General features: G+C 53.2%; 78 protein-coding genes. 53 read left to right on the plus strand and 25 right to left on the minus strand.

Features of this window, described 5'->3' with window-relative positions; translation table 11 throughout:
- Positions 1–156: 156 nt before the first annotated feature.
- The 4 genes from AC16KF_RS11665 to AC16KF_RS11680 are packed head-to-tail and all read left to right on the plus strand — an operon-like array spanning position 157 to position 2949.
- Positions 157–1578: an RtcB family protein gene (locus tag AC16KF_RS11665; protein ID WP_484037493.1), complete on the plus strand. Its 1422-nt coding sequence runs from the start codon at positions 157–159 to the stop codon at positions 1576–1578.
- A 54-nt stretch (positions 1579–1632) separates the two neighbouring features.
- Positions 1633–2262, plus strand: coding sequence for an adenylate/guanylate cyclase domain-containing protein (locus AC16KF_RS11670; RefSeq protein ID WP_484037494.1), 630 nt, complete (start codon positions 1633–1635; stop codon positions 2260–2262).
- A 46-nt stretch (positions 2263–2308) separates the two neighbouring features.
- Positions 2309–2539, plus strand: coding sequence for a hypothetical protein (locus AC16KF_RS11675; protein ID WP_484037495.1), 231 nt, complete (start codon positions 2309–2311; stop codon positions 2537–2539).
- Complete coding sequence (locus AC16KF_RS11680; protein ID WP_484037496.1) at positions 2539–2949, plus strand: putative toxin-antitoxin system toxin component, PIN family; 411 nt, start codon at positions 2539–2541, stop codon at positions 2947–2949. The genes AC16KF_RS11675 and AC16KF_RS11680 overlap by 1 nt, the downstream gene beginning before the upstream one ends.
- A 71-nt stretch (positions 2950–3020) precedes the next feature.
- Here the strand turns inward: AC16KF_RS11680 and lysX (AC16KF_RS11685) are convergent, their stop codons facing one another.
- The 6 genes from lysX (AC16KF_RS11685) to AC16KF_RS11710 all read right to left on the minus strand — a co-directional run bounded on the left by lysX (AC16KF_RS11685) (position 3021) and on the right by AC16KF_RS11710 (position 8570).
- Positions 3021–3908 carry a lysine biosynthesis protein LysX gene (gene lysX / locus AC16KF_RS11685; RefSeq protein ID WP_484037497.1) on the minus strand — a complete coding sequence of 296 codons (888 nt, stop codon included), beginning with the start codon at positions 3906–3908 and terminating at the stop codon, positions 3021–3023.
- A 138-nt stretch (positions 3909–4046) separates the two neighbouring features.
- On the minus strand, positions 4047–5060 hold the full coding sequence (locus tag AC16KF_RS11690) for an isocitrate/isopropylmalate dehydrogenase family protein (protein WP_484037498.1): 1014 nt from the start codon (positions 5058–5060) through the stop codon (positions 4047–4049).
- A 3-nt stretch (positions 5061–5063) separates the two neighbouring features.
- Positions 5064–5573 carry a 3-isopropylmalate dehydratase small subunit gene (locus AC16KF_RS11695; RefSeq protein WP_484037499.1) on the minus strand — a complete coding sequence of 170 codons (510 nt, stop codon included), beginning with the start codon at positions 5571–5573 and terminating at the stop codon, positions 5064–5066.
- Between the two features lie 89 nt (positions 5574–5662).
- On the minus strand, positions 5663–6925 hold the full coding sequence (locus tag AC16KF_RS11700) for a 3-isopropylmalate dehydratase large subunit (protein ID WP_484037500.1): 1263 nt from the start codon (positions 6923–6925) through the stop codon (positions 5663–5665).
- A 55-nt stretch (positions 6926–6980) separates the two neighbouring features.
- Positions 6981–8363, minus strand: coding sequence for a LeuA family protein (locus AC16KF_RS11705; protein WP_484037501.1), 1383 nt, complete (start codon positions 8361–8363; stop codon positions 6981–6983).
- An 81-nt stretch (positions 8364–8444) separates the two neighbouring features.
- The gene (locus AC16KF_RS11710; RefSeq protein WP_484037502.1) at positions 8445–8570 is read right to left on the minus strand and encodes a hypothetical protein; all 126 of its coding nucleotides are present in this window, start codon (positions 8568–8570) and stop codon (positions 8445–8447) included.
- A gap of 359 nt (positions 8571–8929) precedes the next feature.
- Here AC16KF_RS11710 and carA point away from each other — a divergent pair, with 359 nt between their 5' ends.
- From carA to AC16KF_RS11765, 11 genes are all read left to right on the plus strand, one after another.
- Positions 8930–10084, plus strand: coding sequence for a glutamine-hydrolyzing carbamoyl-phosphate synthase small subunit (gene carA / locus AC16KF_RS11715; protein WP_484037503.1), 1155 nt, complete (start codon positions 8930–8932; stop codon positions 10082–10084).
- Positions 10085–10236: 152 nt separating this feature from the next.
- Entirely contained in the window at positions 10237–13494 is a 3258-nt protein-coding gene (carB, locus tag AC16KF_RS11720; protein ID WP_484037504.1) for a carbamoyl-phosphate synthase large subunit, read from the plus strand.
- Between the two features lie 314 nt (positions 13495–13808).
- Complete coding sequence (locus AC16KF_RS11725; RefSeq protein WP_484037505.1) at positions 13809–15080, plus strand: argininosuccinate synthase; 1272 nt, start codon at positions 13809–13811, stop codon at positions 15078–15080.
- Positions 15081–15197: 117 nt separating this feature from the next.
- Positions 15198–16646: an argininosuccinate lyase gene (gene argH, locus AC16KF_RS11730; RefSeq protein WP_484037506.1), complete on the plus strand. Its 1449-nt coding sequence runs from the start codon at positions 15198–15200 to the stop codon at positions 16644–16646.
- Positions 16647–16714: 68 nt separating this feature from the next.
- Positions 16715–16885 carry a lysine biosynthesis protein LysW gene (gene lysW, locus AC16KF_RS11735; RefSeq protein ID WP_484037507.1) on the plus strand — a complete coding sequence of 57 codons (171 nt, stop codon included), beginning with the start codon at positions 16715–16717 and terminating at the stop codon, positions 16883–16885.
- Positions 16886–16961: 76 nt separating this feature from the next.
- On the plus strand, positions 16962–17840 hold the full coding sequence (lysX, locus tag AC16KF_RS11740; protein WP_484037508.1) for a lysine biosynthesis protein LysX: 879 nt from the start codon (positions 16962–16964) through the stop codon (positions 17838–17840).
- A gap of 231 nt (positions 17841–18071) precedes the next feature.
- Positions 18072–19022, plus strand: a complete 951-nt coding sequence (gene argF / locus AC16KF_RS11745; RefSeq protein WP_484037569.1) for an ornithine carbamoyltransferase — start codon at positions 18072–18074, stop codon at positions 19020–19022.
- 64 nt (positions 19023–19086) lie between these two features.
- On the plus strand, positions 19087–20124 hold the full coding sequence (gene argC / locus AC16KF_RS11750; protein ID WP_484037509.1) for an N-acetyl-gamma-glutamyl-phosphate reductase: 1038 nt from the start codon (positions 19087–19089) through the stop codon (positions 20122–20124).
- Positions 20125–20283: 159 nt separating this feature from the next.
- On the plus strand, positions 20284–21087 hold the full coding sequence (locus AC16KF_RS11755; protein WP_484037570.1) for a [LysW]-aminoadipate kinase: 804 nt from the start codon (positions 20284–20286) through the stop codon (positions 21085–21087).
- A complete protein-coding gene (locus tag AC16KF_RS11760; protein WP_484037510.1) occupies positions 21084–22265 on the plus strand; it encodes an aspartate aminotransferase family protein in 1182 nt (393 codons plus the stop codon). Before AC16KF_RS11755 ends, AC16KF_RS11760 begins: the two co-directional genes overlap by 4 nt.
- A 184-nt stretch (positions 22266–22449) precedes the next feature.
- On the plus strand, positions 22450–23526 hold the full coding sequence (locus tag AC16KF_RS11765; RefSeq protein ID WP_484037511.1) for a [LysW]-lysine hydrolase: 1077 nt from the start codon (positions 22450–22452) through the stop codon (positions 23524–23526).
- Between the two features lie 188 nt (positions 23527–23714).
- Here the strand turns inward: AC16KF_RS11765 and AC16KF_RS11770 are convergent, their stop codons facing one another.
- The 10 genes from AC16KF_RS11770 to mreB form a co-directional block, all read right to left on the minus strand.
- On the minus strand, positions 23715–24413 hold the full coding sequence (locus tag AC16KF_RS11770; protein ID WP_484037512.1) for a hypothetical protein: 699 nt from the start codon (positions 24411–24413) through the stop codon (positions 23715–23717).
- A 55-nt stretch (positions 24414–24468) separates the two neighbouring features.
- Positions 24469–25947, minus strand: coding sequence for a glutamate--tRNA ligase (gene gltX / locus AC16KF_RS11775; protein WP_484037513.1), 1479 nt, complete (start codon positions 25945–25947; stop codon positions 24469–24471).
- A gap of 99 nt (positions 25948–26046) precedes the next feature.
- On the minus strand, positions 26047–27174 hold the full coding sequence (locus AC16KF_RS11780) for an FtsW/RodA/SpoVE family cell cycle protein (RefSeq protein WP_484037514.1): 1128 nt from the start codon (positions 27172–27174) through the stop codon (positions 26047–26049).
- Between the two features lie 125 nt (positions 27175–27299).
- Positions 27300–27569, minus strand: a complete 270-nt coding sequence (gene minE, locus AC16KF_RS11785; RefSeq protein WP_484037515.1) for a cell division topological specificity factor MinE — start codon at positions 27567–27569, stop codon at positions 27300–27302.
- Position 27570: 1 nt separating this feature from the next.
- A complete protein-coding gene (gene minD / locus AC16KF_RS11790) occupies positions 27571–28368 on the minus strand; it encodes a septum site-determining protein MinD (protein ID WP_484037516.1) in 798 nt (265 codons plus the stop codon).
- A 16-nt stretch (positions 28369–28384) separates the two neighbouring features.
- Complete coding sequence (gene minC, locus AC16KF_RS11795) at positions 28385–29068, minus strand: septum site-determining protein MinC (protein ID WP_484037517.1); 684 nt, start codon at positions 29066–29068, stop codon at positions 28385–28387.
- A gap of 47 nt (positions 29069–29115) precedes the next feature.
- Entirely contained in the window at positions 29116–31392 is a 2277-nt protein-coding gene (locus AC16KF_RS11800; protein ID WP_484037518.1) for a penicillin-binding transpeptidase domain-containing protein, read from the minus strand.
- Positions 31389–31889: a rod shape-determining protein MreD gene (locus tag AC16KF_RS11805; protein ID WP_484037519.1), complete on the minus strand. Its 501-nt coding sequence runs from the start codon at positions 31887–31889 to the stop codon at positions 31389–31391. The genes AC16KF_RS11800 and AC16KF_RS11805 overlap by 4 nt, the downstream gene beginning before the upstream one ends.
- A 2-nt stretch (positions 31890–31891) precedes the next feature.
- Complete coding sequence (gene mreC / locus AC16KF_RS11810; protein ID WP_484037520.1) at positions 31892–32731, minus strand: rod shape-determining protein MreC; 840 nt, start codon at positions 32729–32731, stop codon at positions 31892–31894.
- Between the two features lie 93 nt (positions 32732–32824).
- Positions 32825–33895: a rod shape-determining protein MreB gene (gene mreB / locus AC16KF_RS11815; RefSeq protein ID WP_484037521.1), complete on the minus strand. Its 1071-nt coding sequence runs from the start codon at positions 33893–33895 to the stop codon at positions 32825–32827.
- A gap of 90 nt (positions 33896–33985) precedes the next feature.
- On the opposite strand from mreB, the gene udk reads away from it, so the two are divergent.
- From udk to AC16KF_RS11830, 3 genes are read left to right on the plus strand one after another with little or no spacing between them, the layout of a single operon-like run.
- Complete coding sequence (udk, locus tag AC16KF_RS11820) at positions 33986–34609, plus strand: uridine kinase (RefSeq protein ID WP_484037522.1); 624 nt, start codon at positions 33986–33988, stop codon at positions 34607–34609.
- Between the two features lie 58 nt (positions 34610–34667).
- Positions 34668–35180, plus strand: a complete 513-nt coding sequence (locus AC16KF_RS11825) for a peptidylprolyl isomerase (protein ID WP_484037523.1) — start codon at positions 34668–34670, stop codon at positions 35178–35180.
- Positions 35155–35763, plus strand: coding sequence for a VTT domain-containing protein (locus tag AC16KF_RS11830; protein ID WP_484037524.1), 609 nt, complete (start codon positions 35155–35157; stop codon positions 35761–35763). The genes AC16KF_RS11825 and AC16KF_RS11830 overlap by 26 nt, the downstream gene beginning before the upstream one ends.
- Positions 35764–35936: 173 nt before the next feature.
- Here AC16KF_RS11830 and AC16KF_RS11835 read toward each other — a convergent pair whose 3' ends face one another.
- Together AC16KF_RS11835 and AC16KF_RS11840 are read right to left on the minus strand one after the other, a co-directional pair.
- On the minus strand, positions 35937–37070 hold the full coding sequence (locus AC16KF_RS11835; protein ID WP_484037525.1) for a hypothetical protein: 1134 nt from the start codon (positions 37068–37070) through the stop codon (positions 35937–35939).
- 9 nt (positions 37071–37079) lie between these two features.
- Positions 37080–37847: a mechanosensitive ion channel family protein gene (locus AC16KF_RS11840; RefSeq protein WP_484037526.1), complete on the minus strand. Its 768-nt coding sequence runs from the start codon at positions 37845–37847 to the stop codon at positions 37080–37082.
- A gap of 148 nt (positions 37848–37995) precedes the next feature.
- On the opposite strand from AC16KF_RS11840, the gene AC16KF_RS11845 reads away from it, so the two are divergent.
- A complete protein-coding gene (locus AC16KF_RS11845) occupies positions 37996–39162 on the plus strand; it encodes a cystathionine gamma-synthase (protein WP_484037527.1) in 1167 nt (388 codons plus the stop codon).
- Between the two features lie 179 nt (positions 39163–39341).
- Here AC16KF_RS11845 and AC16KF_RS11850 read toward each other — a convergent pair whose 3' ends face one another.
- Together AC16KF_RS11850 and AC16KF_RS11855 are read right to left on the minus strand one after the other, a co-directional pair.
- Positions 39342–40604, minus strand: a complete 1263-nt coding sequence (locus tag AC16KF_RS11850; RefSeq protein WP_484037528.1) for a PP2C family protein-serine/threonine phosphatase — start codon at positions 40602–40604, stop codon at positions 39342–39344.
- A gap of 60 nt (positions 40605–40664) precedes the next feature.
- Positions 40665–41300 carry a deoxynucleoside kinase gene (locus tag AC16KF_RS11855; RefSeq protein ID WP_484037529.1) on the minus strand — a complete coding sequence of 212 codons (636 nt, stop codon included), beginning with the start codon at positions 41298–41300 and terminating at the stop codon, positions 40665–40667.
- Between the two features lie 98 nt (positions 41301–41398).
- On the opposite strand from AC16KF_RS11855, the gene AC16KF_RS11860 reads away from it, so the two are divergent.
- The 4 genes from AC16KF_RS11860 to AC16KF_RS11875 all read left to right on the plus strand — a co-directional run bounded on the left by AC16KF_RS11860 (position 41399) and on the right by AC16KF_RS11875 (position 44844).
- Positions 41399–41884 (plus strand): hypothetical protein, encoded by a 486-nt coding sequence (locus AC16KF_RS11860; protein WP_484037530.1) that lies wholly within the window; start codon positions 41399–41401, stop codon positions 41882–41884.
- Position 41885: 1 nt separating this feature from the next.
- On the plus strand, positions 41886–42248 hold the full coding sequence (locus AC16KF_RS11865) for a hypothetical protein (RefSeq protein ID WP_484037531.1): 363 nt from the start codon (positions 41886–41888) through the stop codon (positions 42246–42248).
- 140 nt (positions 42249–42388) lie between these two features.
- The gene (locus AC16KF_RS11870) at positions 42389–43384 is read left to right on the plus strand and encodes a helix-hairpin-helix domain-containing protein (RefSeq protein WP_484037532.1); all 996 of its coding nucleotides are present in this window, start codon (positions 42389–42391) and stop codon (positions 43382–43384) included.
- Positions 43385–43422: 38 nt separating this feature from the next.
- Positions 43423–44844: a phosphoglucomutase/phosphomannomutase family protein gene (locus AC16KF_RS11875; protein WP_484037533.1), complete on the plus strand. Its 1422-nt coding sequence runs from the start codon at positions 43423–43425 to the stop codon at positions 44842–44844.
- A 94-nt stretch (positions 44845–44938) separates the two neighbouring features.
- On the opposite strand, the gene AC16KF_RS11880 is transcribed toward AC16KF_RS11875, so the two are convergent.
- Complete coding sequence (locus AC16KF_RS11880) at positions 44939–46351, minus strand: tetratricopeptide repeat protein (RefSeq protein ID WP_484037534.1); 1413 nt, start codon at positions 46349–46351, stop codon at positions 44939–44941.
- Positions 46352–46596: 245 nt separating this feature from the next.
- Between AC16KF_RS11880 and AC16KF_RS11885 the strand changes: the two genes are divergently transcribed.
- The 6 genes from AC16KF_RS11885 to AC16KF_RS11910 all read left to right on the plus strand — a co-directional run bounded on the left by AC16KF_RS11885 (position 46597) and on the right by AC16KF_RS11910 (position 56041).
- Entirely contained in the window at positions 46597–47418 is an 822-nt protein-coding gene (locus AC16KF_RS11885) for a TatD family hydrolase (protein WP_484037535.1), read from the plus strand.
- A complete protein-coding gene (locus tag AC16KF_RS11890; RefSeq protein ID WP_484037536.1) occupies positions 47415–48383 on the plus strand; it encodes a polyprenyl synthetase family protein in 969 nt (322 codons plus the stop codon). The genes AC16KF_RS11885 and AC16KF_RS11890 overlap by 4 nt, the downstream gene beginning before the upstream one ends.
- 49 nt (positions 48384–48432) lie before the next feature.
- Positions 48433–48936, plus strand: a complete 504-nt coding sequence (locus tag AC16KF_RS11895; protein WP_484037537.1) for a YceD family protein — start codon at positions 48433–48435, stop codon at positions 48934–48936.
- A 248-nt stretch (positions 48937–49184) separates the two neighbouring features.
- Entirely contained in the window at positions 49185–50990 is a 1806-nt protein-coding gene (metG, locus tag AC16KF_RS11900; protein WP_484037538.1) for a methionine--tRNA ligase, read from the plus strand.
- 171 nt (positions 50991–51161) lie between these two features.
- Positions 51162–55493: an HYR domain-containing protein gene (locus AC16KF_RS11905; RefSeq protein WP_484037539.1), complete on the plus strand. Its 4332-nt coding sequence runs from the start codon at positions 51162–51164 to the stop codon at positions 55491–55493.
- Positions 55494–55567: 74 nt separating this feature from the next.
- Positions 55568–56041 (plus strand): hypothetical protein, encoded by a 474-nt coding sequence (locus tag AC16KF_RS11910; protein ID WP_484037540.1) that lies wholly within the window; start codon positions 55568–55570, stop codon positions 56039–56041.
- Between the two features lie 6 nt (positions 56042–56047).
- Here the strand turns inward: AC16KF_RS11910 and AC16KF_RS11915 are convergent, their stop codons facing one another.
- Positions 56048–57274 carry an MFS transporter gene (locus AC16KF_RS11915; protein ID WP_484037541.1) on the minus strand — a complete coding sequence of 409 codons (1227 nt, stop codon included), beginning with the start codon at positions 57272–57274 and terminating at the stop codon, positions 56048–56050.
- A 38-nt stretch (positions 57275–57312) separates the two neighbouring features.
- Here AC16KF_RS11915 and AC16KF_RS11920 point away from each other — a divergent pair, with 38 nt between their 5' ends.
- Positions 57313–57804 (plus strand): GNAT family N-acetyltransferase, encoded by a 492-nt coding sequence (locus AC16KF_RS11920; RefSeq protein ID WP_484037542.1) that lies wholly within the window; start codon positions 57313–57315, stop codon positions 57802–57804.
- Here the strand turns inward: AC16KF_RS11920 and AC16KF_RS11925 are convergent.
- Together AC16KF_RS11925 and AC16KF_RS11930 are read right to left on the minus strand one after the other, a co-directional pair.
- A complete protein-coding gene (locus tag AC16KF_RS11925; RefSeq protein WP_484037543.1) occupies positions 57799–58473 on the minus strand; it encodes a 5'-methylthioadenosine/S-adenosylhomocysteine nucleosidase family protein in 675 nt (224 codons plus the stop codon). The two genes, AC16KF_RS11920 and AC16KF_RS11925, sit on opposite strands and share 6 nt — an antisense overlap.
- Before the next feature lie 17 nt (positions 58474–58490).
- Positions 58491–59381 carry a hypothetical protein gene (locus tag AC16KF_RS11930; RefSeq protein WP_484037544.1) on the minus strand — a complete coding sequence of 297 codons (891 nt, stop codon included), beginning with the start codon at positions 59379–59381 and terminating at the stop codon, positions 58491–58493.
- A 191-nt stretch (positions 59382–59572) separates the two neighbouring features.
- On the opposite strand from AC16KF_RS11930, the gene AC16KF_RS11935 reads away from it, so the two are divergent.
- From AC16KF_RS11935 to AC16KF_RS12020, 18 genes are all read left to right on the plus strand, one after another.
- Positions 59573–60049: a PaaI family thioesterase gene (locus tag AC16KF_RS11935; RefSeq protein WP_484037545.1), complete on the plus strand. Its 477-nt coding sequence runs from the start codon at positions 59573–59575 to the stop codon at positions 60047–60049.
- Between the two features lie 247 nt (positions 60050–60296).
- Positions 60297–60875 (plus strand): RNA polymerase sigma factor, encoded by a 579-nt coding sequence (locus tag AC16KF_RS11940; protein WP_484037546.1) that lies wholly within the window; start codon positions 60297–60299, stop codon positions 60873–60875.
- Positions 60872–63385, plus strand: a complete 2514-nt coding sequence (locus AC16KF_RS11945) for a LysM peptidoglycan-binding domain-containing protein (protein WP_484037547.1) — start codon at positions 60872–60874, stop codon at positions 63383–63385. The genes AC16KF_RS11940 and AC16KF_RS11945 overlap by 4 nt, the downstream gene beginning before the upstream one ends.
- 86 nt (positions 63386–63471) lie before the next feature.
- On the plus strand, positions 63472–64245 hold the full coding sequence (locus AC16KF_RS11950) for an FAD binding domain-containing protein (protein ID WP_484037548.1): 774 nt from the start codon (positions 63472–63474) through the stop codon (positions 64243–64245).
- A gap of 6 nt (positions 64246–64251) precedes the next feature.
- Positions 64252–64767: a hypothetical protein gene (locus AC16KF_RS11955; protein ID WP_484037549.1), complete on the plus strand. Its 516-nt coding sequence runs from the start codon at positions 64252–64254 to the stop codon at positions 64765–64767.
- Positions 64764–65285, plus strand: a complete 522-nt coding sequence (locus AC16KF_RS11960) for a DUF6036 family nucleotidyltransferase (RefSeq protein ID WP_484037550.1) — start codon at positions 64764–64766, stop codon at positions 65283–65285. Before AC16KF_RS11955 ends, AC16KF_RS11960 begins: the two co-directional genes overlap by 4 nt.
- A gap of 219 nt (positions 65286–65504) precedes the next feature.
- The gene (locus AC16KF_RS11965; protein ID WP_484037551.1) at positions 65505–65753 is read left to right on the plus strand and encodes a DUF6922 domain-containing protein; all 249 of its coding nucleotides are present in this window, start codon (positions 65505–65507) and stop codon (positions 65751–65753) included.
- A complete protein-coding gene (locus tag AC16KF_RS11970) occupies positions 65750–66394 on the plus strand; it encodes a nucleotidyl transferase AbiEii/AbiGii toxin family protein (RefSeq protein WP_484037552.1) in 645 nt (214 codons plus the stop codon). Before AC16KF_RS11965 ends, AC16KF_RS11970 begins: the two co-directional genes overlap by 4 nt.
- A 217-nt stretch (positions 66395–66611) precedes the next feature.
- Complete coding sequence (locus AC16KF_RS11975; protein ID WP_484037553.1) at positions 66612–67652, plus strand: SH3 domain-containing protein; 1041 nt, start codon at positions 66612–66614, stop codon at positions 67650–67652.
- A gap of 67 nt (positions 67653–67719) precedes the next feature.
- Positions 67720–68802 (plus strand): DNA methyltransferase, encoded by a 1083-nt coding sequence (locus tag AC16KF_RS11980; RefSeq protein ID WP_484037554.1) that lies wholly within the window; start codon positions 67720–67722, stop codon positions 68800–68802.
- Positions 68803–68858: 56 nt separating this feature from the next.
- Positions 68859–70244 carry a KAP family P-loop NTPase fold protein gene (locus AC16KF_RS11985; RefSeq protein ID WP_484037555.1) on the plus strand — a complete coding sequence of 462 codons (1386 nt, stop codon included), beginning with the start codon at positions 68859–68861 and terminating at the stop codon, positions 70242–70244.
- 87 nt (positions 70245–70331) lie between these two features.
- Positions 70332–73319: a molybdopterin-dependent oxidoreductase gene (locus tag AC16KF_RS11990; RefSeq protein ID WP_484037556.1), complete on the plus strand. Its 2988-nt coding sequence runs from the start codon at positions 70332–70334 to the stop codon at positions 73317–73319.
- Positions 73319–73648 (plus strand): MazG nucleotide pyrophosphohydrolase domain-containing protein, encoded by a 330-nt coding sequence (locus AC16KF_RS11995; protein WP_484037557.1) that lies wholly within the window; start codon positions 73319–73321, stop codon positions 73646–73648. The genes AC16KF_RS11990 and AC16KF_RS11995 overlap by 1 nt, the downstream gene beginning before the upstream one ends.
- Positions 73649–73694: 46 nt before the next feature.
- Entirely contained in the window at positions 73695–73916 is a 222-nt protein-coding gene (locus AC16KF_RS12000) for a DUF433 domain-containing protein (protein WP_484037558.1), read from the plus strand.
- Complete coding sequence (locus AC16KF_RS12005; protein ID WP_484037559.1) at positions 73916–74287, plus strand: DUF5615 family PIN-like protein; 372 nt, start codon at positions 73916–73918, stop codon at positions 74285–74287. Before AC16KF_RS12000 ends, AC16KF_RS12005 begins: the two co-directional genes overlap by 1 nt.
- Positions 74284–75621, plus strand: coding sequence for a DHHA2 domain-containing protein (locus tag AC16KF_RS12010; RefSeq protein WP_484037560.1), 1338 nt, complete (start codon positions 74284–74286; stop codon positions 75619–75621). The genes AC16KF_RS12005 and AC16KF_RS12010 overlap by 4 nt, the downstream gene beginning before the upstream one ends.
- Positions 75622–75661: 40 nt before the next feature.
- Entirely contained in the window at positions 75662–76453 is a 792-nt protein-coding gene (locus tag AC16KF_RS12015; RefSeq protein WP_484037561.1) for an XdhC family protein, read from the plus strand.
- 114 nt (positions 76454–76567) lie between these two features.
- Positions 76568–77608 carry an SPFH domain-containing protein gene (locus AC16KF_RS12020; protein ID WP_484037562.1) on the plus strand — a complete coding sequence of 347 codons (1041 nt, stop codon included), beginning with the start codon at positions 76568–76570 and terminating at the stop codon, positions 77606–77608.
- A 287-nt stretch (positions 77609–77895) separates the two neighbouring features.
- On the opposite strand, the gene AC16KF_RS12025 is transcribed toward AC16KF_RS12020, so the two are convergent.
- Positions 77896–79506, minus strand: a complete 1611-nt coding sequence (locus AC16KF_RS12025) for an NAD(P)H-hydrate dehydratase (RefSeq protein ID WP_484037563.1) — start codon at positions 79504–79506, stop codon at positions 77896–77898.
- A gap of 152 nt (positions 79507–79658) precedes the next feature.
- On the opposite strand from AC16KF_RS12025, the gene AC16KF_RS12030 reads away from it, so the two are divergent.
- The 5 genes from AC16KF_RS12030 (at position 79659) to AC16KF_RS12050 (ending at position 86309) form a co-directional block, all read left to right on the plus strand.
- Positions 79659–80852 carry an acyltransferase family protein gene (locus AC16KF_RS12030; protein ID WP_484037564.1) on the plus strand — a complete coding sequence of 398 codons (1194 nt, stop codon included), beginning with the start codon at positions 79659–79661 and terminating at the stop codon, positions 80850–80852.
- A gap of 150 nt (positions 80853–81002) precedes the next feature.
- On the plus strand, positions 81003–81908 hold the full coding sequence (locus AC16KF_RS12035; protein ID WP_484037565.1) for a transporter substrate-binding domain-containing protein: 906 nt from the start codon (positions 81003–81005) through the stop codon (positions 81906–81908).
- Between the two features lie 199 nt (positions 81909–82107).
- A complete protein-coding gene (locus tag AC16KF_RS12040; protein ID WP_484037566.1) occupies positions 82108–82953 on the plus strand; it encodes an amino acid ABC transporter permease in 846 nt (281 codons plus the stop codon).
- On the plus strand, positions 82954–83715 hold the full coding sequence (locus AC16KF_RS12045) for an amino acid ABC transporter ATP-binding protein (RefSeq protein WP_484037567.1): 762 nt from the start codon (positions 82954–82956) through the stop codon (positions 83713–83715).
- Positions 83716–83861: 146 nt separating this feature from the next.
- Positions 83862–86309 (plus strand): PAS domain-containing sensor histidine kinase, encoded by a 2448-nt coding sequence (locus tag AC16KF_RS12050; RefSeq protein ID WP_484037568.1) that lies wholly within the window; start codon positions 83862–83864, stop codon positions 86307–86309.
- Positions 86310–86316: the final 7 nt, after the last annotated feature.

The following is an 86316-nucleotide window of genomic DNA, read 5'->3' on the forward strand; positions in this document are numbered from 1 at the left end:
TCGCTGGGCAGACCAAGTGAACCAATTGCGATTTCAGGTCCTTGCTTTTCTCGACCGTTTCTCTCACGGTTCTGAACCGCTCTTACGCTATACCGGCCTTATGTCAGAGTAATTTGTTAATGTTCAACATGTCGCGCCACGTGAAAGAGAACAACTATGGACATCATCACAGGAAAAACCCTGAAATATCACAACTGGCAGGATGGAAAAGTTATCGGGCTGGCAAAGGATGCTGGCAACAAACTCATCGAGCAGGGCATGGATCGCGACGCGGCGCTCGCGCAGTTAGATGCGGTGCGGAATAACCCAGGCGAATTCTTAGCCAATGCAACCTTTGCCGATCTCGCGCGCGAGTGCATCCGCCTGAATCAAAAGGACGAGCCGCAACCGAGCGATTTACGCGAATCGCCGCTCCCCTTCCCTATTTGGGGACGCGACCAGATCGACGCCGAAGCCATCAAGCAGATGGAGAATTCGATGCGCCTGCCTGTCGCTGTCACTGGCGCGTTGATGCCCGACGCGCACGTCGGCTATGGGCTTCCCATTGGCGGCGTACTCGCCACAGACAACGTTGTCATCCCGTACGCGGTCGGCGTAGACATCGCCTGCCGAATGAGACTTTCGATCTACGAAGTCTCGCCGATTCTCATCGGACAGAAGAAGGGATTGTTCGAAGAATCATTGATGAATGAAACCGCCTTCGGCATGGGCGCAAAATGGACAGGCGCAAAACGCGCGCAACACGCCGTGCTGGATGATGAGGCCTGGTACGCCACCGCGCAACTCAGAAAATTGAAAGACACCGCCATGAATCAACTCGGCACAAGCGGGACGGGGAATCATTTCGTCGAGTGGGGATCGTTTCGCTTGGATGAGGAAATGTTCGGGTTGAAACCAGGCGAATATCTGGCGTTGCTTTCACACAGCGGGTCAAGAGGGGTCGGCGCGCGAATCGCTGACAGGTTCAGCAAACTCGCCATGGAGAAACAGCCTGACCTTGATAAGAGCGTCCGTCATCTCGCGTGGTTGAATTTGGATTCAGAAGATGGTCAAGAATATTGGCTTTCGATGGAATTGGCTGGCAGGTTTGCATCGGCGAATCATTACATCATCCATAAACGAGTCGCGGCTTCGGTTGGATTGAAAGAAGTCGCGGTTGTAGAGAATCATCACAACTTTGCGTGGAGAGAAAAACTCGCGGATGGTCGTGAAGTGATCGTCCATCGCAAAGGCGCGACTCCCGCAGGCGAAGGAGTCTTGGGCGTGATCCCAGGCTCAATGGGCGACGCAGGCTTCGTTGTCCGAGGGAGAGGCGTGAGCGCATCGCTTGAATCCGCTTCCCACGGCGCGGGCAGGTTGATGAGTCGCAGAGCCGCGCTCAATTCCATCAGCAAACGCGAACGGGACGACTATCTCAAAGAGCGAGGCGTCACACTGCTCGGCGGCGGACTCGATGAGTCGCCGCAGGCATACAAGCCCGTGGACAAAGTGCTCGCCGCGCAAAGCGATCTGGTTGATGTGGTCGGAAAATTTTCGCCGAGAGTTGTAAGGATGGCGGACGAGGCGGGTGATATATAATACAGAGACCTCACAGGTTTATAAAACCTGTGAGGTCTACGACGAGAGGTAATCATGCCAACCAAACGCGCAAGCCCTGCAAAAAAATTTCAAGACCTGCTTCTCAAATATTCGCAAGCCGATGAATTCAAACTCCGCAAAACGCTGGAGCAAAAATTGTGGGACGGCTACGGCGAGGAGTTCGCGGTGTTCGTGCTGGACATGTCGGGCTTCTCACTGCTCACGCGCAAATACGGAATCGTGCATTACCTCTCGATGGTGCGGCGGATGCAGTTGACCACGCGCCCCATCGTCGAGTCGTTCGGCGGGACGATGATCAAATACGAAGCGGATAACTGCTTCGCGGTCTTTCCCGACCCGCTTTCGGCGGTGAACGCGGCGGTGGCGATGCAACACGCGTTCACCGCGTCGAACCTGCTCACCTCGGAAGATCTCGACATCCACATCGCTTGCGGCATTGACTATGGGCGCATCCTCGTCGTCGGACATAAAGACTGCTTCGGCGACCCCGTCAACCGCGCCTCCAAAATGGGAGAAGACGTCGCCGCCTCAGGCGAAGTGTTGATCACCAAAGATGCGATGGACATGATCCCCGCCGAAGCCAACATCAAAGCACGCGAGTTGAAGATTTCGATCTCGGGAATCGAAATCCCTGCGTTTGCGGTGGAGTATCGGAAAGAATAGAAGTGAACGGTTTAGAAACACTGTATAATCCAAATCGAGGTGAGCCATGACTACATTTGAACAAACACTTCTCCGCGAAGTTTCCACACTGCCTGAATCTCGTCAGGCGGATGTGCTGGCATTTGTCCGTTTTTTGAAGATCAGTCTGCCTGACAAAGAAAAAATCAGGTCTGAATTCAAAGACGCGCTGAAGGAAGCGCGGGAAACGGCTAAAAGACTCAACATCACGGAAGCGGATATTGAAGCCGAAATCCGCGCGGTGCGAGAGGGAAGGTAATGAAACGGGTTGTCCTCGACACGAACATACTTGTATCCAGCGCGTTGGGCGGCGCGCTGGTTTCAATTTTGGAGAAGTGGGACACAGGAGTGTTCACCGTTATTGTCACAACAAACATCGTAGATGAATACTTTGAGGTTTTGAATCGCCCAAAGTTTGAATTGAAACAGGAAGCCATAGACAAGATCGCTCGTTATATTTATCAATTTTCGGAGTTTGTCGCTCCAGAAGAGAAATTCCAGTCTGTTCAACCCGACCCAAAAGACGACAGATTCCTTGAAGCGGCTGTCGCGGGAAACGCCGATCTCATCGTCAGCGGAGACAAGCACCTTCTCGACCTAAAGAAATTTCGTTCCATTCAGATCATCACAGGGCGCGAGTTTTTGGATATGCTCGCAGAAAACGATTAACCACGAAACAAATTACGAAAATCAAAAACTCCGCGCCGATTTCATCAGCGCGGAGTTTCACTTTCCACTTTCTACTTACAACCTATCTCCCCTATTTCTTCGCCAAAGCAGAGATTACCTGCAAGAGCGCGTTCCAAAACATACTCGATCATCTTCTGTGGAATATTTACGCCCGTGGTGGAGATGCTGTTGCGAAATTCCATCGTGTGATTGACTTCGTTGATGGTGTATCCATTTTCGGTTTCAAACAGATCGAGCGCGAGCAAACCGCCGCCGATGGCTTGCGCGGCGCGTTTGCATAACTCCGCGATCTCATCGGTGACGGGGCAGTTGGTGGCGATGCCGCCGCGCGCGGTGTTAGTGATCCAATTTTCGGAGGAGCGATAGATGGCACAGATACATTCATCGCCGACGACGAATGCGCGAATGTCTCGCCCAGGTTTGTTGATGTATTCCTGAATATAAAAAACTTGATGATTGACTCCGAGCGAAGATTTGTGTTCGATCAGGGATTCGGCTTGCGATCTGTTTTCGACTTTGGCGAGCAATCTGCCCCATGACCCGACGACGGGTTTCAGCACGCAGGGATAACCCAACGCATCAATCGCCCGTAGAGCGGATTCTTCGTCGAAAGCCATCAGCACTCTGGGAGTTGGGATGCCGTTCTTGGCGAGCAGTTGACTCGTCACATATTTATCGCCGCAAATTTCGGCGACCGCCGATGAATTGACGACGGGGACACCATGCGCTTCAAAGATGCGCGAGATGTACAGTCCGCGCGAATAAGAGATGGAGCGCTCGAACAGCACGTCAATCTCTGCGGGCGGTTGGTGGATGTCGAAGAATTGATCGCCGTCGTTGATGCGAACGACTTCAAGGTCGTCGCGTTTTTCCAATTCTTCCAATAGATATTTTTCTTCGGCGCGTAAACGGGTGTATAAAAATCCGATGCGGGTCATTTTGTCTCCTTTTATTCAACTCGGTGGTTGAGTAGTCGCGCTCTTGCTCTATGCGACGTATCGAAACCACAGTTTATAAATAATTTTCTGTTTGCATGTAACTTGTGGTCTCGATACGACACTCGCTACCGCTCGTGTCTACTCGACCACCGAGTACAAACGGCTTGTGACTTTTTCGGTCACTTCACTCGTTGTCAAACTGCCGCCCAGATCGGGCGTGGTTTCTTTGTGGGCGATGCAACTCTCAACGGCGGTGCGTAATCTGTTCGCGGATTCGGCTTCGTTGAGATAATCCAACATCATGCTTGCGGCTAAAAATGTGGCGATGGGATTGGCTTTGCCTGTGCCGACCAGCGGCGGCGCGCTTCCATGCACTGGCTCGAAGACTGCGGCATTTGCGCCGATGTTGCCCGAAGCGGCGACGCCGAGTCCGCCGACGAACATGCAGGCTTCGTCGCTGAGAATATCGCCGAATAAATTGGTGGTGACGATGACCTCAAATTGCTCAGGTGCGCGGATGAGTTCCATCGCGCAGGTATCTACGAGCATTTCGATCATTTTGATTTCAGGATATTCTTTTGCCACTTCCAACGCCACCGCGCGGAAGAGTCCGCAGGTTTGACGAAGCACATTGGCTTTGTGAACTACATGGACAGATTTGCGTTTGGTTTGTGTGGCGATCTCAAACGCCTTGCGGATGATCCGCTCTGAGCCTGCGCGGGTGATGACTCGTTCGGTGATGGCTTTATTGCCATCGTCTTCGACTCGCTCAACGCCTGAATACAAGCCCTCCGTGTTTTCGCGGACGATGATGAGGTCTATATTTGCTTTGGAGGATTCATGCGGAATGGAGCGGCAGGGTCGCAAGTTGGCGAATAAATCCAACGATTGGCGCATCCGCACGACGGGTGAAAAATAATTCGGGATGTTGGGCGGAGTAGTCACAGCGCCGAAGAGAGTCGCGTCAGCGTGGCGAATGGCTTGAAGCGTTGAATCAGGCAGAGGCGAGCCTGAACGTTGATATTCGCCAAATCCAATGCCGCTTTCCACAAAATCCCATTGAAGCGGAAGCGCCGATAAAACATCCTTTGCTGAAGCAATCACTTCGGGACCAATCCCATCGCCAGCCAGCAAACAAATTTTGTAATTCATCCTTCATCCTTCTGCATTCGCCATTAGGTCTTGAATGTCATGCGTTTTCAAAAAGTTGACGATGCCGCCCGCCTCCGCAATTTTCAAAACGAAATCAGGCAGGGCGCGCGCTTGATATTGATGCCCGTTGGTGCGATTGAGAATTTTTCCAGAAGACAGATCCACGTCAATGTCGTCGCCTTCGGTGATATCCGCAACGGCTTCGGGGCATTCCAAAATTGGCAAGCCGATGTTGATGGCGTTGCGAAAAAAGATTCGCGCAAACGACGGCGCGATAATACATTTCGCCTGTGAACCTTTGATGGCAATCGGCGCATGTTCACGCGAAGAGCCGCAACCAAAATTTTGCCCGCCGACGATCACGTCGCCAGGCTTGACAGTTTTTGCGTATTCAGGCTTCACTTCGCAAAAAACATTTTTTGCAAGTTCAAGCGGATCAATCGTAATGTTATAACGACCAGGGATGATTTCATCCGTGTTCATGTTTTCGCCAAATGTCCAGGCTTTTCCCATAAGAATCTCCTTCTTTCGTAGGTCAGGCTTGTAGCCTGACGCTTTTTATATTTTGATGAATGGCGGGTTAAAAACCCGCCCTACAAACTTCATTCTGCAATTTGCATTAATAGATTGCGCGGATCTGTAATTTTTCCAGTGAGCGCGGTGGCGGCGGCGGTGGCGGGACTCGCTAAATAAATTTCCGATAGCGGGCTTCCCATGCGACCGATGAAGTTACGATTCATCGTGGTCAATGCGCGTTCGCCTGGCGCAAGAATTCCGCCGTGACGACCAATGCACGCGCCGCAACCCGAACCCGTCACGGTGCAACCCGCATCCATCAAAATTTCGATCAAGCCATTCTTCAACGCTTTTTTGTAAATGCGGTCGCTGGCGGGCGTGACGATGACGCGCACAAGCGGGTTCACTTTTTTGCCTCGCAACATATTCGCCACAATTTCCAAATCTTCATAGCGCGCGTTCGTGCAAGTGCCGATATACACTTCATGCACATCCAAGCCTTCGACTTCGCTCAGCGGTTTGACGTTGTCCACATCGGGATGGCAAGCCACTTGCGGCGTTAAAGTTGAAACGTCAATTTCAAGGATGCGTTCATAGCGCGGATTGATCGGACGCAACGCTTCAAACGGACCTTCGGCTGGAGTCTGGCTTTCGAGATAGTTGATCGTCACTTCGTCCGCCGCGATCAAGCCGCATTTCGCCCCAATTTCAGTGGACATGTTTGGGAAAACGATTCGTTCGTGCATGGGCAGGTTGTCAATATATTCTCCGCCGAACTCCACCGAGCGATACGTGCCGCCGTCCATGCCGAGCAAACCCGCGATGTGAATCATCACGTCTTTGGCATAGACGCCGTGTTGCGCCTGTCCGCTTAATTCCACGCGAATCGTCTCAGGGACTTTGAACCAGCATTTGCCCGTCACCCAAGCCACGCCAATTTCAGTAGAGCCAAGCCCCGCGCCGAACGCGCCCATCGCACCATAGGTGTTGGAATGCGAATCCGCGCCGATGACGATTGCGCCAGGCGTGATGTAGCCTTCTTCGATCATCACCTGATGGCAAACGCCCTGATGCAAAAGATGCGGCAATTCCTGTTCTTTCACGAATTCAATGATCTTTTTGTGATTCTCCGCCGCCAAAATATTCGGGGCGGGGTAGGCGTGGTCAAAATGAATCACGATTTTGTTTTTATCAAAAATCGGTTTGCCAATATCGCGAAAGGCTTTGATGGCGAGCGGCGTGGTGTTGTCGTGACTCATAATGTAGTCCACGTCCAATAACAAAATTTCACCCGCTTGCACCTGCCTGCCCGCTTTGCGAGAAAAAATTTCTTCGACTAAAGTACCCATAGATTCTCCTTTTTATTCTGTATTCTTTATTCAAATATTCTGCATTCTTACTTCTTCATTTATTACTTCCGTTATATTTTTTCAAAACCATTTTCGTATCCGTCCGCTTCACGCCTTGCACAGTGCGGACTTCTTCGATCAGGTTGTTCAACGCCATCACATTTTCAACATTCACAAACGCGCTGATGTCAAAGTCGCCTGTGATTTCATAGACATTGGAGACGTTTGTCAACCCACGCATACGGCGGACGACCGATGAGGTGTACACATGCGACTCGACTTCGACCATCAACATCGCGCTGATGTCGCGGGGGATCACGTCGCTCTCTCTACCCGTCACCTGCTCGGCGATCTCCAAAATATCCGCGTCGAAGAGTTGTTTCCGTTCATCGCCGATATTTTTGATGCGCGAGACGATCACCTCCAACTCTGCGGCGCTGACCTCGATGCCGTATTCTTCCAAACGCGAAGCGACCGCGCTTTTGCCTGTGTATTTATCAATCACAATTTTTCGCTCGCGCCCAAGCAGGGCTGGATCAAACGGCTCGTAGGTACGCGGGTCTTTCAACACGCCGTTCGTGTGCACTCCGCTTTTGTGGCTGAAGGCGTTTTGTCCCGTGATGGGTTTATTTGGCGAAAGAAAGAAGCCAGAAATTTTTTCGAGATAACTGGAAAGCTCCATCAACGGTTGGATGTTATATTTTTGAATCCCTTCCAGGTTATGAAAAGATAAAATCGTTTCGGCTAAATCGGGGATGCCTGTTCTTTCTCCCAAACCGTTGACTGTGGTGTGGATGCAGTTTGCGCCCGCGCGAATCCCAGACATGGCGTTGGCTAAGGCGAGTCCGTAATCGTCGTGGCAATGCAAATCCATTTGACAGGGATGCAGAACCTCGCGCAATGCGGAGACGCGCTCGAACATGGTGTGCGGTTGCATGATGCCCAGCGTGTCGGCAAAGCTGATGCGGTCCGCGCCCGCTTCAATGGCGGCGTTGCAAATTTGAACGAGAAAATCAAACTCGGTGCGCGTCGCGTCTTCGGGCGTGTAGCGGACTTTGAGTCCCAAACTTTTTGCATAGCAAATATGCTCGCGGATGATTTCAATGGCTTGCGCTGGCGTTTTGTGCAACTTCTCGTCCAAATGAATTTTGGACGTGGCGTAAAAGATGGCGACGCGGTCCGCGCCGCAGGCTTTGGCGCGGTCAATGCCTGAGCGGGAGGCAATGCTATGGGCGACCACCTCAGCCCGAAGTCCGAGCGAGGCGATTTGTTCAATCGCATTTGCCACATTTTTTGAGACGGACGGATCGCCCGCTTCGATCATCTCCACGCCCACATCATCCAGCATTTGAGCAATGCGGATTTTTTCCTCCACCGTGAAGTTGACGTAAGGAGTTTGTTCGCCTTCACGTAAGGTTGTATCTAAAATTTCAAGCATAAAGTTTCCTTTGCAACGAAAATAAAAAGCGCCCTCCGTTGTCGGAGGGCGCTTTGGCGGTATACAGATAGATACAAAGAACTACAGCAAGTCCTTTTTCTGATTCTGTTCAACCGAAGCCAGCCCAATCCCGACAACCGAAGTTGTGGAGATGGGCTTGCGCTTTGATTTGGCTTCCATCAGAATACTTGCTTTATCTCTAAACATGATGGGGCGAATTCTAATCGTGATATGAAATATGTCAATGGTTTTGACGCGTCAATTTTCATTTTGGTTTTATATATTTGTCAGACATATTTTGTTTGATCGAATGATTAACTTCAGTTTTTTTGAATCGGTATCCTGTAAAAATCTTGACACACGCCATGTTGATAGTAGAATACCGCCCGATATGTTCGCGCAGTTTTCCATCCATCGTACCCGTCGTTCAAAACTAACTTTTCTCGAAAGGTTGGATTATTTTGATTTGACAGGCGCGATTCAGGATTGCATCGAAAATGTTAATTAAAAATAACCCTCCTTTGGAGGGTTATTTTTTTATGTGGAACTCACGAAAGGATTGACGCATGACCGCAACACTTGTATTGGAAGATGGAATCATTATTGAAGGCAAAGCCTTTGGAGCAAAAACAGACGCCGTGTTTGAATTGGTCTTCAACACCAGCATGACAGGCTATCAGGAAATTTTGACCGACCCCTCGTATCGTGGACAAGGCGTTTTATTTACAGTTTCACACATCGGCAATGTGGGCATCAATTTGGAAGATGATGAATCGGCAAAGCCGCAAGTTTCGGCGGCGGTGATTCGTTCACTGAGTCCTGTCGTCTCAAATTGGCGTTCGGCGCTTTCTTTATCTGACTGGCTTGCGCAACATCATGTGCCAGGCATCAGCGGCGTGGATACGCGTTGGCTCACTCGCAAATTGCGCGATGGCGGCGTTCAAAAAGCTGCGCTCTCCACAAAAGGAACATCGGCAAATGCGTTGTTGAAGCTGGCGCGAGCATGGGAAGGACTCGACGGACGCGATGTGGTCAAGGAAGTGACTTGCGCGGAGCCTTATCATTGGGTGGATGATGAGGGAAGCAAATGGATAGTAGACCATAGACCACAGACCATAGACAATGGAAAGAACATAGTCAATCGTCCATGGTCAATCGTCGCTTATGATTTTGGAGTTAAAGAAAATATCCTGCGGCATCTTTCAATTTACGGCGCGAATGTGACCGTCGTTCCAGCCGACACAACTGCGGACGAAGTTTTAGCATTGAGTCCCGATGGGGTCTTCCTCTCCAACGGACCTGGCGACCCAGCGGGTTTACCTTATGCGGTGAAGGCGGTCAGTGAATTGATTGCAAGCGACATTCCAATATTTGGAATTTGCTTAGGGCATCAATTGATCGGCAGAGCCTTGGGAGCGGATACGCACAAACTCAAATTTGGTCATCACGGCGCGAATCATCCCGTACAACATCTGCCCAGCGGGAAAGTTCTCATCACGGCTCAAAATCATAATTACTGCGTCACTGAAGGGGAGTTAAATAAAGACGAAGTGGAAATCACTTACAAAAGTTTGAACGACGATTCGTTGGAAGGGTTACGGATGAAAAACAAACCCGTCTTCAGCGTGCAGTTTCATCCCGAAGCCGCTTCAGGTCCGCATGACGCGCAGGATATTTTTGGAGAATTCTTTGGGATGATTGGGGATAAAAATGGAAAATAAAATTCAATCCAACTTCGATGGTCGAGTAGGCGGTGCTCTTCCGCCGTATCGAGACCATCAAGTTACATTCAAACAAAAAATAACTTGAAAAGCGTTGGTCTCGATACGCCCCTCAAAAAACATTCGGGGCTACTCGACCAACAGGGTATTTTATGAAACGCACCGATATCCACACCATCCTCGTCCCTGGCTCTGGAGCCATCGTCATCGGTCAAGCCGCGGAGTTTGATTACTCTGGCACGCAAGCCGTCAAAGCCTTGAAAGCGGAAGGCTATCGCGTCGTACTGGTCAATTCAAATCCCGCCACGATTATGACCGACCCCGAAATTGCCGACGCGACGTACATCGAACCGCTCACCCCCGAAGCGCTGGAAGCCATCATCGCGCAAGAAAAACCAGACGCCATGCTCCCCACCGTCGGCGGGCAGACGGGTTTGAATCTCGCGCTGGCATTGAGCGAAAACGGCGTGCTCGAAAAATACGGCGTGCAACTCATCGGCGCGAATCTCAATGCCATCAAAGCCGCCGAAGATCGTTTGCTCTTTCGTGAGACAATGCAAAAAAATAACATCCCTGTCCCGCGCGGCGGAGCGGCATATTCGTTGCAAGAAGCGGAAGAACTCGTCAAAGAAACGGGCTATCCCGTTTTAGTCCGCGCTTCGTTTGCGATGGGCGGCACGGGCGCGTCGTGGGTATATGAGTCGAATCAACTTGCCGAAGCGGTTCGCAGCGCCATTTCCGAATCACCCATCGCGCAAGCGTGGCTCGAAGAATCTGTTTTGGGTTGGAAGGAATACGAACTCGAAGTGATGCGCGATAAAGCGAATAACTTTGTCGTCGTCTGTTCGATCGAAAATCTTGACCCGATGGGCGTGCATACGGGCGACAGCATCACCGTCGCGCCCGCGCAAACGCTCACCGACCGCGAATATCAAATCCTGCGCGACCTTGCTCATCAAGTATTGTCAGCCGTCGGCGTGGAAACGGGCGGCTCGAATGTGCAATTCGGCGTGGACCCAAAAACGGGGCGCGTCGTCGTCATCGAAATGAATCCGCGCGTCAGTCGTTCGTCGGCGCTCGCGTCAAAAGCCACAGGTTTTCCAATTGCAAAATTGGCGGCGTTGGTTGCAGTTGGGTATACGCTGGATGAAATCACGAATGACATCACCAAACAAACCAAAGCCGCATTCGAACCGTCGCTCGATTATGTCGTCGTCAAAATTCCGCGCTGGGCGTTTGAAAAATTTCCAGGCGTGGATCCCACGCTCGGTCCGCAAATGAAATCAGTCGGCGAAGCGATGGCGTTGGGCAGGACGTTTCCCGAAGCCTTGAATAAAGCGATTCAATCACTGGAAATCGGCGTGGACGCGCTCGACGGTTCTGGGCCCAGCCGCGAGCTGGTTGCTGAACCTGAGACATTCGCCACGCTGAAAGTCCCCCGCGCCGATAGATTGTTCCGCGTGTATCGCGCCATTCAGCAAGGCATGAGTTTGGATGAAATCGCCAAAGTCACAGGTTATGATCTATGGTTTCTTGGGCAAATGAAAGAAATGCAGAAGTTAGAATTTAGAATGCAGAATGCAGAAGGTGGAATGCGGAATGCAGAAGGCGGAATGCAGAAAGCGGAGTTGAAAGCATTGTTGCATGAAGCCAAGCAAATGGGATTCGCAGACTCGCACATTGCGCGGCTCTTAAATTCTTCATTCTTCATTCAGCATTCTTCATTCCGTGAGTTACGCAAAAGTCTTGGAATATTACCTACATTTCAACGAGTAGACACTTGCGCCGCAGAGTTTGAAGCGCAGACGCCGTATCTCTATTCCGCGTATGAAATGGACGATGAATCACGCCCGACGGATCAGCAAAAAATATTGATCCTCGGCGGCGGACCGAATCGCATTGGTCAGGGCATTGAGTTTGATTATTGTTGCTGTCAGGCGGCGTTTGCCTTATCGAAGATGGGTTATGAAACCATCATGTATAACTGCAACCCTGAAACTGTCTCCACCGATTACGATACGGCGGACAGGTTATATTTTGAACCGCTCACATTGGAACACGTTCTCAATGTCATTGATAGAGAAAACCCAATCGGCGTGATCGTGCAGTTCGGCGGGCAGACTCCGCTCAACCTGGCGGCGGGACTCGAAGCGGCGGGAGTCAAAATTTTAGGCACCTCGCCCCATGCCATTCAACTCTCCGAAGACCGCGAAGCGTTTGCGAAACTGCTCAAAGAGTTGGGCATCCCCCAGCCTGAAAATGGAATCGCCCGCACGTTGGAAGAGGCGCGAGAAGTCGCCGAAAGAATCGGCTATCCCGTTTTAGTCCGCCCGTCTTTTGTGTTGGGAGGCAGGGCAATGGCTCTCGTGGATTCCGAAATCAATTTGGCAGGCTTCATTCAACAGGCGATTGAGGCGGCTCCTAATCAACCGATCTTGATTGATAAATTTTTGGAAGACGCTTTTGAAATTGACGTGGACGCATTAGCCGATGGCGAGCGCGTGGTTGTCGGCGCGGTGATGCAACACATCGAAGAAGCGGGCGTGCATTCGGGCGATGCCGCGTGCGTTCTGCCGCCGTATAAAGTCAGCGCGTATCATCAAGGCATTATGAGCGAATACACCGAACAATTGGGACTCGCGCTCGGCGTGCGCGGGTTGATGAACGTGCAGTTCGCGCTGAAAGATGAAATCGTCTATGTGTTGGAAGTGAACCCACGCGCCTCGCGGACTGTGCCTTACGCCAGCAAAGCGACGAGTTTGAACATGGCCTATATCGCCGCGCAAGTGATGGCTGGTAAAACGCTCGCAGAACTTGGCGTGACCGAAGAGCCGCAAGTGGATGGCTTCTTCATCAAAGAAGCGGTCTTCCCGTTCAAAAAATTGCCTGGCTCCAGTTCCCTGCTCGGACCAGAAATGCACTCGACGGGCGAAGTGATGGGACACGCCTCGCATTTTGGTCACGCTTTCGCAAAATCACAAACGGCGGCGGGACAAGCCCTGCCCGATGCAGGCGCGGTCTTGATCACGGTCAACGATTACGATAAAAGCGCGGGCTTGAAATTTGCGCGCGACATGCACCGACTGGGATTCAATTTATACGCCACGCCTGGCACAGCGGATATGTGCATGAAGGCGGGCTTGCCTGTGGAAGTAGTCGAGAAAGCGCAAGACGGTTCAACTCAAATCGTGGATTTGATCCGCGCGGGAAAGATTCAACTCGTGTTGAACACGCCGCTCGGTCCGCACGCGCACACCGATGGCGCCGAGATCCGCAAAGCCGCAATCGCCATGAACGTGCCATTGCTGACGACGTTATCTTCCGCCACTGCGGCGACTTCCGCCATTCAAGCCATGCGCAAGAAGGAATTGAAGTATCGCAGTTTGCAGAGTCACTATCAAATAAAATGATGATCGCATTCATAGCCATTGCCCAATTCAAAACTCTTCAAACGAATTTCGTTAAAACCATTGACACATTTCGCAATGCGGGTAGAATTCTGCGCAATATGTTAGCCAAAGCGTTCGCGCCGCGTATCCGTCGTTCGAAGCGTACCTCAACTATAAGGTTGGGTTCTTTTTGTTTGAATGATGGAGCGGTAAGCGCAAGCGCGCGCTGACACACGCATAAGTCAACCAAAACAGCCCACCTTGAAAAGGTGGGCTGTTTTTATTTTGCGTAGCGCCGACTTAAGTCGGCATTACCGTATCACAAGGAGCATGAAATGAAATCGAAATCAAAACCGCAAGTGAAGAAAGTCGTCCTCGCCTATTCTGGCGGGCTGGATACGTCTGTGATCGTGCCGTGGTTGAAAGAAAACTACGGGTGTGAAGTGGTCTGCTTTTGCGCGGATGTGGGGCAGGGCGACGAAGACATGCGCGGGCTGGAACAGAAAGCCATCAATAGCGGCGCGAGTCAGTGCATTATTCACGACATGAAGGAAGAGTTCGCTTCGGAATATCTTCTTCCCATGTTGAAGATGGGGGCGGTGTATGAACACAAGTATTTATTGGGCACGTCGGTTGCCCGTCCTTTAATTGCAAAACATTTAGTGGATGTCGCTCATCAAGTGGGCGCGGACGCGGTGGCGCACGGTGCGACAGGCAAGGGGAACGATCAGGTGCGTTTTGAATTGACCGTGATGGCGCTCGATCCGCGTTTGAAGATCATCGCTCCGTGGCGCGAATGGGATATCCGCTCGCGGGAAGATGCGTTGAAATACGCCGCGAAACATAACGTGCCAGTGACGGCGACGATCAAATCCATTTACTCGCGCGATTCAAACCTGTGGCATCTTTCGCACGAAGGCGGCTTGCTCGAAGACCCGTGGAACGAACCCGAAGAAGCCATGTATCAAATGTCCGCTTCGCCAGAGAGCGCGCCCGATGAAGCGCAATATGTGGAGATCGAATTTGAAAGCGGCAATCCAATTGCGGTAAATGGCGAAAAACTTTCGCCCGCAAAAATTGTGGAAAAGTTAAACGCCATCGGCGGCGCGCACGGCATCGGGCGCGTGGACTTGGTGGAGAATCGACTCGTCGGCATGAAATCGCACGGCGTGTATGAAACTCCAGGCGGCACGATTCTGTTGTATGCGCATCGCGAACTCGAATCGCTGGTGTTAGACCGCGAGACAATGCACTTCAAAGAAATGGCGGCGGTGAAATATACCGAACTCACTTACAACGGTTTATGGTTCACGCCGTTGCGCGAAGCGCTGGACGCGTTCGTCAATGCCACGCAAGGTCCCGTCACTGGCATAGTCAAACTTAAATTATATAAAGGCAACATCATCACGGCTGGCAAAAAATCTCCGTTCAGTTTGTATCGCGAAGATTTCGCAACCTTCGGTCAGGAAGACGTCTACGATCAAAGCCACGCCGAAGGATTCATTCGCTTGTACGGACTCAGCCTGAAAGTGCGCGGCTTGAACGGCTTGCCCGTTTCAGGTCTCGATATGCCCAAGCCTGATTATTCGAAGTTTAAAAGGGATTGATTTGATGTCGTTGCGAGGAGGGCGCTCTTCCCGACGAAGCAATCTCCAACGATGAGGAGATTGCTTCGGGCATAGAACAAGAACGCCCTCGCAATGACATGACATAAGGAGCAAACTATGACTCTCTGGGGCGGACGTTTTTCAACCAAATTAAATCAACAAGCCTGGGATTTGAATTCATCGCTTGCGGTGGATCAGCGTCTCGCGCTTCACGATATTGATGGGAGTCTGGCGTGGGCGCAGGCGATTCATCAAGCGGGCATTCTTGCGGATAAAGAGCACGCTTCCATCGCCCTTGGGCTGGATACCGTCCGAAAAGAATTTTCTCAGGGACAGTTTACCTTCGCCGCCTCCGACGAAGACATCCACACCGCCGTTGAGCGCAGGCTGACCGAGTTGATTGGCGATGCGGCGGGCAAACTGCACACAGGCAGAAGCCGCAACGATCAAGTGGCGACCGATTTCCGTTTGTGGATGTTGAGCGCCATCCCTGAATTGCAAGCCGCTTTGAAAGATTTGCAAACTGTTTTAGTGGAGAACGCCGAAGCGGCGCTCCCTCATCCCCAACCCTTCTCCCAAAGGGAGAAGGGAGTCCCCTCTCCAACGGGAGAGGGTAAGGGTGAGGGTGAGGGTGCAATTCTCATGCCTGGCTACACTCACTTGCAGAGAGCGCAACCGATTCTGTTGGCGCATTGGTGGCTGAGTCATGTTCATCCTTTGCAAAGAGATATGGAACGATTGAACGACTTGACGAAGCGAGTCTCCGTTCTGCCGTTGGGGAGCGGCGCGTTGGCGGGCGTGCCGTTTGAGGTTGATCGAAGCGCGTTGGCAAAAACGCTGGGCTTTGCGGAAGTTTCTCAAAATAGCATGGATGCCGTCTCTGACAGGGATTTCGCGGCGGAATATCTTTTCTGCGCGACGATGATTGGCGTTCACCAAAGCAAACTCGCGGAGCAAATTGTGTTATTCACCAGCGCGGAGTTTGGCTTCTTCGAGTTAGCCGATGCGTTTTCAACGGGATCGAGTTTGATGCCGCAGAAAAAGAATCCTGATGTGTTTGAGTTGACCAGAGGCAAAGCAGGCACGTTATTGGGTTTACTCACTGGCTTGCTCGCCACACTCAAAGGTTTGCCTTCGACTTACGATAAAGATTTGCAGGAAGATAAAGCGCCCGTCTTTCAGGCGACCGATACGTTGTTGGTGATGTTGCCTGTGATCGCCGAAGCCCTGCGAACGATCACAGTGAAACCTGAACGGATGCGAGACGCGATTGACTCATCCATGCTGGCGACGGATTTGGCGGATTATCTGGTGAACAAAGGCGTTCCGTTTCGCAAGGCGCATGAGGCGGCGGGGAGAGTCGTCCGCGTGGCGGGGGAGGGGAATGTGCGGATGGAGAAAATGCCGCTCGAAGCGTATCAGGCTATACGTCCAGAGTTTGAGGCGGATGTGTATCAAGCCTTTGACCTGCTGAAATCCATCGAAAAAAGAAATGCGATTGGCGGCACGAGTCTCAAGTCAGTCAAAATGCAGATTGCAGAATGCAAAATGCAAAATGCGGAATAGTAAATAGTGCAGAAAATTTTTGAATCTGCATTTTAAAATCATCGTTTGAAAACAAGGAGAAAAAAATCATGTCTACAATTGTTTGCCCCGAATGTGAAGCCCAGGTGGAGTTAGCCGCTGGAACGGAAGTCGGCGAAATTTTGGTCTGTTCAGATTGCGGCGTGGATTTGGAAGTGACCGCGTTGGAGCCTGCGGCGGTGCAACTGGCGCCCATGGAACAGGAAGATTGGGGAGAATAAAAATGTGGAATGCAGAATGAGGAATGAAGAATTTTTTATTCCGCATTCTGCATTCTTTATTCAGCATTGAGGTCTTATGCAGAGACGATTGAAAGTTGGCGTTTTATATTCGCGGGTGCGCGTGGAAGAGAAGTGGATCTTCGGCGCATTGGAAAAACGCGGCATTGATTATGACCGCCTGGATGATCGCGCGATCCATTTCGATTTGGACGACGCGAAGCCGTGGCGGCAATATGACGCGGTACTGGAACGAAGCATCAGTTACAACAGCGGATTGTATGCCCTGCGTTTGTTGAACGCATTTGGCGTGCCGACGGTGAACACGGCTTCGGTGGCTGAAATTTGCGGCGACAAGTTGATGACGAGCGCGGCGCTGGCAAGAGACGGCGTTCCGCAACCGCATAACGCGACGGCGTTCACAACCGAAGCGGCGTTGGAAGCGATTGAAGCGTTTGGTTATCCTGTGGTGTTGAAACCTGTGGTCGGGTCGTGGGGGCGGTTGCTGGCGAAGGTCAATGACCGCGACGCGGCGGAGGCGGTGCTGGAACATAAATCCACGCTGGGGTCGGTGCAACATTCCGTTTTTTATATTCAGGAATATATCGCCAAGCCTGGGCGCGACATCCGCGCGATTGTGATCGGCGATAAAGTGTTGACGGCGATGTATCGCAAGTCGGAGCATTGGATCACGAACACGGCGCGTGGCGGCGAAGGCGAGTTGTGTCCCATCACGCCTGAGATCGAAGAGTTATGCTTGCGCGCGGCGAAATCTGTGGGCGGCGGCGTGCTAGCTGTGGATTTGGTCGAACACCCCGAAAAGGGACTCGTGGTGAATGAGATCAATCACACGATGGAGTTCCATACGATGCAACCCGTGAGCGGCATTGATATCGCGGGCGAGATTGTGGAGTACACGGTGAAGGTGGTAACGGATTGTGATAAACGGACTTTATAACGGATTCACGGACAAGAACGGACTTGGTCAACGGACTCTAAAGCGGATAAACGGATGTTGGCAATAGACCTTGTTCCCTCCGTTTTAATCCGCTATTCTGTAAAAGAGTTTGTAGGGCGGGTTTTTAACCCGCCATTCATCGAAATAGAGAAGATGTCAGGCTAAAAGCCTGACCTACGGTTGGCTTCGTGTTTATGTTTAGGAGCAATTATGGATGTTCAAGAGATGCAGATGACGGTAAGCCCAAAGTTGATGATGAAGAAGGATTTTTTGCATATCGCCGATTCTTCTGCGGAGGAGTTGCAGGATTTATTAGACCTGGCAGCGGCTTTGAAGAAGGAATATTTCAACGGAGGCAATGCGCCTTTATTGAAAGGCAAAGCGTTGGCGATGGTGTTTCAAAAACCCAGTTTGCGGACGCGCGTTTCATTCGAGATGGCGATGCAACATTTGGGCGGTCACGCCCTGTATCTTTCGCCCGCGGAGATCGGACTCGGTCAGCGCGAATCAATTGCGGATGTGGCGCGGGTGTTATCGGGTTATGTGCAGGGCATCATGGCGCGAGTCTTTTCGCATGAGCATCTGGTCGAGTTGGCGCGTTGGGCGAGCGTTCCCGTCATCAACGGCTTGAGCGATTACAACCATCCATGCCAGGCGTTGGCGGATGCGTTGACCATTCAGGAAAAATTCGGTAAAGCCAAAGGCTTGAACGTCGCATATGTTGGCGATGGAAATAACGTCGCGGTTTCGTTGATGCACGTCTGCGCGAAACTTGGCTGGCATTTTTCAATTGCAAATCCGATTGGGTATGAAATTTCAATGGACGCAATTGACGTCGCCAAACAAATCGCGTTTGAGAGCGGCGCGGACATTTCGTTTTACAATAATCCGCATGAGGCTGTCAAAGATGCGAATGTGATTTATACTGACACATGGACGAGCATGGGTCAGGAAGAAGAAACCATTCAGCGCGAAAAAATCTTTTCGTCCTTTCAAGTCAATCGTCAGTTGGTGAATGAAGCGAAGCAAGACGCAATTGTCATGCACTGTTTGCCCGCGCATCGCAATCACGAATTGACCGATGATGTCGCGGACGGTTTGCAGTCCGTAATTTTTCCGCAGGCGCATAATCGCTTGCACGCGCAGAAAGCGATTCTGGCGCGGCTGTTTGGAGTGGCTTGATGAGTAACGGATAGTTAACGGATAAGCGGATACTAAACGGATTTACAGATAAACGGAGAAATTATTGATGGTTACAGTTTCGATACTTGGCGGTTCGGGGTATGGCGGCGGCGAGTTATTAAGATTGCTGCTGGGTCATCCGAACGTTGAAATTAAACAAGTCACATCGCGTTCGCGGGTGGGCGAGTATGTGTATCAGACGCATCCCAATTTGAGGAAGCGGACGCAATTGAAATTCAGCGATCCAGCGCAGTTGGAATCTGTTGACGTTTTGTTTTTGGCGCAACCGCATGGTCAGGCGCAGAAAAATATCGAAGCGTATGCAAAACTTGGGACGAAGATCATTGATCTCTCGGCAGATTTCCGTTTGCGCGATGAAAAATTTTACGAGCAATGGTACGGCGAAAAACATGCCGCGCCCGAATGGTTGGGCAAGTTTGTGTACGGCTTGCCCGAACTGCATCGCGCGAAGATGGCGAACGCAAATTACATCAGCGGCGTGGGCTGTAACGCCACCGCGAGCAATCTCGCATTGCTTCCTTTAATCAAAGCGGATTTGCTGGATTTGTCCTCTCCAATTTTTATTGAAATCAAAGTCGGTTCATCCGAAGGCGGCGCGGAGGGCAATTCTGGTTCGCTTCACGCGGAACGCGCCAATGTGATTCGCACGTTCTCGGCGTTCGGGCATCGTCACACGGCGGAAGTGATTCAGGAAATGGGAGTGAAAAATATCTCATTGACGATGACTGCTGTGGACTTGGTGCGCGGCGTGTTGGCGACGGCTCACGCCACGGTGAAGGCTGGTACGGCGACAAAGGATTTGTGGAAAGCCTACAGAGCGGTGGCGAACGAAAATCCGTTTATTCGCGTGGTTAAGGAACAGCGCGGTATTTATCGCGTGCCTGAGCCGAAGATTTTGGCTGGCTCAAATTACGCCGATCTGGGTTTTGAATTAGATGAGAGCAACGGTCATATTGTGGCGATGTCCGCGATTGATAATTTGATGAAGGGCGCGTCTGGTTCGGCGGTGCAGTGTCTGAACTTGATGATGGGTTGGGATGAGACTCTGGGGTTGGAGTTTATGGGGTTGCATCCGATTTAATAAGACCTCGCTGGTTGAGTAGGCGGCGTGGTTTTCGCCGCCGTATCGAAACCAGCTATTAAAAGTAAAAATGAAATTACATAATGTGATCTCGATACGTTCCTCGCTTTGCTCGGAACTCTCGACCACCGTTTGAAATGGAGAACAATGACCGATTCGATCACAGTTGTAAAACTTGGCGGCACGGAAGGCGTGGATTTTTCCGCGATCTGCGCCGATGCAAAGGAATTATTAGCGCAAGGTCAGCGACTCGTCTTTGTGCATGGCGGCTCTGCGGAAGCGAACGCGTTGGGCGAAGGGCTGGGCGCTCCGCCGAAGATGATTACTTCGCCTTCGGGTTACACCTCGCGGTACACCGATCGAAAAACGCTCGAAATATTTTTGATGGCGGTGAATGGTAAGGTCAATTCGTTGTTGACGGAGCAATTGCAGATGCTGGGAGTCAACGCTTTTGGGCTATGCGGACTCGACGGCAAGTTAATGCAGGCGACGCGCAAGGAATCCGTTCAAAGCATTGAAAACGGCAAAAGAAAGATTATCCGCGATGATTACACGGGAAAGATAGAAACGATTAACAGCGAATTATTGTTGATGTTATTGAACGCTGGCTATCTGCCAGTGATTGCGCCTGTGGCGGTCAGCGAAAAAGGTGAGGCGTTGAACGTGGATGCAGACCGCGCGGCGGCGATGGTCGCATCCGCGCTCAAAGCGGAGAGTCTGTTGTTGTTGACGGCAGTGCCTGGACTGATGAAAAATTTTCCAGATGAATCAACGCTCATTCGGCTCCTGCCGCAGAATCAACTTGCGGCGGCGAGTGAAGCGGCGCAGGGTCGCATGAAGAAAAAAGTGTTAGGCGCGGAAGAAGCGCTCAAAGGCGGCGTGAGTCGCGTCATCATCGCGGACGGTCGCATTCAAAATCCAATCTCAAATGCTTTGGCAGGAAATGGAACAGTGATTCAATGAACAGTAACGAAATTCTTGAAATCGAAAATAAATATACATCGGGGACATACGCAAAGCAATCGTTAGTGATCGTGCGCGGACAAGGCGCTTCGTTGTTTGATGCGGATGGCAAAGAATATTTGGATTGCTCGTCGGGGCACGGCGTCGCCAATCTCGGCCATGCCCACCCGAAAGTTGCGGAGGCGCTCTACAAGCAGGCGAATACGCTGATCACTTTATTTGAGTCGTTCCCGAACGATCAACGCGCAATGGTGATGCAAAAATTGACTTCGTTGGTGGCGGGCTTGGAGCGAGTCTTTTTATGCAACTCTGGGACCGAATCGGTGGAAGCGGCGTTCAAGTTTTCGCGTATTTCCACTGGGCGAAAAAATATCGTGGCGGCGATGCGCGCCTTTCATGGAAGAACGTATGGTTCTTTATCCGCGACGTACAATAAAAAATATCGCGAAGGGTTTGAACCGCTTGTGCCTGGCTTTAGTCATGTGGCGTATAACAATATCGAAGCGTTGGATAAAGCGGTGAACGAAGAAACGGCGGCGGTGATTTTGGAAGTGGTGCAAGGCGAAGGCGGCGTGTATCCTGCCAATGCCGAATATGTGCAAGCCGCGCGAAGAATTTGCGATGAACGCGGCGCGTTGTTGATCGTGGATGAAATTCAAACGGGCTTTGGGCGCACGGGAAAATTTTTTGCGATTGAACATTTTGGAATCACACCAGACTTGTTATGTTGCGCCAAATCGTTGGCGGGCGGCGTGCCGATGGGCGCGGTGTTGATCGGGAAGAATGTGAAGAACTTAACGCCAGGCGTGCATGGCTCGACCTTTGGTGGCAATCCGCTTTCGTGCGCGGCGGCAAACGCGGCGTTGGATGTGATCAAGGAAGAAGATTTGGCGGGTCAGGCGGAGGCGAAGGGGAAATATCTGATGGAGAAGTTGAAGACGATTCAATCGCCGAACATCCGCGAAGTGCGCGGACTGGGTTTGATGGTGGGGATCGAGATGAAGCAGAAAGTCGCGCCGTATATCAAGGCTCTGCAAGAAGCGAACATCATCGCGTTGAATGCGGGTATGACGGTTATCCGTTTACTGCCGCCGCTGGTGATCACGTATGAGCAGTTGGATCATTTGGTGGATACGTTGACCGAGGTGCTGGCGATGACGATGGATGATGGACAATAGACAATGGTCAACGGATTGTAAAGCGGATAAGCGGATTTCTATAAACGGACTTTGACACGGACTCGCGGACAAAAACGGATTTGGTAACGGATTACAAAACGGGTAAACGGATGGAAAGCGGATTTGGCAACGGATTACAAAACGGATAAACGGATGGAAAGCGGATTTGGCAACGGATAAACGGATGAGTAACTTTGATACGTTAGTTGGTTTGGTTTCACAATACAGCCCTTCAGGGAGCGAGCGGCGGGCTGTGGAATGGCTGGTCCAGCGGATGAAGTCGCTGGGCTATGATGACGCTTTTATAGATGAAGCGGGCAATGCGGTTGGCGTGATGGGGAAAGGAGAAAAGCAAGTTGTTCTGCTTGGGCATATTGATACGGTGCCTGGGGAAATTAAAGTTGACCTCATTCCGCCCTCATCCCCAACCCTTCTCCCACAAGGAGAAGGGAGTCTGTACGGACGCGGCTCTGTGGACGCGAAAGGTCCGCTGGCGTGTTTTGTGGATGCAGTTGCAAATGTGGGAGCGCAAGAGGGCTGGCAATTTGTGGTGATTGGCGCGGTGGAAGAGGAAAGAGATTCGGAAGGGGCTCGTTTTGTCGTCAATCAATACAAGCCAGATTTTGCAATCATCGGCGAGCCGAACCATTGGGATCGAATCGCGTTGGGATATAAAGGGAGCGCGTGGGCGAATGTGGTCGTCAAACGCGAGCAGGCGCATACCGCCAGCGGCGAAGAGACTGCGGCAGAAGCGGCTGTGGACGTGTGGTTAAAAATCAAAGCGTATGTGCAGGGATTTAATGAAGATAAGAAAAGAGTCTTTGATCAGTTGTTATTAACTTTGCGCGGCGTGGATTCGAGTCAGGATGGCTTCGAGCAGAAAGCGACACTGAGAGTAGGTGTCCGCTTGCCTGTGGAAGTTGCGCCAGAGGATTGGTATCAGAAATTAGAAGAGATCGTCGAAGGCGTGGTTGTTGAAAGAACGGGTTTCGCCATCCCCGCGTGGGGATGTGAGAAAAACACTCCGCTGGTACGAAGCTTCTTAAGCGGAATCAGGTCGCAGGGCGGAGAGCCGCGCTTCGTTTACAAAACAGGGACTGCCGATTTGAACATCGTCGCGCCTGTGTGGAAATGTCCAGCGGTGGTGTATGGTCCAGGCGATTCGAGTTTGGATCACACGTCGAACGAGCATATCGAGTTGGAAGAGTATGCGCGGGCGGTAGAGGTACTTACATACACGTTGCGCAAGCTTATACATTGATGTTACGCGCCGTCCCATAGGTTTTCTTACAAACCTTGACTCGTCTGACTAAACCTGCGGGACGTTCTCCATAAATTATGTTACACAGAAATAAAAATTCCGCGCCGAAACCATCAGCGCGGAATTTCACTTTCCACTCTCTACTCTCTACTCTCTACTTTCCACTTTCTACGTACACCCCACCTCCCCTATTTCTTCGCCATCGCAGAGATCGCCTGCAATAACGCATTCCCAACGACCTGACCCGATTGCTGGCGGTGGGAACTTTGCCCGAGCGGTCCAGCCGCCATGAGAGCGCTGAGACCCGCTTGCAGATTGTCCTGTCCTTGATTCTTCGCGTTCATGAACGCCATGCCTGCATTAAGCAAGTCGCCCGCGTCGATGCCGCTGTCTTGTTGTTGTGGCTGTTGTGATTGAGTCACCGCGCCGAGGAGCGAACCGAGCAAATCCGCGCCGCCGCCCATTTGTTGTTGAGCGGGTTGACCTCCGCCGAGAAGCGACTGCACCAACATCATCGCGTTGTCTGGGTTGACAGACTTCTGTCCCTTGAATTGTTGCGCGGCTTGAGCGAGCCCTTGCGCGTACACTTGCGACGATCCGCTGGTGGCGTGCTGTTGAAGATACTGGCTCGCGTTGCTCAGTTGTTGCGAAGGTGACGCGCCTTTCTGCTCGCCCATCACCTGTGTAAGCATGTTGAACATCTGCACCATGTTGTCGCCATGGTTGCCGTTCTGCGCGTCTGCTTGATTCAACGCTCCTTGATTCGCCGCAAGCGCTTTCGCCGCCACGCCGAATAACGCGGACAGGTCCGCGCCGCCTTTTGCTGACGATTTCGCCGCGTTACTTGGAACTCTTGCCTTCCGTGTTGCTCCCGATTTTTGCGCCATGAGAAAAATTCCTTTCTGTGAATTGATATTCAAGAGTATAACAGCAAACGTTCGGTTACATTCGCTCTAAAATTCCAATCGCGTTTTGCAACCGCGACAACACTTTTTCGCGCCCGATGATCTCCATGCTCTCGAACAACGGCGGGCTGACCTTTTGCCCCGTCACGGCGACGCGCAATATGCCGAAGACTTGATTCGCGTTCAACCCCGCCGACTCAACGTACGCGCGCATCGGCGGCTCGGCAGTCTGATGCGACACGTCGGGCATTGCGGACAGAATCTCCAAACACTTCTTTGCGATCTCAGCGGACTGCTTCGCATCGAGTCCTTTCGCGATCAACTCATCGGGATTCGGCAATACTTCCTCTTTGAAGAAGAAACTCGCAAACGCGAGACAATCATCCAACGTGACGAGTCGCTCGCGGATGAGCGGCGTGATCTTGACCAGCGCGTCATTCTGGACATCCAAGCCTGCCGCGACAAAATACGGCTTGATCCGCGCCGACAGGTCTTCGGTCGTCAACAAGCGGATGTGAGTCCCATTGAAATGATCCAGTTTTTGAAAATTGATCGCCGCGGGCGAGGGAGTCAACGTGTCTATGCTGAAGCGTTGGATCATCTGGTCAAGAGACATCACATCGTCCTCGGCGACGCCCCACCCCATCAACGCGATCCAATTCAACACGCCCTCGGGTGTGTAGCCTAAATCTTTCATATCGTCAACGAAGACTGTACGGCCGTCCTTCATAACATCGGCATTGTCTCGCTTGCTCATCTTCCCTTTGCCGCTCGGTTTGAGAAAAATTGATAAGTGAATCCAAACGGGTTCATCCCACCCAAACGCGCGGACGATGTTCACATGAAGCGGAAACGTCGAGAGCCATTCCGATCCGCGCAAGACGTGGGTAATTTCCATTTCGTGGTCGTCCACCATCGCGGCGAGATGATACGTGGGCAGACCGTCTGACTTCAAGATAATCGTATCGTCGAGATATTTATTCTCGGTCACAATGTCGCCGCGCAGGTGATCATGCGCGATGGTAGAACCTACATGTTCCATCTTGAAACGGATCACATATTTCTCCCCATTGGCAATGCGCTTCGCGGCGTCGCCGGGATCGATCGCGCGGCACAATCCATCATAGAGGACACGATCTACTTTGCGGGCTTCCTGCTCCTTGCGCGATTGTTCGAGCCGCTCGGGCGAACAGAAGCAGGGATACGCCGATCCTTTTTGCACAAGTTCGTTCGCGCGTTGTTGATAGAGGTCGCGCCGCTCGGTTTGGCGATACGGGCCGAAGGTCCCGCCATGAAGCGGGCTTTCGTCGGGAGTGAGGCCGAGCCAATCGAGGCTCCGCATAATTTCATCTTCCGAACCTTCAACAAATCGTTTCCGGTCGGTATCTTCGAGGCGCAAGATGAACTGCCCGCCCGTTTTACGCGCGAGCAAATAATCGAAGAGCGCGGTGCGCGCGCTTCCGAGATGAAATCTCCCAGTTGGCGATGGCGCCATGCGTGTGCGTGCTGGTTTCAAAATAATCCTCCAAACGACCCCCACCCCAGCCCAGCCCTCCCCCAAAATCCGACGAACCCCATTTGGATTTTGGGGGAGGGTGCCGAAGGCGGGAGGGGGTCAAAATTCCAATTGCCTGAACCGCATGGCAACGCTTTCCACAAGCCCGATTCCGAGCATCAATGAAGTGAGACCGCTGCCGCCGTAACTAATGAACGGAAGCGGCAAGCCCGAGACGGGCACGATGTTCAAGTTTACCCCAATGTTGACCATGCCTTGAAAAAAGATCAAGATCGCCACGCCGTAAGCGATATTCATGCCCGCCACATCTCTGGCTTTTTGCGCGGCGCGCAAACACCTCCAAATGACCAACATGATAATGACAATGACCAACAGCGCGCCAACAAACCCAAACTCCTCCGAGATCGCCGAGAAAATAAAATCGGTATGACGCACTTTCAAGAAGCGCAACTGAGTCTGCGTGCCGTGACCATACCCTTGACCGGTCACGCCGCCCGAGCCGATCGCAATGAGCGCCTGTGACACGTTATAGGTCGCGCCGAACGTGGCGTCCTCTTCCGGGAGGATGAAATTCGCGATGCGATCCTGTTGATATTCCTGCAAGAACGGAATGCGGATTCCTGCGGCGGTCAAACCTACAATAGCGATAAAGGAGATCGTCCCAACCGCCCCCACCATAATGACATGCTTCACTTCCATGCCGTTCAGCCACAACAATGCGCCAAGAATGACGCTCAACACCACAACATTGCTGAGATTCGGCTGGAGCAGGATCAACCCAATTATGCCGGATGCCCATACCACCGCCCCGATCAACCAGCGCAGGTCGCGCGGCTGATTTTGAGTCGCCTGAAAGTAACGCGCCAATACAAGGATCGCCACGATCTTGGCAAACTCTGTCGGTTGCAGGAATAACACGCCTACCTGAAACCAACGCTGCGCGCCAAAAGCGGTTTGACCGAAACCGGTCAAGGTGACGAGAAACAGCAAAATGACGAGATACATGGGACGATACAGCGCCATCCAATAACGGTAGTCGATCGCGGCAACAACGAAGATCAGGACCAAGCCCGCCAGAGCGAAATAAATCTGGCGATTAATGAGCGGAAGCAATACTTCATTCCCCGCCACCGCGGATCGGATCATCGTGGTGCCGAAGGCCGTGGCAAGCACCACCGCGCCCAACAGCCAGAAGTCAAAGTAGCGCCATGAAATATTTTTTAGCATGCGTGGGAAGTCTTACAAAGTGCGTTTCTCTGTTCCAGCGGCAGTAGAACTGCCGCTGGAACCATTGACTTGTTCACAACCTACTTGTTCGCGCCGCAGTTGAACGGCGGCGCGAACACCATAGATTATTTCGTCTTTCGTGTTTTACGCCGCGCGGCTTTGAGCGGAATATCCGCCACAAGCCGTTGCGAGCGCCCATCATGCTCCACGCCGATCTGCATGGCTTTCGCGTCAATTTGCACGTGGCGGCTGATGGCGGCGATCAAATCATCCCGAAGCGCATCCAACTCAGCAGGCGTCAGATCCGTGCGGTCGTGAATCAGCACCAGTTGCAGGCGCTCTTTCGCGCTATCGGCGCTGGTTTTTTTTCCGAAGAATCGATCGAAGAATCCCATGTCACTTCCTCCCCGTCAACCGCTGGATGCGCTCCCAGAGGCTGCCTTGAGATTCCAAATCAAGGAATGGAACGGTTTCGCCCTTCAACCGTTTCGCAATATTGCGAAACGCCTGCCCCGCCCGGCTTTTCGGGTCGTACGCAACCGGCGCGCCACGATTGGAAGCAATGACCACGTTTTCATCTTCCGGCACAATGCCGATCAATTCAACCGCGAGCAAATCGAGCACATCCTCGGGCGAGAGCATATCTTTGCTTTTGACGAGCGCGGGATTCAACCGATTCAGGATGAGCGCCGCGGGTCCTTTTTCCTCCGACTCGAGGATGCCGATCACTCGATCTGCATCGCGTACCGCGCTGACCTCGGGGTTGGTCACCACGAGGACGCGGTCCGCGGCGGCGATGGCATTGCGAAATCCGCGCTCGATGCCGGCGGGCGAATCGATCAACACAAAATCAAAATCGGATCGCAACTCTTTTACCACCCGCACCATATCGCTGGCGGAAACGGCGTTTTTATCGCGCGTCTGAGCCGCCGGGATGAGGTACAAGTCGGGCAATTTCTTATCGCGGATCATCGCCTGTTTCAAGCGGCAACGCCCTTCGACCACATCCACCAAATCATACACGATGCGATTTTCCAAGCCGAGGATCACATCCAAATTGCGCAAGCCGATATCGCCGTCAAGACAAACCACTTTCGACTTCTCCGCCGCAAGCGCGACGGCAAGGTTGGCAGTGGCGGTGGTCTTCCCCACCCCGCCTTTCCCAGATGTAAGCGTAATGACTTTTGCAGGCATGTAGTTTTCCTATGGCTTATTTAGCTGACCAAAGTTCAGCGTGGATTTTTCCATCTTGATGGATGCGCGCCATCTCGGGCTGTTGAGTTTCGCTCGGCTCCAATGCGGCATACGATTCACCGGCAATGCGCGCTTGAGTTGGCGAAAGGTCGAGGGCGCAGATCACCGAGGCGGCATTGCCCTTTACCCCCGCATGAACCATCCCTCGCAAGCGACCCCAGACGATGACGCTTCCTCCGGCAACGATCTCCGCGCCGGGGTTCACATCGCCAAGCACCACCACATGTCCGGGATATTCAACACGGGCGCCGGAACGGAGCGTTTTATTCAAAAATAGCGAAGCCTCTTCGCCGGCATTTTCCGGGGCAAACGCCCTTGAATCTTCAGGCCGCGGCTTTGCGATTCGAGTTGCCAAACCGAGCAACTGCGCCGTTTTCTCTGTGGTCGGCGATTCACTGATAACCGCCCAGAGGAAGATGCCTCGCTCAGAAAGTTGATCGCGCAATTCCGCAAGATCGTCCACCTTCAACACTTGTGTCGCAACATCCAGCGCAAGGCGCGCGCCGTGAAAGAATGCGGGCTGAGAATCCACCTGGGTAAGCAACGCGGAACGCTGTTCATCCCACGGAGCGTCATCAATCGAAACGAGCAGTCCGTCGCGTATACCTTTGATCTGAAGAAGCGTTGTGGTGTCTTCCATGCGTTGTATCGATTGCGAAATTATAGCATGAAGTATTCGTTGAAGTTTTAATCGCCCCGCGCAAGGTCTATGGCTTTCAGTTCGAAGTATGCCTGCAACACGCGCGCCACGATCGGCGCGGCAACCGAACCGCCTTCGCCGCCGTTGTAGGCAAACGCAAGGACGATGATCTCCGGGTCGTCGAAGGGCGCGTATGAAAGCGTCCAGGCATGGGTGGGCCAGCGTCCAAAACGACAGCGGTCCAACACCCGGGCGACATCATCGCAGTATTCCGCCGTGCCGGTCTTGCCTGCCACCGCGATCGGTATCGGATAGAATTCTGTGAACACCCGGTGCAACGTGCCAAGCGGGTCTTCGGTTACCGCCATGCGCGTGCCAGTGCGAACCGCTTCGATGGTGGCTGGCAGGATGGTCTTCGTATTTCCGGTGAGGTCGCAATACCCTGCCTCGCAGCTCCATTCATTGATGATCGGTTCCACGGTCACATCCCATTTTATGTTTGGGGTAAATGGCGAGATCTGATAACTCCCGGCGGGCGGCAAGGGGAAAATCTTTGTTTCGTCCGCCATATTCACCCAAACCACGCGCTCGCGGCCATCGGCATCGGTCGTTGTCCGCTGTTCGTAAATGAAGAAAGTTTCGGGGTCGAACCACAACGGGACAACATGGCCTTCCCCGTCTTGCACTTCGCGGACGAGTGTGGGCTGCATGAGTTTGCCGCGGTTGGCGATCGTGGCGCCGGACATCAAAACTTGTAATGGCGTGCCCAGCACATACCCCTGCCCCACACTGGCGATGTACGTGTCGCCTGTGGACCAGTTTTCCCCGGTGTTGATGCGTTTCCACTGCGGGGATGGGACGAGTCCATCTTCCTCGCCGGGCAGTTGGATGCCGGAGCGGGCGCCATACCCCAACGCCCGGGCGTATTCGCCGAGACGGAAGATGCCGAGCCCCTCTTTGATCTCATCCTCAAACCCTCCACCGAGCTTATAAAAGCACACGTTACTCGAATAGGCGATACATCTGAAAAAGTCGAGCGAACCGAACCCGGCTTCATTGATCACGCCGTTGCGTTCATAGTTCCAATCCACAAATGGGCGTGAGTTGCGGTCGGTGCACGGGTCGGTGGGGCGAAACCGTTCGCACAATAACAACCGCCCAGGAGTTTCAACGATTTGACCAACCTGGATAACGCCTTCATTGAACGCGCCCGTGGCTGTGGAAAGTTTGAACGTGGAGCCCGGCGCCAACTCGGCAGAGATGGCATTGTTCACAAGAGGATGGCGCGGATCTTGCGCCAACTGCTCGTAGTAATAACCCGGTATAAAGCGGGCAAATCGGTTGTTTTCATAGGTGGGGTACGATACCATAGCAAGGATCTCCCCGGTCTTCGGGTTCATGGCAATCACCACGCCGCTGGAGATAAGGTGGGTCGCATCCAAACGAGTGTTCCAAAAATTGATCTCATCGATCAGCGAGGCTTCGGCGACCTTTTGCAGACGCGTGTCGATGGTCAGGGTCACGTTATACCCCGGCGTGGGAGGGATGGGCGGCTCGAGGTTGCGCAATTCTTCGCCAGCCACATCTTCTTGAATGACGCGCAGTCCGTTTTTTCCGAGCAGGATGTCATCCATGGATGTTTCAATGCCGGCGTACCCGATCTTATCGCGGTTGGCTACAAATCCGCGGGCTTCATATGCCGATTGAAAGGCGGCAGAGATTGGCCCGAGGAAGCCGACGACATTGGCGGTCAGCGAACCCGTCGGATAGTCTCGCACCGGCTCGATCTCCAACGAGACGCCGGGCCAATCGACCGAACGTTCGCGCACGATACGGGCAAGCTCTTCCCCGATATTGCAACTGATCTTGACCGGCACAAACGGCGCAATGGAATCGCCCAGCGCGACCATGTCTGCAATGCTGGGTCCCGGCACGCAAGCCGAGAACAACTTGGCGTTTTCCAGCGATTCATCGGTGACCGGACCGCCCGCCGGCACGCCCGTCAGTTCGGAAACTTCGCGATAAATCCTTTGTATGTCACCCTCATCGTCCGGCAAACCCGCCGGGGTGATGATCACATTATACGAAGCGATATTACGCGCCAAAATATAACCGTTGCGGTCATAGATGATCCCGCGCTGAGCCGGCACGCTGACCTCAGCCACATAATTTTCGACCGCCTGGTCGAGCCACTCCTGTCCGCTAAAAATTTGCAGAGACACAAGCCGCATAATGATCGTTGCAAGAACGAAGGCGATCACGCCATAGATCAGTAACAACCGCCAGGGCTGTGTTTGGAATTTATTCTCAGATTGATTACTCATTCAAACTCCGGGGCTGGGTACATCCAACGAGCAAGGTCGCGCATCACCGCGTAGACAGGGATGGCAAGAAGCATATTCAACAGGATACTCGGCAGGGTCAACAACCCCAACGTATCGAGAATGGGCAACGCTGTGCCGTTCAAGCGCAAAGCGCCCAACGAGACAATGTGTAAAAACAATGTGCCTAGAAAGGTGATTCCGAACATTGCCAGCAAAGGCGCCTGCCAAACGCGGCGTTGAAGGAGTCGCGCCAGAGTTACAACCAGAAGATAAGCGGCGAGCGGAACAAGGATCGGAATTCCCGAGACAAACCCAACCATCAACCCTGCCGAGATCGCCCAATGCCAGGCGGTATCCACGCCTTCTTGCAGCGCCCATGCCGCAAGGATCACCAGCGGCAGGTCGGCATGACCGGACAATAACGGAATGCGGCTCACAAGGGAAGATTGCAAGACAACCGCCAAAAGGATGATGGGAATCGCAAGAAGGTCGCGCATGGTTATGGAGTCGGGAAAAGGGGACCGATATCCACCGGGGTAAAGTTTACGATCACCAAAATAATTTGGAGGCGGTTAAAGTCCACCACCGGCTGGACCGTGGCTTGTTGAAATAAATCGAAATCGCGGGCGCGGATGTTGACCACCTGTCCGACGATCAAGTCCGGAGGATATCCGCCTCCCAGCCCCGAGGTGAGGACAAGATCGCCTGCCTCGACGTTTGTTTCCTGCGAGATCAATTCCAGTTCGAGGTCGCCGGTGACAGAGCCAACAAGCGAGGCGTCGGTCTCCGCGTTTTCCAATCTCACATTCACGTTCGAGGCCGGGTCGGTAATCAGTTGCACGCGCGCCGCGTTGGCAATCACCGCATCTACGCGCCCAACCAGCCCCTGGTCGGTGACGACCGGCATGCCGCGCAGGATCCCATCATTTGAACCGCGGTTGATGATCACATAATGCAAAAACGGACTCGGGTCGCGCCCAATCACCTCGGCGGCTTTGTAGGTATTGTCCGGGTTGGCGCGCGAAAAATCGACCAGCGCGGCGAGAATCTCTGTTTCGCCAACCTGTTGCTGGAGCTGGATCACCTGCGCTTGCAATTCAGAAACCTCCGCTTCGAGTTCCGCATTACGCTGGCGCAGAGAGGCGACATCGCGCGGCGCGGTCAAAAACTCCTGCACTGCGATAAAACGAGAGGAGAACCACGTCTGTAAATTGACCAGCGACCCTGTGAACACGTTCGATGCGGAGCTGAAATATCCCCCCAGCGCAAGCGCGATCACCCCGCCCACGACCAGAAAGATGATCGTTGTCTGAAGCGCGCGCGAAAAATTATTTCTCATTTTATTTCTTAGATCTTATCGGTAACAAGTCAAAACCTATGCTGGATGCTGATAAACGCAGATTTTTCTTTTTTGAAGATGAATTTTCACCCGTTACGCGCTGTGCCGGGTGCTGCCGCGCTCCAGCCCAACAAGATAACGGCTCAACTTATCGAAATCATCGAACACCATGCCAGCGCCGCGCGCCACACATGTGAGCGGGTCTTCGGCGACCCATACGCGCAACTTCACTTCATCCGTCAGGCGGTCCGCAAGCCCTTGCAAGAGCCCGCCTCCACCGGCAAGGCAGATACCGGCATCCATCAGATCGGCAACGATCTCCGGAGGAATTTCATCCAACGCGTCGCGGATCGTATCGATAATTACCTGCACCGACCCTGCCAGCGCCTCGCGCATCTCCACCGATGAAACTTCGATGCTTTCCGGCAAACCGGTCACCAGATTCCGTCCGCGCACTTCCATCGTTTTCTCCGGCTGAAGCGGATACGCCGAACCGATCTTCCATTTGATCTGCTCCGCAACCCCTTCACCGATGAGCAGGTTATATTTATTTCGCAAATACTGCACAATATCCTGGTCCATCTCATCGCCAGCCACGCGCAACGAACGGGAGGCGACCACGCCGCTCATAGACATCACAGCCACTTCTGTCGTTCCGCCGCCGATATCCACCACCATACTGCCGCGAATTTCACCCATGGGCAAACCAGCCCCCAATGCCGCGGCGATCGGTTCCTCGATCATATATGCCGCGCGCGCGCCAGACGCCATCACCGCGTCATACACGGCGCGTTTTTCCACTTCCGTCACGCCGGTGGGAATTCCCACTACCACGCGCGGGCGCGGAAGCGGCACAATATTTTGCTCGTGAACCCTGCCAATGAAGTATTCCAACATCACCTGGGTAATATCGAAGTCGGCGATCACGCCATCGCGCAACGGGCGCACAACCGCCACATTGCTCGGCGTGCGACCCATCATTTCCTTCGCCTCCAAACCGATGGCAAGCGGCTGACGCAAGCGCTTATCAATCGTCACCCAGGAAGGTTCGTTGATGACAATTCCCTTGCCGCGCACGTTCACCAACGTGTTCGCAGTCCCCAAATCGATCGCAATATCCAGTGAAAATAAGCCCAACAGCCAATTAACCGGGTTGAACGCCAAGGCAGGCTCCTCGATAGCAATTCTTCATACTTGTCGAAGTATTATACCTAACAATCATCAACATCGTGAAATCACGTATAATCGCCCCGTATGAAACATCCAGACCCTCTCGTCATTGGTATTGCAGGCGGCTCAGGCTCTGGAAAGACCACCGTTGCGCATGCCATCCTCAGCAGGGTCGGGCGCGACCGCATCGCCTTTTTGCAACACGACTCGTACTACAAAGACCTTAGCGGATTGCCCCCCGTTCAGCGGTCGGAAATCAACTTCGACCACCCCGACTCGCTCGAATCGGAATTATTGATCGAACACATCGCCTCCCTCCGCGACGGGCAGCCTGTGGACGTCCCCGTATATGACTTTGCCACCGACCGGCGCACAGACCAATCCTTCATCGTCCAGCCGCGCAGTGTTATTCTCGTGGAAGGTATTCTTATTTTCACGGAAGCCAAATTGCGAAAAATGTTCGACGTGAAGATCTTCGTAGACACCGACGCCGACCTGAGATTCATCCGCCGCCTCGAGCGCGACATCCACGAACGCGGGCGCAGTACCGAATCGGTGATCGCGCAATACCAGGCGACTGTCCGCCCCATGCATCTCGAGTTTGTCGAACCCTCGAAGCGTTACGCCGATGTGATCATCCCCGAAGGCGGATTCAACACCGCCGCGCTGGATATGGTCGTGGCGCGCATCGAAGCGCTATTAAAATAAGACCTCACAGGGTTTCGCGAAGCGTCCTGCGAGGTCTCAAAATCAAAGGAGAATACACATGTCAAAACAATGGAAGACCCCACCCGCAATGCAGATCGACTCAAAGAAAAAATACAAAGCGCGCATGGAAACAGACAAAGGCGCGATGGTGATCGAACTATTCGCCGACAAAACGCCCAAGACCGTAAACAGCTTCGTCTTCCTCGCGCGCGAAGGATTCTACGACGATGTGATCTTCCATCGCGTGATCGATAATTTCATGGCGCAAGGCGGCGACCCCACCGGCACCGGCATGGGCGGACCCGGGTACCAATTCGAAGATGAATTTCACCCCAGCCTGAAACACGATAAACAAGGCGTCCTCTCCATGGCGAACGCCGGACCCGGCACCAACGGCTCGCAATTTTTCATCACACACGGGCCCACCCCGCATCTCAACAACCGCCACAGCGTTTTCGGCCAGGTTGTAGAAGGGCTGGATGTGTTGATGTCGATTCCCGCGCGCGACCCAAACAACCGCAACGCCCCAGCCGTAAAGATTCTCCGTGTCACCATCGAAGAAAGCGAATAAGCCCTCGCCGCAACCAGAGTCGTCGCCGGGTCAGAAGCGCTCGAAACTTCAAATCAATATCCTGCGCGCGCTGGCGCTCCTCGTCGTCCTGGGGATCACCGCGTTGGTATTCAGCATACGCGACCGGGTGGAGGACTTTGCGGTGTTCGGTTATCCCGGTGTCTTCTTAATCGCCCTGCTTGCAAACGCGACTGTCTTCATCCCCGCGCCCGGCGTGGCTATCATCTACGCCATGGGGGCGGTGTTCAATCCCTTGCTTGTCGGGCTTTCAGCAGGGACGGGCGGCGCGATCGGAGAACTCTCCGGGTACCTTGCCGGTTTCAGCGGTCAGGCAGTGATCGAAAATACGAATGTGTACGAGCGCATCAAGCCCTGGGTGGATCAATACGGCGGCTGGGCAATCCTCGTATTAGCCGCCATCCCGAATCCTTTTTTCGATGTGGCAGGCGTTGCCGCAGGTATCGCTAAAATGCCAATGCGCACGTTCCTTTTCTTTATTTGGATCGGCCAACTCATCAAGATGACATGTTTTGCCTACGCGGGATATTATTCCCTGGAATGGCTCACCCGGTTCTTTGAGTAATTGAAGTTGCGCAGTCTAGCCACAAAGACGCGGAGTCGCAGAGAAAAAAAATACAGGATGTAAGCAGTTGAACCTGTTGCGCCGTAGTTGCACTGCGGCGGCGGCAGTGCAACTGCCCGCCAACTGCGTAAGTCCTGTAGCATAAAGATTGGAACGCTGGAAATACTCGCTGATCAAGAAGAGCCAGATTGAACGATGATCTGCCCGATCACCTGCATGAAGAAAGCCGCGCCCGATCCAAAGTTTGAAAGCGCGTCTCCGCACGAAGCCTTTTGATGATATTCCACAACAACCGAATAGGCGCCGGGCGAAGCTGGCGCGGTAAGTGTCGCGCTCTCGACGCCAGACGCCCCCGGCGCGCCGCCGGGAACACCGGCGTAGGCGCAAGCCCCGCTACTGCTTAGATTACTCAACCCGGTGATCAATTGAACATTACATGTGGGGCATGAACTGCTGGATACTTGAAAATCATACGAGACATAAAACTCCTGCCCCGGTATCAGCGTGATCGTTGTTCCAAATTGAGAAAGGTCGTCTGTGAGAACCACATTGCCGACTGTCAAACCGCCAAATGGCGTGGGCGTGGGCGTTACGACTGTTATCGCTCCAGTGGACACATCCACGCTTTCGATTGGCGATTTAACGAAGTAATCGGCAAGGAGACGACCGGCAGACGATTCAATGAACCACCATTTCTGTCCAATGGAAGTTTGCTGGGTAACAGACTGTTCCGGTCCAAGAGTGAAAAAGAGAATGAGTTTACACGCGGGGTCGACCATATACACGTCTATGGTGAGTTTGGAGCTATTGAAAAATGTCGTCATCGCCGGGGTGGTTGACGGACGAGGACAAGCCTGCGTGGGCGTCATCGAAACAGTAGCAGTTGGAGAAACAGTTAGCGTCGGCGTAGAAGTTTGGCTGGGAGCAATCGTCGGCGTGAAGGTGTTCGAGGATGTGGGAGCAGTAGTAAAGGTCGGAGTTGAAGCGGTCGGCGAAGCTTCAGGAGTTTGAGATGAAAGCCCGGCTAATATCCAACCGACAGGATCAATAGGTCCATTCGTCGGGCGAGGCTGCGATTCAATCGTCGGCGCCTGTATCTGCTCGAGATACGCATTGACCGGTTCCAAAAACGGCTCGGGCACATTTTCGCCGATTTGTTCCTGTGCCGCGCGAGTAATAGGATTCTTCGGGAGCGTTCCAAATCCGCCGGTGGCAAGCATGGTCGCGGTCAACGCGACCACGAACAAACGCACAGACGAACGACTGCCCGCGCGTTTCGGCGACTGCGTAGATTGAAAGCGCGCCACAGAGATTTCCTACGCGTTGGCGTCCAAACTTAACCCCGCTTCTTTGATCGCGTTCACGGCAAGCAGAAAGAGTCGCGTCATTTCGGGACCCGCGTCCAGCCGATCGGTCATGTATGCGCGGACTTCAATGATGAAATAGCCTTCGTCTGCTGTTTGCACCACAACCGCCGGTTGACTTAATGCCTTGGTTGATAGTTCAGGGGCGAAACCAGTCACCGCTTTCTGTATCGCCTCAACGGCTTTATTCAAGTCTTGATTCACCGGCAGTGGAACCTTTACGGAGATCAGATGACCGGGATGCGCTGAATAATTTATGATCGTTCCGTTGGTCGCTTCCGCATTGCGGATATAGATTTCATCACCGTTCACGGTCTCAAGTGTGGTGAGAAAGAGCGAAACATTCGCCACCCTGCCTTCTCGTCCTGCAATTACAACATAATCGCCCGCGCTGTAGGTGCGCCCAACAAATAAGCTGACGCCAGCCAAAAGGTCGCCGGCGATTCGCTCGGAGCCGATGGCAAACGCGCCGGTGATCGCCGTCACGACGACGACCAGCAACCCCGCCGCGCCGGTGGTGTCCAGAATCACTTTCACCGTCCAGATGCCGATGGCAAGCGCGAGAAAACTCCCGATGAACCGGCTCCACACCGATCCCATGGGGCGGGCTAATAAATGACTGACCACCCATGAAACGATCAAGGCAATGAGAATCCCGCCTAAGCCAATCAGGATCGCATTTAAGAAGGGACGAAGAGCTTCAAAGACACTGTCGGACATAGGACACCTCATCCAAGTTTTCTTGAATTATAAGACCAAATCATTTCCGCCGGAATATTCCCCATACCGTTTAAGTTCTTCACGAACATTGCTCAAATCAAGTTCTTCCTGTATGATTTTATTGGCACTGATCAACAAAGGAGACCGAATGAAATTTGAAACGCTGGCAATTCATGCGGGTCAGGAACCCGACCCCAACAACGGCGCGGTGATGACGCCCGTCTATTTCACATCTACATACATGCAAGATGGGATTGGAAAACCGCGACAAGGATACGAATATTCGCGCACGATGAACCCAACGCGCAAGGCATTGCAAGATTGTCTCGCCGCGCTCGAAGGCGGTTCCCTTCGACAAGCTCAGGGCGAGGCATTCGGATTGGCATTCGCTTCGGGACTCGCCGCGACGGACACCGTCCTTCGTTTACTGAGCGCGGATGCGCATGTGCTGGCAGGCAACGACGTGTACGGCGGCACCTTCCGCCTCTTCGACAAGATCCTCCGCCGCTTCAACCTCGACTTTACATTTGCTGACACGACTGATCCTGAATCGGTCGCCGACGCGTTGACTCCCTCCACGCGCCTCGTATGGTTGGAGACTCCGACCAATCCATATTTGCGCATCACCGACATTCGCGCCGTGGCAGAAATCGTCCACGCGCATGCAAACAAGCCGCTCCTCGTTGTTGATAACACATTTGCCACACCCTACCTTCAGCGTCCGCTCGAACTCGGCGCGGACATCGTCGTCCACTCGATGACGAAATATCTCGGCGGTCACTCGGATGTGGTCGGCGGCGCTGTGATCGTGAAAGATAAGGAATTAGCAGACCGGCTTTACTTCCTGCAAAACGCGGTCGGCGCGATACCAGGACCGATGGATTGCTTCTTGGTCTTGCGCGGAATCAAAACTCTGCCCCTCCGCATGGAACGTCACTACGAAAACGCTACGGCTGTCGTTGAATTTCTTGAAAAGCATCCCAAAGTGGACAAGGTCATCTATCCGTACCACGCGAGTCATCCACAACAAAAGGTTGCGAAACAACAAATGAGGAACGGCGGAGGCATGGTCTCGTTCATCGTCAAAGGCGGAAAGGAAGCCGCGACCCGGGTGGTTGAGGCGACGAAAATCTTCGCGCTCGCCGAATCGCTCGGCGGAGTCGAATCGCTCATCGAAGTCCCGGCGGCGATGACTCACCTATCGGTAGCCGGCTCGCAATTGGAGGTTGACCCGGCTCTTATCCGCTTGTCAATTGGCGTGGAACACCGTGATGATTTGATCGAAGATATCAAACAGGCGCTGGAAAAAGCCTAAAAAAAAAGACTCTCTACCGTATATTTGCACCGCTAAGTGTCGTCATGGCGCCATGCGACATCCGCAAAGAACGCAAAGAAAACCTTTTTAACTTGGCGACCTTAGCGTGCTTTGCGGTAAAAATCTTTCCTGTGCGGTAGAGAAAAAAAGAAAACAGAGACCGGCTATCCGGTCTCTTGTCATTTCGCGTGGATCGCCAATAGCGTCACATCATCGTCCTGCTTTGCCCCGTTTTGATAATCCATCAACGTGCTGAAGAGACGGTCACACGCCGCTTGAGCGGAAAGCGACCGCAAACCCCTCATCGTCTCTTTAATTCGTTCAAGCCCGAAAGGCGCGCCGTTCGGATCGCGGCAATCGGTCATGCCGTCTGTGAACATGACCAGCAACGAACCTTTCGCCAGGCGGATGCTGTTTTCATCCAACAGCATATCCTCCCACAGCCCAAGCGCCATGCCCGGTTCGTGCGGCAGGCGATGGATATCGCCGCGCTCGCCGATCAACAACGGAGGCTCATGCCCGGCGCGGGCATAGGAAAACTCTCCTGTAAGCGTATCCAGCACGCCATACAATGCGGTAACAAACTGCGTGGATTTTTCGAGGCGGGTGATGTGTTCATTGACCATGCGCAACACTGCGCCGGGCGACGTGGAATTATCAGCCTCCGCGATAATGAGCGCGTGCGCCCTCGCCATGAAGATCGCGGAGGGAACGCCCTTGTCGGAAACATCGCCGATCAAAACGCCCATCTTTCCATTGCCCAACTCAAACACATCGTAGAAATCGCCTCCCACCTGGCGCGCTGGCAGGATGCGCCCGCCAAAGTCGAATCCCTCCGGCGCGGGCAACACATCCGGCAAAATGGACATTTGGATCTCCGCGGCTACTTGAAGTTCCTTCTCGAGCCGCTCTTTTTCAATCAACTGCTCCTGCGCGGCTTTCAACTCATCGTAGGCGGTTTGCAATTGGCGGTTTTTCTCGGTCAGGTCGCGGAAGGTCTGCACATTGGTGTTATCGAGGCGCGAACTTAATACGCTCACCATCGCATTCGCCAATTCGGGATGCCGCTGTAACAACTCTTGAAATTGCGTGCGGCTCATGCTGAGCAGTAAAACATCGCCCCGCGCCCGCGCGCCCGCTGTGCGTCTCCCGCCAGGCATGATGATACCCATCTCGCCAAGGTATTCGCCTTCATTAATGACATTGAGGACAAGCTCGTTCGCGGTCCCCGAAGCCATGTTGATCTCAAGCTGTCCGCGCGCCACAATGTACAGATGCTCCGCCAACTCCCCTTCTTTGAACAAAATATCGCCCGCATTCAACCGCACCCTGTCCAACGCGTTCAAAAGCAAATTCAACTCATCGAAGGGAAGCTGGGAAAACAGCGGAATCCGCGTAAGCAGGCTGGCTGAAAGATTGGTTGTTTTGAGGGATTCACTCATAAGATAAACGCCACCGCGCGAAAACACAAACACCGAAAACGAATTGGAGTTTCCTCCGCGTCAAAACTCCACCACTTCCTTGCCCGAAAGTTTATTCTGTATCCGCTCCACGACGGTATCCAAATGCTTCGGCTGATGGACGTAATCCAGATCGTCGGTAGCGATGGTAAGCACCGGGCACATATCGAACGCGCCCAACCACTCGTCGTAAAAAGAATCGAGCAGGGTTAGATACCCCGGCGTGATGCCCGATTCCATCCCGCGCGCGCGCCGGCGGATGCGGTCCATCAACACGTTCACCGGCGCCTTCAAATAGATCAACAAATTCGGGCGCGGCATGCTATTCATCACCAGATCGAACAAACGACGATACGCCAGATAATCGCGCTCGGCAAAGTCGCCCATGTGATGCAACGCCCGCGCAAAAATATGGAAATCCTCGTACACGCTCCGATCGAGGATCGCCGAACGCGGGTCGCGCGCGGCTTCAAGATATTGGTCGGCGCGATGACCGAGAAAAAACACCTGCAAATGAAACGACCACGAGCGCATATCGCTGTAAAAATCAGCCAGATAGGGATTATCCGCCACCGACTCATACCCCGTCCACCAGCCAAGGCGCGAACCGATCCGCTCCGTAAGCGAGGTTTTGCCGACGCCAATATTTCCAGCCACCACCACCTGATATTTCGACACACATCCTCCGTAAAAGATATTCGGAGTATAGGCGAGCCAAACAAATTTGTCGAGGCTCGAGGCAAAATCGCCGGTATAATTCTGCGAAAGGAAACTGCATGCCAACAAAATTCAAAATACGGGACGCCTCAGGCTGGACAATTTTCGTCTTCGGACTTCTTGCGCTTCTTCTCGGACTGGTCGGCTTGGTCCGCCCTGAGACGCTTTTATCGCTCCTCGGCTTCCCCGTGCTAGAACGCGCCGCGCGCGCCGCCGGAGACTACACCCTCCTCTTTATGACCGCCTCCGCGATGGCTTCGTTTAATATGGGCGCGTACTACATCTTCGCCGCGTTAAATGACGTAAAGCAATTTTACAAATGGACGGTTCCATTCCGCGCGATTACGTTCATCGTATTCACGCTCGCGGTAGCAAGCCAACTCGCCCCGGCGGGCTTCTTCGGCGTCGGCGCGTGGGAACTGGCTGGAGCAGCGGCAACTTTTCTCGCTCTCCGTTCCGACCATAAAAAGAAAATGGAAATGACTGGGGTCACGACAAACAGTCTCGCGCCCCGTTCCAAAACCAAGAAAGAAGCAGGAGGTTAACATGCGCTCTGAGTGGATCGAATACAACGGCAAAAAGATCTTTTATCAGGATTTTTCTCAACTCTTCTACAACTCCGCCGCGGTGAAAGCGGAATTAGCGGAAGTGCAAGAAATTGTAAAAGCTCAGCCGCAAAACTCCGTGCTTGTGCTGACCGACATGCGCGACACTAATGTGGACGCCGAACTGCTCCCCGCCATGAATGCGGCGTCCGCCGCCACCAAAGCCTACGTGAAGAAAACGGCTGTTCTCGGCGTCACCGGCATAAAACAAAAACTAGCCGACCTGCTCACGATGATCACCGGTCAACCGCTCAAATACTTTGACGATATCGAATCAGCCAAACGCTGGTTGACACAAGAATAACCAAACTCCGAAGCGTCCGCGCTTCGGAGTTTTTCTTTGCGGATGATATAATCCCGAAATCGCCCAAGTCCCGGAATGCGGACTTTAGTCCGCGAAACGAACTGCTCGCCGATATTATTTTGTCTTTGTACAGGCGCACTATGGAAAAATTATTAAACTTCCTCAACTCGGCAGACCCCAATTTACTTACCACGATCCCCGGCGTAAGCCGCCAAATTGCGGATGACTTGGTCGCGGCGCGTCCGTTCGATTCTGTTGAATCATTACTAAAAGTAAAAGGGGTGAACAAGAAGTTAATCTCGCGCATCGAATCCACTTTGGAGGCGAATCAACTCGAGGAGCAATCCAGCGCGATCACTCCCGTGGAAGAAGAAGGAGCGTTTGCGCCCATCCCAAGCCAACCCGTGAAAGAAATTCCCACCGCCGACGAGAAACCCTCTTTTGGCACGCGCGCAGGAGCCGCCCTGCGTTCGTTCGTCCGCGCATTGTTCAGACTGATCGCCATCCTCATTGTCATTGGAGGGATTGGCGCGGCTTTATATTTCGGTTTGCCCATCCTGCGAGATCGATACATCGTCCCTGTGGAGCAAAACAGCGTCCGCGTGGATCAACTGGAAAGCGAAGTCGCAGAGTTGAAAAATCAATTAGCCGAAGTGAACAGCCGCCTTGATGGCATCGATTCCTCCATCGAGGCGCACACGGCATCTATACAAAAACTGGAAGAGATGCAAACCCTGCTTGAAAAGGAAATGGAAGAGAATAACGAAGAAACGCTGGCGAAGTTGAATCAAGAAGTGATGATGACCCGCGCGTTGGATACGCTCGCGCGCGCGCGGCTGTATCTTGCGCAGAGTAATTTCGGCTTGGCAAAAGAGGACGTCCAATCGGCGCGCGACTTGCTGACAGAGTTACAATCACAAACAGGCGATGAGGCGCAGGCGCAAGCCATCTCACGCCTCGACTCGGCGCTCGCCAATTTACCCGCTTTCCCCGTTGTCGCATCGGGCGATCTCGAAATCGCCTGGCAAATTTTGATGACGGGCAATGTTGCGCCAACGGCAACACCCGAACCAAGCCCGACGGTTTCGGCAACGGTTGAGCCAACAACAGAAGTAACAGTAACTCCAACACCATAACGCTTGCTTTACAACTAAATTTATTTCTTGGGAGAGTCATGACATACAAAATTTCATTTGGCACAGACGGCTGGCGCGGGGTTATCGCCGAGGATTACACCTTCGATAACGTCCGACGCGCCGCGCAGGGATTCGCATCCTATCTCATCGAAAAGGGATTCGGCGGCAAGTGGGTCGTCGTTGGTCACGATAAACGATTCGCCTCGGAAAATTTCGCGGCGGCGGTTGCCGAAGTCTTAGCAGGCAACGGCTTGAATGTGTACCTCACCGACGGCGCGACACCGACACCTGTCATCGCGTTTGCGGTTGTGGATAAAAAAGCGTGCGGCGCGGTCAACATTACCGCGTCACACAACCCACCCACTGATAACGGATTCAAAGTCCGCGACCCGAACGGCGGGGCGATAGACCCCGAAGGGTTGAGTCGCATCGAAGCGTTGATCCCAGACTCCCCGTCGGAGGCGAAGCGGGTTCCCATCCAGGATGCGAAACGCGACGGCAAGGTTGTCGTCTTCGACGCATCCGAGGCGTACATCAAGAATCTCCACAAACTCGTGAACATTCAAAGAATCAAAGACGCGGGGTTTGTTGTGATGATGGATGCGATGTGGGGCAACGGCGCAGGTTGGTTTACGCGCTTGCTCGAGGGCGGCAAAACGAAAGTGATCGAAATTCATAACGAACGCAATCCGTCGTTCCCTGAAATGAAGCGACCTGAACCGATCCGCCCAAACGTGGATGTTGGGCTCAAGGCGACAGTGACGAACAAAGCGGATGTGTTATTGATCACTGACGGCGACGCGGATCGTTGCGGTATCGGCGATGAGAACGGCGAGTTCATTGACCAATTGCGAGTGTACGCATTGCTGGCGTTGTATCTGCTCGAAATTCGCGGCGAACGCGGCGACATTGTGAAGACTCTCTCCACAACAACGATGCTGAATAAACTTGGAAAAATTTACAACGTGCCAGTTCACGAAACAGGCGTGGGATTCAAATACGTGGCGCCAAAGATGATCGAAACGAACGCGATGATCGGCGGCGAAGAAAGCGGCGGATACGCATTCCGCAACAACGTCCCTGAACGCGATGGGATTCTCGGCGGTTTGTATTTTCTCGATTTCATGGTGCAGACGGGCAAGAAGCCGACCGAACTCTTGAAGATGCTCTTCGATAAAGTCGGCGAACATTTTTACGATCGCGTGGATACTCCGTTTTCAGGCGATCGCAAAATGCGCGAACAAAAGATTCTGGATGCAAAACCCCAAACCATCGGCGGTTTGAAAGTGACCGAACTCGTCACCGTGGACGGCTTCCAATTCAAACTTGAAGACGGCGGTTGGTTGCTCATCCGTTTCAGCGGCACGGAGCCGATCATGCGCGTGTATTGCGAAACGACTCATAAAGATAAAGTGAAAGCGATTCTCGATGACGGGCTGAAAGTGGCGGGGATAAAGTAAGTTACGAGTTACAAGGTACGAGGTACAAGGTACAAGTCGGTGGGTTGAGCGATAATACGCATCAACCCACCGACTTGATTTTTATGCTGCGATTTTAGATTTTACGCTTCGTCATCAATATCAAACCGACCAACAGCGGCAAAACCGCGGCGCTTCCACACAGTGGGTTCGCGTTGCCGGACGAAGATGGCTCGGTGGGAGCGGAGCCAACTGTCGGCGTGGACAGAGTCTGAGGCGTGGAAACAGCCTGCGGCGTCGAAAGAGGCGTTTCCGTCGGTAAGCCGCCATACGGCGTGGGCGGAAGAGGCGTGGCGGTCAACCCAAGCATGGTGAAAGTCCCATCATCGTTTCGCTGGACCGCCCCGGGAACGCTGTAACTAATGAAATTCAACAAATCTTTCGCTTGTTGCAGATCCGGGTCGAGCGCGAGAGCGGCTTGCAACGATTTCAGCGCCGCGGGCAAAACGCCCTCCGTATCGGGTTGGGTGGAAAAATAAATATCGAAATAATAATGCGCCCACAAGAGATCGGCGTACCCGTACTGCCAAAGCGGATCGTCCGGCAAAAGCGCAAGGCATCGCTCGTAGGCGTCTTTGCTCAGGGAAAACAATTCGCGCCCCGCATCGTCGTTGCGCAGCCAGCCCTTCGGCATCAGAATCACTTCCTTATACGCCTTCGCCAACCTGCCCCACGCCTCGCCGTCATTTGGATTTTTCTCGACGTTGGATTTTTCGCCCATAATCTTTTTCCACAAGGACGGAGTGACCACGACGAACTCAACATTATCTTCAAACGTAGGCTCAAAATCTTTGAACGACCAGCGGATTTCATTTCCGCTCAGGACTCCATTTGGGCTTGTTTCGCCATACCCAGCCTGACCCGTCAGGTCGAGATTTTGCTCGCTAGCCTCATACGGCAGGCGGACGATGATCTCCGCGCTGCCGATTGTGCCATTCCATCCCGCGCCTGTTTCGAGAACATATTTGAAAACTTCGTAGGGATAATATCCATACCCATACACAGCATAGGCGACTTCGATGGTCACATCTTGATTCGGCGGGAAAGTCACCTCAAAAACCGACCAGGGGAGCTCGTCGCGTTCAGGGTATGAATACTCGCTCGCGGCAAACGGCTGGATCTCACGGCGCGTGGATACGTTCTTTCCGTTCACTTTGACCTGGATTGCGTTAATCTCGGGGAAATTTCCAAACCCGTCCGAATTGCCATTGAAGAACGAGAGCGGGAAACGAACCATCATCTTCTCCTCCGTCGCGCCGAGATTACGCATGGTAAAGACCGCTTCGGTTTTTGCAATCGCGTTTTTTGCTTCAGAGATCGTCAGCGTGACCGACTCCGCTACCATGCGGACTTGGGTGGTCTCTTCGCCCGGCAAAAGCGTTGTGCCGGGAGGAGCTTCGGGCGGCGCAACATCGGCGCGGACAGCGCGACTGGGAGGAAACAGGGCAAACAGGATCAAGATCGAAAATAGAAATCGTATTTTTTTCATCGCAGTTCTCCTCCTCTTTACTATACCATGCGCATTCATGCCGGGAACAGCGAAGCATGTGTGTAAAACGCTCGTTGCCACAGAGACCGCCGAGACCGCAGAAAGAAACCTCAAAATCTCTGCGATCCCTGCGACTTTACACAGCGCGACCATCCAGAATCGCCGCCTCCCACACTGTCCCACACCATGTCATCTGTGGCGAAAACCCTTTATATGTTATAATTTTCACAAACGAAGTCGGAATTATGCTCACAGATACCCACTGTCACCTGTATCTTGAACAATTCGCCGGGGATATTGATGATGTGATTCGGCGCGCAACAGAGGCAGGTGTAGAGAAGATGCTTGTGCCAGGCATGGACCTGGAGACCAGCCGCCAAGCCGTAAAACTGGCAGAATCATATTCATCTATTTTCGCCGCAGTTGGTTATCACCCCACCGATATGCAAAAATTCAGCGCAAAAGATTTCGATGAAATTTGCGAACTCGCTAAACATCCGAAAGTTGCCGCCATCGGCGAGATCGGGCTGGATTATTACTGGGTCAAAGAAGCCGACAAGCGAATGGAACAACGGCGCAATCTCCTCCCCCATCTTGAACTTGCGAATGAGGTGAACAAACCCGTCATCCTGCATCTGCGCGAAGAAAGCGACGCGGAAATCGGCGAGGCGACAAACGACTTGTTCAACACCCTTGAACTCTGGTACGAAAAAATCACCGCGCTGAAACCTCGCCCCGGTGTGTTTCACTCGTTCAACGGGAATCTTGAATCTGCGAAACGCGCGATGGGCATGAATTTTTTCATCGGCATCACGGGTCCCGTCACCTACAAAAAAAACGAATCACAGCGCGAGATCGTCCGTCAACTGCCGTTGGACCGAATCCTGATCGAAACCGATTCGCCGTTTCAGACACCGGTCCCACACCGCGGCAAGCGTAATGAGCCTGCAAACGTCGCGCTCATTGCTGATAAAATTGCGGAAGTCCATCGAGCGACGCGCGATACGATCACAGAAGCCACAACCAAGAACGCGAATCGCCTGTTCAGATGGGAGACCCACACATGAGCGCAACCACTTTCTTCACCTCGGTAAACGAACAACTCCAATTCGTCGAACAGCGGATGCGCGAACAGGCTGGCGACGATCAGCACCCCGACTTAAAATCGGCGCTTGAGCATTTACTCTCCGCGGGAGGCAAACGCATCAGACCGACCTTGGGCCTGCTCGTCGGGAACATGCTTGGCGCGCCCGAAGAGAAATTGATCACCCTCGGCGCCTCCGTGGAGTTGCTCCACACTGCCACTCTCGTCCACGATGATCTAATTGACGGGGCATTGCTCCGCCGCGGAATACCGACGCTCAACGCGCGTTGGTCTCCCGCCGCGACCGTACTCACCGGCGACTTTCTGTTTGCGCGCGCCGCTAAACTCGCCGCCGAGACCGACTACCTGCCATTGATGAAACTCTTTTCTGAAACGCTTGCCACTATCGTCAACGGCGAATTGACGCAAATGTTCTCAGCCCGCGGGATCATCGACCGCGATAACTATTACAACCGCATTTACGCCAAGACCGCGTCGCTGTTCGAAATGTCCGCACTGGCGGCGACGATGGTTGCCACAGAGGATGAAGAAATGCGGATTGCCATGAAGGCGTTTGGCTACGAAGTGGGCATGGCGTTCCAGATCGTGGACGATATCCTTGATTTCGTCGGCGACCAATCCACGGTGGGTAAACCGATCGGCTCAGATTTATTGAACGGGCTGGTTACCCTGCCAGCCATTTATTTTGCGGAAGCAAACCCACATAAAGAAGACGTGTTGTCATTGCCCGAAGGCGGATGGAAAGATACCGCCCGCGTCCAACGGCTCGTGGATACGATCCGTGAAAGCCGCGCGATTGGGCAAGCGATGGATGAAGCGCGGAACGCCGTCGGACGGGCATTAACCGCCCTGGACATTGCGCCAGCCAGCCCGGAGAAAGACGCGCTCGAAGACCTGGCAAAGTTTATTGTCGATAGAAACATATAACGAAAAGGTGACAGTCGCTTTCAAAGTGACTGTTACCTGAGAAGTTCCAATGACCAATCCTCGCAAACCATTCCGCATCAATGTCGGCTTTATTGTCCATGAAGAAGTCGGCTATAGCCATGAAATCCCTCTCGAGTTCGATCATGTCAAGCTTGACGACTTCGAGGTGTCGAATCTCAACGGCTCCGCGCGCATCGGCCGCACCCCGCAGGGATTGATCGTGCAGGGCGCTTTTTCAGGCGACACAAAATTACAATGCGCGCGCTGTTTGAAAGATTTTGCCCAACCGCTCAAGTGGGGTTTCACCGAGTTGTACGCCTTCGACAAAGATTCAGCCAGCGAGACTGGCGTTTTGCTCCCTGAGGATCGTCAGATCGACCTGGCTCCGATGTTGCGTGAGTATGCCCTGCTTGAAGTGCCGATCAATCCTCTTCACGACGAGGAGTGCAAAGGCTTGTGCATCGAGTGCGGACAGGATTTGAACCTCAAAGATTGCGGGCACAGCCAGGGGAATGAGGATTCCCCGTTTTCAGTTCTGAAGAAATTGTTGTAGTACAATAAGCCCCATGCAATCAAAATCCGCCTTCTCAACGGTGACAAAAACCATGTTGATGTCCATGGACATGGAGATGTCGAGTCGCGTCTGGATGGCACGTTAGGTTTTTGCACCTGTCAAAAACGGGCTGTCCATTTTCGGACAGCCTTTTTGTTTGGAAAAGAAATTTGAACCGCCACGATCGCCAAGAGTATTATCAAGGTCTTCTCGGCGCCTTCATAGCGGTAAGAGATACGGAGACACGAATGCCTGAAAATATCCTCATCGCCATAGCCTGGCCCTACGCCAATGCCGAAATCCACGTGGGCAACATCACCGGCTCGCACCTGCCCGGTGATATCGTCGCGCGCTACCACAGACTCAAAGGGAACAACGTGCTCATGGTCAGCGGCACCGATTCGCACGGAACCCCCGTCACGCTTGCCGCCGACAAAGAGGGCAAGCCTGTGGAGGACGTCTACAAAAAATACCACAACGGATTCCTTGAATTATTCCAGGGCTGGGGCATCGCCTACGACTTGTTCACCACAACGCACACGGAAAACCATTTCAAGGTGTCCCAGTCGATCTTCCTTGCCCTGCAAAAGAACGGGTTCATGTTCAAGCAAACCTCGAAGCAGTGGTACTCGCCTTCCGCAAGACGATTCCTCCCCGACCGTTATGTGGAAGGGACGTGTTACATCTGCGGTTTCGAGGGCGCGCGTTCCGATCAATGCGACAACTGCGGCAACGTGTTAGAACCCGAAAAGTTAATCAACCCACGCTCGCGCGAGGGCGGCGCGCTCGAGTTGCGCGATACCGAACATTTCTATCTCGACCTCTCGAAACTCGAACCCGATGTCAAGAAGTTCCTCAAAGAACGCGCCGACCACATGCGCGATACGGTGCTGGGCGAATCGTTGGGCAAGATCGAAGCCGAAGGACTCAAGCCGCGCCCGATCACCCGCGATCTCGATTGGGGCATCCCTGTCCCTGTGGAGGGCTGGGAAGGCAAATGCTTATACGTGTGGTTCGAAGCGGTCATCGGGTATCTCTCCGCGCCGATCGAGTGGAGTCAGTTAACCCGTCGGAAAGAAGCGTGGCGCGAGTGGTGGGTGAATCCCAACGCGCGACAATTCCACTTTATCGGCAAAGACAACATCTTCTTCCACACGTCGCTGTGGCCCGCCCAACTTATGGGCGCCGGCGTCGCATTCGGTCAAATTTATTCGGAAGAAGAATATTCGCTCACACTGCCATTCGACGTGCCCGCGAATCAATTCATGAATCTTGAAGGGAAAAAGATCAGCGGTTCGCGCAACTGGGCGGTCTGGGGACGCGACGCGTTGACGCGCTACGACCCCGACGCGTTGCGCTATTACCTCACGATCAACATGCCCGAGAACAAAGACAGCGATTGGGATTGGGCTGAGTTTGTGGCGCGCAACAACAACGAACTTGTGGCGACGTGGGGCAATCTTGCGAATCGCGTGCTCGCGTTTTGCTACAAACACTGGGAAGGGCATGTGCCAGACGTGGACTCCGCCGCGCTTCGCGACTCCGATTTGAGCCTGCTCGCCACCATCGAAAATGGTTTCGCCACCGTTGGCGCGGAGTACGAAGCCGCGCGCCTGCGTTCCGCGTTAGGCGAGACGTTAAAACTTGCCACTGCGGTAAATGTGTACCTCGATGTCAACGCGCCCTGGTCGGCGGTAAAAACTGACAAAGACGGCGCGGCGAAGACAATTTATACCGCCTTGAAAGCCATCGACTCGCTGAAGATCCTCTTCGCTCCCACGCTCCCCTTCACCTCGCAACGATTGCATGAATTCTTCGGCAATGAAACTCCGCTCTTTGGCGAACAATACACTGAAACGGTAAAAGATTCCCTTGGCGACCACACGGTGTTGAGGTATCGCCCCATTGCTCCCCTGGGTGAAAGTAACGCCACTGCCCCAGCATGGAAACCCAGTGAATTGAAGCCGGGACAGAAGTTGAATCAACCGAGCCCGTTGTTCAAAAAACTGGAATCAAGCGTAATCGAAGAGGAACGAGCGAGGCTGGGGAAATAACAAACCGGTTTCGCCTCAAATTGACCCACCATGCCGGAGACCGGCATGGTGGGTTTTTCATTCGGGGAAGCGCCCCTATGTAACCTTTTCACTGTAACCAATAGGTAACAGAGTTGTTGACGAGCCGTCATGCCAGCAAGTTAACAACCTTGAAAGGTAAAGGTGAAGAAGATGCCCCACATTAATCGTCGTTTGATTTGGTCTATTTTTATTATTCTGACTGTCATCTCCAATTTACTAAATGTCCATGTTGTCCTGGCTGATGACCCCACCCCAACACCCCCACCCACAGAGGAGCCAACCCAGCCGCCGGTTGAAGCGACTGAACTGCCTGTCGAACCGACGGCGACCGAACTCCCAGAGGCAACGCCGACCGCCGAGCCAACGGCCGAACCCACGAGCGAGGAAGTTCCCGCAACAGAGGAAGCGCCGGTATTCGAACTGGTGGCAAACCTCCCCCAAGATACAGATGTTGTGATCCTCGATGAGAATGGCAATCCGCTCTCGTTGGCAAGCGCAGAAGCCGCCACCGTTCTTGTGGAAGCAGATCCGATCTGGTGCCCAGCCTCGCAAGCGGTTCCCACCCCCGGGGCAAACGGGTGCACCACAAACCAGACCATCACCAGCCTGCTCACCCTCATGCGCGATAACATGGGCGGATCGTTCTCGCAGGACGGGATCATTTACCTGGAACGGCCGGGCGGACCAGGGTTTACCACCCCATTAATTCTGAGCGATAACGCCTCCAGCCTCGGTTCATCATTCACCTCCATCAGCACCTTCAATATGACGATCCAAGGCGGGTGGAATGGAAACAACCCCGGCGCGATCACCGGCGACACAAACTTCGGCACAAGCGGACCCAACCGAGGATTCGTCCAAATCGGCTCGTCGGGCAATCCATGGACCGGCAACGTCACCCTGCGGGATATAACCGTAAACGACAATACCAGCACCACGAACCCCAGTGTGGCGGTGTACACGACCACCGGTTCCGTCACCATGAATGACGTGGACGTAAACAACGCAGACAACTCTGCAAGCGTTCATGTAGCGACCAACTCCGGAAACGTTACCTTAGGCGGCGTGGATATCGCCGACGGCGAAGACAATCACGGCATCAACGTCACCACGAACAGCGGCACAATAAACATTAACAATTCGAGCGTGGATAATCAAGATGACGGTAACGCGATCAATGTCACATCCAACAGCGGATCTGTAACCTTATCCGGTGTAGATGTGGACGATAGCGGAGGTGGAAACGCGGTTAACATTACAACCACAAGCGGTCCTGTCACGCTTTCAGATACCGACGTTTCAAACCAGCAGGACGGTTTCACCGGAAACATCCTTTCGTCCAGTGGAAACATCTCAGTAACAGGCGGAAGCGCATTCGATGGCGACAACACGGGCGGCGATACCAACCAGGGCTTCACAGCCACCACGTCCACCGGAACGATCTCGATCTCGAACACATCCTTCAACGAAGCCTATGGCGCCACCGCCGGCACGAATTACAACGGCGCGACGCTTAGCGCGCCCATTGTCACATTGAATAGCGTCACCGCGCTCAATAACGATCTGAACGGCATTGCCATCTCCAACGTCAACCAAGTCACATTGAATAATGTCACCGCCTGGGGAAATGGCACAGACGTGCCGGGCGGCTCAGGCGGAGGCGCGTATACGAACGACCTGGGGTCGGGCGTGCGCATCAACGGCAATCCCGGATCATTTGTTTCCGTCCTCGATGGCGTGTATTTTGGCAACCAACGCTACGGCATTGAGGTATTCGGAACGTCGGTCTTTATCGGTTCGGCGATAGACCTGTGCCAGTCAGTCCTTGCAAGCGGCGGATGTATGAATACCACACCCGTCACAGATACGTCCGCGCCGGTCATTACGTTTGTCAGCCGAACCCCGGCAAACGGCGCTGGCTGGAACAACACAGACGTGACCGTCACATGGTCGTGCGTTGACGCGCAATCCGGGGTGGTAGCGGCAACGGTTAATCAAACCGTCACAACGGAGGGGACGAATCAATCTGCCACTGGAACCTGCGCCAACCGCGCCGGGTTAACCGCTTCCAACACCCAGAACGGCATCAATATCGACAAAACAGCCCCAACGATCACGTTTTCGAGCCGTCTCCCCGCCGCCAATGGTAACGGCTGGAACACCTCAGATGTGACAGTCACCTGGTCTTGCACAAACTCCCTTTCACCAATCCTCTCCGGCACGGTCACGCAAACGCTGTCAGCCGAAGGCGCCGGGCAATCTGCCACTGGCACGTGCCAGGACGCGGCTGGCAACTCAGCGTCAGACACGCAATCGGGTATCAATATCGACAAAACCGCGCCGACCGGAGTTACACTTACTCCATCGGGAACGCTGGGGAACAACGGCTGGCATATCAGCGATGTGACGATCACAACCACCGGGACTGAATCGGTCAGCGGTCCTCTCGCCTGCACAGGCGTTCAATCTCTGACGACAGACACCGCCGGAGTCACCTTCAACGGTTCCTGCACCAACCTCGCGGGGCTTACATCGAATGCAACGCCTCTCACCTTGAAGCGTGATGCCACCAACCCGATCATCACATTCTTGAATCGCACGCCCGCGAATGGAAACGGCTGGAACAATGGAGACGTGACACTGAACTGGTCATGCGCTGATGCGATGTCGGGACCGGTCAACGCGACGATCACGCAGACTGTCACCACCGAAGGCGCGAATCAATCCTCCACTGCGAATTGCGTCGACAACGCCGGCAACACCGTGTCGGACACGCAAAGCGGAATCAACATCGACAAATCGGCGCCGGGCATCGTTGCGAGCCGCACGCCCGCCGCCAATGGCAACGGTTGGAACAATACCGATGTCACAGTTACCTTCACCGGTAGCGATAGCGGATCTGGGCTTGCATCCTGCACCGCGCCAGTGACTCTCAGCGCGGAAGGCGCGGGTCAATCAGCCACCGGAACATGCGCCGATCTCGCCGGAAACTCCAGCAGCACAACGGTCAACAACATCAACATCGACAAGACCGCGCCTACCGCCACCGCCACCGCATCTCCCGCGCCGAACGGCAACGGGTGGAATAACACCGATGTCACTGTCAGTTTCTCGGGCACGGATGGATTATCCGGCATCGATACCTGCGCATCGAATATTCTGCTCAACACAGAAGGCGCCGGGCAATCAGCCACCGGCACATGCGCCGACCTCGCCGGGAACGTCAGCGCGCCGGCAACCGCCAGCGGCATTAACATCGATAAGACCAACCCAGTCTTGAGCCTGCCTGCGAACATCATCGTGGAAGCGACCGGAGTCTCCGGCGCGGTTGTCAACTATTCCGCATCTGCCAGCGACAACCTCGACCCCGCCCCAACCTTTGGATGCTCGCAGAGTTCCGGCTCTACCTTCCCGCTCGGAATCACCACCGTCTCTTGCACCTCCACCGACCAGGCCGGTAATTCAAGCGTCGGCAGTTTCACCATCACCGTGCAAGATACAACCGCGCCGACCCTGCCCCTGCCTGCCGATATGACGGTCGAGGCGACCAGCGCCGCCGGCGCTGTGGTGAACTTCAGCGCCACCGCAAACGATATTGTGGATGGCGCATTGGCAGTCACATGCGCGCCGCCCTCCGGCAGCGCGTTCGCAATCGCCACCACCTCCGTAGCATGTTCCGCGTCCGATTCGAGCGGCAACGCCGTAAATGGAAGTTTCAACGTCACCGTGCAAGACACAACGCCTCCGGTCATTTCCCCGATGGCGAATATAGTAGTCGATACGTCCAGCAAACAGCTTGCGCCGATCTTCTACTCGACGCCAACCACGACCGACGCGGTGGATGGTCCCGGGGTGGCAACTTGCGTCCCGCCTTCCGGCTCCCTGTTCCCGCACGGCACGACCATTGTTACCTGCACTGCAATCGACAGCCACGGCAACACATCCTCGATCACCTTCGCTGTTCTTGTGGAATACATACCCAAGCCAGCCACGCCAAATAACGGATCGTTCGGTGGAGCCATCCTTGTCACCGGCGGCGCTCCGTTCGACCTGGACTGCGCCACGAAAGCCACCTTCTTTGGCATAACGCTCAAGTTCTACAACCTGTGCGATTACCAGGCTGTCATCAACACCATCGATGCAAGCGCCCTGCCGGCGGCGTTGCCAAACGGATTCACCCTCGTCAAAGGACTCGATATAGCCATCCTCAACGAGGGCAAACTCATCAAGCCGCTTCCCCAGAACACCGGCATTCAAATGGGCTTCCCGCTCCCCACAAGCGACGCCTCGAAATACACCGTCCTGCACTGGAATAATGGGCAATGGGAAGAGATCACCCAACCGCTCAGCGATGGCGCCATAGACAACGCGCTGGCAACCGACGCGCCGTTAGAACTGTACTCGCTGACATCCTCCAGCAACAGCGCGGCACAAGTGTTGACTACTGAACTGACGGGCGTCTTCGTACTCGTAGAAAAATAGGGCGGAAAGAGAGATACAATTCGAGGGACGGCAGTTTGCCGTCCCTCGATCACTTTAAAGACAAGGAGAACGCCATGCTCCGACTCACTCCCCGCATCCTTCCGATTTTCGCTTTGATCCTCAACTCATGCGGTACCGCATCCCCGGCAGAGCCAATCGCGCCGAGCGCGACAATAGACCCGTGTTCAACCGAAGCGATCAGTGAAACGGTCAAACCCCTCAACGACCTGATGCGCGAATTCGACGACGCCTCGGCGCTGGCATCCAACCTCCCGAGCGAACAACTCCCCGAGGCGATCTCGAACCTCCAACGCATCCGGCGGCTCGCGCAAGACATCACCCCAGCAACCTGCCTGATCACATTGCACGGACACGAACTCACGCACATGAACGCGGTGATCGATACCCTGCTCGCCTTCCTCAACGGCGCAGATGCCTCCACGCTTAATCAGGGATTGAACCTGGCGCGCGAACAACACGATTTGTATTCCGTAGAATTAGCGCGCGTGTTGGGAGTTACTCTTGTGCCAGCCACCGCATCGCCTTGATTTGAATTATCGGATTTCCTTCTTCAAGAACAATAGAAATCCTATCAGACGGATGCCCGCGCTCACCCATAACGCGCCGGAAAGCCCAATAAACCCAGCCAGCCATGTTCCCAGCAATGGAGCAAGAATCATGGAAAGGTATTGAATCGATTGAGCCAGTGAAACGAACGTGGCGCTGTATTCCACCGGGACGGTTTTCATCAACTCATCGAAGAACACCAGGTCAAGCCCGCCTTGAAAGAACCCGGCGAGACCGGCGAAGAGGATGATCCACTCTACATGGGTGGTCGAAGCGGAAAGCGCCGGGTGCAAGATCATCCCGAAGGTGGTCGCCAGCAACACCACGCGCCCGCCGTGACGATTAGATATCCGGGGCCAGAGATAATACCCCACCAGCATCACCAGGTTCATCGCCATACTCACCATGCCGATATCCGAATCGGTGGCGCGCACATCGCGCACCAGATACAACGGCATGATCGGCAGGCTGAGCGTCACTGCCGAAAAATACACGAAACGCTTCGAGGCAAAAGAGACAAAGGCTGGATTCTTCCTGAGTAACGCGGCATAATTCCCCAACGTGTCGCGCAACGACTCGCTCTTTGCCAGAGGAGCCGGGGGTTGGTCGGGAACGCTGATGCGGCTGGAAAAGTAATAACTAATAAAACCGCCCAGCGAGAGCGCGAGGAACATCACGGCATAATTCAACGGGAACGCCATCAAATCGATGAGGCGCGTGACGATGAACGTGCCGATCGCGCTCGTCAGACCGAAGATCGCCCAGCGCCGGCTCAGCAAGGCATAGCGTCCTTCGGGTCCAGCGACAGCATTCATCACTACAGAGAATGCTACCGCCAGCGCGGTCTGCGGCAGAGTGGCGAACGCCCAAATTGCCAGCGTAGACAGGATGATATACTCGCGGGCTATGGACAAGGTGAGGATGCCCGTCAGCGCAAAGCACAAAATAACCAGCAAGCGCGAGAGGCTGTACCACGGCACGATATTCCGCCGCGTTTGCAAAAAGCGCCCCACAACCAGGGCAAGCAATAGCCCGGTTGCGCCGGGCATGGAAGAAAGCAATCCCACCTGAAAATTCGACGCGCCAAGACGGGTGAGAAACACCGGCAGGAAAGGCGACGCCACGTTCGAGATGCTCACGCCCACCGCGTCGATCTGCACGTAGCGGAAGTTTCTCTTTTGAATCGTTAGTTCTTCTTCATTGATCGGGGTCATGGACGCGACGATTATAATGCCGTAAGAGAAACCACCGCATGATTCAGATTCGCCCCATCCAACCTGGCGAGCAGGAGACCGCCAAGCGGCTTGTCTATCGCGTCGCGCATGAGGTCTTCCAAGACGCGAAACCGCTGGAAGAAGCAATCGCTGAATATGAAGCGCGCGGCGAACTCGGCGACATGGATGATATTCAAGCGAGCTACTTCGAAAACGGCGGGATATTCCTCGTGATGACTCATCGCGAGGAAATGATTGGCACAGGCGCGATCCGCCGCCATGCCGAACATGTTTGCGAACTCAAACGGTTATGGCTATTGCCAGAGCATCACAACAAAGGGCTGGGATATCGAATGCTTCAAAAATTGCTCGCATTTGCCAGAAGCGCGGGCTATCAGCGCATCAGGCTGGAAACACACGCCATCCACCAAAAACGCGCCGTTGCGTTTTACAAACAAGTTGGATTTACAGAAATTCCTATCCCTGGTTCAAACGAAGATGAAGATGTCTTGATGGAAATGGATCTATAACTTCACCGCGTTCAACCAATCGGGCAATTGAGCGATCAACTTTTGCATGACCCCTTTTGCGCGCTCGTTGAAGATTTCGATATTATCGTACGCCTCGCCTTCATTTTCATTGACGATATCGCTGACAGCGCGCAAGATGAGCAGGCGCGCGCCGTTCTTCCGCGCCACCCACGCCAGCGCGGCTGATTCCCAATCGGCGGCGACTGCGCCCTTCGCTTTGAGCGCGGGTATCATTTCCGGCGGCAGGTCGCTGTCTGCGGAAGCGACGAGGGCGCGTCGGGCGGGATGCGGCAGAGGGTCGGCGAGCCAGCTCAAATCGAGGGAAGAAGCGTAGTAGTTGGCGATGTCGAGATCGCCCATCAACTCCACAATGTCGTACACGATCGTCTGTCCGACCAGGATCACATCGCCTTGATTCACAACGCCCTCGAACCCGCCGCAGGTGCCGAGGTTGACGATTAAGTCGGGAGCGTAACGGTCAATGAGATATTGCAGGGTTCCCGCGGAGGCGATCTTTCCCCATCCGCTGTGAAAAAAGGGAATCTCACGATTGGAAATTGTTGCAGTAAAACATTCGCCGTAGGGAAACGAGTCGATCTTTGAATCGGGAAACAACGGTTTGACGCCCACCCATTCAGCGATGGCAGAGATGATGACGACGATTTTCAATGCAGACTCCTGAATGGTTACGCGATGATTTCCCGCAACGAGCGCCCTGCAAGCAATTCTTTCGGCGGGTTGTCGATGTTATACACTTCCCATGTTTCGGTGTGAATCACATCCATCTTGGGCGCCAGTTCCACCAGCGGACCGAGCGTCTCGAGTTCCAGCGCGCGCGCATCGGTGTACACTTCGCAATTACTTCCGAAGTCCGGGTATTCTTCATCGCGGCGCGCGCCGAAGCGTTTGATGAACAGCGCCTGATGGGAGACGTAACCGAGCCAGCCGCGCGGATTGAAATATCCCAGTTTGAATGGGCCCGTTGTGGAATCGGATCTCACGACAATGAATTCATCGCCCGGCTTCAACCGCGCATCGTCCCAGCGCGAAAAGGGCCACAAAGCAAAACGGCGATTCGGCAGAAGCCCGTCGCCATCCACATTGCCGACTTGTTGCGGCAGGATCGCCGCGCCGCCGGGTCTGAGCATGGTGATCGCCCACGGCGCAAGTTTGATGGTTGCCTGTCCGAAATTTTCGAGGCGATGCTTGACGATGATGAATGGTTGTTCCGAACCGATTTGCGCCGAAACAGTTTTACGCAATCCACTGCCCGGCTCTACCGCTCCAATCATTTGAATGCCATTCTCAATTTCTTTTATTGTGGCGCCGGCGTCATCCGGAACATAGCTTCTCGAGAGGCTTTCAGGCGCGACCCAAAAACGATGCCCGCCGTAAAAACGATATTCGCCGTAGGGGGCGTTCACGGTGAACTGCGGAGTTTCCGCGAATAGGTTTTCGCCCGTCCATCGAGGAATCAACCTCACAATACGCGGACCTGCCTCGGCAAGACTCTCGATGCGAAAGAATTTATTTTCGAGCGCAATGGTTCGCAAGCCATGGAAATTTCCGAATTGCATGAGTTAATCTTAGCCGCAAAGTGAAATCTCGTAAACCGAGTGTGGAAAAGCGCGTACAAACGTCCCTGCCACAGAAAACACCGAGAGCATGGAGAGAAAATCTCAAAAGCTCTGTAGCGCTACACGCCAAAAAAACCCTCCTCGTAAACCGATATTGATGGAGAGCCGATATCATCGAATATAATCCCACTATGAAATCCAAACAACCCAACTCGCGCATGTGCTTCATCTGCGGGCTTGAAAACCCCGTCGGCTTGCACCTGCATTTTTACGAAACGGAAGCGGGCGTAGTCGAAACAACATACACCGCGCCCGATCATTTTCAAGGCTATCCCGGCGTGTTGCACGGCGGCATCGTCGCTTCGATGCTCGATGAGACCGCCAGCCGCGCGCACATGGGAAGCGACTTGCAAAATCCGCGCTTTCAGTTCACCGCGAAACTCGAGATCAAGTATCGTCAGAATGTGCCCATCGGCAAACCGTTGAAGATCGTCGGCAAGGCGGGCAGAACAAGATCGCGGGCGGCAGAATCGTGGTCAGGGATTTACGATGCAGAGACAAACGAATTGCTGGCGGAAGCCAACGCCTTGTTCATCAACGTGCCGCAGGAACAATTCGACAAGTCGCGTTTGAACGAACTTGGGTGGAAGGTCTATCCCGAAACATGAGGTTGGCGCTCCTCATCACTGACAAACATTGGACTCTGTCAGAAATAATTTCTAGGACGCAGACACTTGCGCCGAGCGCCAGCGCGGCGTGAACGCTGATTCACGCTGATTCAGAGAGAGAAAAAAATCTGCGTTTTCTGCGTTGATCTGCGTCCCGCTTTTTCGGCAGTGCCTAAAATTTCCCTGTTACTTTTTCAGCCCTCCTGCAACATACTACTACTGCGCGCACAACAACACAGGAGGCTACTTGATCACACACATGGTCGAACAAACGAAAACAACCGCCGCAAACGATCTCGCTTTAGCGCGTAACGCGCTCGCCGATGAAGACGCATTTGCCGAACTCTATCGGCAATATGTGCCGCGCGTCTATCGCTATCACATGGCGCACACAGGCAACGTCAAAGATGCCGAGGACCTCACCTCGCAGACTTTCGTATCCGCTTTGGAGGGACTCAGATCGTATCGCGGCGACGGGTCGTTCGCGGCGTGGATATTGGGGATCGCCTCGAAGAAGCGGCTGATGTTCTTTCGCGGGCGCAAGCCTGAGGTTCCGCTGGACGACGCGCTTCATCTTCCCAGCCCCAGCCTGCCTACCGATAAGGCGGCGTATCAACGCCTGAGGCTTGAGTCGCTGGCGCGCGCGCTGAAAGAGATTTCCCCGGATCGCGCGGAGGCGGTTGTCCTATCCTATTTTGGCGGACTATCGAATCAAGAGATCGGCGCGTCGCTTCACAAGAGCGAGGCGGCGGTCAAAATGCTCGTCTCACGCGGACTGCAAGACCTGCGCGAGCGAACCTCCCTAAGAATGGAGGCAGAACTATGAACGATAAATTCACAAACGACACAGACAAAATGGATGAATGGCTAGCGCAAACCGCTGATGGACTGAACCCCAATTCTCAATTCGCGGCTGAATTGGAACAATCGCTGAGGCAGGCGCATCGCGGAAAATCTTCGCCGAGGTGGTTTCACTTCACGCGCAAGCAAGCGACTGCCGCGCTGGCATGGACGGTTTCGCTGATCGTCTTCGCGCTCTTCATGAGTTGGACAATCAAATTAGTCGCGCCGACGCCGACCGAAGTACCCGCGTCGAATCAAACGGTCGCGCCTCAGCCAACAGAGTCGTCCACCAACAACAATAACGAGACGCCAGTCACTCCGTCGCCAAACGACGGCTACGATTGGCGCGGCGCAACACTGTATTTGAACGCGCCACTACCAGACGAGCCCTCGCAAGCAAGTATCTATCTCTTGACAGAAGAAACGCCCGCGACGGTCGAGCAAGCCCAAGCGCTGGCTCAGCGATTCGGGATTCAAGGTCAGGTGTACGTGGCGAAACATCCCGTCACCGGTGAAACGGATTATCTCCTCGTCACAGACGGCAAGCAATCGCTGGCGATGACCACAGACCGCTTCTTCACGTACACCGCCGACACCTCGAAGGTGTTCAATGTTTTCGGCGGCAGTTATCCTCCCAACGCGGAAGAGATCATCAACGAATTCCTATCCTCGCATGGATTCGACTTCCCGCACAAGGTAGCAATAGACGGCTTGCATGGCGGCTACACAGTGGAACCGCTCTCGCCCGATGGTTACCCAATTGGATACGAGTATTTCACAACGCGTCCGATGCGCGTGATGCTCGATGAAAACGGAACCGTGCTGCAAGTGGAAGCCAACTTGCCGGGCTACGAACCCGCCTCCGCGCAGACGTACAACATCATTTCCGCCGAAGAAGCGTTCCAAAAACTCATGAACGATTCTATCCCCGCCGGGAAGATCGAGAGCATGAACTCCTCTCCCGCAAACATGAAACAGTGGACGCGCGAGTATCCCGAAAACGAAACGATCGCGATCTACGGTTATCCGTCATCCATCCCCGCGCTCGACCCCGCGCAACCCGCCTTCATTCAAATTGACGGCTTTACCGTGACCGGCAACACCGCCGGCATGGAAGCGCTGGACCGCAATACCTTCGTCGAAGCGACCGGTCAGTTCGTCATGGTGAACGACATCAAGAAGTTCAACATCGAATCATGGCGAGAATCGCCTTTCGCGCAAGACGGCGTGGTCGGCACGCTGACCTCTGAAAACGGACAATATGTTTTGCAAACTCAAGAAGGCGAACGAATCGTCCTCGAGCCCGCATTGCCAGCCGATATTCCGCTACCGTTTGAAAACGCCTTTGTGGTAGGCGCGCGTCGAGGCGACGTGTACGATTGGACGCTCATTGATAGCCGCATGTCCGTAGCCATGGGCGGCGGCGGTGGAGGCGGCGGATTCGGCTTCTACCAACTTAACTTGAGCGGCACGCCGGTTCCCTTCCCGCCAGCATCGCCCACCCCGGGTTTAGGCGTTGGGAATTACATCGTGCAAGAAGGCGATACCCTCATTTCCATTGCTGAATCGCACGGCATCACCGTGGACGAACTCATGCAGGCAAACGGCATGACCGACGCGCTCATCTTCGTCGACCAGCAACTGATCATCCCTGGCGGCGGAGGACAAACCCAACAAGGTCCAGATATCGGAAAACGATTCGACAACCAACGCGGCACCATCTCGATCAACATCATCCGTAAAGCAGACGGCAGTTCGAAGACCGAATACACATTCGCAACCCTCGTGAAGGGACAAACATATTATCTGCACCTGACTGGCGATAATCTGGACGAACTGATGCAAGCGCAAAATCGTCCTGTAAACATTTGGGCGACTATTGAAGGCGTGGACAATACCGGCGCATTAATCGCGCGCGTCGAACGGTTCGAGATTCCATTCCCAAATCTGCAATTCAAAATCTTACGCGGCACGCAACAGCGCATCACACTCGAAGGTCAAAGCGCGATCTTGTTCAAAGCGGAAGATGGAAAAAGTTATGTTCAGTTGGCGCCGGACGGTAACATGGATATCAACAACCTCGGCAACGAAGGCGACCCGATATTACTGGAAACACTTGCGATTCCCGACGAGGCATTCGGCGGCTACCCCACTCTGCGAGTCTTCAGCGGTTCGATGGCGACCAACCCAAAAGATGGACTGCCCATGGAACTCACCGTCACCGCCGACCAGATCAACACCTACGATGAGAATCCAGAATCGTTAGAAACATACACGCCGCCCGCGCTCACAATCGAAAAAATCGAATTGATGTATTACATCACCAACCCGCACTGGCAGGCAGGCGAACTCGACGGCAGTCAGCCATACATCCAACCGGTGTGGCGTTTCTCTGGTCATTACGAAAACGGCGACGAGTTCGAGATGTTAGTGCAAGCGCTCAAAGACGAATATCTGTTGCCCGAACTGGCGCCATTCACACCGCCCGGATAACGCGCGCAGTCAACCGCATCAAACATGCCGTCATCGAAAGGTGGCGGCATGTTTGATTGTATAATGGACGATATAAAGGAGTCCTCATGATCACTGCCTATCATCGCCCAAAAACTTTGGATGAAGCCCTCGCGCTTCTCAAACAACCAAACACTCTGCCCTTCGGAGGCGGCACGCTTCTTTCTCACACTTCGCTCAATGCAGACGGGACGACTGATTCGGTTGAAGCGGTTGACCTCCAACTCATCGGCTTGGATTCGCTCCGCGTAAACGGTAACAGTCTCGAACTCGGTGCGACTCTCACCCTGCAATCGCTCCTCGAATCGGAACATTGCCTCGAAGCATTGAAACGCGCGTTGAAACTCGAAGCCCCGCTCAACATCCGCAACTCAGCCACTGTTGCAGGGACGTTGGTTTCATGCGACGGCAGGTCTACGTTTGCGACGATGTTGCTCGCGCTTGATGCGAAGTTGTCAGTGAGCAGTGAGCAGTCATCAGTCGTCAGCGATCAGTCATCAGTGATCAGTCTCGGCGAATTTTTGCCTCTTCGCCCGCGCGGACTGATTACTTCCATCACCATTCCACTCAACGTAAAACTCGCCTTTGAATATGTTTCGCGCACGCCTGCCGATAAACCCATTGTCTGCGTCGCGCTCGCGCAGTGGAATTCAGGCAGAACGCGCCTCGCTGTCGGCGGATTCGGCAAAAGTCCCATGCTCGCCATGGACGGCACAGCCTCCGACGATGTCGCCACCGCCGCGCGCAACGCCTTCCACGAAGCGACCGATGAGTACGGCTCCGCCGAATATCGCATGGACGTTGCGTCCACGCTGGCGAAGAGGTGCCTGGAAGTACAATAGACCTCGATGAACACTCGTCTTGTTACTGTGAGCGAAGAGCAATTGGTGTCCGAACTGTGGGCGCGGGATGTGCGGTTTCTGATGGGGGAACAAATCAGCCAACATCCTCTGCTTGACTCCGCGACACTCATCCAATCGCTGGCAGACAGCCGGGATGCCCGTGTGCGCATGGCTTTGATACCCTTATTTCTGCGTCATCCTGATTTTTTCGGCGATGCAAAAAAAGCAGACGAAACGCTTTCATCACAGCCGAGTCAACTGTACCTTCGCTTTTACTATACAGCCGCCGTTCTGCTTCAACGAAAGTACAGAGAGCGATTGATTAGAATCTTTGGAGAACATATACAACTACCCGATTTATTTTCAAGACTATTAGACGTCTCGCTGGATTCAAATCCAAACGACGCACTTGTGAGATTGGCAAAGCGACATCAAGTCCTAAGCGGACAGCGCATTAACTGGCTTGAAACGTATGAACATGGCGCAGAGCGTCTGGTCAAGTATATGGAAAAGTTCAAATGAAGACGGTATCCAAGCAGGCTATCCATGACTTTCTCCAGCGGTTGGGAATGCGCTACCCCAAGCCAGCGACCCTTCACCTGCTTGGCGGCAGCGCATTAATCCTTCTCGGAAGTTCGCGCGAAACACTCGACATTGATTACGTAGGCGACGACCTACAAAAAGACGCTTTTCAAATTGCCATCGAGGAAGTTGCAAACGAACTGGGGTTGGATACGGAGCCAGTCCCAATCGAGCGATTCGTGCCCTTGCCAGAAGGAAATGAGCAACGCAGTATTCACATCGGTCAATTTGGGAAGGTTGATGTCTTTATTTTCGATCCATATAGCATTGCGCTCAGCAAGCTAGATCGAGGCAGTGATCGTGATTTGGATGATCTCGTTTTCCTGATTCGGCACAACCAGATCAGCGCCGTTGAACTGGAACGCATCCTCAACGACGCCCTACCCCATGCGGGCAAATTCGATTTCAATCCTGATATCCTAGCCCATTTGCAGGAGATGAAGAGTCGACTGAAATAAAGTTGTTTGTTCTCAGATTAGCAAACCGCTCTGGCAAACAGGCGATTTATTACCTAAAAGGAAACTACTATGATCGAAGAGCAAAAAACTTCCACGCCCGAAGCCAAGAAGCCGTTGTCGTTGGCGCGGCATTCAACGAAGCGCAGAAGCGGAAAGACCAGAATAACAAATCGTAAGCCGCCTATATCCCAGCCAGATTCCGCGTAGCAATTGCATCCCATGACCGCCATCCCCTCCTCCCTCGCCCCGTTCTTTCAGGAATACGACATCGCCAAACTCGTCCCTGAAAAGGATTCGCACACCATCATCGAGCGCGTCTTGCAATTTGGGAACCGCGCTGAGATCAAATGGCTGTTCACCGTCTATTCGCGGGAGCAGATCGTTTTATGGATCAACCGCTTCGGCGGCGAAAGGCTCCCCCAGCCGCATCTCAACTTCTGGACTCTTGTTTTAAGCGCTGAAAAATGACAGCGCTCTTTTGGGATACTGTTACAGAAGAAATGCGCATGGTACTGCGCGAGTTTTTCACTAGCAGGATCGGGAATCGCTTCTATCTCGCGGGCGGCACTGCTCTCGCGCTTCAACTGGGGCATCGCCGATCTATTGACATCGACCTCTTCTCGCCAACCGAAGATATCCCGTCCATCCGCAACACCCTTGAAGACGCGCTCGCTCCATTGAAACCCGAATTGTCAGATACATCTTGGGGGAATCTGGTTTTTGTTGTAAAAAATGTTCGTGTTGGATTCTTCGGGTATGGATACACTCTATTAAATCCGCTGGTGGAGGACGAGAATCTCCGCATCGCCTCCATCGAAGACATTGCCTTGATGAAAATGGACGCCATTTTATCGAGAGCAAACCGCAAAGATTTTTATGACCTCTATTTTATTTCGCAAAATATTCCCCTGAAAAGATTGCTCGACCTTGCTCCTAAAAAATATCCGTCCGTTCGCGACTTTGAAGTTCAAGTTACAAAACGCCTGGTTTATTTCGAGAGCGCCGAGCACGATCCCGATCCGATACTTTTACAGATTGTATCGTGGGATGCCGTGAAGAATTACTTTGCTGAACAAGCCAAATCCATCGAGCAGAGTTGGTTGAAATAACTCTTCTCATAGTGAGGGGATGCTTGGAATCGCTTGCATAATTCCCGCAAACAGCTCGGCGAGGCATTGCCTGCCGATGAGCGCGCCTCGGAGGGATTGCGTTATCGAAGGCGTAACCAATTCCGCCTTGTCCAGACGGGGATTCTTGGGTAGGATTCGTTCATTGCTTATTACAGGCGCACGAAAAACTTTGATATACGAACGCAAGGAGGCAACCATGCTCAGGCTACGTTTCATTTTTTCGTTTTTAGTCTTGGCGACGACACTGCCTTACGGAGGAACTTCATCAGAATATAAGACACAAACCCAATTTGATTTATCACAGGAAAAAAGTGACAATATTAATTTTGTCAATTTGTATATTGATGAAATCAAATTTCTAGCAAACGTAGGGGACGTAACCGGCCCCGGGGAATTTCGCCTAATCATCCTGGCGGCCGATACATCCGGCAAATCGAGTGGCATGTTCTGTCCGGGGGATAAACCGCTGAAAGTTCGCAAAGGAGATACGGTTCAAGCCCCTTGCCTACTGGCAGTCAGTTTTGACGAATCCAAAGTATCAGACGGGGTCTACATCACGATCATGGCTGTGGACGAGGACAAATCGTCATTACCAGCAGACCTTTCTTATGAGGCGGCATCTGCAGGTCTTGGAAAGGCGCTTGGATCAGTAGCAAAAAAGGGCGCTGAGAAATTGGGGGTTACATTACTCACAAAAAGCAGCCCTTTTACATTTGTTGCGAGTGTACTGTACAGTTTTCTGAGCGGCAAACTCAAGGAATGGGTTCAGAAAGCAGATATTATTGGATCGCAAGGCGTTTACTTAAGTAGAAAAGATGGTTGGGCAACCAACGAGACAAATACCATAACATCAAACGATGGCGCGATTCGTGTTACCTACACCATCGTTCTCACGTCTTCTACCCCGCCAAATACAAAAGCGCCAGTTCTGGGTTCCACATCCTCTCAAACTTCAACGCAAAAGTATTGGTGCGATGATTTGAGTTACGTAAAGCTTAAAGTAGGCGATCGCGCTAAAGTCATTTGGGAAAAAGTCAATTTGCGAACAGCGCCTATCGTCCCACTGGAGTATTACGAAAACAGCATATCGAAAGTGGAAAAGGGAACAACTCTCACAATTATTGGCGGTCCTGCCTGCGCACACAATGGAACGTGGTGGCAGGTTCGCATTCAAAGTGGACTAACGGGTTGGATGCGGGAGCGAACAGACAGCTTGGGCTATTTAATAGGGAAATAATCCAACTTTGCCATAGAGTAGCGTTCATACTGAAATCTGAATAAGCGATGACGGTATAATTCGACCCGTGGCTCATCTCCCCCTCGACCAAATCCTACGCGGCGATTGCGTTGAAGTCCTCCGCTCGCTCCCCGCGAACTCGGTGGATGTGATCTTCGCCGACCCGCCGTATAACTTGCAACTGCGCAACGAGTTGCATCGTCCCAACCTCACCAAAGTCGACGCGGTCAACGACGGCTGGGATCAGTTCGAGAATTTCAAAGCATATGACGAGTTCACGCGGGATTGGCTGAGCGCGAGTCAACGCGTGTTGAAAGACACAGGCACGATCTGGGTCATCGGCACGTATCACAACATCTATCGCGTCGGCGCGATCATGCAAGACTTGGGATTTTGGATTCTAAACGATGTATTGTGGATCAAAGACAATCCTATGCCAAATTTTCGCGGCGTGCGGCTCACCAACGCGCATGAAACGATGATCTGGGCGCAGAAGAAAAAAGGCGCGAAGTACACGTTCAATCATCACGCCATGAAAGCCTTGAATGAAGACCTGCAAATGCGCTCCGACTGGAGACATTGGGAACTCCCGCTTGTGAGGGGCAAACAGCGCGTCAAACATAACGGGACGAAAGCGCACTCGACACAAAAACCCGAAGCGCTACTGTATCGGATTTTGCTCGCGTCATCGAACGTTGGGGATGTGATCCTCGATCCGTTCTTTGGCTCAGGGACAACAGGAGCGGTTGCGAAGAAACTCGGTCGCCGCTGGATCGGCATCGAACGCGACAAAACATATATCAAGATCGCGCAACAACGCATTGACGCGGTTCTCGCCTCCCCATCCGAGGTGTTGATCCTCTCCGAGAAACGGAAGCAGGCGCGGGTCCCGTTTGGAGCGTTGCTCGAAAACGGATTATTGAATCCAGGCGAGTCGCTTTACTTCGCGCGTAACGGCAAACGGGCGAAAATCCTATCGAACGGACACATCAAATGCGGCGAGGTCACTGGCTCGATCCACGGCGTGGCGAAATCGCTGATGAACGGCGCGCCCGTCAACGGCTGGGATGTGTGGTTTTACAAAGATGAAAACGGGAATAAAATTGTGATTGATGAATTGCGCGAGAAAATTCGCACAGAATCTATGTAATGCAAGGCAAATGTAAAAGCAATAATACTAGGCAGATTAGATAGGAGATTTTAGTAATGAATATCCATGATCCAATTATTAATATTTCCCAAGACAAATTAAACGCTCAATCATTGGCAAAAATTATTCTCCACAGACTCACAGACAATGATTGTCCATCAACTATAGGGCTGTATGGGAGCTGGGGAACTGGCAAGACAAGTACCCTAAATATAATGGCGGATCTTAACAGGCTAGCTCAAACAAACAAAGACCACGAGCTAATTAACAAGCCATCAGAGAAAGTTGTAATAAAAGATAAAATGAGTTTGCTTGTGAGGGGATCAACGGAAAAGGAATTGGTTCTGGAGATGCCTAAAAATACAGAAACAATGACAACAAGCAAATCTTTACATATAGAAATCATTGATGCGTGGCAGTACGACTCCACCAACAATCTTTTAACCCCTGTTATTGTACGGTTATTAAAATACTTAAGAAGACTGGATGAGACTAGGTTTTTTGATTGGAAGAAATATGCTGAAAGGGTTATTGAAGTTACATCTTTAGCTTTATCTGACATGGCACTTAGGAAGCTAACAGGATTAACCCTGGGTGATGTCAAAGACTACGAAGAAAAAATTGAAAAGAAAATAACTATTTCGGATTGGGAACAAACCATTGATCACATTGAAGAAACAAACAGAGCATTTACAGAATTGGTGAGGATATTTTTGACTTATAATAAACAAGATAAATTGATTTTATGCATTGATAATTTAGATCGGTGCTCACCAGAAAATGTTGTGCAATTGCTTGAATCTATTAAGAACTATTTGTCGGTAAGAAATTGTATTTGGGTTTTTGTAATGGACAATAACCTAATTTCGAGCTATATAAATCGAAAATATGAGGGGACTAACATGGATGGAAATAGTTACCTGGATAAAATAATTCCTGAACAATACCATGTGATACAGCCTACATATGAACAGGCAACTGAACTACTACACGGAATACTTATTAAAGGCATTAAACTTGGAAATTTTGCAAGGATAAACCGATTTCTTGTTCCGCGAAGAATTAAAACCGCGGTTAAATATGAACAGACCATAAAACTTCTTTCAGCACGTAGTGAAGGTAGCAAGGATACTCTATTTGCCCTAATACTACTTTATCATGGCTGGCCAGATTTTTATGAATTCTTATCATCAGGCTTTGATGACCACATAATCAGTACTTTAAATAATTTTTACTCGAAAATTGGAGAAATCAAGAAGGTTTATCAAAAAATACCAGTACCAGAAATATACGATAATGACAAGGAATTAATTTATTATATTCAATCAGCTTTTTATCAGAATCCTCGAGGAAGTTTCCTTTCTAAGGATACGCTATTGGAAGCTCATTTTGCAACAATTTTGGAGTGTATTAGGGTGCTAAGGTTTGTTGGATTGCCTTAAGTGCCTTCAGCATCAAAATTATTGTCCATCCAAAAATTCAGTGGATTTGATCTTTAAAAATCCCGCTTACTCAATTAAAGGAATTGTATGAAACTCCAACTTTCAATCAACAACACAAAGCACGAAATCGAATGTGCGCCATCTGAAACATTGCTCTCCGCCGTGCGCAGACTTGGCTATTACGGCGTCAAATTTGGCGATGAGGGCGGACTGAGCGGCGCGGACACGGTTCTGCTGGATGGCAAACCTGTCAACGCGGGGTCCATGCTCGCGGCGCAAGCGGAGGGACATCTTGTCGTCACGATCGAAGCGTTGGGCGAACATCCCGAACAAGGTTGGAAAAAGACCGATGGCTTGAATCCGCTACAACAGGCGTTCGTCGAATCGGGCGCGATCCAATGCGGATTTTGCACGCCCGCGCAAATCCTTGCGGCGAAGGCGTTGCTCGAACAGAATCCGAATCCAAGTGAAGAGCAAGTGCGCGAGGCGATCAGCGGCGTGTTATGCCGATGCACGGGTTATCTCAAACCTGTGCAAGCCGTGTTGAAAGCGGCGGCGGTGATGCGCGGCGATGAACCGTTCCGCGTGGACACGATCAATTGGGATTTCGGCGCGCCAAAAACAGATGCGCCTATGGGAGGTTTTGATTCACCACAACTCGCTGGCGTGATGACGCGCCCAAAAGTTGTGGTGACGCCTGAATCACAAACATGGCAGACCGTCGGCAAGCCCGAGAAAAAAGTGGACGCGGTCAAACTCGTGCAGGGCAAGCCCGCCTTCACCGCCGACATGGACGCGCGCGGCATGTTGTATGCGAAAGTTTTGCACTCGCCACACGCGCACGCGCGCATCAAAAAAATTGACACGACGCGCGCAAAAGAATTGAAAGGTGTTGCGGCTGTGCTCACGTGGCAGGATATTCCGCACGTGGTGTATTCCACCGCTGGGCAGTCCGATCCGATCCCAGGTCCGCTCGATACGTTTTCGCTGGATCACAAAGTCCGTTTTGTCGGCGACCGCGTTGCATTCGTCGCGGCGGAGAGTCCCGAAATCGCGGAGAAAGCGTTGAGTCTGATCGACGTGGAATACGAAATTCTGGATTCCATCCTCGACTCGCGCGAAGCGATGAACCCCGATGCGATTCGAATCCACGACGAGCCTGAGTACGTCAATTTTGCCGACTCGAACCCCGAAAAGAATCTCGCCGCGCACATCCGCATCGACATCGGCGACGTGGAAAAAGGATTCAAGGAAGCCGATCATATTTTTGAGGCTGAATACGAAGTGCCGAAAGTGCAACAAGTTTCCATCGAGCCGCATGTGTGCGTCACATATTGGGATGAAGACGACCGTTTGGTGATTCGCACGTCCACGCAAGTTCCTTTTCATGTGCGGAGGATGCTCGCGCCTGTGTTGAATCTGCCAGTGAAACGAATCCGCGTGGTGAAGCCGCGCATCGGCGGCGGGTTCGGCGGCAAGCAGGAAGTGTTGATGGAAGACGTGCCCGCGCATCTCACGATTGCAACAAAACGACCAGTCATCTACGAATACACGCGCGAAGAAGAATTTATCGCGGCGCGTTCGCGTCACCCAATGCGAGTCAAGATGAAGACGGGAGTGAAGCGAGACGGGACGATCACAGCCAACGCGATGTACGCGCTATCCGACACGGGCGCGTACGGCTGTCACGCGCTGACCGTCACAGGCAACACGGGACACAAAGCAATGGCGTTGTATGTCGGCGATGGCGAATATCGCAAGAGTCCGAACATCCAATTTTATGCAGACGTGGTTTACACCAACACGCCGCCCGCTGGAGCGTTTCGCGGTTACGGCGTGCCGCAGGGATACTGGCCCGTCGAACGTCACATGGAAAAGATCGCCCGCGCGTTGAACCTCGACCCGATTGATTTTCGTTTGAGGAATACGATTCGACCTGGCGAATATCATCCGTTTTCAACCGCGTGGAATGAAGGACGCGAGCCGCGACCTGAGATCGTCCAAACTGTTGGGTTGGAGCAATGCGTCGCGCAAGGACGAGCCGCGATCGCGTGGGATGATAAGTATGGGAATGAGGAGTGGCGCTCGTTACGCAATACGCAATACGAAGTACGTAATCCGTACTCCGTATTGCGTAGGGGAATCGGTGTGGCAATGGTCATGCAAGGAACAGCGATTCCATATTTGGATATGGGCGGCGCGTCGATCAAGATGAACGACGATGGTTCATTCAACATGCTAGTCGGCGCGACGGATCTGGGAACGGGTTCAGACACTGTCCTTGCGCAAATGGCGGCGGAGGTGTTAGGCGTTCCGCTTGAAGATATGATCTGCTATTCCTCAGACACCGATTTCACTCCGTTCGACAAAGGCGCGTACGCTTCGTCCACGACGTACATTTCAGGCGCGGCGGCGGTGAACGCGGCGAAAGTTGTCGCGTGGCGAATCCAAGTCCGCGCGGCGATGATGTTGGGGATTCCAGAATCAGATTATGCAACGATTCGATTATCGAATCGCCAAGCCATCGCCCCCGACGGAAGAACGGTTTCCTTTGCCGAGATCGCGCTGCATTCTCTGCACAAAGATAAACAAGAACAGATCATGGGTGTGGCAAGTTATGTTTCGCCAGTCTCACCACCTCCCTTCGCCGCGCAATTCGCCGAGGTGACCGTGGACACTGAAACAGGCGCGGTTACGGTAGATAAACTCGTGATGGCGGTTGACTCGGGCGTGATCGTGAATCCGCTCACCGCATCGGGTCAGATCGAGGGCGGCATGACTCAAGCGTTGGGCTACGCGGTCTGCGAGGAGATGCGCTACGACGACAAAGGCGATGCCATCGAACGCGATTTGGATCGCTATCACATCTTCCGCGCCGACGAGATGCCCGAACTCGAAACGATCTTCGTCGAGACCTTCGAGCCGAGTCACCCGTTCGGCGTCAAAGCCGTCGCCGAGATTCCCATGGATGGAGTCGCGCCCGCCGTCGGCAATGCTATCCTCGATGCCATCGGCGTAAATGTGGATGTGATTCCCACGACGCCCGAACGCGTGTGGCGGGCGATGAAGAAGTAATGGAATTTCAAGCGATCCTTCAACGAGCGGCTGAAATCCGCGCAAAGTATGCCCTGCTTGAACAAAAGCAATACGGCGCGGAATGGACGACTGAAGAAATCGCGCTTGGTTTTGTCGGCGATGTTGGCGACCTATCCAAATTGGTCGTTGCGTTACAAGGCAAACGCGAAATATCAGAAGCGCATGACAAACTCGCGCACGAACTTGCAGATTGCCTCTGGTCTGTTATCATTCTGGCTCAAGCGCATCAGGTTGATCTCGAATCGGCCTTTCTGAAAACCATGAACGAACTCGACGCGCACATCAACAAACTACTAACAGGTAATTAGGCAGGGGTATAATTAAGCGGCAACCAATTGCAAAGAGGAATCCAAAATGAGTTTTAAAAGAATCACCATCAACCCAGACGTGTTCAGCGGCAAACCTTGCATCCGCAATCTGAGATTCCCTGTCTCTCGCTTGCTCGGTTTATTAGCCTCGGGTGAAACTCGCGATTCCATTCTCAAGGCTTACCCCTATCTCGAATCGGAAGATATTGACGAAGCCTTGTTGTATGCGGCGTCGCTGGCTGAAGAAGAAGTCATCGAATTTGCCTGATGAAATTCCTGATTGACATGCCCGCTTCGCCTGAACTCATCCCCTGGCTTCAGGAAAAAGGTCATGAGGCTATTCACGCGAAAGACGTGAATCTCGCAATAGCAACAGATTCGACCATCATGGCTCAGGCGGTAGACGAGGAGAGAATCGTGATCACGGCCGATCTCGACTTCGGGACTTTGTTGGCGCAGAGTGGAAACGATGCACCGGGCGTCATTCTATTTCGCGGCGGAAATTATTCGGAAGCCGAAATGCGAGATCTCGTAGCGCGCGTGTTACAAACGGTAAAACCCGATGTATTGAAACATTCCATCGCTGTCGTTGATAAACGGCGAATTCGAATTACAAGACTTCCTCTAAAAAAGCCATGAGCAAAACCTTCGTCATCGGACACGTCAACCCCGACACCGACTCCATTGCCTCCGCGATGGGCTACGCATGGCTTCTACGCGAACGCGATGGCGCGGAAGCGGTCGCGGCGCGCGCGGGAGCGTTAAATCCGCAATCAGCGTGGCTGCTCAAACAGTTGAAGCTCGACCCGCCCGTCCTGCTCACCGACGCGTCGCCGCGCTTTGAGTCAGTGATGCAGAGACTCGACAGCCTCCGCCCCGACTCGCAACTCGGTCTCGCGTGGACGCTCGCCAGCAAGACCGGCGGCATCGCGCCTGTAGTTAATGAAGACGGCAAGCCTTATGGTCTCATCAACGGACTGAGTCTCTTCAAATATTTCACGCAAACGCTCGGCCCGCGCCCCGGCGATACGACCGTGCGCGAGATGATGTCGGCGCCGTGTAAAGACGCGGCAGACACCAATGTGCCGAAGTTCCCCGCCAGCGGTCACATCCGCGATTTTCTCAACCGCATCCTGCGCGACGAAACCGATGAGTATTGGGTCGTGGATGAAAATAATCTATATCTCGGCATTGCGCGCCAGCGCGATATCCTCAACCCGCCGCGCCTGAAAATTATTCTCGTGGATCACAACGAGCCGCGCCAGGCAATCGCCGCGCTCGAGGAAGCCGAGCTCCTCGAAATTTTGGATCATCACCGCCTCGGCAACCCGCACACGCACACGCCGATTCGATTCACGGTGGATATCGTGGGCTCGACCTCGACTCTCGTTTCGGAGATGACAGCGGAGGCGGGACTCTCCATGCCGCCCAGCCTCGCCGGCGCGCTTCTCGCGGGACTTCTGTCTGATACGCTCATTTTGACATCTCCCACCACCACGCCTCGCGACAAAGACGCCGCCGAGAGATTATCGCGCTGGGCGTTCGTCGGCGGAAGTCCGCTCAAAGGCGAGACGATTGAATCGTTCGGCAAAGCGCTGCTCGCCGCGGGAGCCGGTCTCTCGAACCGCGATCCGAATGAGATCGTCAGCACAGACATCAAACAATATGAAGCGGGCGGATTCAAGCTTGCCATTGCCCAAGCCGAAGTAACCGACCTCCTGCAGCTCGCTGAACATCTTGTTCCCCTCGCAAAAGCGTTGGACGCGCTCAAAGATAAACGCGGGCTCGACTTTGCCATGCTGCTCATCACCGATATCGTGCGCGGCTCAAGCAGGCTGATCATCTCTTCCAAAGCCCCGCCGGTGCTTGATGAATTACCTTATCCCCCTCTCGCCGATGGCACGCGCGAAGCGCAAGGTATCGTTTCGCGGAAGAAACAATTGTTGCCGGTGGTATTGGGGTTATTGGAATAATTAAGTAGAGGCAGATTGTGTTGCACCTCTACAGGACTTTATGAATTCGATCTTTCAAGCCCTCTCAGAACTCGAAAAAAATAACGAATCCGCCGCGCTTTGCACGGTGACAAAAAGCGAAGGGTCGACGCCGCGTCACGTGGGGAGCAAAATGCTCGTTTACCCCGATGGAAAATTCATCGGCACCGTCGGCGGCGGGGACTTGGAACACCGCGTCCTCGATGAGGCGTGGATGGCGATCAGCGACGGCAAGCCGCGCTCGCTAGTGTATAACCTCGTCAGCCCGACGCGCGGCGACCCGGGTGTGTGCGGCGGAACTGTGGAGGTGTTTGTGGAACCGATCCTTCCTCCCGCGATGATCGTCGTCATCGGCGGCGGACATGTGGGTAAGGCAGTCGTCCATTTGGCGAAGTGGCTGGGATTCCGAGTCGCCGTCAGCGATGATCGCGCGGAGTTTTGCAATCCCGAGTCGGTGCCGGGGGCTGACGCGTATTACCCAGTTCCGATGGCGGAGTTGCCGAGTCAACTCAAATTGACGCGCCAAACCTTCCTAGTGGTAACCAGCCGTGGATCCGGAGTCGACGCGGCGGGTCTGCCTCCGCTGCTTGAATCGAAGGCGGCATACGTCGGCGTCATCGGCTCGAAACGCAGGTGGCTGACGACGGTCAAGGCGTTGAAAGAAAAAGGCGTGTCCGATGAATTGATCGCGCGCGCGCATTCGCCGATGGGTCTGGAGTTGAACGCCGAAACGCCGGAGGAGATCGCGGTGAGCATCATGGCAGAAATTTTGATGCTGCGCGATAAGGGGACGGGAAAGATGATGAAAGATTAGGTAAAGACCTCACAGGCGTTGCACTGAGCCTGTCGAAGTGTTTTTGAAACCTGTGAGGTCTGCTATCGTAGAATAGACTATAATCACACCAACGTTCTTCAAAAGGAGAGAATCATGGCTAGAATTTTTGACGTTATTGAATATCCAAATGAGATGCGGGATGAGATCGTCCATCGTTTTCCTGAAACGGGCATCGGCGATTATCGCATCGGCTCGCAGGTGATCGTGCGCGAGTCGCAGGCGGCGGTGTTCTTCCGCGACGGCAACGCGCTAGATGTGTTCGGAGCGGGCAGGCACACGATCGCGACTGCGAACATCCCGAAGATCATTGATCTGATCGGCAAGGCGTTCAACGACCGCACGCCCTTCCCCGCGGAAGTGTATTTTGTTTCGCTCAAAGAATTTGCAAATGAAAAATGGGGCACGCCGCAACCGATCATCGTGCGCAACCCCGGCATGGGACTCGGCGTCGCGTTGTTGCAGGGGTTTGGAACATATTCGTTCCAAGTGAAGGACCCTCAACAATTTGTGACGCAGGTTGTCGGCGCGCAAGGTTCGTATCGCACAGCGGATATTGAAGAACGCTTGAAGACCATGTTGCTCTCGAAATTGCAGGATGCGCTCGGCGAGACGACAGCCGCAAAAAGCGTCGTGGATCTGATCGGGCTGACCGAAGAGATCGGCGCCGCTGTCCGCGCGAAGGCGCAGGATGATTTTGAAGCGCTCGGCATGGCGCTCAAAACTTTCTACATCGGCAACTTGAAGCCCTCGAGCAAGTCGGCGCAGGAACTCCGCGACATGGGCATGCTCGACATGGCGACCTACACTCAACTGCAAGCCGCGGACGCGATGCGCGATGCCGCGCAAAACGAGGGCGGCGGAGCGGGTCTCACCGCAGGAATCGGCGCGGGCATGGGTATCGGCAACATTATGGGACAGGCTCTGCAAGGCGGATTCCAAAACGCGGCGCCCGGCGGAGCGGCTGGCGGCGCGAAAATGCCGGACATCATGACCCCCGCGGAAGCCGCGCAGTTCATGAAGGTGACAGAGTCTGATATTTTGGACGCGATCAATGACGGAAGCCTGAAAGCCAAAAAAGTCGGCAAAGCATTCCGCATCAGCAAGGATAACCTTGAAGCGTTCATGAACAGTTAGTACTGCGTATTGCGTACTTCGTAATTTGTGATGAACGAAAAGACTCTCCGCGTGGAGAGTCTTTTTGTTATACGGTTTTTGGTTGTCCAGAAACCGCAACATATTGCAGATTAAGAACCTAACCGAGCAATCCTTGTGCTCCATTTTGAAACACGGAGACACTGAGTCACGGAGTTTTTAATTGGCTTTTCTCAGTGTCTCCGTGTCTCGGTGGTTCGGTTTATTGCTCGAATAATTGTGAAAAGAACAAAATATTGCATTACGGAGTACGCAGTACGAAATATTTTTTACTCCAAATCACTCAATACATCCGAGATCGAATTCAACACATCGCTTGCCATGACTGAGGCGGTTGTGCCGAGATCGTCTGCGGCGTAGAGACCGGCTTGCGCGTGAATCCATGCGCCGGCAACTGCCGCGTCGTACGCATCGAGTCCTTGCGCGCGTAAGCCGACGATCAGACCGGCAAGCACATCACCTGTCCCTGCGCGGGCTAACGCGGGCGATGCGACCGGGATAATGGTTGTCCTTCCATCGGGCGAAGCAATCGCGGTGAACGCGCCTTTCAAAACAACGACATGTCCCCACTCTTTTGCATACTTGACGGCAATTGCTTGCCGATCCTCTTGAATTTCTTCTTTCGACAACCCGGTCAACGCGGACATTTCGCCGGGGTGCGGCGTGAGAATCGCGGGCGCAGGTAATTTCGTGTGCCAGTCTTTGATCTGCGCGAGCAAACGCAGTCCGTCCGCGTCAACGACCAATGGCGGTAGGGAATTTTTCTCCGCCGCATTTGAATCGCTTTCTTCATGCACAAAACCAATCGCGGATTTTTTCGGCGTTGATTTGCCAGCCAGCAAATTCTCGATGAATTCTTTTGTCGTGTTTTCCGTTCCCAAACCGGGACCGATCAATAACGCTGTCGCTCGCTCAAAATTTTTCGATAACACTTCGGATGCGCTGGATGCGATTACGCCTGTTGAATGTGGGAGCAAGACCCACGTCGCTTCGGGAACCTGACCTGCGACTGCCGCGTGGATGGACGCGGGGATCGCCAATTGGACCAATCCCGCTCCCGCGCGATACGCCGCCTCTCCCGCAAGGACGACTGCCCCGGTGTAGTTGACGGATCCCGCCGCGATGAGAGCCGTACCAAATGTCCCTTTGTGCGAATCGAGGGCGCGCTCCGGCAGAAGCGCGGAGACAGAATCTTCATCCGCTACTTCCGTTTGCAAATTTTTGAGCGAAGGCAGCTCAATGGGCAAGCCGATGTCCACAACTTTTAGCTCGCCGACATACTCAAAGGCAGGCAGGTTCAACAATCCCTGCTTGACCGCCGCCATGGTCACCGTCACATCCGCGTGAAGGGTTTCATCTGCAACTTCGCCAGAATCGCAGTCAACGCCCGACGGACAATCCACCGCGATCACGAGCGGAGATTCGTCGAGGCTGTCGAGCAGGTCGCCAACTTCGGAAAGCAATTCGGCAACTTCTTTTTTCAGAGGGAGTTTGATGCCTGTGCCGAGGACGCCATCGAGAAGTACATCGGCCGTTTCGAGAGATTCGCCAAGTTGATCGAAAGCATCGTCGCCCGAAAAAATATTCCCGCCCGCATCAACAAATTGTTTGACCAGATCATCTTTCTTGCGCTTGACGAGGTATGATCTTGCCTTCCAACCTTCTTCGGCAAGCGCGGTCAACGCGACGAGGGTATCCCCTCCGTTGTTGCCGGGACCAACCAAGCCGACGACCTCGAGCTGTTCCTCATCAACGAAAAGGTCGGCAACGACTTCCGCCAATCCCTGACCGGCGTTTTGCATCATTCGATCAAAGGTCAAGCCTTTTGAGTCGGCTTCTTTTTCGATGGCTTGCATTTGTGAGACAGTGACAAGTTTCATGTTTTACTCCAATTGATGGTCAGATTCTACTGCAAACATGTTGCGTAAGAAGAGATTCCCGCTTCTCTCTAACAAAACTCCAATCTCGTGTCCAATAAAGGCGACCGCCAATCGCGCCGATCTGCCTATGCTATACTTGAATCAAATATTATATGGGAAGCGACCTGAATACAACCGCAAACGAAACTTCAGGAAAGATGCTGGCATTGGAGGGTATCCGAGGCATCGCCGCGCTAGTCGTGATCTTCGATCACTTGCACCTCGCGTTCTTCGTGGGAATCGATAAGATGATCGCATCGTACTTAAATGCTCATTTTCCATTCTTCTTGTCCAAAGCGGGTCAATATTTCGTAACCGGCCTCCACGATGGGAATTTCGCCGTTTGGGTCTTCTGGGTCATGTCGGCGTTCGTGCTCAGCAGGAAATATTTCCAACTCACGAAGGCGAATCGCAATCTCGAAAGCGCGGAATATCTGACCAGAAGCGTGATCAAAAGATACCCAAGATTGTTCGTCCCGATTCTGGCTTCGGTCTTATTTGCGTTCGTGATCCTGTCCGCTGGCGGGATGACCAATAACGATCTGGGTGAACGGTTGGGGACTCATACAAGCCAGGGGTGGCTGTTTACTTTCTACGAATTTGAGCCTTCCCTGACACAAGCAGTTAAATCAGCCGTATGGGATACATTCTTCAATTTCAACCGCGACACAACGTACAATACCGTCCTCTGGACAATGCAGCCTGAGTTCTTCGGGTCCGTCTTTCTTTTTGGCTTTCTCAGCCTCTTTGGAAATAAAGGAATGCGATGGTTTGCATACCCGCTTATTCTCATCGTACTTTATTTTAAAGAACTACACTGGTTGAACGCTTTCCTACTGGGAATTATCCTGTGCGATCTCTATGTGCATACGACAATCTATTCAAGGCTAGGTCAAATATTTGGCATGTGGTGGATCCAGATCATATCCGGCATATCCATCATGGTTCTCATCGGAGCTCCGAATTACGGACAGGTATTTCATCTCATCATTGCGGCGGGGTTGGTCGCCCTTGCGCTGTCCTTTTCTGGGTTTGCAAAATTATTTTCATCCCGTCTTTCGGTCTATTTGGGAAAAATTTCTTTTTCCTTGTATCTGGTCCACGTCCCCATCTTATGCAGCGCCACTGGTTTGATCTATAGAATCACAGAAGCGTACATGCCATATCCATCTTCGGCGATAGCGACATCGCTCCTTACAATCGCGCTAAGCATTCTGACCGCGCACATATTTTATGAATACGCCGATAGGCAAGGAGTTATTTTAGGCGGAAAACTTGCGAACGCCCTAAATTCTTCAAACCGATAAAGGATTGCGGAGATTCTATGCCCATTCGGCATGTCATTCGGAAAACTTTAACGACTGAGCACTTGTCGAATCGCGGGAAATGGTCTATCCTTGCGCCAACGAGATGAACGGTTCATCTCAAACCCATTCTTAATTCTCTTGGAGGAGAACATGAAGAATCTTTACAAAGTGCTGGTCGTTGGTATCGTTGCCGCGCTCTTGCTCACCGCATGCGGCGGCGGAAGCGGCGGAAAAGCGGATGATTTGCTGAGCGCGATCAAACAACGCGGTTACATCCTCGTTTCGACCGATCCCAACTACGAGCCGCAATCGTTCCTGAACACCGAGGGCAAACGTCCTGCCGATACGAAATGTCCGTCAGACGCGTTGACCACTGCCGAGATGCAAGGCTTTGACGTGGACGCCGCCATCGCCATCGGCGACGCGCTCGGTGTGGAAACCTGCTTCGCCACCCCATCGTGGGATACGATCACTGCCGGTTCGTGGGCTGACAAGTGGGATGTAAGCGTTGGCTCGATGACCGTCACCACCGCCCGCCAGGAAGTCCTCGATTTCAGCGTGCCGTACTATTACACCCCGGCGGTTATCGCGGTTCGCGCCGATGCGGGCATCACCTCCCTCGCCGATCTCGAGGGGCAAGCCCTCTGCGTTGGCACCGCCACCACCTACGAATCTTGGCTCAACCATGATATGGCTGGCTTGGGATTGCCCGAAGCATCTATTTATGCCGAAGCGCCGAACGTAACCGTGGTTCCGCTCGAGACCGATCAGGAATGCGCCCAAGCCATCGCCGCAGGTCGTGAAGATTTCATAGGCTATGTCACATCGGAAACCGTCGTAGATGCGAATATCGCCGAAGGCTTCCCGGTCGTCAAACTCGGTTCCCCAGTGTTCTCAGAGGATCTCGCCGCCGCATTCGACAAGACCTCCAGCCTGTCTGCCGCAACACTTCTTGCTGAGGTCAACAAAGTTTTCACGAAAATGCACGAAGAAGGTAAACTCTCGGAACTCTCGCTCAAATGGTTCGATATTGATCTGACCCAGGCTCCCAACTAGTTTCTTGCTCGAACAGGAAGCGGTTTTCACCGCTTCCTGTTCGTTTATTATTACATACACATAGGACTCACGCAGTTGAACCTGCACTGCGGCGGCGGCAGAAGAACTGCCCGCCAACTGCGTAAATCCTGACACATTACAAAATTGCGGCAAATTTGATCATACCCGGTCGGCACAGGTATTATGGAAAGACTTTGTCATGAAAACCGACTCTACCATCGCGCATTCTCACACGCAACCTACTACGCAAGCAGAACTACTGATTCAGGCGCAGCAAAGAAAGAAACGGGGATTTCGCATGGGCGTCGGCGCGACATGGGGCGTGTTATTGCTGGTCTTAATTTTTTTGTTCAGCGGACAGAGTATTCTAGGCTTTCAAACGATTAAACTCGACGCCGAGTTCATGAGGAAAAACCTTGGGTTTATCGGCTCCGGTCTCGGGGAAACTCTTCTCATTTCATCATCGTCCATTCTACTGGCAATCTGTTTGGCATTGCTGGCGGCGCTGGGAAGGCTTTCAACATTTCCACCCATTTATGCCCTGAGCACATTTTACGTTTCATTGATTCGCGGCACGCCGCTCTACCTCCAGATCTTTTTCTTTTTCCTGGCGCTTCCGCAATTAGGCATCAACTTAAGCGGCTTTACGGCTGGCGTGTTCGCGCTCGGATTAAACTACGGCGCATACATGAGCGAGACCTTCCGCGCCGGGCTGGCATCGGTAAGTAAAGGGCAACGCGAAGCCGCCGCCGCAATCGGCATGACGCCCGGGCAAACCATGCGCCGCGTCATCTTGCCGCAAGCCTTGCGGTTCGCCATCCCGCCCATGGGCAACGACTTCATCTCGATGACGAAAGACTCGGCGTTGGTCGCCGCGACCGGTTTCGTCCATGAGGTGATGTGGCGCGCAGTCAAAGTGGGACGCGCTCAATTCAACAATCTGGAAGCCCTGCTGATGGCGGCTATGTTTTACTGGATAATGACTTTGATCCTGACATTTTTCCAATCACGGTTGGAAGCGCGTCTTGCCAAAGGGGATCGCTAAATGAAACCTATTGTGCAAATTTCCAACCTTGATAAATATTTCGGGCGCTTGCATGTGCTGAAAAATATTTCGCTCGATGTTCAGCCGCGCGAAGTGGTCTGCCTGATCGGACGAAGCGGCTCTGGGAAAAGCACGCTCTTGCGGTGTATCAATTTCCTCGAAGAGCCGTCGAACGGAATCATCCAAGTCGATGGGGTTACTGTCGAAAGTCACGGACGCGGCAAAGAGCATCGCCAGCTCATTCACGACGTGCGGCTCAAGACAGGCATGGTGTTTCAAGAGTTCAACCTCTTTCCGCACATGAGCGTGTTGGAAAACGTCATCGAGGGACCTGTCACAGTCAAGGGCATGGACCACGCCGAAGCCGTTGCGCTCGCCGAGGAAAATCTCGACAGCGTGGGCATGTTGTTCAAAAAAGATGAATATCCGGCGCGTCTCTCCGGCGGACAAAAACAACGCGTGGCAATCGCCCGCGCCCTCACCATGCAACCGCGCGTCATGTTGTTCGACGAACCCACCTCCGCGCTCGACCCTGAACTCATCGGCGAGGTGTTAAACGTGATGAAGAAGGTCGCCAAAGACGGCATGACCATGCTCGTGGTCACGCACGAAATGGGATTCGCGCGCGAAGTGGCAGACCGCGTGCTCGTGTTGGGTGAGGGCGAGATCATCGAAGACGCCAAACCGTCCACGCTGTTCAGCAAACCCAAAGACCCGCGCACGAAAGCGCTGATCGATCGATATCGCACCGGGGGACACTGATTCGTGTTTCTCGCAATCACGGGCGAGAGTGGGGTTGGGTGTGTGAATCAGCCTCAATGGCGGAATGAAGCGGGGACTTTAATCCGTATTGGCTTGCAAGATTTATACGCGGCGTCAATCGGCTCAACCTATCTCGCGAGGAAGTCATGTTCACACGAATCTTTCCCCTGCCCGTATTCGACGATGAAGAGTTGACGCGCTCCGCGACCCAATTAAGAACCGTTACGCTTGCCATGCTCGCGGCGACTACTCTCTTTATTGCGGTGTGGTCGGCGCTCGTGCCTGAGGCTAGGCTTCGCAGTGTCTATGCGTTGCCGATCTACCCGTTATGCTTCTGGCTGTTAAATCTGATCGGCAAAGGGAAGGTAAAACTTGCGGGAAGCGCGTTGGTGGCGGGCGTGTGGATCCTGTTATTCTTCGCCGCGTCGTTCAATGGCGGCGTGCTGGCGCCTGGGTATAGCGGATTGCTCATTACCATCCTCGCGGCTGGGATCTTCATTGGGCGCGAGTGGGCAAATCGCGTCGCGCTGATTAGCGTGATCGGCGGCGGCGTTTTTGTCGTTCTTGAGCGTGTCGGCGTCTTGCGCGAGATCAACGAAGTCGCTAACCCAATGGCAATGTGGGTCGCGCAATCGACGTTCTTTTTTATAGCCGCCAGCCTGCTTCAAATGGGCACAGAACGGATTGCCGACGCGTTACAACACGCGCAACATGAAGTCGAACAGCGACGTAAAACCGAGGAGCGTTTACGCGAAGCCGAAAAACAATACCGCGAACTGGTTGAGCGCGTGCCCGCTGTGATCTATAGCGCGGAGCCGGGACCCGACGGACGCTGGTTGTACGTCAGCCCGGGCGTGTTGCAATTAACCGGCTTTGCTCCCGAAGAATGGCTGACGAAACCCCACCTTTGGTACACGCGCCTCGATGCCGAAGACCTCGAACGATTTATTGCGGAGGAAAATCGCGCGCTGAATGAGGGCGCGCAATTCAAGATGGAATATCGCTTTCGCAGGAAGGATGGCACGGTCATCTGGATGCGGGACGAAAGTTTATATGTGACAGGCGGCGCGGCGGGCGAGGAGGCGATCGTCCAGGGATATTTGCTGGATATCACCGAAAATAAACTGGCTGAGGAAAGACTCCGCTCCAATGAAGTGTTGCTGAAGACGATCATCGAAAACATTCCATTTGATTTTTGGGTGTGCGACGAGAACGATCGCTACCTTCTGCAAAACCCCATCTCAAAACGCCTGGCGGGCGATTTAATCGGCAAAACTGTCGAGGAGTTGGACCTGCCGCCAGCGATAATTAAAACCTACAAGGAACAACATGTGCGCATTCTTGGGGGCGAATCGATACGGGAAGAAGAAACCCATGAACAAAACGGGAAGATTCATCACTTAATGGTGATCGGAGCGCCGATCCGAGACGGCGAAACAGTGCGGGGCATGATCGGCATGACGATCGATATGACCGAGCAAAAGCGGGCGCAGGAGGCTTTACGCGAAACGGAGTTACTTTATCGCACTCTCGTGGAGCAGACCTCCGTCGCCATCTACCGCGATTTGGCGGAAGAGGATGGCCCTACCGTCTACATTAGCCCGCAGATCAAGAACATGCTCGGATACTCCCCCGAGGATTTTTTATCGAAACCGGATTTCTGGCAATCGCTCCTTCACCCCGGCGATAAAAACAAGGTTTTCAACGATATCAAACAAATGCTCGCCAGCGGCAGGGGCGTGGCATCGGAATACCGAATGAAAGCAAAAAATGGGGAGTGGGTTTGGTTGGGAGACGAATCTGTTGTTATTAAAGACGACGAGGGCAAACTTTTGTATATTCAGGGCGTGCTCATGGATATTACAAACCAAAAGGAATCCGAAGCGCAACGCGAATCGCTCATCAAGGAGCTGGAGGAAAAAAACTCCGAGTTGGAACGCTTCACCTACACCGTGTCTCACGACTTGAAAGCGCCGCTCATCACCATGGGCGGATTTCTCGGCTACCTGGAAAAAGACGCGCTGAGCGGAAATGTCGAAAAACTCAGGCTCGATATTCAACGGATCTCGGAAGCCAACCACAAAATGGAAACCTTGTTGAACGATCTGCTGGAACTCTCGCGCATCGGTAGAAAGATGAACCCGCCGGAACTCGTTCCCTTTGGGCAGATCATGGCAGATGCTTTTATTCGCGCGGAGAGCCGCTTAAGCCAGAAAAAGATCGAGGTGATGGTGATGACCGACCTGCCCTCGATCCATGGAGACCGCAACCGGCTGATCGAGGTGATGCAAAACCTGCTGGACAATGCCGCAAAGTTTATGGGCGATCAGCCCAACCCGGTCATCGAGATCGGCGCCGAAACCACCGGGGACGAGGTCGTCTTTTTCGTGCGCGATAACGGCATCGGCATCGACCCAAAATTTCACAAAAAGGTATTCGAATTATTCGATAAATTGAATCCCCGCATCGACGGGACGGGCATCGGACTCGCGCTGGTCAAGCGCATCGTCGAGGTGCATGGCGGCAGGATCTGGGTCGAATCGCAGCTGGGGCAGGGCGCAACATTTTACTTCACGCTCCCGGGCAAAAAATAAAGGGTCT

Source organism: Candidatus Defluviilinea gracilis (genome assembly GCF_057138825.1).

Coding starts and splice junctions, on each gene's coding strand:
- AC16KF_RS11665 (WP_484037493.1), top strand. CDS start 157: ATGGACATCATCACAGGAAAAACCCTGAAATATCACAACTGGCAGGAT.
- AC16KF_RS11670 (WP_484037494.1), top strand. CDS start 1,633: ATGCCAACCAAACGCGCAAGCCCTGCAAAAAAATTTCAAGACCTGCTT.
- AC16KF_RS11675 (WP_484037495.1), top strand. CDS start 2,309: ATGACTACATTTGAACAAACACTTCTCCGCGAAGTTTCCACACTGCCT.
- AC16KF_RS11680 (WP_484037496.1), top strand. CDS start 2,539: ATGAAACGGGTTGTCCTCGACACGAACATACTTGTATCCAGCGCGTTG.
- lysX (WP_484037497.1), bottom strand. CDS start 3,908: ATGACCCGCATCGGATTTTTATACACCCGTTTACGCGCCGAAGAAAAA.
- AC16KF_RS11690 (WP_484037498.1), bottom strand. CDS start 5,060: ATGAATTACAAAATTTGTTTGCTGGCTGGCGATGGGATTGGTCCCGAA.
- AC16KF_RS11695 (WP_484037499.1), bottom strand. CDS start 5,573: ATGGGAAAAGCCTGGACATTTGGCGAAAACATGAACACGGATGAAATC.
- AC16KF_RS11700 (WP_484037500.1), bottom strand. CDS start 6,925: ATGGGTACTTTAGTCGAAGAAATTTTTTCTCGCAAAGCGGGCAGGCAG.
- AC16KF_RS11705 (WP_484037501.1), bottom strand. CDS start 8,363: ATGCTTGAAATTTTAGATACAACCTTACGTGAAGGCGAACAAACTCCT.
- AC16KF_RS11710 (WP_484037502.1), bottom strand. CDS start 8,570: ATGTTTAGAGATAAAGCAAGTATTCTGATGGAAGCCAAATCAAAGCGC.
- carA (WP_484037503.1), top strand. CDS start 8,930: ATGACCGCAACACTTGTATTGGAAGATGGAATCATTATTGAAGGCAAA.
- carB (WP_484037504.1), top strand. CDS start 10,237: ATGAAACGCACCGATATCCACACCATCCTCGTCCCTGGCTCTGGAGCC.
- AC16KF_RS11725 (WP_484037505.1), top strand. CDS start 13,809: ATGAAATCGAAATCAAAACCGCAAGTGAAGAAAGTCGTCCTCGCCTAT.
- argH (WP_484037506.1), top strand. CDS start 15,198: ATGACTCTCTGGGGCGGACGTTTTTCAACCAAATTAAATCAACAAGCC.
- lysW (WP_484037507.1), top strand. CDS start 16,715: ATGTCTACAATTGTTTGCCCCGAATGTGAAGCCCAGGTGGAGTTAGCC.
- lysX (WP_484037508.1), top strand. CDS start 16,962: ATGCAGAGACGATTGAAAGTTGGCGTTTTATATTCGCGGGTGCGCGTG.
- argF (WP_484037569.1), top strand. CDS start 18,072: ATGACGGTAAGCCCAAAGTTGATGATGAAGAAGGATTTTTTGCATATC.
- AC16KF_RS11760 (WP_484037510.1), top strand. CDS start 21,084: ATGAACAGTAACGAAATTCTTGAAATCGAAAATAAATATACATCGGGG.
- AC16KF_RS11765 (WP_484037511.1), top strand. CDS start 22,450: ATGAGTAACTTTGATACGTTAGTTGGTTTGGTTTCACAATACAGCCCT.
- AC16KF_RS11770 (WP_484037512.1), bottom strand. CDS start 24,413: ATGGCGCAAAAATCGGGAGCAACACGGAAGGCAAGAGTTCCAAGTAAC.
- AC16KF_RS11780 (WP_484037514.1), bottom strand. CDS start 27,174: ATGCTAAAAAATATTTCATGGCGCTACTTTGACTTCTGGCTGTTGGGC.
- minE (WP_484037515.1), bottom strand. CDS start 27,569: ATGGGATTCTTCGATCGATTCTTCGGAAAAAAAACCAGCGCCGATAGC.
- minD (WP_484037516.1), bottom strand. CDS start 28,368: ATGCCTGCAAAAGTCATTACGCTTACATCTGGGAAAGGCGGGGTGGGG.
- minC (WP_484037517.1), bottom strand. CDS start 29,068: ATGGAAGACACCACAACGCTTCTTCAGATCAAAGGTATACGCGACGGA.
- AC16KF_RS11800 (WP_484037518.1), bottom strand. CDS start 31,392: ATGAGTAATCAATCTGAGAATAAATTCCAAACACAGCCCTGGCGGTTG.
- AC16KF_RS11805 (WP_484037519.1), bottom strand. CDS start 31,889: ATGCGCGACCTTCTTGCGATTCCCATCATCCTTTTGGCGGTTGTCTTG.
- mreC (WP_484037520.1), bottom strand. CDS start 32,731: ATGAGAAATAATTTTTCGCGCGCGCTTCAGACAACGATCATCTTTCTG.
- udk (WP_484037522.1), top strand. CDS start 33,986: ATGAAACATCCAGACCCTCTCGTCATTGGTATTGCAGGCGGCTCAGGC.
- AC16KF_RS11825 (WP_484037523.1), top strand. CDS start 34,668: ATGTCAAAACAATGGAAGACCCCACCCGCAATGCAGATCGACTCAAAG.
- AC16KF_RS11840 (WP_484037526.1), bottom strand. CDS start 37,847: ATGTCCGACAGTGTCTTTGAAGCTCTTCGTCCCTTCTTAAATGCGATC.
- AC16KF_RS11845 (WP_484037527.1), top strand. CDS start 37,996: ATGAAATTTGAAACGCTGGCAATTCATGCGGGTCAGGAACCCGACCCC.
- AC16KF_RS11850 (WP_484037528.1), bottom strand. CDS start 40,604: ATGAGTGAATCCCTCAAAACAACCAATCTTTCAGCCAGCCTGCTTACG.
- AC16KF_RS11860 (WP_484037530.1), top strand. CDS start 41,399: ATGCCAACAAAATTCAAAATACGGGACGCCTCAGGCTGGACAATTTTC.
- AC16KF_RS11865 (WP_484037531.1), top strand. CDS start 41,886: ATGCGCTCTGAGTGGATCGAATACAACGGCAAAAAGATCTTTTATCAG.
- AC16KF_RS11870 (WP_484037532.1), top strand. CDS start 42,389: ATGGAAAAATTATTAAACTTCCTCAACTCGGCAGACCCCAATTTACTT.
- AC16KF_RS11875 (WP_484037533.1), top strand. CDS start 43,423: ATGACATACAAAATTTCATTTGGCACAGACGGCTGGCGCGGGGTTATC.
- AC16KF_RS11880 (WP_484037534.1), bottom strand. CDS start 46,351: ATGAAAAAAATACGATTTCTATTTTCGATCTTGATCCTGTTTGCCCTG.
- AC16KF_RS11885 (WP_484037535.1), top strand. CDS start 46,597: ATGCTCACAGATACCCACTGTCACCTGTATCTTGAACAATTCGCCGGG.
- AC16KF_RS11890 (WP_484037536.1), top strand. CDS start 47,415: ATGAGCGCAACCACTTTCTTCACCTCGGTAAACGAACAACTCCAATTC.
- AC16KF_RS11895 (WP_484037537.1), top strand. CDS start 48,433: ATGACCAATCCTCGCAAACCATTCCGCATCAATGTCGGCTTTATTGTC.
- metG (WP_484037538.1), top strand. CDS start 49,185: ATGCCTGAAAATATCCTCATCGCCATAGCCTGGCCCTACGCCAATGCC.
- AC16KF_RS11905 (WP_484037539.1), top strand. CDS start 51,162: ATGCCCCACATTAATCGTCGTTTGATTTGGTCTATTTTTATTATTCTG.
- AC16KF_RS11910 (WP_484037540.1), top strand. CDS start 55,568: ATGCTCCGACTCACTCCCCGCATCCTTCCGATTTTCGCTTTGATCCTC.
- AC16KF_RS11915 (WP_484037541.1), bottom strand. CDS start 57,274: ATGACCCCGATCAATGAAGAAGAACTAACGATTCAAAAGAGAAACTTC.
- AC16KF_RS11920 (WP_484037542.1), top strand. CDS start 57,313: ATGATTCAGATTCGCCCCATCCAACCTGGCGAGCAGGAGACCGCCAAG.
- AC16KF_RS11930 (WP_484037544.1), bottom strand. CDS start 59,381: ATGCAATTCGGAAATTTCCATGGCTTGCGAACCATTGCGCTCGAAAAT.
- AC16KF_RS11935 (WP_484037545.1), top strand. CDS start 59,573: ATGAAATCCAAACAACCCAACTCGCGCATGTGCTTCATCTGCGGGCTT.
- AC16KF_RS11945 (WP_484037547.1), top strand. CDS start 60,872: ATGAACGATAAATTCACAAACGACACAGACAAAATGGATGAATGGCTA.
- AC16KF_RS11950 (WP_484037548.1), top strand. CDS start 63,472: ATGATCACTGCCTATCATCGCCCAAAAACTTTGGATGAAGCCCTCGCG.
- AC16KF_RS11955 (WP_484037549.1), top strand. CDS start 64,252: ATGAACACTCGTCTTGTTACTGTGAGCGAAGAGCAATTGGTGTCCGAA.
- AC16KF_RS11960 (WP_484037550.1), top strand. CDS start 64,764: ATGAAGACGGTATCCAAGCAGGCTATCCATGACTTTCTCCAGCGGTTG.
- AC16KF_RS11965 (WP_484037551.1), top strand. CDS start 65,505: ATGACCGCCATCCCCTCCTCCCTCGCCCCGTTCTTTCAGGAATACGAC.
- AC16KF_RS11970 (WP_484037552.1), top strand. CDS start 65,750: ATGACAGCGCTCTTTTGGGATACTGTTACAGAAGAAATGCGCATGGTA.
- AC16KF_RS11975 (WP_484037553.1), top strand. CDS start 66,612: ATGCTCAGGCTACGTTTCATTTTTTCGTTTTTAGTCTTGGCGACGACA.
- AC16KF_RS11985 (WP_484037555.1), top strand. CDS start 68,859: ATGAATATCCATGATCCAATTATTAATATTTCCCAAGACAAATTAAAC.
- AC16KF_RS11990 (WP_484037556.1), top strand. CDS start 70,332: ATGAAACTCCAACTTTCAATCAACAACACAAAGCACGAAATCGAATGT.
- AC16KF_RS11995 (WP_484037557.1), top strand. CDS start 73,319: ATGGAATTTCAAGCGATCCTTCAACGAGCGGCTGAAATCCGCGCAAAG.
- AC16KF_RS12000 (WP_484037558.1), top strand. CDS start 73,695: ATGAGTTTTAAAAGAATCACCATCAACCCAGACGTGTTCAGCGGCAAA.
- AC16KF_RS12005 (WP_484037559.1), top strand. CDS start 73,916: ATGAAATTCCTGATTGACATGCCCGCTTCGCCTGAACTCATCCCCTGG.
- AC16KF_RS12010 (WP_484037560.1), top strand. CDS start 74,284: ATGAGCAAAACCTTCGTCATCGGACACGTCAACCCCGACACCGACTCC.
- AC16KF_RS12015 (WP_484037561.1), top strand. CDS start 75,662: ATGAATTCGATCTTTCAAGCCCTCTCAGAACTCGAAAAAAATAACGAA.
- AC16KF_RS12020 (WP_484037562.1), top strand. CDS start 76,568: ATGGCTAGAATTTTTGACGTTATTGAATATCCAAATGAGATGCGGGAT.
- AC16KF_RS12025 (WP_484037563.1), bottom strand. CDS start 79,506: ATGAAACTTGTCACTGTCTCACAAATGCAAGCCATCGAAAAAGAAGCC.
- AC16KF_RS12030 (WP_484037564.1), top strand. CDS start 79,659: ATGGGAAGCGACCTGAATACAACCGCAAACGAAACTTCAGGAAAGATG.
- AC16KF_RS12035 (WP_484037565.1), top strand. CDS start 81,003: ATGAAGAATCTTTACAAAGTGCTGGTCGTTGGTATCGTTGCCGCGCTC.
- AC16KF_RS12040 (WP_484037566.1), top strand. CDS start 82,108: ATGAAAACCGACTCTACCATCGCGCATTCTCACACGCAACCTACTACG.
- AC16KF_RS12045 (WP_484037567.1), top strand. CDS start 82,954: ATGAAACCTATTGTGCAAATTTCCAACCTTGATAAATATTTCGGGCGC.
- AC16KF_RS12050 (WP_484037568.1), top strand. CDS start 83,862: ATGTTCACACGAATCTTTCCCCTGCCCGTATTCGACGATGAAGAGTTG.